The organism is Paenibacillus sp. Negev47 (genome assembly GCF_058313655.1).
Genome location: NZ_CM177754.1, coordinates 2,017,285 through 2,132,627 on the forward strand (window position 1 = coordinate 2,017,285; position 115,343 = coordinate 2,132,627).

At 47.1% G+C, this 115,343-nt stretch carries 100 protein-coding genes (2 of these 100 only partly in view); 74 read left to right on the top strand and 26 right to left on the bottom strand.

Annotated elements, in window-relative coordinates:
* Together AC4G47_RS09395 and ptsP are read left to right on the top strand one after the other, a co-directional pair.
* Positions 1–1,425: the 3' portion of a glucose PTS transporter subunit IIA gene (locus AC4G47_RS09395; protein WP_458123291.1), read on the top strand. The gene continues 456 nt to the left of window position 1, outside the view; only the last 1,425 of its 1,881 coding nucleotides appear in the window; its start codon lies off the left edge, out of view; its stop codon occupies positions 1,423–1,425.
* Positions 1,422–3,182 carry a phosphoenolpyruvate--protein phosphotransferase gene (ptsP, locus tag AC4G47_RS09400; protein WP_491105821.1) on the top strand — a complete coding sequence of 587 codons (1,761 nt, stop codon included), beginning with the start codon at positions 1,422–1,424 and terminating at the stop codon, positions 3,180–3,182. The genes AC4G47_RS09395 and ptsP overlap by 4 nt, the downstream gene beginning before the upstream one ends.
* Positions 3,183–3,305: 123 nt before the next feature.
* Here the strand turns inward: ptsP and AC4G47_RS09405 are convergent, their stop codons facing one another.
* A complete protein-coding gene (locus AC4G47_RS09405) occupies positions 3,306–3,830 on the bottom strand; it encodes a type 1 glutamine amidotransferase domain-containing protein (protein ID WP_336763528.1) in 525 nt (174 codons plus the stop codon).
* Between the two features lie 277 nt (positions 3,831–4,107).
* Here AC4G47_RS09405 and AC4G47_RS09410 point away from each other — a divergent pair, with 277 nt between their 5' ends.
* The 4 genes from AC4G47_RS09410 (at position 4,108) to AC4G47_RS09425 (ending at position 6,911) form a co-directional block, all read left to right on the top strand.
* Positions 4,108–4,521: a hypothetical protein gene (locus AC4G47_RS09410; protein ID WP_491105822.1), complete on the top strand. Its 414-nt coding sequence runs from the start codon at positions 4,108–4,110 to the stop codon at positions 4,519–4,521.
* 122 nt (positions 4,522–4,643) lie between these two features.
* Positions 4,644–4,991, top strand: a complete 348-nt coding sequence (gene ytxJ / locus AC4G47_RS09415; RefSeq protein WP_458123288.1) for a bacillithiol system redox-active protein YtxJ — start codon at positions 4,644–4,646, stop codon at positions 4,989–4,991.
* A gap of 92 nt (positions 4,992–5,083) precedes the next feature.
* Positions 5,084–6,097 (top strand): catabolite control protein A, encoded by a 1,014-nt coding sequence (ccpA, locus tag AC4G47_RS09420; RefSeq protein ID WP_062835383.1) that lies wholly within the window; start codon positions 5,084–5,086, stop codon positions 6,095–6,097.
* Positions 6,098–6,215: 118 nt separating this feature from the next.
* Positions 6,216–6,911 carry a 5'-methylthioadenosine/adenosylhomocysteine nucleosidase gene (locus AC4G47_RS09425; RefSeq protein ID WP_458123287.1) on the top strand — a complete coding sequence of 232 codons (696 nt, stop codon included), beginning with the start codon at positions 6,216–6,218 and terminating at the stop codon, positions 6,909–6,911.
* 136 nt (positions 6,912–7,047) lie between these two features.
* Here AC4G47_RS09425 and AC4G47_RS09430 read toward each other — a convergent pair whose 3' ends face one another.
* A complete protein-coding gene (locus AC4G47_RS09430; RefSeq protein ID WP_491105823.1) occupies positions 7,048–7,680 on the bottom strand; it encodes a GNAT family N-acetyltransferase in 633 nt (210 codons plus the stop codon).
* 455 nt (positions 7,681–8,135) lie between these two features.
* Here AC4G47_RS09430 and acsA point away from each other — a divergent pair, with 455 nt between their 5' ends.
* Positions 8,136–9,860, top strand: coding sequence for an acetate--CoA ligase (gene acsA / locus AC4G47_RS09435; RefSeq protein ID WP_491105824.1), 1,725 nt, complete (start codon positions 8,136–8,138; stop codon positions 9,858–9,860).
* A gap of 245 nt (positions 9,861–10,105) precedes the next feature.
* Here the strand turns inward: acsA and AC4G47_RS09440 are convergent, their stop codons facing one another.
* The 3 genes from AC4G47_RS09440 to rpsD all read right to left on the bottom strand — a co-directional run bounded on the left by AC4G47_RS09440 (position 10,106) and on the right by rpsD (position 14,412).
* Complete coding sequence (locus tag AC4G47_RS09440; protein ID WP_491105825.1) at positions 10,106–13,204, bottom strand: transglycosylase domain-containing protein; 3,099 nt, start codon at positions 13,202–13,204, stop codon at positions 10,106–10,108.
* Between the two features lie 230 nt (positions 13,205–13,434).
* The gene (locus AC4G47_RS09445) at positions 13,435–13,599 is read right to left on the bottom strand and encodes a hypothetical protein (protein WP_491105826.1); all 165 of its coding nucleotides are present in this window, start codon (positions 13,597–13,599) and stop codon (positions 13,435–13,437) included.
* 213 nt (positions 13,600–13,812) lie between these two features.
* Positions 13,813–14,412: a 30S ribosomal protein S4 gene (gene rpsD, locus AC4G47_RS09450; RefSeq protein WP_307416792.1), complete on the bottom strand. Its 600-nt coding sequence runs from the start codon at positions 14,410–14,412 to the stop codon at positions 13,813–13,815.
* 465 nt (positions 14,413–14,877) lie between these two features.
* On the opposite strand from rpsD, the gene AC4G47_RS09455 reads away from it, so the two are divergent.
* The 5 genes from AC4G47_RS09455 to AC4G47_RS09475 all read left to right on the top strand — a co-directional run bounded on the left by AC4G47_RS09455 (position 14,878) and on the right by AC4G47_RS09475 (position 19,952).
* Positions 14,878–16,869, top strand: coding sequence for a sensor domain-containing diguanylate cyclase (locus AC4G47_RS09455; protein ID WP_491105827.1), 1,992 nt, complete (start codon positions 14,878–14,880; stop codon positions 16,867–16,869).
* 101 nt (positions 16,870–16,970) lie between these two features.
* Positions 16,971–17,867, top strand: a complete 897-nt coding sequence (locus tag AC4G47_RS09460) for a hypothetical protein (protein ID WP_491105828.1) — start codon at positions 16,971–16,973, stop codon at positions 17,865–17,867.
* A gap of 110 nt (positions 17,868–17,977) precedes the next feature.
* Positions 17,978–19,093: an aminopeptidase gene (locus AC4G47_RS09465; protein ID WP_491105829.1), complete on the top strand. Its 1,116-nt coding sequence runs from the start codon at positions 17,978–17,980 to the stop codon at positions 19,091–19,093.
* A 95-nt stretch (positions 19,094–19,188) separates the two neighbouring features.
* Positions 19,189–19,434 carry an HPr family phosphocarrier protein gene (locus AC4G47_RS09470; protein ID WP_145322869.1) on the top strand — a complete coding sequence of 82 codons (246 nt, stop codon included), beginning with the start codon at positions 19,189–19,191 and terminating at the stop codon, positions 19,432–19,434.
* A gap of 224 nt (positions 19,435–19,658) precedes the next feature.
* Positions 19,659–19,952, top strand: coding sequence for an Fpa/YlaN family protein (locus tag AC4G47_RS09475; protein WP_017687426.1), 294 nt, complete (start codon positions 19,659–19,661; stop codon positions 19,950–19,952).
* A gap of 194 nt (positions 19,953–20,146) precedes the next feature.
* Here the strand turns inward: AC4G47_RS09475 and cax are convergent, their stop codons facing one another.
* Positions 20,147–21,217: a calcium/proton exchanger gene (cax, locus tag AC4G47_RS09480; RefSeq protein WP_074095776.1), complete on the bottom strand. Its 1,071-nt coding sequence runs from the start codon at positions 21,215–21,217 to the stop codon at positions 20,147–20,149.
* A gap of 183 nt (positions 21,218–21,400) precedes the next feature.
* Between cax and AC4G47_RS09485 the strand changes: the two genes are divergently transcribed.
* Positions 21,401–21,763, top strand: a complete 363-nt coding sequence (locus tag AC4G47_RS09485; RefSeq protein ID WP_017687428.1) for an Asp23/Gls24 family envelope stress response protein — start codon at positions 21,401–21,403, stop codon at positions 21,761–21,763.
* A 174-nt stretch (positions 21,764–21,937) separates the two neighbouring features.
* Here the strand turns inward: AC4G47_RS09485 and ftsW are convergent, their stop codons facing one another.
* Together ftsW and AC4G47_RS09495 are read right to left on the bottom strand one after the other, a co-directional pair.
* Positions 21,938–23,227, bottom strand: a complete 1,290-nt coding sequence (gene ftsW, locus AC4G47_RS09490; protein WP_491105830.1) for a putative lipid II flippase FtsW — start codon at positions 23,225–23,227, stop codon at positions 21,938–21,940.
* 13 nt (positions 23,228–23,240) lie between these two features.
* The gene (locus tag AC4G47_RS09495; protein WP_062835371.1) at positions 23,241–23,588 is read right to left on the bottom strand and encodes a YugN family protein; all 348 of its coding nucleotides are present in this window, start codon (positions 23,586–23,588) and stop codon (positions 23,241–23,243) included.
* 210 nt (positions 23,589–23,798) lie between these two features.
* On the opposite strand from AC4G47_RS09495, the gene AC4G47_RS09500 reads away from it, so the two are divergent.
* The 8 genes from AC4G47_RS09500 (at position 23,799) to AC4G47_RS09535 (ending at position 32,151) form a co-directional block, all read left to right on the top strand.
* On the top strand, positions 23,799–24,968 hold the full coding sequence (locus tag AC4G47_RS09500) for a M20 family metallopeptidase (protein WP_491105831.1): 1,170 nt from the start codon (positions 23,799–23,801) through the stop codon (positions 24,966–24,968).
* A gap of 125 nt (positions 24,969–25,093) precedes the next feature.
* Positions 25,094–26,788 carry a DNA repair helicase XPB gene (locus AC4G47_RS09505; RefSeq protein WP_491105832.1) on the top strand — a complete coding sequence of 565 codons (1,695 nt, stop codon included), beginning with the start codon at positions 25,094–25,096 and terminating at the stop codon, positions 26,786–26,788.
* Between the two features lie 36 nt (positions 26,789–26,824).
* On the top strand, positions 26,825–28,531 hold the full coding sequence (locus AC4G47_RS09510; RefSeq protein ID WP_491105833.1) for a helicase-associated domain-containing protein: 1,707 nt from the start codon (positions 26,825–26,827) through the stop codon (positions 28,529–28,531).
* A gap of 151 nt (positions 28,532–28,682) precedes the next feature.
* Entirely contained in the window at positions 28,683–29,120 is a 438-nt protein-coding gene (locus AC4G47_RS09515) for a YlbF/YmcA family competence regulator (protein WP_458123275.1), read from the top strand.
* A 178-nt stretch (positions 29,121–29,298) separates the two neighbouring features.
* Positions 29,299–29,562, top strand: a complete 264-nt coding sequence (locus AC4G47_RS09520; protein WP_095290540.1) for a YlbG family protein — start codon at positions 29,299–29,301, stop codon at positions 29,560–29,562.
* A 165-nt stretch (positions 29,563–29,727) separates the two neighbouring features.
* Positions 29,728–30,165, top strand: a complete 438-nt coding sequence (locus tag AC4G47_RS09525; protein WP_017687436.1) for a hypothetical protein — start codon at positions 29,728–29,730, stop codon at positions 30,163–30,165.
* A gap of 131 nt (positions 30,166–30,296) precedes the next feature.
* Positions 30,297–31,220, top strand: coding sequence for a selenium metabolism-associated LysR family transcriptional regulator (locus tag AC4G47_RS09530; protein ID WP_458123274.1), 924 nt, complete (start codon positions 30,297–30,299; stop codon positions 31,218–31,220).
* 67 nt (positions 31,221–31,287) lie between these two features.
* The gene (locus tag AC4G47_RS09535; RefSeq protein ID WP_491105834.1) at positions 31,288–32,151 is read left to right on the top strand and encodes a PHP domain-containing protein; all 864 of its coding nucleotides are present in this window, start codon (positions 31,288–31,290) and stop codon (positions 32,149–32,151) included.
* 144 nt (positions 32,152–32,295) lie between these two features.
* On the opposite strand, the gene AC4G47_RS09540 is transcribed toward AC4G47_RS09535, so the two are convergent.
* The 5 genes from AC4G47_RS09540 to AC4G47_RS09560 all read right to left on the bottom strand — a co-directional run bounded on the left by AC4G47_RS09540 (position 32,296) and on the right by AC4G47_RS09560 (position 35,986).
* Positions 32,296–32,742, bottom strand: coding sequence for a GNAT family N-acetyltransferase (locus AC4G47_RS09540; protein WP_491105835.1), 447 nt, complete (start codon positions 32,740–32,742; stop codon positions 32,296–32,298).
* Between the two features lie 180 nt (positions 32,743–32,922).
* Positions 32,923–33,039, bottom strand: a complete 117-nt coding sequence (locus tag AC4G47_RS09545; RefSeq protein WP_491105836.1) for an IS3 family transposase — start codon at positions 33,037–33,039, stop codon at positions 32,923–32,925.
* An 18-nt stretch (positions 33,040–33,057) separates the two neighbouring features.
* Positions 33,058–33,765, bottom strand: coding sequence for an IS3 family transposase (locus AC4G47_RS09550; RefSeq protein ID WP_491105837.1), 708 nt, complete (start codon positions 33,763–33,765; stop codon positions 33,058–33,060).
* Positions 33,762–34,076: a helix-turn-helix domain-containing protein gene (locus AC4G47_RS09555; RefSeq protein WP_491105838.1), complete on the bottom strand. Its 315-nt coding sequence runs from the start codon at positions 34,074–34,076 to the stop codon at positions 33,762–33,764. Before AC4G47_RS09555 ends, AC4G47_RS09550 begins: the two co-directional genes overlap by 4 nt.
* A 137-nt stretch (positions 34,077–34,213) precedes the next feature.
* On the bottom strand, positions 34,214–35,986 hold the full coding sequence (locus AC4G47_RS09560) for an Rqc2 family fibronectin-binding protein (protein ID WP_491105839.1): 1,773 nt from the start codon (positions 35,984–35,986) through the stop codon (positions 34,214–34,216).
* A 355-nt stretch (positions 35,987–36,341) separates the two neighbouring features.
* Between AC4G47_RS09560 and AC4G47_RS09565 the strand changes: the two genes are divergently transcribed.
* The 19 genes from AC4G47_RS09565 (at position 36,342) to spoVM (ending at position 57,852) form a co-directional block, all read left to right on the top strand.
* Entirely contained in the window at positions 36,342–39,200 is a 2,859-nt protein-coding gene (locus tag AC4G47_RS09565; RefSeq protein ID WP_491105840.1) for a calcium-translocating P-type ATPase, SERCA-type, read from the top strand.
* 184 nt (positions 39,201–39,384) lie between these two features.
* Positions 39,385–40,218 carry a diaminopimelate epimerase gene (gene dapF / locus AC4G47_RS09570; protein WP_491105841.1) on the top strand — a complete coding sequence of 278 codons (834 nt, stop codon included), beginning with the start codon at positions 39,385–39,387 and terminating at the stop codon, positions 40,216–40,218.
* A 140-nt stretch (positions 40,219–40,358) separates the two neighbouring features.
* Positions 40,359–42,248 (top strand): bifunctional homocysteine S-methyltransferase/methylenetetrahydrofolate reductase, encoded by a 1,890-nt coding sequence (locus AC4G47_RS09575; protein WP_458123267.1) that lies wholly within the window; start codon positions 40,359–40,361, stop codon positions 42,246–42,248.
* A gap of 19 nt (positions 42,249–42,267) precedes the next feature.
* Entirely contained in the window at positions 42,268–43,167 is a 900-nt protein-coding gene (locus AC4G47_RS09580; protein ID WP_336763573.1) for a YicC/YloC family endoribonuclease, read from the top strand.
* Positions 43,168–43,218: 51 nt separating this feature from the next.
* Complete coding sequence (remA, locus tag AC4G47_RS09585; RefSeq protein WP_006209218.1) at positions 43,219–43,479, top strand: extracellular matrix/biofilm regulator RemA; 261 nt, start codon at positions 43,219–43,221, stop codon at positions 43,477–43,479.
* 13 nt (positions 43,480–43,492) lie between these two features.
* A complete protein-coding gene (gene gmk, locus AC4G47_RS09590) occupies positions 43,493–44,065 on the top strand; it encodes a guanylate kinase (RefSeq protein WP_017687445.1) in 573 nt (190 codons plus the stop codon).
* A 157-nt stretch (positions 44,066–44,222) separates the two neighbouring features.
* Positions 44,223–44,435 (top strand): DNA-directed RNA polymerase subunit omega, encoded by a 213-nt coding sequence (gene rpoZ, locus AC4G47_RS09595; RefSeq protein ID WP_458123266.1) that lies wholly within the window; start codon positions 44,223–44,225, stop codon positions 44,433–44,435.
* A gap of 138 nt (positions 44,436–44,573) precedes the next feature.
* Positions 44,574–45,809, top strand: a complete 1,236-nt coding sequence (coaBC, locus tag AC4G47_RS09600; protein WP_491105842.1) for a bifunctional phosphopantothenoylcysteine decarboxylase/phosphopantothenate--cysteine ligase CoaBC — start codon at positions 44,574–44,576, stop codon at positions 45,807–45,809.
* A 3-nt stretch (positions 45,810–45,812) separates the two neighbouring features.
* Positions 45,813–48,362, top strand: coding sequence for a primosomal protein N' (priA, locus tag AC4G47_RS09605; protein ID WP_491105843.1), 2,550 nt, complete (start codon positions 45,813–45,815; stop codon positions 48,360–48,362).
* Between the two features lie 117 nt (positions 48,363–48,479).
* On the top strand, positions 48,480–48,968 hold the full coding sequence (def, locus tag AC4G47_RS09610) for a peptide deformylase (protein WP_145322836.1): 489 nt from the start codon (positions 48,480–48,482) through the stop codon (positions 48,966–48,968).
* 12 nt (positions 48,969–48,980) lie between these two features.
* The gene (gene fmt / locus AC4G47_RS09615) at positions 48,981–49,934 is read left to right on the top strand and encodes a methionyl-tRNA formyltransferase (RefSeq protein WP_458123263.1); all 954 of its coding nucleotides are present in this window, start codon (positions 48,981–48,983) and stop codon (positions 49,932–49,934) included.
* A complete protein-coding gene (gene rsmB, locus AC4G47_RS09620; protein WP_491105844.1) occupies positions 49,931–51,433 on the top strand; it encodes a 16S rRNA (cytosine(967)-C(5))-methyltransferase RsmB in 1,503 nt (500 codons plus the stop codon). The genes fmt and rsmB overlap by 4 nt, the downstream gene beginning before the upstream one ends.
* A gap of 253 nt (positions 51,434–51,686) precedes the next feature.
* Positions 51,687–52,727, top strand: a complete 1,041-nt coding sequence (gene rlmN / locus AC4G47_RS09625; protein ID WP_062836114.1) for a dual-specificity RNA methyltransferase RlmN — start codon at positions 51,687–51,689, stop codon at positions 52,725–52,727.
* A 7-nt stretch (positions 52,728–52,734) separates the two neighbouring features.
* Positions 52,735–53,511 carry a Stp1/IreP family PP2C-type Ser/Thr phosphatase gene (locus AC4G47_RS09630; protein WP_491105845.1) on the top strand — a complete coding sequence of 259 codons (777 nt, stop codon included), beginning with the start codon at positions 52,735–52,737 and terminating at the stop codon, positions 53,509–53,511.
* The gene (gene pknB, locus AC4G47_RS09635; RefSeq protein ID WP_491105846.1) at positions 53,508–55,718 is read left to right on the top strand and encodes a Stk1 family PASTA domain-containing Ser/Thr kinase; all 2,211 of its coding nucleotides are present in this window, start codon (positions 53,508–53,510) and stop codon (positions 55,716–55,718) included. The genes AC4G47_RS09630 and pknB overlap by 4 nt, the downstream gene beginning before the upstream one ends.
* Before the next feature lie 61 nt (positions 55,719–55,779).
* Positions 55,780–56,688, top strand: a complete 909-nt coding sequence (gene rsgA, locus AC4G47_RS09640; protein WP_491105847.1) for a ribosome small subunit-dependent GTPase A — start codon at positions 55,780–55,782, stop codon at positions 56,686–56,688.
* Position 56,689: 1 nt separating this feature from the next.
* Positions 56,690–57,349, top strand: coding sequence for a ribulose-phosphate 3-epimerase (rpe, locus tag AC4G47_RS09645; protein ID WP_017687456.1), 660 nt, complete (start codon positions 56,690–56,692; stop codon positions 57,347–57,349).
* A gap of 3 nt (positions 57,350–57,352) precedes the next feature.
* Positions 57,353–57,604, top strand: a complete 252-nt coding sequence (locus AC4G47_RS09650; protein ID WP_062835351.1) for a hypothetical protein — start codon at positions 57,353–57,355, stop codon at positions 57,602–57,604.
* Between the two features lie 167 nt (positions 57,605–57,771).
* On the top strand, positions 57,772–57,852 hold the full coding sequence (gene spoVM, locus AC4G47_RS09655) for a stage V sporulation protein SpoVM (RefSeq protein WP_019424875.1): 81 nt from the start codon (positions 57,772–57,774) through the stop codon (positions 57,850–57,852).
* 194 nt (positions 57,853–58,046) lie between these two features.
* On the opposite strand, the gene rpmB is transcribed toward spoVM, so the two are convergent.
* A complete protein-coding gene (gene rpmB / locus AC4G47_RS09660; protein WP_017687459.1) occupies positions 58,047–58,235 on the bottom strand; it encodes a 50S ribosomal protein L28 in 189 nt (62 codons plus the stop codon).
* A gap of 638 nt (positions 58,236–58,873) precedes the next feature.
* On the opposite strand from rpmB, the gene AC4G47_RS09665 reads away from it, so the two are divergent.
* From AC4G47_RS09665 to AC4G47_RS09680, 4 genes are all read left to right on the top strand, one after another.
* The gene (locus AC4G47_RS09665; RefSeq protein ID WP_491105848.1) at positions 58,874–60,682 is read left to right on the top strand and encodes a DAK2 domain-containing protein; all 1,809 of its coding nucleotides are present in this window, start codon (positions 58,874–58,876) and stop codon (positions 60,680–60,682) included.
* A gap of 28 nt (positions 60,683–60,710) precedes the next feature.
* Positions 60,711–61,574 (top strand): DegV family protein, encoded by an 864-nt coding sequence (locus AC4G47_RS09670; RefSeq protein WP_491105849.1) that lies wholly within the window; start codon positions 60,711–60,713, stop codon positions 61,572–61,574.
* A 10-nt stretch (positions 61,575–61,584) separates the two neighbouring features.
* Entirely contained in the window at positions 61,585–63,630 is a 2,046-nt protein-coding gene (recG, locus tag AC4G47_RS09675; protein WP_491105850.1) for an ATP-dependent DNA helicase RecG, read from the top strand.
* A gap of 115 nt (positions 63,631–63,745) precedes the next feature.
* Positions 63,746–64,033 carry a stage VI sporulation protein F gene (locus AC4G47_RS09680; protein ID WP_458123256.1) on the top strand — a complete coding sequence of 96 codons (288 nt, stop codon included), beginning with the start codon at positions 63,746–63,748 and terminating at the stop codon, positions 64,031–64,033.
* Positions 64,034–64,478: 445 nt separating this feature from the next.
* Here AC4G47_RS09680 and AC4G47_RS09685 read toward each other — a convergent pair whose 3' ends face one another.
* The gene (locus AC4G47_RS09685) at positions 64,479–65,039 is read right to left on the bottom strand and encodes a TetR/AcrR family transcriptional regulator (protein WP_491105851.1); all 561 of its coding nucleotides are present in this window, start codon (positions 65,037–65,039) and stop codon (positions 64,479–64,481) included.
* A gap of 296 nt (positions 65,040–65,335) precedes the next feature.
* Here AC4G47_RS09685 and AC4G47_RS09690 point away from each other — a divergent pair, with 296 nt between their 5' ends.
* The 6 genes from AC4G47_RS09690 (at position 65,336) to glsA (ending at position 72,478) form a co-directional block, all read left to right on the top strand.
* A complete protein-coding gene (locus AC4G47_RS09690) occupies positions 65,336–66,019 on the top strand; it encodes an NAD(P)-dependent oxidoreductase (RefSeq protein WP_491105852.1) in 684 nt (227 codons plus the stop codon).
* 874 nt (positions 66,020–66,893) lie between these two features.
* A complete protein-coding gene (locus AC4G47_RS09695) occupies positions 66,894–68,546 on the top strand; it encodes a LytS/YhcK type 5TM receptor domain-containing protein (RefSeq protein ID WP_491106675.1) in 1,653 nt (550 codons plus the stop codon).
* Between the two features lie 10 nt (positions 68,547–68,556).
* Positions 68,557–69,351 carry a LytR/AlgR family response regulator transcription factor gene (locus tag AC4G47_RS09700; protein ID WP_491105853.1) on the top strand — a complete coding sequence of 265 codons (795 nt, stop codon included), beginning with the start codon at positions 68,557–68,559 and terminating at the stop codon, positions 69,349–69,351.
* Positions 69,352–69,471: 120 nt separating this feature from the next.
* Positions 69,472–70,758 (top strand): L-lactate MFS transporter, encoded by a 1,287-nt coding sequence (locus AC4G47_RS09705; RefSeq protein ID WP_186327820.1) that lies wholly within the window; start codon positions 69,472–69,474, stop codon positions 70,756–70,758.
* 240 nt (positions 70,759–70,998) lie between these two features.
* Entirely contained in the window at positions 70,999–71,481 is a 483-nt protein-coding gene (locus tag AC4G47_RS09710) for a GNAT family N-acetyltransferase (RefSeq protein WP_458123252.1), read from the top strand.
* Positions 71,482–71,536: 55 nt separating this feature from the next.
* Positions 71,537–72,478 carry a glutaminase A gene (gene glsA / locus AC4G47_RS09715; RefSeq protein ID WP_491105854.1) on the top strand — a complete coding sequence of 314 codons (942 nt, stop codon included), beginning with the start codon at positions 71,537–71,539 and terminating at the stop codon, positions 72,476–72,478.
* A 215-nt stretch (positions 72,479–72,693) separates the two neighbouring features.
* Here the strand turns inward: glsA and AC4G47_RS09720 are convergent, their stop codons facing one another.
* Entirely contained in the window at positions 72,694–73,035 is a 342-nt protein-coding gene (locus AC4G47_RS09720; protein ID WP_336763620.1) for a YolD-like family protein, read from the bottom strand.
* Positions 73,032–74,276 carry a DNA polymerase IV gene (locus AC4G47_RS09725; protein WP_458123249.1) on the bottom strand — a complete coding sequence of 415 codons (1,245 nt, stop codon included), beginning with the start codon at positions 74,274–74,276 and terminating at the stop codon, positions 73,032–73,034. Before AC4G47_RS09725 ends, AC4G47_RS09720 begins: the two co-directional genes overlap by 4 nt.
* A gap of 853 nt (positions 74,277–75,129) precedes the next feature.
* On the opposite strand from AC4G47_RS09725, the gene AC4G47_RS09730 reads away from it, so the two are divergent.
* From AC4G47_RS09730 to AC4G47_RS09755, 6 genes are all read left to right on the top strand, one after another.
* Positions 75,130–77,355 (top strand): hypothetical protein, encoded by a 2,226-nt coding sequence (locus AC4G47_RS09730; RefSeq protein ID WP_491105855.1) that lies wholly within the window; start codon positions 75,130–75,132, stop codon positions 77,353–77,355.
* A gap of 26 nt (positions 77,356–77,381) precedes the next feature.
* The gene (locus AC4G47_RS09735; protein ID WP_491105856.1) at positions 77,382–78,590 is read left to right on the top strand and encodes a HEAT repeat domain-containing protein; all 1,209 of its coding nucleotides are present in this window, start codon (positions 77,382–77,384) and stop codon (positions 78,588–78,590) included.
* A 22-nt stretch (positions 78,591–78,612) separates the two neighbouring features.
* A complete protein-coding gene (locus AC4G47_RS09740) occupies positions 78,613–80,013 on the top strand; it encodes a glycosyltransferase family 2 protein (protein WP_491105857.1) in 1,401 nt (466 codons plus the stop codon).
* A gap of 60 nt (positions 80,014–80,073) precedes the next feature.
* On the top strand, positions 80,074–80,877 hold the full coding sequence (locus AC4G47_RS09745; RefSeq protein WP_491105858.1) for a response regulator transcription factor: 804 nt from the start codon (positions 80,074–80,076) through the stop codon (positions 80,875–80,877).
* Positions 80,878–80,957: 80 nt separating this feature from the next.
* On the top strand, positions 80,958–82,325 hold the full coding sequence (locus AC4G47_RS09750; RefSeq protein ID WP_491105859.1) for a nucleotide sugar dehydrogenase: 1,368 nt from the start codon (positions 80,958–80,960) through the stop codon (positions 82,323–82,325).
* An 8-nt stretch (positions 82,326–82,333) separates the two neighbouring features.
* Positions 82,334–83,257 (top strand): hypothetical protein, encoded by a 924-nt coding sequence (locus AC4G47_RS09755; protein WP_491105860.1) that lies wholly within the window; start codon positions 82,334–82,336, stop codon positions 83,255–83,257.
* Between the two features lie 176 nt (positions 83,258–83,433).
* On the opposite strand, the gene AC4G47_RS09760 is transcribed toward AC4G47_RS09755, so the two are convergent.
* On the bottom strand, positions 83,434–84,306 hold the full coding sequence (locus tag AC4G47_RS09760; RefSeq protein WP_491105861.1) for an AraC family transcriptional regulator: 873 nt from the start codon (positions 84,304–84,306) through the stop codon (positions 83,434–83,436).
* Between the two features lie 463 nt (positions 84,307–84,769).
* Between AC4G47_RS09760 and AC4G47_RS09765 the strand changes: the two genes are divergently transcribed.
* The 8 genes from AC4G47_RS09765 (at position 84,770) to AC4G47_RS09800 (ending at position 95,455) form a co-directional block, all read left to right on the top strand.
* Positions 84,770–85,954: an LLM class flavin-dependent oxidoreductase gene (locus AC4G47_RS09765; protein WP_491106676.1), complete on the top strand. Its 1,185-nt coding sequence runs from the start codon at positions 84,770–84,772 to the stop codon at positions 85,952–85,954.
* A gap of 215 nt (positions 85,955–86,169) precedes the next feature.
* Positions 86,170–87,444, top strand: a complete 1,275-nt coding sequence (locus AC4G47_RS09770) for an ABC transporter substrate-binding protein (RefSeq protein ID WP_491105862.1) — start codon at positions 86,170–86,172, stop codon at positions 87,442–87,444.
* Between the two features lie 3 nt (positions 87,445–87,447).
* Positions 87,448–88,320 carry a carbohydrate ABC transporter permease gene (locus tag AC4G47_RS09775; RefSeq protein WP_458123240.1) on the top strand — a complete coding sequence of 291 codons (873 nt, stop codon included), beginning with the start codon at positions 87,448–87,450 and terminating at the stop codon, positions 88,318–88,320.
* Positions 88,321–88,369: 49 nt separating this feature from the next.
* Positions 88,370–89,185, top strand: coding sequence for a carbohydrate ABC transporter permease (locus tag AC4G47_RS09780; protein ID WP_036674932.1), 816 nt, complete (start codon positions 88,370–88,372; stop codon positions 89,183–89,185).
* Positions 89,186–89,298: 113 nt separating this feature from the next.
* Positions 89,299–90,516, top strand: a complete 1,218-nt coding sequence (locus AC4G47_RS09785; protein ID WP_036614537.1) for an MFS transporter — start codon at positions 89,299–89,301, stop codon at positions 90,514–90,516.
* Positions 90,517–91,008: 492 nt separating this feature from the next.
* Positions 91,009–91,614 (top strand): cell wall hydrolase, encoded by a 606-nt coding sequence (locus AC4G47_RS09790; RefSeq protein ID WP_491106677.1) that lies wholly within the window; start codon positions 91,009–91,011, stop codon positions 91,612–91,614.
* Between the two features lie 258 nt (positions 91,615–91,872).
* Positions 91,873–93,855 carry an AraC family transcriptional regulator gene (locus AC4G47_RS09795; protein ID WP_491105863.1) on the top strand — a complete coding sequence of 661 codons (1,983 nt, stop codon included), beginning with the start codon at positions 91,873–91,875 and terminating at the stop codon, positions 93,853–93,855.
* Between the two features lie 838 nt (positions 93,856–94,693).
* On the top strand, positions 94,694–95,455 hold the full coding sequence (locus tag AC4G47_RS09800; RefSeq protein WP_240662101.1) for a DUF2935 domain-containing protein: 762 nt from the start codon (positions 94,694–94,696) through the stop codon (positions 95,453–95,455).
* Between the two features lie 230 nt (positions 95,456–95,685).
* On the opposite strand, the gene AC4G47_RS09805 is transcribed toward AC4G47_RS09800, so the two are convergent.
* Positions 95,686–96,453, bottom strand: a complete 768-nt coding sequence (locus AC4G47_RS09805) for a hypothetical protein (RefSeq protein WP_491105864.1) — start codon at positions 96,451–96,453, stop codon at positions 95,686–95,688.
* A gap of 397 nt (positions 96,454–96,850) precedes the next feature.
* Between AC4G47_RS09805 and AC4G47_RS09810 the strand changes: the two genes are divergently transcribed.
* The 5 genes from AC4G47_RS09810 to AC4G47_RS09830 all read left to right on the top strand — a co-directional run bounded on the left by AC4G47_RS09810 (position 96,851) and on the right by AC4G47_RS09830 (position 100,728).
* On the top strand, positions 96,851–97,525 hold the full coding sequence (locus tag AC4G47_RS09810) for a hypothetical protein (protein ID WP_491105865.1): 675 nt from the start codon (positions 96,851–96,853) through the stop codon (positions 97,523–97,525).
* 762 nt (positions 97,526–98,287) lie between these two features.
* Positions 98,288–98,386 carry a hypothetical protein gene (locus AC4G47_RS09815; protein WP_491106678.1) on the top strand — a complete coding sequence of 33 codons (99 nt, stop codon included), beginning with the start codon at positions 98,288–98,290 and terminating at the stop codon, positions 98,384–98,386.
* Positions 98,364–99,242 carry a prohibitin family protein gene (locus AC4G47_RS09820; RefSeq protein ID WP_491105866.1) on the top strand — a complete coding sequence of 293 codons (879 nt, stop codon included), beginning with the start codon at positions 98,364–98,366 and terminating at the stop codon, positions 99,240–99,242. Before AC4G47_RS09815 ends, AC4G47_RS09820 begins: the two co-directional genes overlap by 23 nt.
* A 213-nt stretch (positions 99,243–99,455) precedes the next feature.
* Positions 99,456–100,211, top strand: a complete 756-nt coding sequence (gene yaaA, locus AC4G47_RS09825) for a peroxide stress protein YaaA (protein WP_491105867.1) — start codon at positions 99,456–99,458, stop codon at positions 100,209–100,211.
* A 235-nt stretch (positions 100,212–100,446) separates the two neighbouring features.
* Positions 100,447–100,728, top strand: a complete 282-nt coding sequence (locus tag AC4G47_RS09830) for a DUF6809 family protein (protein ID WP_491105868.1) — start codon at positions 100,447–100,449, stop codon at positions 100,726–100,728.
* A 172-nt stretch (positions 100,729–100,900) separates the two neighbouring features.
* Here the strand turns inward: AC4G47_RS09830 and AC4G47_RS09835 are convergent, their stop codons facing one another.
* Positions 100,901–102,262 (bottom strand): right-handed parallel beta-helix repeat-containing protein, encoded by a 1,362-nt coding sequence (locus AC4G47_RS09835; RefSeq protein WP_491105869.1) that lies wholly within the window; start codon positions 102,260–102,262, stop codon positions 100,901–100,903.
* A 560-nt stretch (positions 102,263–102,822) separates the two neighbouring features.
* Entirely contained in the window at positions 102,823–104,415 is a 1,593-nt protein-coding gene (locus AC4G47_RS09840) for a catalase (RefSeq protein ID WP_491105870.1), read from the bottom strand.
* Positions 104,416–104,603: 188 nt separating this feature from the next.
* Between AC4G47_RS09840 and AC4G47_RS09845 the strand changes: the two genes are divergently transcribed.
* Positions 104,604–106,586 carry an ATP-dependent DNA helicase gene (locus tag AC4G47_RS09845; RefSeq protein ID WP_491105871.1) on the top strand — a complete coding sequence of 661 codons (1,983 nt, stop codon included), beginning with the start codon at positions 104,604–104,606 and terminating at the stop codon, positions 106,584–106,586.
* Between the two features lie 190 nt (positions 106,587–106,776).
* On the opposite strand, the gene cysK is transcribed toward AC4G47_RS09845, so the two are convergent.
* The 4 genes from cysK to AC4G47_RS09865 all read right to left on the bottom strand — a co-directional run bounded on the left by cysK (position 106,777) and on the right by AC4G47_RS09865 (position 110,074).
* Complete coding sequence (gene cysK / locus AC4G47_RS09850; protein ID WP_491105872.1) at positions 106,777–107,733, bottom strand: cysteine synthase A; 957 nt, start codon at positions 107,731–107,733, stop codon at positions 106,777–106,779.
* A 213-nt stretch (positions 107,734–107,946) separates the two neighbouring features.
* Positions 107,947–108,330, bottom strand: a complete 384-nt coding sequence (locus AC4G47_RS09855) for a YhjD family protein (protein ID WP_491105873.1) — start codon at positions 108,328–108,330, stop codon at positions 107,947–107,949.
* A gap of 476 nt (positions 108,331–108,806) precedes the next feature.
* Positions 108,807–109,040, bottom strand: a complete 234-nt coding sequence (locus tag AC4G47_RS09860) for a hypothetical protein (RefSeq protein ID WP_017687536.1) — start codon at positions 109,038–109,040, stop codon at positions 108,807–108,809.
* The gene (locus AC4G47_RS09865) at positions 109,037–110,074 is read right to left on the bottom strand and encodes a nucleotide-binding protein (RefSeq protein ID WP_491105874.1); all 1,038 of its coding nucleotides are present in this window, start codon (positions 110,072–110,074) and stop codon (positions 109,037–109,039) included. The genes AC4G47_RS09860 and AC4G47_RS09865 overlap by 4 nt, the downstream gene beginning before the upstream one ends.
* Before the next feature lie 948 nt (positions 110,075–111,022).
* Between AC4G47_RS09865 and AC4G47_RS09870 the strand changes: the two genes are divergently transcribed.
* Positions 111,023–111,757: a YitT family protein gene (locus AC4G47_RS09870; protein WP_458123206.1), complete on the top strand. Its 735-nt coding sequence runs from the start codon at positions 111,023–111,025 to the stop codon at positions 111,755–111,757.
* A gap of 173 nt (positions 111,758–111,930) precedes the next feature.
* Here AC4G47_RS09870 and AC4G47_RS09875 read toward each other — a convergent pair whose 3' ends face one another.
* Complete coding sequence (locus tag AC4G47_RS09875; RefSeq protein ID WP_491105875.1) at positions 111,931–112,401, bottom strand: DUF2188 domain-containing protein; 471 nt, start codon at positions 112,399–112,401, stop codon at positions 111,931–111,933.
* Positions 112,402–112,570: 169 nt separating this feature from the next.
* On the opposite strand from AC4G47_RS09875, the gene AC4G47_RS09880 reads away from it, so the two are divergent.
* The 3 genes from AC4G47_RS09880 to pabB form a co-directional block, all read left to right on the top strand.
* On the top strand, positions 112,571–113,371 hold the full coding sequence (locus AC4G47_RS09880; RefSeq protein WP_458123204.1) for a lipid II flippase Amj family protein: 801 nt from the start codon (positions 112,571–112,573) through the stop codon (positions 113,369–113,371).
* Positions 113,372–113,946: 575 nt separating this feature from the next.
* Entirely contained in the window at positions 113,947–114,552 is a 606-nt protein-coding gene (locus AC4G47_RS09885) for an anthranilate synthase component II (RefSeq protein ID WP_491105876.1), read from the top strand.
* A gap of 27 nt (positions 114,553–114,579) precedes the next feature.
* Positions 114,580–115,343, top strand: the start of a protein-coding gene (pabB, locus tag AC4G47_RS09890) for an aminodeoxychorismate synthase component I (RefSeq protein ID WP_491105877.1). Its footprint extends 1,033 nt past the window's final position; 764 of the gene's 1,797 nt are visible here — the first part of the coding sequence; its start codon is at positions 114,580–114,582; its stop codon lies beyond the right edge, outside the window.

The following is a 115,343-nucleotide window of genomic DNA, read 5'->3' on the forward strand; positions in this document are numbered from 1 at the left end:
TTTATGCTATGGCTCGCTCCGATTTTACAACATGGATTGAATGCCGTTGCCACTTGGGAATACAGTCTCGGTGGGTTTGGACTGTTCATCTATGGAGTGTTATACAGGGTGCTGGTCGCTTTCGGACTTCATCACCTGCTTAACAATGTGTTTTGGTTCCAGTTGGGAACCTTTGAGACGCCTGATGGTAACATTGTGCAAGGGGATTTGCCCCGATTTTTTGCAGGTGATCCAACTGCAGGATTCTTTATGGCGGGTTTGTTTCCCATCATGATGTTTGCTATTCCGGCGATAGCCTTCGCTATTATTCAGGAAGCCAGAGAAGATCTGAAACCGAAGATCAAGAAAACTTTTCTGACATCAGCACTCGTTTGTTTTCTGACGGGGGTATCCGAGCAGATTGAGTTTGCTTTTTTGTTCGCTGCACCTTATCTGTTCATCGTGCATGCAGTCATGTCCGGTGTTGCCATGTGGATCAGCTACTGGCTCGATATCCGGCACGGCTTTTCGTACTCCGCAGGTATTATTGATTACATACTCAATTTCCATCTATCGGAGAATGCTTGGAAACTCATTCCGGTTGGCATACTATATGGGCTGGTTTACTACTTCCTGTTCCGATGGGCGATTCGTACATTCAAGATTCCAACACCGGGACGTGAAGAGGGATCGATGCTGGAAGATTGGGTAGGGAACATTCCTTATCAGGCCCCTTTGATCCTCGAAGCATTGGGTGGAAAAGGAAATATTGTACAGGTTGAGGCCTGTATTACACGCCTTCGCCTGACTGTGCATGATGACCGACTGATCGACACGGGGGCCATGAAGAGTATGGGGTCCGCCGGACTGATCAAGCTGGGCGGCGGTAACGTACAGGTGGTATTCGGTACCTACTCGGAATTGATCCGGGAAGAAATCGCGAAGCTGCTCGAAAGAGATCTGCAACAGGTTCTGTTCTGTGCTCCCGTTCAGGGTAAGATGCTACCGATTGAAGAGGTTCCAGATCAGATCTTTGCAGCTAAGCTTGTCGGGGATGGGGTAGCCTTTGTCCCGGAACGCGGAGAGCTGGTATCACCTGTGTATGGAACGATTATGCATCTGTACCCGACCATGCATGCCCTGGGGATTTCCACCCGTGAAGGGCTTGAGGTGTTACTGCATATCGGCATCGATACATCTCAGTTGAAAGGTCATTTTGAAGCTTTTGTTCAGGAGGGCGATACGGTGGAGCCAGGGCAGTTGTTGATCAAGTTTGATCTGGCGGTACTTCGCGAGCAAGCGGCGTCACTGACAACACCCATGGTAATTACGAATCCGGATCGTGTAAAATCATGGAGTTTTGCTCCATTTAAGCAAGTTAAGAAAGGTCAGGCATCCGTTATGTCCGTGGTGCTCTATGACAGGAACGTTGGAGGGGTAGAATGAAGATACAAGGCATCAACGGAGCTGCAGGCATAGCCATCGGCAAAGCATTTGTCCTGCCCAGTTGGGAATGGGATCTGCCGGATCAGAAGATGGATTCGGTAGATCTCGCCCAGGAGTTCGAACGGCTGTATGAGGGCATACGGACATCAAAGGATGAGATCGAATATATCAAGAATGAGTTCAAGGAAGTCGTTGGTCCCGAGGAGTCCAGTATTTTTGATGCACATCTGGCCATCCTCGAAGATCCGGTATTCATGAACGAAATCCGAGGCATTATCGAGCGTCAGTACAAGGCGGCAGAAGTGGCGGTGAAAGAAGCCATTGACCACTTTGTTACGATGTTTGACCTGCTGGAAGACGAATATATGAAGGAGCGGGCTATTGACATCAAGGATGTGGGTAACCGTCTGCTCAAGCATCTGCTCGGCGCACCGGAGATTACACTTCCTTCGGATACCCAACCTTATGTACTTGTTGCGAAAGAGCTGTCGCCGTCTCAACTGGCACACCTTAATCCCACTCATGTGCTTGGCATTGTAACCTTAATTGGCGGGAAAACATCACATTCAGCAATTATGGCTCGTGCACTTGGCATTCCTCTCGTTTCCGGTCTGGAAGCGAGTCTTGGCATGCCGGTAGAGACAGGTGATATGCTTGTGGTAGATGGTGACAATGGCTTGGTATTTACCGATCCGGACCGTAAGACGATAGAACGCTACACGATGCTTCGCAGCAAACAGTTGAAGAAAAAGGAACAGCTACAGGTGCTTGCAACGGTGGATGCTGTAACCAAAGACGGAGCTGTATTACATCTTGCTTCCAATATCAGTTCCGTGAAGGAACTGGACATGGCTTTGAAACATGGAGCGAAGGGTGTAGGCTTGTTCCGGACAGAGTTCCTGTATATGGACCGGGCTACATTCCCGGGAGAGCAAGAACAATATGAGGTATACCGCCTTGTGGCAGAGAAAACAGCAGGCCAATCCGTTGTCATTCGTACACTGGATATTGGTGGTGACAAGCAGCTTGATTATTTTGAGCTTCCAGAGGAAGACAATCCGTTTCTGGGATACCGTGCCATTCGGATTAGTCTGGACCGCAAGGATCTGTTCAAAACACAGCTTACAGCCATTCTGCGTGCCAGTGCCGCCGGTAATGTCAAAATCATGTATCCGATGATCTCTTCGGTGGAAGAGCTTCAGCAGGCCAATGAGATTCTTCGTGAGGCGATGGCCGATCTGGACGAGCGGGGACTGTCATACGATCCTCACATTCAGGTGGGGATCATGATTGAAGTTCCAGCAGCAGTGATGATTGCAGATCTGCTGGCTGAGGAAGCGGACTTCTTCAGCATCGGTACGAATGATCTGGTTCAATATGTACTGGCAGTAGATCGAATGAACGAACAGATTGCCCATATGTATCATCCTTATCATCCGGCTGTTCTGCGGATGCTTCGTGCCACAGCAGATGCGGCTCACACAGCCGGCATTGATGTGAGTGTGTGCGGGGAGATGGCGGGGGACGAACGTGCCATTCCGCTATGGCTGGAGCTTGGCATTCGCCATTTGAGTATGTCTCCACAATCCCTGTTGCGTGTGAAGCACAGAGTGCTGAACACAACGGCATCAGCAGCCAAGGAAGAAGCTCGTAAGTGCTTCACCCTACGGACCAGCGGGGATATTGAGGAACGTCTACAAGTTTTTAATGACTCTACGGGGAATTCGGACGAACAGAGTGGATCAAATGCATCGTGAAATGGATAATTGGATATAAATACCTTTAAGTTAATATATTTACATTTGTGATAATTATTTATCGGTAAACTTAGTTAACAAAATAACCCCACTGTGCATGAAATCAGCACAGTGGGGTTATTTTTATTTGTCAGCGAGTGCATCGCAAAATGCCTTACCGTAAGGCGGAAGATCGGGTGGACGACGTGCTGAGATGATATGTCCATCGACAACAACCGCTTCATCTTTCCAGATGGCACCTGCATTTTCCATGTCATCCCGAATACCTGGTGTAGAAGTTACCGTAACCCCGTCCAGAATTTTGGCGGAGATCAGGACCCAACCAGCATGACAGATCTGTCCGATCGGTTTCCGGTCTGCATTCATTTCCTTTACAAGCTCGAGTACTTTGGGATAACGACGCAGCTTGTCCGGTGCCCAGCCGCCTGGTACGAGAATTCCATCATAGTGTGAACTGTCGAGTTCATCAAAACTGTATTCAGCTTCAGCCGGGACGCCATATTTGCCAATATAGGTTTTTCCTTTTTTCTCTCCAGCCAGATGTACCTCTGCACCTTCTTCGCGTACACGATGCACAGGGTACCACAATTCCAGATCCTCGAATTCTTCATCGACCAGAGCGATGACTTTCTTACCCGTTAATCTCATATCCATCTCTCCTTTTGCGGTGATTAGGGATGTCGCGTCTTTAATTGTAACAGATTCTCCGCGGGACTTCATGGAAGTGCATATTCACTTTTGAGGAAGCGATTACAAGTCAGTGACTGCCTATATTTCGACAACCTTGATCTGGTGGGAGTGGTAATTTGTGCAACCTCTCGATTACAGCAGGATTTGAGCCGAAATAGGTCGAATGGTACTTATATAAGAGTATAGAACGAATGAGGTGATGGTTGTGCGCAAGTCGTGCAGATGTGGACATGTTATGGAATTGGAATTAAGAACAGTGGTATACGCCAAAAAGGTGGAGATTCGAAACGTACCTGTATTTGCATGTACAGACTGTGTATCATACGAAGTGCTTCAGCCGGTCAAGCCGGATTTGACAGAATGCATAAGCACGCTGGGCGAACAACCCGTGAAGCAGGACGTATCTTTTGGTGAACGCAATGAACTGGCAGACTTGTTTCACGAGCAACTGCTGGCCTGGCCAGATGCGACCGATCGGGAGATGGAATATCGCATGCAGCAAGCGGTGGAGGGGCGTATTAATCTGCTGTTGGATATTATGGGTTACGCAACCAAGTCTGGAGATGCATCGTGGATTGAGAGCACGGAGCGCAGATTAAGTCAATTATCCGGATTTGTGTGGCAGGAGTACTTCTCGAATGCTGTCTAATTTTGACGTGTAAAATGCTTGTTTTCATGAAAATTGGCTTTTTCTCGCACTTTTTGTTAAGATATCGAAGAGTGAAAACGCTCAACATAGCGGTATTCCTGGTAAAGGGGGATGTATATCTAATGGCTGACATGACTAAAATGACAAGTATTGAACAGCTAAACTCCGCGGTGGAGGCTACCAAGGATCAACCCTTGCTTCTGTTTAAGCACAGCACACGCTGCCCGATCAGCTCGAACGCTTATCAGGAGATGAACGATTATTTGCATAACAATCCCAATGAACAAGTGAAATATGGCATCATTTATGTCGTGGAAGATCGCCCGGTATCCAATGAAGCAGCAGACAAGCTGGGTGTTAAGCACGAATCTCCACAGGCGATCCTGATCAAAAAGGGAATTCCTGTATGGCATACTTCCCATTCAGATATTACTAGCACTACACTTACAAATGTTTTGAGTGAGTCCTAAAGCCTATTTTAATTGATTAATGCAAAAAATTGTCGTAATATAAATCTTAATGAAAATGGTATGAAAATTTACTGGTAATGGAGAGAAGTACTGTGACGGTAACCATTTATGATGTGGCACGTGAAGCTGGAGTGTCTATGGCAACGGTATCACGGGTAGTTAATAATAACCCTAATGTCAAACCGCAAACGCGGAAAAAAGTATATGAAGCCATCGAACGGTTGGGATATCGTCCTAATGCGGTAGCCAGAGGTCTGGCGAGCAAGAAGACAACCACGGTCGGGGTCGTTATTCCGGATATTTCGAACTCAACCTTCGCGGAGATTGCCCGCGGAATTGAAGATATTGCGAATATGTATCACTACAATATTATTTTGTGTAATGCGGATAAGAAGAAAGAAAAAGAAATTCGTGTTATTAACACTTTGCTCGAAAAACAAGTAGATGGACTGCTCTTCATGGGCGGAACAGTAACGGACGAACACATTCAGGCGTTCCAGTCTGCGGCTGTGCCGATCGTACTTTGTGCAACGAGTGATGAGAAGGGAACATTCCCTTCTGTGGATATTGACCATGAGGCGGCTGCGTTTGACGCAGTAAATACCCTGATTCGTCATGGACACAAGGAAATCGCGATGATCAGTGGTACACTGCAAGATCCTGCGAATGGTTACGCGCGTTTCCAAGGTTACAAGAAAGCACTGGAAGCAGCAGGCATGGAATATCAGGAGGATCTGGTTCGTATCGGTAACTATCGTTATGAATCCGGTGTGGAAGCAATGAAATATTTCCTCGGACTGAAGAAAAAGCCTTCGGCAATCTTTGCTGCAACAGATGAAATGGCGATTGGTGCCATTCACAGTATTCAGGATGAAGGCCTGAAAGTACCGGATGATTTCTCCATTATTAGTGTGGATAACATTCGTATGGCTTCCATGGTGCGTCCTCAGTTGACGACAGTGGCTCAGCCGATGTACGATCTTGGCGCAGTAGCGATGCGTTTGCTGACGAAGCTGATGAAGAAGGAAAATGTAGAGAACCCACGGGTTATTTTGCCGCATGAAACGATTCTTCGTTTGTCAGTAAGTCACGCAGATGTAGTTTAATCGGGATGTTATATAGAAAGGGAGAAGCTATTCTCTCTACATAATGGATATGCGAAAGCTCCGGAGACGGAGCTTTTGTGCTGAATGAGATTAAAATGTAAACAGGGGGTATCCGAAGATGCGTGAAACGATCGGTATTATCGGAGCAATGGACGAGGAAGTAGAACTTTTGCTGGCAGGTATGAAGCAGCTTGAGACGGTCAAACAAACCGGTATTACTTACGTTGCAGGCGAGTGGCTTGGCAAGCAAATTGTCGTGTGTAAATCCGGTGTAGGTAAAGTAAACGCAGCAGTTACAACGCAGATATTGATTGATCGGTTTCAGGTTGACCGTATTATCTTCACAGGTGTTGCGGGGGCGGTTAACCCGGAGCTGAACATTGGAGATATGGTTATTTCGTCCGTATGTGTACAGCACGACATGGATGTAACGCCACTAGGGTTTGAGCGCGGGGTTATTCCTTACCAGGAGACATCTGCATTCCCTGCCGAGGCTTCGCTTATTACACTGGCTGAAGAAGCGTGTAAAGCGCAGGGAGCCAATTATCTGATCGGTAAGGTGTTATCGGGAGACCAATTTATCGCAAATAAAGATACGGTTAACATGTTATATACTGAAATGGACGGTGCATGTGCGGAGATGGAAGGGGCTGCAGTTGCTCAGGTCTGTTACATGAATCGTGTACCATTTGTTGTCTTGCGTGGGATGTCAGATAAAGCGGATGGTTCGGCACATGTGAACTTTGCTGAATTCACCGTGGAATCTTCGCAACGTTCACACGGCATTGTGGAGCACATGCTCGAAAATATGTAACGGTATAGCATGGAATGTGATGCAATCCGTTATGAACGAAAAACCGCCCATCGGTCAGCTGTTCCAGGAAGTATGGAGCAACGCTGCGAGAAGCGGTTTTTTATGTATATTGGTTTTCAAAAGGTTCCTTGAATCATCAATACATGAACCGATGGCGGAAGCGAACACGATCAAACTGTTCTTCCGATGTTATGGGCACCTGACTTCCGATTCGCACCATCAAACAGTTTGCTGGGTGTGAACAGATTTCGGGATCATCCGTTGCATACCAGGTCATATCGATCGTCTGCATCAGCCTCTCCATCATTTTGCGATAATCCCATACGTTTAGTCCACTACCCTTCAGATCCCAATGCCAATAATACTCTGTGGTGAAAATAATATAATTCTCCATGTGTTTATCATCCAACGCTGTAAGCAACATTTCACGTCCAACGCCAAGCGAGCGGTAGTCGTCCGCAACCTCGATTGCCCCAAGCTCAATCAAATCAGTCATGTTGCCCTCGGACCAGCGTTCGCATTCATCCGCATAGTGAAAAGTTACGTAGCCGATAATCGTTTCATTTTCGTGTGCGATGATGATTCGTCCTTCTGGCAATGCTGCAATCTCGGCCAATGCTTCCTGCTGCTCGGCTGGGCGCCGAAAGGCATCCAGATCGGAATGAAAGGCAAAATTGGTTATCTCCTTGGCCTGCATGTGGCCTTCAATCGTAATTCGATGGCCGGACTTGAAGATGGAACGCATGTGATGTTCCTTGATATGTTCCATGGTTCATGCTCCTCTCTCCCCCTACTTATTGAGGTTGTTCAAAAAGAACGCTTTTGATTACGAAGGATGCCTAGTGGCATCATCAGCATCGAATATGTCATTCAGCCGAAATGTCCGTTGCTCACGTAGTTTTCCCTACGCTCCGCTACTCCATTTCTAGCTTCATCCCATCTTCTTGGTACTGAAAACCGATCTTTTTGAACACGTATTTATAGCAAAAACCCAAAAAATTGAAAAGCCATAGACGACGATTGAAAAGATTTGCTATAATTGCGTAGACAAAAAATGTTCACAATTCAACGCAGTATGGATAACATCTGTTTGGCCGAGCAAGTACATGATGAGATGTTCTCTCTACTAATGTAAGCGCTAACTGGAAGTTCAGTCAACACAAAGGCAATGAGAATTAACCCACAACGGGAATCGAAATGTCGAGTTGAAGGAGGCTGGCAAGCATGAGTCAAGCACATGGTGAGATGCTGCAAACGGTTGTGTCCGAATCTAACCTGGGCGATTACACGGAGGCGAGAAGCCGGTTCGATTGGGAATCGGTGGAAAGGCACTTTACGTGGCACGCCAGCGGAAAAGTGAATATGGCGCATGAAGCGATTGACCGTCATGTCCTGGAAGGAAGGGGCGGAAGAACCGCTTTATTGTATAGCGATGCTTCGCGCGAAGAGGCCTATACTTTTGCTGATCTGAGTGAACAGTCGAGTCGGTTCGGAAATGTTCTCCGCAAATATGGCATAGCCAAAGGGGAGCGTGTGTTTATTTTTATGCCACGCAGTCCGGAGCTGTATTTTAGTCTTCTGGGTATATTGAAGGCTGGAGCCATCGCGGGACCTTTGTTCGAAGCGTTTATGGAAACGGCAGTGAAGGATCGGTTGGAGGATAGCAGGGCTGTAGCACTCGTCACGACTCCGGAATTGTTGGGGCGAATCAAACGTTCCGAATTACCCGAACTCAAACATATATTTATTGTGGGTGGCGGCGCACAGACGGAAGAAGGACTCATTGATTTTGATGCAGAGATGTCTGCCGCTTCGGATGAGATGGAAGTGGAGTGGCTGAACCGTGAGGATGGTTTGCTTATTCACTATACCTCAGGCTCTACAGGTAAACCCAAAGGGGTGTACCATGTTCAGAATGCCATGATTCAACACTATTATACAGGTAAGGTTGTGCTGGATTTACGTGAGGATGACGTGTACTGGTGCACAGCTGACCCTGGTTGGGTGACAGGTACCTCTTATGGGATCTTTGCCCCTTGGCTCAATGGAGTAACCAATGTGATACGTGGCGGTCGTTTCAGTCCTCAAGATTGGTACAATACCATCCAGAAGAACAAAGTCACCATCTGGTACAGTGCACCAACGGCCTTCCGTATGCTGATGGGAGCGGGGGAAGAGACCATTGCCCAGCATGATCTGAGCAGTCTGCGCCACGTAATGTCTGTTGGTGAACCGCTCAATCCGGAGGTCGTTCGTTGGGGATGGAAAGCCTATGGTCAGCGAATTCATGATACATGGTGGATGACCGAAACAGGCGCACAGTTGATCTGTAACTATCCCGGAATGCCGATCAAGCCCGGCTCCATGGGACGTCCATTGCCTGGAATTGAGGCAGCTATTATTGATGATCACGGGCAGGAATTGCCGCCATACAGTATGGGCAATCTGGCCATACGCACACCTTGGCCATCGATGATGGCGAAGATCTGGAATAACCCTGCGAAATACGAGGAGTATTTCAGGCTTACAGGCTGGTATGTATCCGGGGACTCTGCTTATATGGATGAGGAAGGGTATTTCTGGTTCCAGGGACGGATTGATGATGTGATTAATTCGTCAGGAGAACGAATCGGGCCCTTTGAGGTGGAGAGTAAGCTCTTGGAGCATCCTGCGGTAGCGGAGGCGGGTGTAATCGGCAAGCCGGATGTGACACGTGGGGAGATCATCAAAGCCTTTGTAGCGCTTCGTGAAGGATATGAGGCGACCCCGGAGCTGAAGGAAGAGATTTATCGTTTTGTTAAAGAGGGCCTGTCTGCCCACGCTGCTCCGCGTGAGATTGAGTTCAAGGATAAACTGCCTAAGACTCGTTCCGGCAAGATCATGCGCCGTGTGCTGAAGGCCTGGGAGCTTGATCTGCCAGCAGGAGATCTATCTACCATTGAAGACTAACGAACCAGTGTCAGGATCGGATCATTAAAGTGTCAAAGGCGATGTCGATTTCGATACAAAACGATCCAGGAGAGAAGTCATTACTAAACGAAGCCCAACACGGCGATCCTCTCTATTAAAATCGGTTGTGGAAGCCCGCTTATGCCCACGGCATGAAGCGGGCTTTTAGCTGCACAAGCACATGAAAAAGCCGCACCCTCATATACGGTCTGAGGATGCGGCTTTTTGTGGATCACTACGTTGAATCAGGGTTGAAAATGTACGGCTGCAGAAGGCTCGGATTCACCCGCGCTGTTGCTGGCAGATACTTTGAACCATCCACTGGTAGACGCAGGCACTCCATAATCCATGGTAGTTCCCGACGTTGTTCCAATTTTGGTGTAAGGAGCCGAGCCTGTTTCACTGTAATATACAGCGTAACTATCTGTGTTCGGATTGGACGCCCATTGAATGCGCAGTCCTTGAGTGAGAGCAGATACGCTGACTTGACCAGGTGTGCCTGGGGCTGTCGTTGTGGCACTATCGTTCTGCGTTTCTCCTGGAGTGATGACTGTACCTGGAACTTCAATCGGTTCATTGATCTCTTCTTCCACAGGAGGGACTACACTTCCCGTGCTATTGACTGTAGCGCTTGGAGCAGACTCTCTGCCTGCAACATCCACTGCAGTCACATAGAAGGCGAAGCTGCCACCTTGCGCGGCATATGCCGAGAATGATCTGGATTCACCCGTCAGGACAACCTGACCCTGGTTCTGGAATCCTCCACCGTTTACAGACCGGTACAGACGATACCCCACGACATCATTTTCAGGTGTGGCATTGAATGTGATTACAGCTCGGTCGCCTGAGGTCGAGATTCTTACGTTACCTGGTGCATCAGGAGCTTTGCCGTTATCTGTTCTTGGATCGATCTGTGTCGGCATGTCTGCATCTGCATCTTCAGGGAGGTAATAAGCAAGTGACTCATGTCGACTCATACGTGAGAATGCATTTTGCAATTCTTTGATGAGATCCGAAATTGGTTTTTTACGCTTGATTACCGTTTTTTCTTTCAACATGTCCGAAGGTGTTCCATCACGCGGAATATAGTTTACACCATTGAAAGTAATGTATTTGGCTTTGGCAACACCGTCATCGCTATCCTTAGGAACGAATTTGCTGTTGAAGATATCCGTAACAAATTTGTCAGTCAGTGATGTTGGTAATTTGCCACTGTAGGCCGATACCGTCCGCGTTTCAATACCAGATGGTTTTTGGAACGAATCCGTGACGAACAGATCTTTTTGCGTATCGATCACTTCATTCAGGATTTTCGACCACAGTTGTTGCGCACGTTTTCTCTGTGATTTGCTTTCCAGCGTATTCACTGGCTGTTTGTATCCAACCCATACGCCAAGTGTGACATCTGGTGTGTATCCTTCAAACCAAACATCCGCATAGTTTTGAGTGGAACCCGTTTTACCTACGATCGGCACACTCTTGGAATATTTGTAATTCTCTCGTACTTTATCTGCCGTACCTTCCGTAATAACGGTCCGCAGCATATCGGTCATCAGGTATGCTGTTTGCTCCGAGAAGGCTTGCACAGGTTCAGTATCGTGTTTATAGACGATGTTTCCCTGGGAATCTACAATTTTGCTAATCATGTAAGAATCGTTATACACACCATTATTGGCGATGGCACCATAGGCACTGGTCAGTTCTTCAACGGTTACACCGTATTGGAGCCCTCCGAGAACACCTGTCTGAGCCTGATAGTCTTCCTTCTGAATGGTGGTAATCCCCAGTTTCTTGGCGAAGGTCCAAGCCTTCTCGATCCCTACTTCTTCATTAAACAACTTCAGAGCCGGTATATTAAGAGAATAATTCATTGCTCTGCGGGCAGTAACCAGTCCCTGATACCGGTTGTTGGCATTCTTGGCAATGTGGTAGCCGCTCGGACCATTTTTGAGGATGATCGGTGAGTCATCAATAATAGAAGCAGGTTGGACAAGGCCTTCATCCAGAGCTGGCAGATAAGCTGCAATAGGTTTCATCGTTGAACCTGGCTGACGCACCATCTGTGTTGCATAGTTCATCTGTTCGTCCTGGAAATCCCGTCCCTCAATCATACCTAGAATAGCACCGGTTTTGTGATTAATCAGGATGGCAGCAGTTTGTTCTTTCCCTTTGACAGGATCATCTGTTGAGAAATTGCTGTCATCTTCGGCAATGGTACGCATCGTTTTGTATATGTTTTTGTTGATGGTTGTGTAGATGCGATATCCGCCTGTACGCAATTGCGTCTGGGCTTCTTCCAATAGTGCACTGCTTTCCTTCTGAGGTGTTTCGTCATCTGTAGCTTCGCTGCCGGATTCAGCTGTGTCTGAATTCAATTGTTTCATCAAAATCTGTGCAGCTTGTCGTTCCGTTTCCATCATAAGATATGGATAAGTATTGTAAGCCTTGATGGTCTTCGGAGCGAGTGAACTTTTGATATCAAATGCAAGTGCTTCATCGTACTGGGATTGATTGATTTTACCCAGTTCAAGCATACGGCGTAATACCAGATGCTGACGATTGATTGCGCGGTCAAAATTTTCCTCTACAAAATCGCCTTTACCGTTAAAGGCAGAGTAAGAGGAGGGTAGTTGTGGCAATCCAGCAAGATAGGCAGCTTGAGCAATATTGATTTTTTCAAGATCATTAATGTTGAACAGTCCTTTGGCAGCCGCCTTAATTCCGTAAACGTTGTATCCGCTGGAACCATTACCAAAAGGAACCTTGTTCAAATAGGCTGTCATGATCTCGTCTTTGGTCAGGAAACGTTCAAGTCGGAGTGAAAGCAAGATTTCTTTCACTTTCCGATCTTCCGTACGGTCCAGATTTAGAAATACACGACGTGCTAATTGCTGAGTCAGTGTACTACCGCCGGTTTGTACTGATTCTTTCAGCACTTTTTGTTTCACGGCACGGAGCGTTCCGCTCATGTCTACACCTTTATGTTCGTAAAAATGATTGTCTTCAATCGAAATGACAGCATCAATAACCTTTTGTGGGATCTGGTCCGTAGTGACCGGACGCCTGTCTTCTTCCGTACGTAATTGACCGATCGGACTGCCGTCGGCAAAGTAAGCAAAGCCTGTGATGGAGTTTTCGCTGACTTTTTGTTCAATCAGGGCCCTTGAACGGACAGGCTCGTCTTTCACAATGGAACTGACGTATCCCATCAAAGCACCGCCTGCAAATAGTGCCCCCATAAATCCAAGGACAACCATCCATTTGACGAAAGTTCCCAGTCTGCGGGCAAAGCTACGCTTGCGTGCAGGCTGTTCATCGGGCTTTTTCTTATTAACATCAACCATTCAGTGTCTTCCTCCTTTTAACAGCACTTATTATAGCATAAAAAGGCGGGTTTGCATGCCTGAGAAATACAAGTAATGGTCGAAATTTGCCATTCTGCCATGGATTATGCTATATATCATGCGATATTGAAGCACATTTCATGAGTTGTAAGCCAAAAATAAGCAGGCCACCTCCATGCTGAGGTGCATAGGGTGGCCTGAATGAAGTGTCGTATTTGAGTTCTTCTACATCAGGTTCTGAAGCGTTGAATCAGTTCTACAAGTTCTTGGGTTAGACTAGTCAGCGATGCAGATGCAGCTGTAATCTCTTCCATAGATGCAAGTTGTTCCTCAGAAGCAGAGGCAACACGAGTCGGGTGATTTGCTGTCTCATGACCAATGTTTTTGAGTTGCACACAGGTGGCATCAACCTGCTGTGATCCTGCTGATATCTGCTGCGCAATGGCTGAGACATGCTCAATCTGCTCATTAGACTGCAGGCTTTTGTCGTAAATGGATTTCGTGTTAAATGCAATCAGGGCTCAAATGATAGAAAAATGCATAGAAAAACAGCTGCCGAGAAAATCTCGACAGCTGTTTGGATTGAAACTTTAATGTGATTGCAACGATTAACGGTTGTAGAACTCGACGATTTGTTTTTCATCGATGTCTTGGGACAATTCAGCGCGCTCAGGCAAGCGGATGAATTTACCTTCTACAGCTGCTTCGTTGTATTCAACGTATGCTGGAAGATGCGAACGGCCTTCCAAAGCTTCTTTAATGGAAGAAAGAGCGCGGCTCTTCTCACGCAAGCCGATTACATCGCCAGTGCTTACTTGGTAAGAAGCGATATCGACTTTTTTGCCGTTTACAGTTACGTGACCGTGTGATACCAACTGACGCGCTCCAGCGCGGGAGTTAGCAAACCCAAGGCGGTAAACGAGGTTGTCAAGGCGGCACTCAAGCAAGAACATGAAGTTTTCGCCGGCGATACCTTGCATTTTTTGAGCTTTAGAGAACAGTGTGCGGAATTGCTTCTCGCCCAAACCGTACATGTGGCGCAATTTTTGTTTTTCTTGCAATTGCATACCGTAGTTGCTCATTTTTCTGCGTTGGTTAGCTCCGTGCTGACCTGGAGGGAAAGGACGTTTCAATTCTTTGCCTGTTCCACTCAGGGAAATGCCGAGGCGACGGCTCAATTTAAATTTAGGACCAGTGTAACGTGCCATGTTTAAAGTAGCTCCTTTTTAGTTAAAGTTCATATTAGGGCTCTGTTTGCGCTCCAATTTGTTGATGCGGGCTTGGCCTCGCATAGAACGATCAGGAAAGTTCAGCCGCTGTCCTGAAAGCAACAAAAAGAATGAGGGTGACACAACCGGTAATGCCCAAATTTAAAGACCCATTAGTAGTCTTCATCAACAATTTATATTACAGTTTAAGAGAAACAAAGTCAAGCGTAGAATAAAAGCAAAAAAACGTCTAAATTTGTCGATAGGTCATTGGGCCTAAAATAATGGGACAATTTTCTGAAATATGGATGCAAAAAAGCTTTAAACAGAGTAAAATAGATTGTGTCTTAACTTTAAATCATCTTTATGTAACAAGGTTATCGCAACGAATTTGCAGGTTTGCGATAACGTCTGCAGATTAATGCATCCTGATGGATGCAAAAACGGTGCAAAGGAGCGCCTGACATGTTAGAACATCTAAGAAGTTTACCTGCCAGCTTGAATTCACGAAGTTCGGGCGATTCCGCATCTTTTGCCGCTCCTCATTCTCATGAAGAGCATGTGTTGTGGATGCAAAAAATGGATATCACACCTTTTGATTTTTCATATTTGGGCAGCTTGCTAGAGCAGGCTTACCGTGACTGGAACTCCAAAGTAGATTCAGGACGGACCAGGACATCAACATTTTACAGCGTATGGAACACGGATGGTAATTGTATAGGGTACGACAGCAATCGCAAAGTTGATTCGGGTGTGGATATACACAGTCTTGTATTGGAATGTATCGATAAAAGACAGGTCCTGTCCTTCAGAGGAACAAGCGAACGTGGAGAATATCTTCTAATAACACATCCTTTATTCTCTAGAATGAACAAGGATATGTTTGCCGTATTCACTGCTGTAATCTATGAATCCAATCGATATGAAACGTCTGAAGCTGTGGTTCGATCTGAGGCATTGCATTACCGCACCTGCTTTTACCGAAGATTTGAATACATATTTATGACGGACCTGTTACATGCTCATGAACACACAGCACGTGAAGAACACCGGAGGTCTATCCTCTTTCAAATTGTTCAGCGAATGCATGACAAAATGGATGTCGACGCTATATTGGATGAAGTATTTGACAGTATGGACTATTTGTACCCAGCTACGTATATCAAACTCTATATGTCTCAGGATCAGAGTAACTTTAATCCTCGGATTATACCGTTGCTGGTACACGAACGAGGGGAAGATATATGTGTGCGTTCGTTTATGGAAGGCAAGCTGATCATTTCTCGCTCAGATGTTGGAGAGAATCGCATCATAGAAGTGGGTCTTCCTCTGAAAGGAAAACAAGGCATATACGGTGTGTTCCATATCGAAATGAATGATGAGATCATGGAAGAATCAGATCTGCAATTAATTACGATGATGGTAGACACCGCAGGCACGGCCTTTGAAAACGCCAAGTTGCACGAACAATCCAATATGTTGATTCAGGAACTTCGTTTAATTAATGACCTTACCCAGCGCTTGAACAAAAGCCTGCATCTTTCGGAGATTTATCAACTATCCGAGCAAGAGTTGAAGGAAATATTTCAGGCTGAAACGTGCTGCATTCTTCAACTCAATGATAGTACGAATGACTTTGAAGTCATGTCATCTAATGTGAAAGATGTTTTTCACCAATCATTTTCTGTAGACTACGGTATCGCAGGCTTGCTGTATCGAACAGAGGAACCACTTATTATATCCAATTATGCGCAGTATGATAAAGTGTCGTCCTTTTTCATGGAAGATACCGGATCCATGTCACTGATTGCATCACCGATCAGAGTCAACGGTGAAGTGAAGGGTGCCATTTTGTTGGGACACAGTAGAGAGCAATATTTTTCATATGATAATTATCGGCTCTTGCAGATGCTGTCCATTCATATCGGACTTGCCTTGTCGAATGCCACGCTTCATGCCGAGGTTCGGCGTTTGGCTAATCTGGATATGCTGACAGGGTTGTACGTCAGGCATTACCTGGATAGTGTAATTCACGAGCGTCAGGCTCACGAATTCTGTGGCTCGCTCATTGTGGTGGATATTGATCAGTTCAAGCAGGTCAATGATACATTCGGACACCAGACGGGCGATCAAGTGCTGAAGCAAGTAAGTGAAATAGTTACCAGCTCTGTTCGCCCTGAAGACATCTGCGCCAGATGGGGTGGAGAAGAATTGGCCATCTATATGCCGCAAGTAAGTGTCCACCAGGCGTTAGAATACGCGGAAGTGATTCGAAGGAGAGTCGCGGAGGAAACCAGACCTCTTGTCACGGTATCCAGTGGCATTGCCGATTGGAATTGGATGGATGAGAAGGTTAGTGTGGAGTCCTTGTTTTATCGGGCTGACATGGCTTTGTACAGCGCCAAGAATGGCGGTCGGAACAGAATCGTTGTAGAAGAACAGGAAGTAACACGTTAAGAGAGAACCATTCCGATTGCGGAGTCGTTCTCTCTTTTTTATGTATTGAAGATCAAGTTGTTTATAGAAGGAAGTATAAGCAAATACGGGCAGGGCAATCTATGGAGAAAGTTGACGGAAAGGTGAAGATGGACATGAACATGCTTAACCGCCGGTCGGTACGTACTTTATGGTTACTCGTGATTATCGTGATTATTGGCGTTCCGGGTTGTGGATTAATCCAGCGTGATCAAACGCCTGAAGAAGTTTTTTCCTTGGCTTTATCCGGGATAGCTGGTAAAGAAACATTAAGTTTTGAGGGAGAAGCTGGACTGCGACGGGAGAACAGTGGACTGTTCGAGAATCAGTTCAAATTTGAAGGGAAGCTGGAAAATCATGATCGTCTTACCCTGCAGACCCGATTGCCTGGAGAGGTAACCGCTGTGGGCACGGGCATTCATACGACTGCTGTAAACAATAACGGACAGCCCAGTGGGTTTAGCGCCTCTTTCAAGCGGAAACAAGGGCAATGGTTGGCACTGTCTGCGCAGCATGAACCGCTGCGTGGTTCTCTTTCCCGCTTTAATCCAATCGCTCAATTGGAGAAGATTGATGGGTTAAATAAAACGATTCAATCCGAGTATGGGTCCGGTCGTCGAACCAGAACCTTACGGATTGAACTTGCGCCGGAAGATGCCAAAGCATGGGCTGTAGCCCAACTAAACGACGAGATGAACGCCATTAGGTCAGAATATATGCATAAGGCAGCTACGGTGAAAGGAGCGCGTAAGGAGAAGCTTGAGAAGGATCTGGAGAAAGTATGGGAACAGGGTGAAGCAACGATGCAACAGATGATGAAACAAGCGAGCGTGCAGACGGTATACCATCTCACAGTCGATCGAAAGAGCAGTCTGCCTCTTCGCTTATCCTCTGAAAGTCAGGTGAGTTACACGGACAATAAACACAAAAACAATAAAGAAGCCCTTGTCACGGATGTAAACTTCAAGTCATATCAATAATGAAGTGAGGGACTGCCTGCTGACGGGATGACTGTTCGCGTGCTACAATAGTATCGTAATTTACCGTTGTTCAATTCAAGTATGGCAGATGACAGGAGGATTTTACCAAGATGAAAGACCCTAGAATTCAAAAGCTTGCAGCAAGCCTGGTGGGCTATTCTGTAGATGTACAGCCTGGTGAAAATGTATTGGTTGAGATGATTGGATCGGAACGTGATCTGATTAACGCGATTATTGAAGAAGTAGGTAAAAAAGGCGGTAACGTCTTTGTACAGTTGACGGATAAAACCGTACAGCGCGCTATGCTGAAAAATGCGACAGAAGAAATGATGAAAACGTGGGCAGAGATTGATCTGAACCGTATGAAACAGATGGATTGTTATATCGGCATTCGTGCGGGAGAAAATGTGAATGATCTGTCCGATGTGCCGGAAGAAAAAATGAAAATGTACAATTCCTTGTACTCCCACCCGGTACATAGTGAACAGCGTGTCAAACATACGAAATGGGTTGTACTTCGTTACCCTAACGCAAGTATGGCACAACTCGCGAATACGAGTACAGAAGCGTTCGAAGATTTCTACTTCGACGTATGTAACCTGGATTATGCCAAAATGGACAAAGCACAGGACTCATTGGCTAACCTGATGAAACGGACGGACAAAGTTCGCATCACGGGACCAGGAACAGAACTTAGCTTCTCCATTAAAGATATCGGTGCAGAGAAATGCTCTGGTCAAAAAAATATTCCGGATGGCGAAGTGTACAGTGCCCCTGTACGCAACTCCGTGAACGGAACGATTAGCTATAACTCGCCAACCCTGTACAATGGAGTTACTTTTGAAAATATCAAGTTCACGTTCAAGGATGGCAAAATCATCGAAGCGACAAGCAACGATACAGAGCGCTTGAATGAAATCCTGAATTCGGATGAGGGTGCCCGTCATATCGGTGAATTCGCGATTGGATTCAACCCGCATATCCTGCACCCAATGAAGGACATTCTGTTTGATGAGAAAATCGCAGGAAGCTTGCACTTTACGCCGGGTCAGGCTTATGAAGAAACGGACAATGGCAATCGCTCGTCCATCCACTGGGATCTGGTGTTGATCCAGCGTCCGGATTATGGTGGCGGAGAGATTTATTTTGATGATGTGTTGATTCGTAAAGACGGTATCTTTGTTATTCCTGAGCTGGAATGCCTCAATCCGGACCGTTTGAAGTAAGAGCAGGATTTTGCTGTTGCTAGGAAAGCGGATTCACGGTATCATGTAGTGGTAATTAATAGATGATACCAAAGTAAAAAGACGGAGGGATTCCTATGTCGAGTAATAACGCGGCTGTAGTAGAAATTGCTCAAACAGCAGGCAAGTTTACTTCTTCAATCGTGCTTCATTCGGAGAACAAGTATATCGATGTGAAAAGCATTCTCGGATTGTTTACAACGCTGATCAGCACGCACAGCTATGAACTGCATGTTCATGGTCCCGATGCAGTTGAAGCGAAAGCAGCCATGTCAGAAGTGTTTGCCAAGCATGGACTGAATGTAAGCATGGCATCTGAGTAATAGCTCTCAAGAAGCACCTCTGCGTTTTTGGCAGGGGTGTTTTTTGGCATTGCATGACTTGAATACTCATCCGGACATCCCTGGAACAGCGGGAATAAGCTGAAATAGAAGGCTTCACTTTGTGGGCTTATTTTGGTCAGGTTCTTGTATTAGCTCTTCATTTCGTCTAATATTAGAGGTAGAACGTCTTTACGCGATTTTTGGGACATAGGGGGGAAAAATGCATGACTTCATCTGATCTGCAGGACCAGCTGAATTTGAAAGCGATCAGTCTTCTTCAAGAAGATGCAGATAAAATACAGAAGCTTATTGAAGTACAGATGGAGAATCTGGCTACCCGCTACTGCCCTCTCTATGAGGAAGTATTGGATACACAGATGTATGGGTTCTCCAAGGAAGTTGACTTTGCTGTTCGTGCAGGGCTCCTTCCAGAAGGTGCAGGTAAGCAGCTGGTTAGCGCGCTTGAGCGGAATTTGGCAATTTTATATGAAGCCTTGAACAAAAAGAATGAGCAATAGCCTGCAATCGTGCGGGTCAGAATAGAAGGCATGCAGGCGTTTATGCATGCTTTTTTTGTACGTCTGAACGGGATTGTGATGCAACTCACCCAGAAGACGTATATAAGCGAAGAGACAGCTCGACATGGATATTCGAGCTGCCTCTTGTGGCTTGTTTATTTTAAAAAGATGGCTTGGCGATGGACTTGAACAGGTTACACCAGGAAGAAGGATACACCGAGTATGATATATACCACGAGCAGGAGTAGCCCTTCATACCAATTCGTTGAACCATCTTGGGTGATGGACTTTGCAATAAATACGGATACGCCGATGGCGACCAGCTCAATCGTTGTAAATACGATATCCATGGTTCTACCTGTGAAGTAGCTGACAAAAATCAGCACAGGGGCAACAAAGAGCGCAATCTGCAAGCTGCTGCCGACAGCAATCTCGACGGCTGCTCCGATTTTATTTTTCATGGCAAGCATGATGGCTGCACTGTGTTCCGCTGCATTACCGATGATGGCGACAAGGAATGCACCGACAAACAGCTCACTAAGTCCAAATTCCGAAGTGAATACTTCGAGCGTCCCGACCAGCCATTCACTGACGAAGGCAACCATGACCGTTGCGAGCACCAGGTAGAGAATTGATTTTTTCTTGGACCATGCCGGAGCATGCTCATGCGGTAGCTCTTCATCACGATCCTCAGTGACGTCCGCAAGGTAGTTCTTGTGCGTCACCATGGAGAATAGTAACCAGGCGATATACGCGAGAATGAGCAAACCGGCCACGATGAGGCTAAGTGTATTGGTGTCTTTCTGTGTAATGGAATGTGTATTGAGAAAGACTGCCGGAATAAACAGGGCTATGATGGCAACAATCATCAGGGAACCATTCAGGCCTGCAAGTGATACATTATAATTCTGGATTTTGAACTTGAGTCCTCCAGCAAAAATACTTAACCCAAGCACTAACAGCAGGTTTCCGATGATGGAGCCTGTCAGACTTGCTTTGACCATGTCGAACAGTCCCTCTTTGACGAGGAAAATGGCGATGATCAATTCGGCTGCATTGCCGAAAGTCGCATTCAAGAATCCACCTAGCCGCTGTCCGGCATAGTGGGCCACATTTTCGGTGGCTTTACCTAGAAAACCGGCCACAAAAATAACCGAAATGGCTGATATCACGAACTGTAGAATCGAATCCCATTTCATGTAGTGGGCGATGGCACTGAGTGCAAAGAAAGCAATCAGCAAAATGGATGAAATCCGGTTTCTCACAACAAACACCTCGGTTATAAAATATTTTGTTTTGAATTGCCATGTAAAACGCTTATGAGATTATTTTCATATTTCAATATAACCAAATGGTGGTAGGTTGTAAACGCATCTTTTTGAGTTTAATTTGCTTTTTGGGGTGGAAAGGATTTAAAATACGAGTAACGAAGTGAAGGAGGATGTGGCATGGCAGAACAACTTCAACTGGAGAGCGGAAACATCCGGATTGCCGATGACGTGGTTGCGAAAATTGCCGGAATGGCTGCAATGGAAACGCCCGGAATTGCCGCAATGTCTGGAGGATTGTCAGAGGGCTGGGCGAAGCGACTCAGCGGTAAAAACGTACAGAAAGGCGTGAGCGTTGAGGTCGGCCAGCTGGAAGCAGCCATTGACCTGCGCATCATCGTCCTGTACGAAACCCCGATTCATGAAGTTTCCCGTATGCTTCAGCAGAATGTAAGAGAAGCGGTAGAGACCATGACCGGATTACGCGTGGTTGAAGTCAATGTAAAGGTAGAAGGCGTATCTTTCAAAGGCGACGATCTGTAAAATTTCGCAATCCGCAATGGAGTACAGAGGCATATTGGCCTTGTTCTTCATCTTGATAGACAGAGTGTACCCAGTACACACAAAAAGGCTGTGCATCCAATCGGGTGCACAGCCTTTTCTGTGTTGCTTTTCAATTGAATGGCTCAAGCTCCGTTTCTGTAGGAACAGTCCCGTTTACCGAATTCGACGGATGGACTCCCGTGAACGAAGAGCAGGAGAGGTGCGAGTCTGTGTCTGTACAGTCACGGACTTGGTTTTCTCTTCCTTGATCACGTCCAGATTATTGGTGCGAGAGATACTGAGCAGAATGCCCATGGCAACCATCATCACAAAGAGTGAGGTACCCCCATAACTGATAAACGGAAGTGTCACCCCCGTTACCGGGATGGTTTGAGTTACGCCGCCGATGTTGATAAATGCCTGTATTGCGATCAATCCCATGATACCTATGCCGACTAGTGTTCCGAACGGATCAGGGCAACGCAGTGAGACAATAATACCTCGCCAGATGAAGTACAGATAAACCAAAAGGAATAATGTACTTCCGAGGAATCCGAGTTCTTCCCCGATCACAGAGAAGATAAAGTCATTGTACGCATTTGGCAAATAGTGCAGCTTCATCGTACCTTGTCCAATCCCGGAACCCGTCATGCCGCCATCTCCAATGGCAACAAGGGAACGGTAGAGGTTAAGACTTCCGCCATTAATGTCGGATAATGGATTCAGGAAAGCCTGAATACGTCCGATCTTGTAGTTCTGCTCAGCAGTGACCGCTGTTGCAGCAGTCGTCGTGTCTGAAGGAGACATTGAAGAAAACAGGGAATTTGCTCCGAAAGCCAGTGCTCCGCCGAGTACAACCAGGAGAATCGAACCCAGGATATGTTTCATACTGGCCCCGCCGGCATAAATCAAGAGACCACAGGTGGACACCAGGATGAAGGTAGTACCGAAGTCTGGTTGCAGCATGATCAGTCCTGCGATGAAACCAACGATGAATAAGACGGGAAAATATCCTGTCTTGAAAACTCTGAATTTCTCACCTTTTTTGGTAATAAGAGCAGAGAGATAGAGAATGATCGCAATTTTGGCGAACTCCGCAGGCTGAAGACTGAAACCAAAAATGTGAATCCAGCTTCGTGCACCGTTCAATACCGCGCCTGAGATCAAAACAATCACCAGCATGACCGTAGTGAACAGAAAAAATGGGGCATAAAGCTTTTTATACTTGTTGAAGCGGATATTCATGGCGAAAAACATGCCAAATAGACCGATAATCGCCCACATAAGTTGTTTTTTCGTGAAGTAAAGGGCATCATTGTTAAATCTTTCGCTTGCGATTGCAATGCTGGAACTGGAGCTGAATACCATCACCAGTCCGAAGCCCACCAACAATAAAGTGAGGATTAGCAGTTGAAAATCCGGCGTGCCTCTCTTCGTTTTCGTTTGGGCCGTTTGTTGTTTCATCGTTTGGCCCAGCCTATGCTTCCAGCAGTTCTTTGAGCTGCTGTAATTTTTCGGCTGCCAGCTTCACGACTGGCTGCGGAACGGAAGAGTCATAATCCAGACCGTGAGGGAAGGTAGCTTTGCCAAGATAAACGGCTTCAACAGCAAGGACGGTATCCGGTTTTTCCAATTTGCCTTCCACTGCGCGGGTATTAATGCGTACAAAGTATTCTGATTTGGTTTGTTCATCTTCAATTTTGTAGTCATATGTAGCACGGTAATATTCCCATTGCCACCGGACAAATCCGACTTTCTCGGCGCTCTCATCCAGGTATGCCAAGTCGCTCTTCAAGCCATCCAAGCCTGTATTCTCAAAAATCATAAGCGTTTGATCCTCCTCATCAGCTTCCGAGTGTAATTTCTCGTGCATTTCTCTAGTTCATGATAGTATGTTTCCCCTTCCCGTGCAAGCTTTCCAGGGGTGTTTCGTATCGGTTTTCTTCCAATTCTGCTACAATATACAGCAATAGGTTTGAAGAGGAAGGTTCGGGCTTGATGCAAGTCCCGTTCATGATTGAAAGGGTGGAGAGATATGACTAATAATATATGGTGGGAAGATCTGCAGATCCACATGGTGGAATGGCGGCGTCACCTTCATCGCAATCCTGAGGTTTCCTTTCATGAGGAGAAGACATCCTCTTTTGTAGCGGATATGTTGGAGAGCTTTGGCGTTGAAGTGAGACGTCATGTTGGCGGTCACGGGGTCATCGGTACACTTCGTGGGGACAAGCCAGGGCCTGTCGTCATGCTGCGGGCCGATATGGATGCACTGCCGATTCAGGATGAAAAGGATATAGAATATGCGTCACAACAAGCAGGAGCGATGCATGCATGCGGCCACGATGGTCATATCTCGATCTTGCTGGGTACGGCATTGTATTTCAGCCGTCACAAGCAGGAGATCCGGGGCGAAATTCGGTTTTTGTTCCAGCCGGCAGAAGAACTGCTTCCTGGCGGTGCAGTCCAGGTCATTGCGGATGGGGCGCTTGAAGGTGTGGATGTCATATACGGCATTCATCTGTGGACCCCACTGCCTGTAGGTGTTGTTGCCAGTAAAGCAGGGCCGATGATGGCCGCTGCGGACGACTTTTACATTGAGATCAAAGGCAAAGGCGGGCATGGCGGGATGCCGCAATCCACCATAGACAGTCTTATCGCAGGTTCTGCGCTTGTGATGCAGCTTCAGACGGTTGTCAGCCGTTCGGTTGATCCATTGCAACCAGCAGTGCTGACTATTGGTACAATGCAGGCTGGCTCCGCTCAAAACGTGATTGCAGAGCAGTGCAAAATGAGCGGCACAGTGCGAACGTTTGATGAAGAGACACGAAATGCAATGAAAGAGCGAGTACTTACCATGGTAGCCCAGACAGGGGCAGCGTATGGTGCGGAGACTCAAGTGAAATATATTATGGGATACCCACCTGTGGTGAATGATGAACAGGAAACTGCGCGCTTCTTCAGGGAAGCTACTGAAGTATTTGGGGCAGACCGTGTACAAGCGTCCCCGATGCTGATGCCGGCGGAAGATTTCGCGTATTACCTTCAGCAGGTTCCAGGGTGCTTTATGTTCGTTGGAGCAGGCAACCCGGATAAAAATGCGATCTATCCGCATCATCATCCGATGTTTGATTTTGATGAAGACGCCATGCAGACAGCCGTGAGATTGTTTATCGCCATGGCCAAGGGTTACACAGCAGAATGACTTTATAGCCAGTTGGGCATCCTGTTCATACCGAGGTATGGGCAGGGTGCTTTTTTGTATTTTTATAGAGGTTCATTTTCGGAACTTACCGGAACTGGACTTTTTTTGATAGGAGGAAGGCTCGCATGGGAGGAACAGAACATACGGAAAGAACGGATGCATGTATCGTTCAACGGGATTTTACGGTTTTGCTGGAAGTCGGCCACCCCGGATTCGAGAGAGCAAGAGAGCAGCTAGGAAAGTATTCAGAACTGGTCAAGACACCGGCGACGTTTCATACCTATCGAATCACTCCGTTGTCGCTCTGGAATGCGGCGGCACTGGGATGGAATGCAGATCAGGTCATCGCAAGTCTGGAGTTGGTATCCCGTTGGAACGTGCCTGCTGCACTCATACAGGATGTTTGCAGGATCATGGATCAGTACGGCAAATTAAAGCTGCATTCTCAAGCAGATCACGCCAGAATGCGTCTTTACAGTGAGGATGAACGGTTGCTGGATGAGTTAAGTGGATTGAAAACGATAGCAGCCTTTCGCATGGAACGCACGGACGCCCATGAGCTTCTGCTCTCAGGGGAACAGCGAGGGTTATTAAAAAGGGAATTAACTCGGCTGGGTTACCCGGTGCTTGATTACGTGGGATATCGGGAGGGCACCAAGCTTACATTTGGATGGCGAACCAATGATTCGGAGGACAACTCAGAGCATTTCGCGTTGCGTTCCTATCAAAAAGAGGCCGTGGATGCATTTGAAGGCAGTGAAGGCATGGGAGGAAGTGGCTTGCTTGTGCTACCCTGTGGGGCAGGCAAAACGGTCATTGGCATGGCCGTTCTGGAAAGGCTTCAATGTGAATGCCTTATTTTGACGTCCAATACGACGTCTGTGCGACAGTGGATTCAGGAGATTCAAGACAAAACAACGATTACCAGTGAACAGATTGGTGAGTATTCAGGTCAGAAGAAACAAGTGAAACCTGTGACTGTAGCTACATATCAGATTCTTACACACCGGAAATCAAAGGATGCTGATTTTACCCACATCAAATTGCTCAGCGAGAGACAATGGGGGCTGATCATTTATGATGAAGTGCATTTACTGCCAGCGCCGGTGTTTCGTGCCACTGCAGATATTCAAGCTACTCGAAGGCTGGGATTAACGGCCACGTTGGTTCGAGAGGATGGCTGTGAACAGGATGTATTTTCGCTGATTGGTCCGAAGCTCTATGATATGCCATGGAAACAACTGGAGCAGCAAGGGTGGATTGCCGATGTACAGTGTCAAGAGATACGCATCCCGTTCTCCCCGGAACTAAGATCGAATTATCTCCAAGCCGAGGTGAAGCACCAATTTCGATTGGCTGCCGAGAATCCGGCAAAGATACGTGTAGTCAAGCGTTTGCTGGAACGTCATCGAGATTTGCCTGCGCTGGTGATTGGACAATATCTGGACCAACTAGAGATGATTGCCCGGGAAATTGAAGCACCTCTGATCTCTGGGACAATGTCACAGCAAGAGCGAATCAAATGGTTTTCCGCATTTCGGCGTGGAGAGATTAAAACGATTGTTGTGTCCAAGGTTGCCAATTTTGCCGTGGATCTGCCAGATGCTGCGGTTGCGCTTGAAATATCCGGGAGCTTCGGTTCAAGGCAGGAAGAAGCACAGCGGTTGGGACGAATTCTAAGACCGAAAGCAGGAGAAAACAAAGCTTACTTCTATGCGCTGGTTTCAGAGGATAGTAAGGAACAGGATTTTGCATTAAACCGTCAGATGTTCTTGGTAGAGCAGGGATATGAGTATGACATCGTTCATGAAACGGAATAGGTCATTTACACTCGCGAAAAGAGGAGGGAAAAGGATATGTCTTCATTTGAACCATTAGATGAGCCTGTGGTACTGGATATTGATTCATGGTCAAAACTCACTTCAATGGAGCAAAAAGTGTTGGGTGCAATTTTTCACAAACATGCCGGGCAGCCTTTTACCTCTCTCCCCCCGAGAGAACAGTGGGCCATCGAAGGATTAAGTGGTGCAGAGGCCAAGTCTTCATTTGCCAGCCTAAGGCAGCAAAGATGGATTGAATCTGTTCATAAAAGTTGGGGGGAACGTTTATTCTATATTCCTGCTTCCCGATTGGAGACATTGACGATTGCGTGTGTGCAAAAAGTGGGCCTTGCCGTTGAACAAATGACGATGCGTGCTCATGTCGTACAGGAGGGAAAGCCGGATATCGCAGCAGAGCTGATTCATCTGATCGCTTGGATCGGAAGAGAAGGGCTACCCTTGACAGGTAAAGGTACGATACATAAGAGAACGGTTCAAAAATTAAGTGCAATAACAGTACTATCCGCTACAGACTTTGAAGGTTTGGGGATTCGATATGAACATTCAGATCTATATCCGGTTCACGTTGCAATCCTTCTCGACCTATTGCTCAGTCTGAAACTGGTTCAGAAGGCAGAGGGGCGGATTCGGATCGTAGATCGTCAATTACAAGAGTGGTTGAAGCTCTCGTGGCAACAGATGTACCGGGAAGTGTATCAAGCTTGTGTAGAAAGATACGCGGCTGCTGAACCAGCATTGCAGCACTTTCGTTATCAATTGGCAGTGCTAACTCCGGAGAAGAACGTATGGTGCCGTATAGTAAATGCGAATTCGGAACCAAAGATTAGGGACTGGCTATACGCATTGGCTGGCTGGGGTTATGGTGAGGTTGGAGAAGATCCGTCAGGAGAAATGGCATTCCGCTGGCTGATCAACCCGCAGAGCTTGCTATATCGAGGGCATGAGGCGGTGAGCGAGATGGAGCCGTGTGGATTTTACGTGCAGCCTGATTTTGAAATGTTGGTACCACCGGAAGCAGGGCCTGGTGTGATCTGGTTGCTGGAGCAATGCGCCGAACGGGTTACGCGTGATCGGATGTCCATTTATCGAATGACAAGAGAGCGAGTCGTATTGGCTATAGCCAGAGGATTTGAATTACACGAATTGATGGAGTTTCTGGATCAATATGCTCTGACAGGCGTGCCGGAGAATGTAAGTATTGCGTTAAAGGGTTGGGGAAAGGAAGCGGATACTGCATCATTGACTATAGATCGAAACATGGAGTTATGTACAGGCTCTACAGAGGATCAGGAGTCATTAGAAAAAGATGTCTTGAGCGGTGTATATTCTTTCCACACACCCGATAATCAAGGTCTGGTTATTATCCCTGCATTTTTGCATGGGATGGAGCGTGATCATTCTGTAATTGAGAAGACGTTCTCTCTGTTAGGGATTGAGGAGATACCTGAGACCTGGTACAGGGAGTGGCGTCGATATCACAGTTCAACAGCACGACAGATTGCTGCCAAAGCCATTGAGTGGCAGACCAAGCTGGGGATACAACAGAATCATTGTACACAATACCTCATTCCACATCAGGTAGAGGGGCATGAAAAATGGACATTAAGCGGATGGTGTATTCTGGATTCAAGTGAATGCTCATTAGAGACAGAATGGCGTACATTCTCCCCGTCGGAGTGGGATACAATGCGTCTTATCCTGCCAGATGATGTCATAACCTAACTATTTGAGTGAGTATCAGGTTGAAAGACGAATTTCCAAGTTTCCCTTATTTCTAATTGCAGGAAAAACTCTTCTTAACTATTCATGGATATGCTATGATGAGGTAGTCTACGTTAAGTAGAACTTTATATATAGATAGGATGAATATTTCATGAGCGTAGCGGAAATGAACACGGTCGATATGGCACAAGTGTTAACGGGCGCATATGAACTGGGCGACATGATTAACCAATCTGCCGAAGTATCGGATTATTTATATTGGAAGCAGCAAGTCGAGACTACCCCTGAGATTCAGATGGGGATTCGGAAGCTGAATGCCAAGAAGGAATTGTTTGAAGAAACACAGCGTTTTGGTCATTTTCACCCGGATTACCATGCAGCGAAAGACCAAGTGGAAGCGCTGGAACAGGAGTTAGAAAATTTTGAGGCGGTAGCCCGCTTCAAACAGGCAGAGAAGTCCCTGGATGATATGTTATTCCAGATGTCAGAGACTATTGCATTCGCAGTGTCAACGACCATCAAGGTACCAAGCAATGATCCGAATCCGAAGGGCGGCTGCGGTAGTGGCGGCAAGTGTGGTTGCAGTTAAGCAATCGGATAGAGTAATTAATTCAGACTCATGACAGACCGGACCTTTAGGGATGAATGCTTGCTCGGTTAAGTGACCGATCAACAAACATCCGGGGATGAATGCTTGCTCGGTTAAGTGACCGATCAACAATCATCCTCTAGGCGCCGGTCTCCATTATAGAAGGGCGGGGACGATGATGTTTGCGGAAAGGACAGGATTCATTATTTGGGTCAGTGATTTGAAGGCTGCCCGTAATCTCGAAAAATATGGCACCGTGCATTATATCTCCCGCCGTATGCATTATGTGGTCATGTATGTTAATGCAGAACGGGCAGAAGATACGATGAAAAATGTGAAGCGACTTTCCTATGTGCGCAAGATCGAACGTTCGTATCGAAACGAGATCAAAACCGAGTATGCCAGTAAAACCATGGACAAAACGAGCTTTTACGGAATATAGACGAGAAACTGGAGGGACCCTGTGGGGTCGCTCTTTTCTTGAATTATGCACAAACGGACTTTTATGAAAAAAAGTTAAACTTACGCCTTGAGGTTACGGGACTTATGTTGTAATATATTTGGTAATAAATAGATAGAAAGTCCTATCTGGTGGAGAGTGATTCCCATGCGTGATAAGGTGATGCAACGTTGGAGCACCTACGAGCCGTTTTTCGTGGCTCTTGGAGACAAGAAAGTGGCCGACATCGTCATTACCCATCATGCCAAGATGCGGTATGCAGACCGTATTGAGCCTGCACGTAGTGATGATGATCATATTGCAGCGTGGTTATGGGAGTGTCTGAAGCAGGACCGTATAACACCATACTACCGTAATGAACAGGACGTCTACCTGATTGATGAGGATCTGGTCGTGGTCGCCGAATTTTCCGAACTTGAAGGAGAATATGATATTGCGGGCAACCCGCTGCACAAAATGATTGTAGTTACGTTTCTGGGACGTATGTCGGAGACCATTGAGTTGAGGGACCTGAAATCATATTACTCATGGTTAAGACATTCAAGAAGAATGACACTGGTCAAAAATAGTCGCAAGCATAAGTAAGTTGAGTAGATTTAATATGTTGAAATCATAGATTCAAGTATCATCGCATGCAGACAAGCTGCATGCTTTTTTTGTTGCCAAGCGAGAAATCGGCTACAATGTAGAGAGTGTAATCGAAGAGGGGCGAAGATATGAATTTTCACCAATTGCATATTTTTTATACGGTAGCAGAGAAAGGCAGCTTCTCGGCTGCTGCACAAGCATTACATATGACTCAACCTGCAGTAACAATGCAGATTCAATCACTGGAGGATTATTTTGGAACCAAGCTATTACATCGTTCCACCAAAAAAATAGAATTATCCGAGGCTGGCCGGACGTTATTGCCTCATGCGAAACGGAGTGTGGAGCTGGTCAGACAGACGGATGAGGCGATGTCTGCGTTTACCCAGATGTTACAAGGCCGACTCCAGCTTGGAGCCAGTTTAACGATCGGAGAATATGTACTCCCACGCATGCTCGGACCGTTTGCACTTCAATATCCCGATATTTCCATCGTCATGAAAGTGATGAATACAACGCAAATTATGGATGATATATTGAAGCACCAGCTTAATTTTGGTCTGATTGAAGCGCCAGTGCACCACCCGGACATGATTGTAGAGCCTGTTATGCAGGACGAGTTGAAACTGATTGTACCTGCCGGGCATGATCTGGCTAAGCGTAGCAAAGTGAATCTTGAAGATGTAATGAATTATCCCTTTGTGCTTCGTGAGAAGGGTTCGGGAACCCGTCAGGTGATGGAAGATCAATTGCAAAAGAAAAAGATTGATCCACAGGACATGAATGTTGTGATGGAACTCGGCAGTACTGGAGCGGTAAAATCGGCTGTTGAGGCAGGAGTAGGCATTACGATGTTATCCCCCTCTTCCGTGCAGCATGAGCTGGCCCTGGGACTCGTTCATATTGTGGATATCCGTGGACTTGAATTCAAACGGCAGTTCTATGCCATCCATCTAAAATCGTCCTTGTTGCCCCTGTCAGCCGTCGCTTTCCTGAACTATCTGCGTCAACAGGAGCAACATAAGCCCGAACGCAAAACAGGTAAGGCATAATAGCAGGCAATATTAATAATAGATAAGTTAATCACAATCCACTTTTGAAGGAAAGGAGCTGTTATGCATGAATCAAAGCCTAGGACGCTGTGATCTTCATACCCATAGTCAGGCCTCCGATGGAACGCAGCCACCGGCTGATAATGTGAAGCTTGCCAAGCAAAAAGGACTATCTGCGGTTGCCCTAACCGACCATGATACAGTGGCCGGTGTAGCAGAAGCAGAGCGAGCGGGGAAAGAGTATGATATTGATGTCGTAGCAGGTGTTGAGATCAGCACTCGGGCTGGCGGCAAAGATATTCATGTGCTGGGTTATTACGTGAATACGGAGGATGAGCAGTTCCTGCAACGGTTGCGCGGATTAAGAGAAGCGCGAGATGAGCGCAATCATCTGATTATTGGCAAGCTCCAGGAACTGGGGCTTGATATAAGCTGGCAGGAGGTACTGGATGAGCTGGGACGCCCGCTAGAGCCGGATGAGAGTATCGGCAGACCACATATGGCTGATGTGTTGGTGAAGAAGGGGTATGCTGTCGACATGCGGGATGCATTCGACCGATATCTTGCTGAAGGCAAGCCTGGTTTCGTATCTGTCCCCCGAGTTGCACCAGAGGATGCGTGCGAGTGGATCAGAGCCGCAGGGGGAGCTGCTGTTATTGCCCATCCGGGTCTCTATAATGATGATGAATTGGTACGTCGAATTATCGCAGACTCCCGTCCGGATGGTATCGAAGTATTTCATTCGGACCATGGCCCGGAAGATGAACGCAGGTATGTGGAGATGGCAAGGGAATATGATCTTATTGAAACAGGTGGATCGGATTACCATGGGGAACGACAAGGTGTTGTTTTCCACGGGGATCTCGGTAGCAAGACGGTAGCGGTTGATGTGTTGGAAAGACTGCAGGCGGCTGCACACAGCAAGAGATAGTATAACCTAGACAGGTTAACACTTTATCGGGCTATGAGTTTTTTTGCTTATAGAGATACATCCTAAGGTCGAAGGAGTATAGGACATGGAAACATAGTAGGTTAAACCTGCATGTAGTCATGTCCTTTTTTTGTTAAAAAGAGTCTATGAGATCGAATAGTTTACCCAATCACCACGTGTAGCCCCGAGACGTTCGAATAATTGCTGCGCACGCTCATTAGTTACTGCGGTGATCCAGGACATATAAGCACATCCATGTTCACGCGTATATTGCTGGCAGTGTGCAAATAGTTGGGCTTCCGCTTCACCTTCTCTGAATGTTTCCGTAACAAAAAGGTCATTCATAATGGCTACACGCTCTGCTTTCATCGTGCTGTAGGTGAAGAACAAGGTGGAAAATCCGATAAGCTTCCCGTCCTCTACTGCCACGAATTGAGCACCGATTTGCTGATTAAGCAGGTTGTTGATCAAAAGGTGGATGGATTGATCTCCAGGCCATGGGTTGTTGTAGAATCCCACCACATAGTCATGCATCAATGCAGTCAGTGGTTTCAGATCATCAGGTTGAGTTTCTCTAATATGTATGGTCACAGTACACTTCCTTAACAGTAGTTTTTATTCATCACAATTGAATTATTATACATATAAATGAATTAATATTCAATTAAAAAGCTGAACTTCACTTATCATTCAAATAAATAATGCAAATACAAAAATCCCCTGACCATTAGATGGTCAAGACCCCATTTAACAGACATTGAAAAAAACACCCTAGGCTATAAACTGGTTCCGGAACCCTACCGGAGGCAGTTTATTTAGTTTTCGTTGTGGTCGATGTTGGTTGTAAAAATGGATATACGCTTCAATTCGCCTTTGTGCCTCGTCCATATTTCGGATATCATAAGGCTAGAGCCCTTCCGTTTTGAGATGCGAGAAGAAGCTCTCCATCGAGGCATTGTCATAACAATTTCCTCGGCGTGACATGCTGATTCGGGCGCCAACCTTTGGCAGCATGTCGTGGTAAGCATAGGACGTGTACTGGAATCCCTGATCGCTGTGAACGATCAGTCCCGTCACGTCTTTTGTCTTGTTAAAGACATGCTCAAAGGTCTGCAGCACCAGCTGATTGTCGTTTCTCTGACTCATGTGATAGGCTACAATCTCATTATTAAATAAGTCTTTCATGGCAGAGAGATAGATCCACGACTCACCCACACGGAATGGAGTGACGTCCGTGACCCATTTTTGGTTCGCTCTATCTGCTTTAAAGTCACGCTTCAGCAGGTTTTTAGCAACACGTCCTTCAGTTGAAGAAGCGTAATTACAGCGATGTTTCCGCCGAATTCGTGAGCGGATTCCAAGCGTCTGCATCAGCCGTAGTACTTTCTTATGATTCATCCAGACCCCGTGGTCCTGTAGCAAAAACAACTGAATCTGGCGGTAGTCATACACTCCGTTATATTGGTCGTAAACTTTCTGTACAAGTGCCTTGTCTGTTTGATCCCGATCTTGACTTTTGCGTTTGAGGTAAGCATAGTAGCCACTTCTAGAGACTCCAAAAACCTGACAAAGTGCGCTCACTGGATACTCTTTTGCGGCTTTCTCGACACTCATATATCTTTGTTTTTCATCTCCTGCATCCAGTTTTCCAAGCACTTTTTTAACATTTCATTTTCACGTATCAACCGCTTCATCTGTCTGTCTTGGTCAACGTATGTCTCGCGTCTTCCGCGATGATCGATGAGTCCAAACTCACCGGATTCTTTGTACTTTTTCATCCAGGCTTTGAGTAGATGTCTGTCTGTCATCCCAAACTTCTCCATGATTCTGCGGTAAGTCCAGCCTTCCACCAAGTGAAGATGTATTGCCTCCATCTTTATCTCGAAAGAATACTGTTTAAACTTTTGACCTTTAACTGCTGGCATAAAAAAATGCCCCCCTAGAATTTCATCGGATAAACCAGGGGTTTATTCCAATGTCTATTCTAAGGGGGGCACTTCATTTAATGGTCAGGGGATTTTTCTAATGTTACTGTTACATCTCAACTTACGAAATAAGTCTCTTATCCATTTTTAATGGTGGATGGCAGACTCTTGATCAATTCATCATTTGGCGTGACAAACAAGGTCTTCTGGTGATCATAGATGACAAAACCTGGCTTCGCACCACTTGGTTTGCGTACATGACGGATAAACGTGTAATCCACAGGCACACTGCTTGATTCCTTGGCTTGGCTGAAATAGGCAGCAAGCTGTGCCGCTTCTTCCAATGTAGCTTCACCAAAGTCAGTACTGCGAATGACCACATGTGAACCTGGAATGTCTTTGGTATGCAGCCAAGTGTCGTTGGAAGAAGCGAGACGGTTGGTCACATACTCATTTTGCAGGTTGTTTTTGCCCACAAGAATATCAATCCCCTCGGAGGAGGTGAATTGGTGTACGGTCGGACGGTCGCTTTTCTTCTTCTTTTTACCCTTTTTGTTACGGTCACGAAGGTATCCCTGTTGCACAAGCTCGTCCCGTATTTCCTCAATGTCGTTCATGGATGCAATGGACAGCTGTTGCAATAGGTTATCGAGATAGTCAATCTCGTCTTTGGTCTTGCCAAGCTGCTCATGAATGACAGCCAGACTGTTCTTGTATTTGTTATACCGCTTGAAATAACGTTGTGCGTTATCAGACGGTGTAAGCAGCGGATCAAGTTGAATGGTAATGTTGGCTTGGTCTTCATCATAGAAGTTCACAAGCTCCACGCTCTTGTCCCCTTTGCGGACCTGATGCAGGGAGGCGAACAGCAACTCACCCCATAGTCTGAACTTGTCTGCATCATCCGCTTCGAGCAGATCCTTGTTCAGGTTATCCAGCTTTTTGATGTTCTTGCTTCGCTCATTCTGCAGAAAACGGAGCAGATCACTTACTCTCTGTTTAACCGTGTCCCGTTCAGCCTTGTCTCCGTAATAATCTTCCATGCACTTGCTCATCGTGTCATAGGTTTTCTCCAAATCCTGAATGCTCTGAAGATGAACGGCCGAGAAAATCATTTTGCCTTTGGCGTTCATTCCAGTTACAGGCGTGTAGAGATGATCTCTGACAGGACCCATCACGGCTTCAAAAGCGTTCCAGAGCGCCCCGACCTCAATTCGACTCGCACCCTCAACCACAGCCTGAGTGTTAACTGTGCCTTCAGCAGCAATTCCACGGGCAGCAATCTCTCCTGCAATCAGCGGGCTAAGACCGCTAAATGAATTCACAAGCCAGCGTGATGCCTCTTCTTCAGCGGTATGATAGCTTTCCTCGAATGCTGCACGGCTCACTTCGAGCGGATTACTTTTATGTTGTTCAGGTGGGGCGGTGTACGAGAATCCGGGCATGATTACCCTGTAGCTACTGATGGACGGAGTCACATGATGAATGCCATCCAGAATCGTTCCTGTTACAGGATCAAGTAAAATAATATTACTGTGACGCCCCATCAATTCAATGATGATCCGTTTAACCGAAATATCCCCCAGTTCGTCGCGCTGGCGCACATTGATGTGGATAATACGTTCCATGCCAATCTGACGGATCTCCTCAATGATTGCACCTTCACAGTGCTTGCGGAGCAGCATACAGAACATGGGTGCTTCCGTCGGGTTAAGGAATGTTTTTTCCGTAAAATGCACACGGGGATAGGTCGGGCTTGCCGAAACAAGCAATTTACTATTTCCGCGCTGAGCACGCAGGGTGAGAACTACGTCATGGCCATTCGGCTGATGGATTTTGCTGATACGTCCACCAATGCAGCCTTGCAATTCATGAACAATGGCCCGTGTTACGATGCCGTCCAATGCCATTTTTCCACTTCCTCTCTCTATCGAGCATCTGCATTTTATCATGCCAAATGCTTCATCTATATAACTGAAACGAGCAACCAGGTTATGTAAAAAAACAGGACTGGCTGCAGATTCTTCGTTGCTTGCCTGTTGAACGCTGGAATCAGTACTGCGCAGAACATCGCAGACTTTTATTTTAGCTTATTCTGTCCATCAGGGAAAGGATTCACCTTGCGGGTGCTAATCACAGACCTGTCCGAATACATATAGAGCAGGTAGTTTGTCCGGCATAGTGTACAGCCTGTCGACCAGCGCGCCGGTGAAGCATGTGAGCTTATTTTGCAGATGAATACAGACTGGGAGGGAACCTTGAAGCATGGAACATACCAAGTGGCATCAACTAAGTGATGAAGAGCTTCGCAACACTCTTGGCGTCAACCCGCAGGAAGGATTGACGGATGAAGCTGCAGCGGAGAAGAGGAAAGCTATCGGTTCGAATGAGCTGAGCGAGGGGAAACGTATTTCTCCAATCACATTGCTCTTGAATCAGTTCAAAGATTTTATGGTGCTGGTATTGATGGGAGCAACGTTGGTATCCGGATTGCTGGGTGAGTATCTGGATGCGGTAACGATCGTGGCCATTATTGTGCTGAATGCCATTCTGGGGTTTGTGCAGGAATTCCGGGCAGAACGATCTCTTCGTGCATTGAAACAGTTGTCCGCACCTCTCGCCAAAGTGCTTCGATCGGGCCAGGAAGTACATCTTGCCGCCAAACAACTTGTACCCGGGGATATTGTCATGGTGGAGAGTGGTGACCGAATACCTGCTGATGTACGCTGGCTGGAAACGAACAGTCTGGATGTCGAGGAGTCGGCACTTACCGGGGAATCTGTCCCCGTAAGCAAACATTGCCTTCCGATTGCCGACGAGGATGTTCCACTTGGCGATCAGAAGAATATTGGTTTTATGGGTACCATGGTCACTCGTGGCACGGCCAAAGGTGTGGTTATCCGTACAGGAATGGAGACCGAGATGGGCAAGATTGCCGATCTGATCCAGAATACGGAGGAGCAAGAAACACCGCTACAGCACAGGCTGGAACAACTGGGCAAAATTCTGATTTTTGTCGCGTTGGGATTAACCGTTATGGTCGTCGTGGCAGGTATATTGCACGGACAACCAGCTGTCGGCATGTTTCTGGCAGGGGTTAGCCTCGCGGTGGCTGCCATACCGGAGGGTCTGCCGGCCATTGTAACCATCGCACTTGCCCTTGGCGTGCAGCGGATGATCAAGCGTAAAGCTATTGTACGTAAGCTGCCTTCTGTCGAAACTCTGGGCTGCGCGTCCGTAATCTGCTCGGATAAGACAGGCACGCTCACCCAGAACAAGATGACGGTAACGGATGTGTGGCTGGAGGGACGCGACATCAAGGTTACCGGGGATGGTTATGCACCCGAAGGACAGATGCTGGAGAACGGTCGCATGGTGGAACTGAAGAGTGACCAGTCCCTGCGCAGAATGCTCCAGATCAGTGCGCTTTGCAACAATGCCAGTATTGTGGAGAGCGTTGCAAGCCAGATGGGGAACAAGAAAAAGGGCAAGGATACGAAAAAGGAAAGCAAGAAAAACACGAAAAAAGAGGATCTCCAAGAAGAAACGGTCAAGGGAGAAAATGTGTTCTGGGAGCTGAAGGGCGACCCGACGGAAGGGGCACTCGTCACACTGGCCTCCAAAATGGGACTTACCCCTGCTGGCCTCAAAGAGTTGTATGCCCGCGAGCAGGAGTTTCCGTTTGATTCGGAGCGAAAACGCATGTCGGTCCTGGTTCATCACCAGGGGGGCCGAATGATCTATACCAAAGGTGCACCCGATGTGTTGATCGGACACTGCAGTTATATTTTATGGGAAGGCAAGGTGGTACCTTTCACTGGAACGCTGCGGCAGAAAGTGATGGCAGCAAATGAGAACATGGCCGGAGCGGCACTGCGTGTTCTCGGAATGGCCTATCGTGAAGTTCGGCCGGAAGAAAAAGTGGCTGACGAACACGCCGCCGAAAGTCAACTTGTCTTCGTAGGACTTGCAGGTATGATTGATCCACCGCGTCGTGAAGTGAGAGATGCGATTGCCACATGCCGCAAAGCGGGTATTCGCACCGTCATGATCACAGGTGATCATGGAACAACGGCAGAAGCCATTGCTCATCAGCTGGGTATTCTTCCACGCGGAGGCGCTTCGTTAAGTGGTCAGCAACTGGCAGGCATGACGGATGAGCAACTGGATAAACAGGTAGAAGGCATCTATGTGTTCTCCAGAGTGTCTCCTGAACATAAGCTTCGCATCGTAAAATCGTTGCAGCGCAAAGGGCATGTCGTCGCGATGACGGGGGATGGGGTGAATGATGCTCCAGCGATCAAAGCGGCAGATATCGGCATAGCGATGGGCATTACAGGCACAGATGTGACGAAGGAAGCTTCGGCGCTCATTCTGAGTGATGATAACTTCTCGACCATTGTGGCTGCCATTGAAGAAGGCCGTAATATCTATGAGAACATTCGCAAGTTTATCCGTTATTTGCTGGCATCAAACGTGGGCGAGATTCTAACGATGTTCTTTGCGATGATGATGGGCCTGCCGCTACCACTCGTGCCTATTCAGATTCTGTGGGTTAACCTGGTGACGGATGGTTTACCTGCAATGGCGCTGGGGGTAGATCAGCCTGAGAAAGATTTGATGGAGCACAAACCCCGGGGAGCCAAAGAAAATATATTTGCCCGCAGACTGGGTTGGAAAATTGTCAGTCGGGGTGTATTGATTGGATTATGTACACTCGGAGCGTTCTGGCTCACCCTTCAGGCTGCACCGGATAACCCGGGTCAACTGATCAAAGCACAGTCTGTGGCTTTCGCTACACTCGTTTTGGCGCAGCTCATTCATGTCTTTGATTGCCGTAGTTCACGATCCATCTTCCACCGGAATCCACTACAGAACAAATATCTGGTTCTTGCCGTTATTTCATCGGTTGTGCTGATGTTAATTGTTATGTACGTTGAGGCGCTTCAACCGATCTTCAAAACTGTACCTCTAGGTTTGCGTGAATGGGCGATCTGTATTGTTGCTGCAGGCATTCCAACGTTCCTTATGGGCGCAGGCAGCGTGTGGGGTGGTCGTCGTAACCGCCGTCGCATGGGGGGTTCTGGCCGCTTCGTACCGAAAAGTACAAAGTTTTCGGCATAAAATCAATACCTTTTCCTTACCCATTTCGTTATGCTATCCTCAAAATGATTCGAAGCGGCAGCTTTGGCATTTTGCAGGATAGCATTTTTTGGTGTAACTGTTGAATATGAATTTCTATGGTGATCCTGTAGAAGAGCAAGAATATAGCTTTGGCAGCAGACTGCCAAAAGGAGTGGGCAAGGTTATGGAATTTACGAAAATGCATGGACTTGGTAATGATTTTATCGTTGTATTTGGTGAAAAGAAGCTTCCGGCTGATGCTGCAGAATTGGCTGTGAAATGGTGTAACCGTTTCTTCGGCATCGGTGCGGACGGCCTGGTTTATATACTGCCTTCGGAGAAGGCGGACTTTCAGATGCGCATCATGAATTCGGACGGTTCCGAAGCAGAGCAGTGCGGTAATGCCATTCGCTGTGTGTCCAAATATGTATACGATCATGGTCACGTTAGCCAGGAGCAGATCACCATTGAAACGATTGGTGCAGGCGTACAACCGGTAAGTCTCAACATTCGTGATGGTAAAGTGGAAACGGTTCGTGTGGATATGGGTGAGCCTATCCTGAATGGCCTACAGGTACCTACAACGGTGGATGCGAATCCCGTGGTCGATCATCACATTGAAGCGAATGGACATGCGTTCAAATTCACTGCCGTATCCATGGGTAACCCGCATGCGGTCATCTATGTAGATGATGCTGTGAATTTTGACCTCACAACTTGGGGACCACTTCTTGAAGTGCATCCGCTGTTCCCGAAAAAAATCAATGTGGAATTCGCCACAGTTCGTGACCGTGGATATGTGGACATGCGTGTATGGGAACGTGGAGCTGGCCCAACACTTGCTTGCGGAACCGGGGCATGTGCAACACTGGTATCCTCTGTCCTGAATGGGCATACAGATCGTACGGCAATCATCAGCCTCAAGGGTGGGGATCTTCACATTGAGTGGAATGAAGCTGACAATCATGTGTACATGACCGGACCTGCTGAAGTTGTTTTTAAGGGAATCACTTCATAAAAAAGTGGAAGGTTTAACCAAAGGGGCCTGTGGGCCTCTTTTTTTAATCTGCATCAAAAACCTGTGTTTTTCTTCGTTTTTTAGCGTTTTTTGTGTTACATTAGTATGAAAATGATCACAGCTAGGCGGGGGGAAAAGGGATGAAGGCGGATTTGCGCAAAGTTATGCAGGAACGTGTTCTCGTTGGAGATGGGGCCATGGGAACATTTCTGTACCAAATGGGGTTTCCGGTAGGGATTTCATATGAAGAATTGAACTTGATTTCACCTGAAGTGGTGGCGGATGTACATCGCCGTTATCGGGATGCAGGTACAGAAATATTTGAAACGAATACGTATTCTGCCAATTACGACAAGTTGTCCAAGTTCGGTCTGGAGTCCAAGGTGGAGGATGTGAACCGTGCCGGTGTACGTATTGCCAAAGAGGTGGCTGGAGCTGACGGTTACGTTCTTGGTGCAGTAGGCTCTATTCGTGGCGGCAAGCGGACGAACGTGTCCACAAGTGAACTCAAACGCTTCTATCAACAACAGATCTCTGCTCTGCTCGATGAAGGTGTAGATGGCATTTTGCTTGAGACCTTCTATGATATAGAAGAGATGGATATTGCCCTTTTGCAAGCACGCAAGCTGAGTGATCTGCCTGTAATTGGACAGTTCGCGGTAGAGGATGTAGGGCATACGCTGGACGGATATACGATGCCTGAAGCCTTCCGGATCATGCGGGAGCAGGGTGCGGATGTGATCGGTTTTAACTGTCGCTCCGGTCCAAACGGGATAATGCGTGCCATGGAAACCGTCTCTGGTCGTATTGGTATTCCGATGTCCGTCTATCCGAACGCGGGTGCCGCGGATTATGTGGATGGTCAGTTCCGTTATGGTGCAACTCCGGAGTACTTTGGTCAGACGGCAGTGCAGTTTGCCGAACTGGGCGCTCGTATTATCGGCGGGTGCTGCGGGACTACACCTGATCATATTACCGCAATGAAAGAGGCGCTCGCCGAATATGTACCTTCGCCTATTTTGGAGCCCGATCCGTCCGAATCCAAAGCTCGTATCGTGTTGCATGAACATGTGGATGAGCGTTCCGGACGTGGAGGACAGCCTACAATCGTTGATCTGGTCAAGCAGCGTCACACGGTCATTGTTGAACTTGACCCGCCACGTGACTTGGACATTGCCAAGTTCATGAAGGGTGCCGAGACACTGAAAGCGGCAGGAGCAGATGCCCTGACCCTGGCGGATAATTCACTAGCGGTTACACGGATGAGCAACATGGCGCTGGGTCACCTCGTTCAGGATCGCACGGGCCTTCGTCCACTTGTACATATTGCCTGCCGTGACCGGAATCTGATTGGAACACAGTCACACATGATGGGTTTTGATGCTTTGGGGATTAATCATGTACTGGCTGTAACAGGAGATCCTGCAAGATTTGGTGATCTGCCGGGTTCAAGCTCAGTATATGATCTGACTTCTTTTGAAATCATACGCATGATCAAGCAGTTGAACGATGGAGTGGCTTTCTCAGGTAAACCGCTGAAGCAGAAAGCCGGTTTTGTCATCGGAGCGGCATTTAATCCCAATGTGAAATATTTGGATAAAGCTGTACAACGTCTGGAGAAGAAAATTGCCTCTGGCGCAGATTACATCATGACACAACCGATCTATGACCCTGAGTTGATTGTAGCAATGCACGAAGCGACCAAACATCTGGATGTGCCCATTTTTGTAGGTGTAATGCCGCTGGCGAGTGGACGGAATGCAGAGTATCTGCACAACGAGGTTCCGGGGATTCAGCTATCGGATGAAGTGCGTTCCCGGATGGCGGGTCTGGAAGGAGAAGAAGGCCGTGCTATGGGTGTAAAAATTGCCAAAGAACTGCTGGATGTAGCAACAGTCCATTTCAAAGGCATCTATCTCATGACACCGTTTATGTTCTATGGCATGACGGCCGAACTGACTCAATATGTATGGGAGAAGTCGGAGCATCAATGTCCTACTTGTTTCAACCCTAATAATCAATTACAATAGTAAAACGGATGTGATGCCGATGTCATTCAGTATGACCGGATACGGTCAATCCGCCTTTCATTTTGGCGGCTATAAGGTACAATTAGAGATCAAATCTGTTAATCATCGTTATTGCGAAGTGATGATGCGTCTGCCAAGAGAGTGGACGTATTATGAAGACGGTTTGAGGAAGATCGTACAGGGTCGTTTGAAACGTGGGCGGATTGATGTTTATGTAATGAAAGAAAAAGAGGAAGACCAGGCTCTTCCCGCTGTTCTGAATGAACAGACGGTCAGGGCCTATCTGCAGGCTGCAGAGCAACTGGAGACTCAGTATGGAATGCAGGGCAAACCAAGTATTGTGGATATGCTTGGGCTGCCAGACGTCATGGTTCATTCGGATGGGACAAGTTCCATTCCGGAAGAGCAGAAGGACGAATGGGAGCGAGTGCTGCAGGAAGGATTGAAAGAGGCTTTGTCCAGCCTTGAGCAGATGCGCGCTCGCGAGGGTCTTCATCTGGCCAGTGATCTGGAACGGCGGATTACCCGTCTGGAGTCGCTGCATACCGAGATGCTTGATCTTGCTCCGACTGTGGTAAGTGATTACCGTAACAAGTTAAGGCAACGGCTTACGGAAATGCAGGAAGAAGGCTCTTTCCCTTTTGATGAGCATAAATTGGGTATGGAAATTGCAATGTTTGCCGATCGTTCTAACATAGAAGAGGAGCTTACACGTCTACTCAGTCACTTTGGACAGAGCAGGGAACTGCTGAAGAGTGATGAGCCGGTAGGGCGTAAGTTGGACTTTCTAATTCAAGAGATGAATCGGGAAGTCAATACGATTGGATCAAAAGCCAACCATTTGGCTCTGGTGAATCGTGTTGTCGAGATGAAGGCGGAGCTGGAGAAGATTCGTGAGCAAGCGGCGAATATCGAATGAACGGCCATATTTCGGCATAAGAGTCGCATGTATAGGGGGAAGAACCTGATTATGGCAATCAAACTCATTAACATTGGATTCGGTAACATCGTATCGGCGAACCGGATTATATCCATCGTGAGTCCGGAATCGGCGCCGATCAAGAGAATCATACAAGAGGCAAGAGATCGTCACATGCTGATTGATGCAACGTACGGAAGACGTACTCGTGCCGTAATTATTACGGATAGCGATCATGTCATTCTGTCTGCAGTTCAGCCTGAGACGGTCGCCCATCGTCTTTCTTCGAAAGATGATGACAACGACGAATAAAATGGAGTGTAATATGTCTAAGGGATTACTGGTAGTGTTGTCCGGCCCATCAGGGGTCGGGAAGGGTACTGTATGCAGCGCATTGCGCAAACGGGTGCCGGAATTGATCTATTCCGTATCGGCGACAACCCGTCAGCCTCGTCTGGGTGAAGAACATGGTGTGAACTATTTCTTCAGAAGTCATGAAGAGTTCCAGAACATGATTGCTGAAGATCAATTGTTGGAACATGCGGAGTATGTTGGTAATTATTACGGAACACCGCGTGATTTTGTAGAGAAAACGATTAACGAAGGCCGCGACATCATTCTGGAGATTGAGGTTCAAGGCGCGTTAAAAGTGAAAGAGAAATTCCCGGAAGGGATCTTTGTTTTCCTGCTTCCTCCTTCATTGGACGAGCTGAAAGATCGCATTCAGGGGCGTGGTACCGAAAGCCAAGCGACCATTGATCACCGGATGTCTGTGGCGGTCGATGAGATCAGTCTGCTGGAGCAGTATGATTACGCTGTTGTTAATGATGAAATTGATTTGGCGTGCAAGAGAATAGAAAGCATCATAATCGCCGAACATTGTAAGATCAATAAATAATCCCTTTTGCCGCTGCAGAATGCGATATAAGTGGGGCAGTTGTCATATCATGTATTGAAGCAGTCCATCTTGGACTGTCCAAATGTGAAGACATGCCACATAAGTTCTGTCAGGCGGCAACTTGCGATTATACTAATGCGAAGAGGTGTTTGTTAATATGCTGTATCCTTCTATTGATGAAATGATGAACAAAGTCGACAGCAAGTATTCCCTTGTTGTTGCTGCTTCCCGCCGGGCTAGACAGCTACGTGAAGGTGAAAAAACGGATTTAAAAGGTGCGAGATCCCATAAACAAGTTGGCGTTGCACTGGAAGAAATCTATGGAGACCTGCTCGTTGTCATCAAAGGACAGGACGAAGAAGAAGAGTAAGCCGCCTGCGGCTGCTCTTCAACTGCATACGGCGCAAGCCGGATTAATTGACAACCGCGAGGTTGTTATTTTTTTACGAATAAGCATATTTTAACGGAATCTTAATTAGACGTCGTATAAATATCGGGGGAAATAAACATGTTGAACGGTAAAAAAATCGTGCTTGGTGTGACAGGCGGCATAGCCGCTTACAAAGCGGCAACATTATGCAGCAGACTGGTGCAAAAGGGGGCGGATGTTCATGTAATTATGACAGCTTCCGCTACACAGTTTATTACCGAATTAACGCTGCAAACGTTGACCCGAAATACCGTATATACCGATACATTTGATGAGCGTGAACCAGCGGTTGTATCTCATATTCATCTGGCTGATCTGGCTGATCTTGTTCTGGTAGCCCCGGCTACTGCGAATGTGATTGCCAAGATGGCCCATGGTATGGCAGACGATATGCTCTCAACAACTCTTCTTGCCACGACTGCTCCTGTAATGATTGCCCCAGCCATGAATGTACATATGTATGATCATCCGGCTGTACAGCATAATATGAATCTGCTTGCTGAACGGGGAACCTTAATGATTGAGCCGGGTGAAGGACAGCTTGCATGTGGTTATGTCGGCAAGGGACGTCTGGAAGAACCGGAGACCATTGTTGATGTGGTAGAGCGTTTCTTCGAACAGCGTGAATCTGAAGATCGAGCTCAAAAGGGACAAGATTTACTGTTACAAGGCAAAAAGGTTGTGGTGACGGCTGGGGGCACGATTGAGCGTATTGACCCCGTACGATACATTACGAACGATTCGTCTGGCAAAATGGGATTTGCCATAGCCGCGGCTGCGCGTGAACTGGGGGCAGATGTGAAATTGGTTATGGGCAATACCCAAGCGAAGCCACCGGAGAACGTTGAGTTGATCCCTGTACAGTCTGCACAGGATATGTATGAAGCTGTCACACGCGAGTGGGATGATGCAGATATCGTGGTTAAGGCGGCGGCAGTTGCCGATTATCGTCTAAAGGAAGTTTACACCGAGAAGATCAAGAAGAAAGGCGACACGCTGTCGCTCGAACTTGTTAAAAATATAGATATTCTTGAAACGCTGGGCAAACAGAAAACCCATCAGTTTTTAATTGGTTTTGCTGCGGAGACTCAGTCAGTTGAGATGTATGCACGTGAGAAATTGGAACGGAAAAACTGTGATCTGATCGTAGCCAATGACGTAACCCGAACGGGTGCAGGATTTGGAACAGACACCAACGCGGTACATATCTATGACCGGGAGGGTTTGGTGGAGGAGCTTCAAGTGATGGCCAAGCACGATGTGGCTCATCGGTTGCTCCGGATTGCGGCGGAGCGGATTGCCGGGAGGAATTAGAATATGGAGATTGCCAAGGTCATTGTCGATGTTCCTGTGAAGGAAACAGACCGGCCGTTTGATTACTTGGTACCTGAAGCGATGAGGGAATGGATCGAGATTGGCAGCCGGGTGGGTGTACCTTTTGGCCATCGGACGGTACAGGGATTCGTGATTGATCTTGTGCCACGTACCGGGGAGGAATCATTCAAGCTGAAGCAGATTCAGGAGTTGCTGGATATTGTTCCCCCACTGTCAAAAGATTTGGTTGAACTGGCCGAATGGATGAGTGGACGTTATGCCAGTAACCGGATTTTGTCATTGCAGGTGATGGTGCCGACGGCATTGAAAGGGAAAGCAGAACGATACATCTCGCTGGGAGATGCACTGGACGGAGAGGTCGCCAGTACACAACCGGACGATGAGGTGTTATTTGTTTGGGGACAAGAGTCTACGACCGAGAAGGTGCAGCAGGATATCATCCGTTTTGTCAAAGGTCGGGGTCAGGTACCCCTGCAACAGCTCAGTCGGAAATATCCGAATCATGCTGCGCTGATCAAGAAATTATTGCTTGGTGGTGTACTGCTGGAAAGTCAGGCCATCAAGGACAAGCTGAATAAGAAAACAATGAAGTCTGTTGATCTGGCCGTAGATATCGCTGCTGCTCAGGAAGCACTTGCTTCGTTCCCGGCGAAAGCACAGCGGCAGAAGGAGATTCTGGCTTTTTTGCTGGAAATGAAAGAGCTTCTGCCCATGCCGATGAAAGAAGTGTTATCTACACTGCAGGTATCGGCAGCAACGATCAAGGGTCTTGAGGAAAAGGGACTGATTGTAACCGAGGACGTCGAGGTTTTTCGTGACCCTTATCAAGGCAGGAAGTTCAAAGCGACTGAACCGTTGGTTCTGACCGATGAGCAAAAACATGTTTATGACAATATCAATGGCCGATTGCAGGAACAGCGCCATGGGGTATTTTTGCTGCATGGTGTCACGGGTAGTGGCAAGACGGAAGTCTATCTTCAAACCATTCAACAATGCATCGAGCAGGATCGGCAGGCCATCGTACTGGTGCCCGAGATTGCATTGACACCACAGATGGTAGAGCGCTTCAAGGGACGCTTCGGCGACCAGGTTGCGGTCATGCACAGTCGTCTGTCTGGCGGTGAACGTTATGATGAATGGCGCAAGATTCGTGAGGGTCAGGTGAAGGTTGCGATTGGGGCACGTTCAGCCGTATTTGCTCCGTTCAGTCGGCTTGGGCTGATTATTATGGATGAAGAACACGAGACTTCCTACAAACAGGAGGAAACTCCGAAATATCATGCCCGTGATGTAGCGGTAAAAAGAGCACAGCAGCACCAGGCCGTGGTCGTTCTGGGTTCAGCGACACCTTCGCTGGAAAGTTATTACGCTGCACGATCGCAGAGTAATGATGACTTTGCACCGCTCTTGCTCGAGATGCCAACTCGGGCACTGGGGAACAAGCTGCCTGAAGTGCGGATCGTTGACATGCGTGAAGAGTTAAAGGACGGCAACCGCTCCATGTTTAGCAGGGCTTTGCATAAAGGGCTGGAGGAGCGTTTGGAACGTGGTGAACAGACGGTACTTCTGCTAAATCGCCGTGGATATTCGACCTTTGTCATGTGCCGAAGTTGTGGATATGTGGCAGGCTGTCCCGAATGTGATATTTCATTAACGTACCATCAACGCTCCAATAATCTCCGTTGTCACTACTGCGGATATGCGGAAGCGGCTCCTGAAGTGTGCCCGGACTGTGGAAGTGAGCATATTCGATATTTTGGTACAGGTACGCAGCGGGTCGAGGAAGAGCTCGCGAAGCTCTTTCCAGGTATTCGGGTCATTCGAATGGATGTGGATACGACAACAGAAAAAGGGGCGCACGAGAAGCTGTTGAAACAATTTCGTGAGAAAAAGGCGGATGTATTACTGGGCACCCAGATGGTTGCGAAGGGACTCGATTTCCCGGATGTAACCCTGGTTGGCGTGATAACAGCGGATTCAGCACTGAATTTACCTGATTTTCGTGCTGCTGAAAAAACGTTTCAGTTGCTAACACAGGTAGCTGGCCGAGCGGGTCGGCACCAATTGCCTGGTGAAGTGTTTGTCCAGTCCTATACGCCGGAGCATTACTCCATTGGGCATGCGAGCCAGCATGACTATGTATCGTTTGTACGTGAGGAACTACTGCATCGTCGCAATTTGCAATATCCGCCTTACTGTCGCCTGATTCTGGTGACCTTTTCGCATGAGCAGCTTCCGGTATTGATACGCCTTGCCGAGAACTACACGCGAATCCTAAAGGAGAAGGCTAATGCAGCCGGATGGCTGGGCAGTCTGGATCGTTTCAGTAATGATGCCTTTGATGTGCTGGGGCCGGTAGCGTCCCCGATTCCACGGATCAAGAATAGATACAGATTCCAATGTATGATAAAATGGCGGGGGGATGTAGACGCCATAGGACTTGCTCTGGCAACGGCCCGGCGCATGGATGAGGATGTTCAGGCGCAAAAACTACTCATTAGTCTGGATGTAGACCCGCAAATGTTAATGTAAGCATTTTGCAGCAGTGCGGATGTAAACAAGCGGTATAAACATAGATTAAAAATGAATACCCCAAAAATACAGATATCGTCCTGAAATTATGATGAGGATTAGGAAGGTGCTTACAACATGTCGATTCGCATTATCGTTCAAGAACCAGATGAGGTGCTCCACAAGAGAGCCAAAGAAGTAACCAAAATTACACCAAACGTACAAAAATTGCTGGATGATATGGCTGACACCATGTACGATGCGGAAGGTGTGGGTCTTGCGGCACCACAGGTCGGCATTTTGAAACGTCTGATCGTAATTGACGCAGGTGATGAGCAAGGGCTGATCAAGATGATTAACCCGGAGATCATTGCAAGTGAGGGAGAACAATTCGGACCAGAAGGTTGTCTGAGTATCCCTGGAATTAATGGTGACGTTCGTCGTTTTGAGACCGTGACGGTCAAAGGTCTGGATCGTGAAGGTAAAGAGTTGATTATTACGGGTAGCGGCCTGTTGTCCCGTGCATTCCAGCATGAAATTGATCATCTGGATGGCGTACTCTTTACGGATATCGCCGAGAAAGTGTACGAAATTGCAGCAGATCAAACGGGACCGCGTCGTAATTAAGGAGTGATCGATTTGAATATTGTTTTTATGGGAACACCTGAATTTGCAGTTCCTTCTCTCGATATGCTGATTGCAGAGGGATACAATGTGGTGGGTGTGGTGACTCAGCCTGATAAACCACAGGGGCGCAAAAAAGTACTTACGCCAACACCGGTTAAGGCCGCGGCAGAACGCCACGGTCTGCCGGTGTTTCAACCTGTTAAATTGCGTGATCCGGAAGCCGTAGCCCGCTTGGCTGAATGGAAGCCGGATCTGATCGTTACCGCGGCCTTTGGACAGATTCTGCCCAAAGCCGTGCTGGATATGCCTGTTCGCGGTTGTGTGAACGTGCATGGCTCTCTTTTGCCGAAATATCGTGGAGGAGCCCCGATCCAACGTTCCATTATTAACGGAGAATCCGTGACAGGAGTCACATTGATGTATATGGCTGAAGGCCTGGATACCGGAGATATGATCTCGCGTGTGGAACTGCCAATTACGGATGAAGATACATCAGGATCGATGTTTGATAAATTAAGTGAGGCTGGTTCCAAACTGCTTCAGGCAGAAATGCCACGATTGATTGCAGGCGAGACAACGGCGGTCCCTCAGGATGATGCCGAAGCTTCGTATGCCCGCAATTTGACTCGGGAAGACGAGAAAATGGACTGGAGTCGTACTTCACGCGAATTGTTCAATCAGATCCGCGGCCTTGTGCCATTTTCGGGTGCATTTACGATGTGGGATGATCAGGTCTTCAAGATCTGGGCTGCGGCTAACCCCGATCAGGTGGATCTGGCAACTTCTTCGGATGCTGGACAAGCAGAGCCGGGAACGGTGTTGCAATTGAACAAAGCAGGGATTGAAGTTCGTACAGGTAATGGCTCGCTCTGGTTAACTGAGGTGCAGCCTGCAGGCAAAAAGGTGATGCAAGCCGCTGACTTTGCTCGCGGTGGTACACTGAAACCGGGAACGGTGCTGCGATGAGCGGTAATACATCGGGGCGTTCGTCAGGCAAAGGCCATAAAGCCACAGGAAATACATCCGGGCGTGAAGGAAACCGTCGTCCGAATTCAGGTAAATCGGGTGGCGTAGGAAATGCTTCCGCTAATGGTGCATCTGGCTCCCAGAAACCCAAAACATCTGCTCGTGCCTTGGCAGTGAAGGTGCTTAGTGCAGTTGAGCAAGATGGGGCATACAGTAATCTGGAGTTGAACCGTCGTCTGAAAGAGGCGGATTTAAGCCCCGCGGATGCCGGACTAGCTACTGAATTAGTGTACGGAACAATCGCTAGATTGAATACACTTGATTACTTTTTGGAACGTTACGTTGCCAAAGGGGTATCCAAACTGCAACCTTGGGTTCGCAGCCTGCTGCGGATTAGTGTATATCAGATGATATACCTGGATCGTATTCCGGAACATGCCGTGGTGAGCGAAGCGGTCAATCTGGCCAAGAAACTGGGCCATCAGGGAATCTCGGGCATGGTGAATGGTGTGCTCCGCAATATGATCCGCAATCGGGATGAACTTCGTATTCCAGAACATCTGCCCGTTGCCGAACGTATTTCACTTGAGCATTCCCACCCGTTATGGATGGTTGAACGCTGGATTGCCCAGTACGGCGAGGAGACGGCGGAAGCTATCTGTCGTGCGAATAACGAGCCGCCAGCGGTGAGTGTTCGGGTCAACACTACGATGACCACACGGGAGAAACTGATGCATGAGATGAGCAGCACAGGTGCAGTTGTTGAAGCTTCTCAGCTGAGTTCCGATGGTATTCTTGTACGTAGTGGCGGAAACATGGCTCTAACGTCCTGGTACCGGGACGGATTGTTCTCTGTACAGGACGAAAGTTCCATGCTCGTGGCTGAAGCGGTTGCGCCTGAAGAAGACCAACTCGTATTGGATTGCTGCGCAGCGCCAGGTGGTAAAACAGCTCACATGGCGGAGAAAATGCACGATCGCGGTCGTATTGTCGCTAACGATGTACATGCTCACAAGCGCCAGCTGATCCTGGATCAGGCGGAGCGTCTCGGTCTGAGTTGCATTGATGCTGTAACAGGGGATGCTCTTGATCTGAATGAGCGTTATCCGGAAGCGTCGTTTGACCGTATTTTGCTGGATGCACCATGTTCCGGTCTTGGTGTTATTCGTCGCAAGCCCGATGTGAAATGGACCAAATCCGTAGAAGATATTGAAGATATCTCCAACCTGCAGCGTGAACTGCTTGATCGTGTGGCGCCGTTGTTAAAACCAGGCGGGATTCTGGTTTACAGTACGTGTACCATTGAACCTGTCGAGAATGAGGTTATGGTCGCAGACTTCTTGAACCGACATCCGGAATATAGTCCAGCGGAAACGTCCGTCTGGCCCGATGCGGAGACAGTGAACCTGAAGGTCGTCAACGGTGGCGTTCAGATTTTGCCACAATTCGCTCACAGCGACGGATTTTTCATCGCACGGTTGACAAAAACAGTGGAATAACAGTTTAATAGAGCACGGAAGGATGGCCGCCGAGGGGAACTTCGGCGGATTTCTTTGTGATGGGACTTCGAGTTTATGGTCAGACAAAAGGGATGACAGGGTGCGATGGTGGCATTGAGGTGTTATAATGCATGAAGTACAGACATCAAGGGTATACATGGATGTAAAGTGGTCTTTGTGATAGAATAGGACGAATGGAACGTAAAGTAGGAGCCAAACGAAAAGAAAAGAAGGAATAGGTGTTGACAACAAAATGAAACCTTTTATATATGATTATTCTCTGGAAGAACTGCAGCAATGGGCTGTGGAGAATGGGGAGCCGGCGTTTCGCGGTGGTCAAATCTTTGACTGGATTTATGTAAAACGCGTGAACGATTTTAGTGAAATGACGAATCTGTCCAAGCCATTGCGTGAAAAGCTGACAGAGCAATTTGAATTTGTAACGCTTAAGGAAATTACAAAGTTTGAGTCCAAGGATGGAACCGTAAAATTCCTCTTTGGTCTTCATGACGATCATGCCATTGAGACAGTAATCATGAAGCACAACTACGGAAACAGTATCTGTGTAACCACACAGGTTGGATGTCGTATTGGTTGTACGTTCTGTGCGTCTACATTGGGTGGGCTCAAGCGTAACCTTACGGCTGGTGAGATTGTTGCACAGGTTGTGCAGGCCCAGAAAATTTTGGATGAACGCGGCGAGCGTGTCAGCAGTATCGTGATCATGGGTTCGGGTGAACCGTTCGAAAACTATGAAGCAACGATGACTTTCTTGCGCATTATGATTCATGAAAAAGGACTGAACATTGGTCAGCGTCACATCACGGTTTCAACAAGTGGAATCGTTCCGAACATCTACAAGTTTGCGGATGAAGATACACAGATTAACCTCGCCATTTCGATCCATGCACCAAATGATGCACTGCGTTCGAAATTGATGCCGGTTAACCGTCGTTTTCCTTTTGAAGACGTGATGGAGTCCCTTCGTTATTATCTGGCCAAAACAGGTCGGAGAATTACGTTTGAATATGCACTCATTGGTGGGGTAAACGACCAGCCAGAGCATGCAGCAGAACTGGCAAGCGTGCTTAAAAACATGTTGTGCCACGTGAATCTGATTCCGGTTAACCATGTTCCTGAACGCAAGTATGTAAGAACATCGAGAAGCGACATTTTCAATTTTCAGAAGATTCTCTCGGAACAGGGTGTTAATGTAACCATTCGTCGTGAACAGGGACATGATATTGCTGCCGCTTGCGGTCAGCTTCGTGCAAAGCATATGGAGTTGAGGTGAGAACGTTTTGATCAAAACAGTTCATGTGAGCCATATCGGACGGGTGCGTTCGGTGAATGAAGATTCAGCCTGGATTCGTGATCTCGATACAGGATATATTCTGGGTATTGTTGCCGATGGCATGGGTGGACATCTTGCAGGGGATACGGCAAGCCGCTTGGCAGTGGAGACGTTGGTGCACGATCTGGGAACGCTGGAACCAGGTCTGTCGCATGCGTCTCTGTCTGCAGCTCTCAGCGATGCTATTTTGCATGCCAACGAAGTCATATTCCGCACGGCATCTACAGATGACAAGTACCACAACATGGGAACAACGGTGGTTGCAGCGTTATTGAACGATACGGAAGGTGTTATTGGACACATCGGTGATAGCAGAGCTTACAAAATTGCGAACAAAGCTGTGATCCAGCTGACCGAGGACCATACACTGGTGAATGAATTGTTCAAAAACGGCCAGATCAGTAAAGAGGATGTGTCTCATCATCCACGTCGCAACGTGCTGACTCGTGCGCTTGGAACAGATGCCGAAGTGAAGGTGGATCTGGATACCGTTAAGCTGGAGGAAGGCGAAGTTCTTCTCCTGTGTAGTGACGGTCTCAGTAACCTGGTCAGCAATGAGCAGATTATTCAGGTTGCCGGCAATCAGGAGCTGGCATTGGAAGATCGTGCAGACCGACTGCTTCAGTTGGCTTTACTTGCTGGTGGAGACGATAACATCACGGTTGCATTGTTCGAGTTACAGAAGGAAGGTTCCGTGGATACGGAAACGGGGTGTGAGTCATGATTGGGCACCAGCTAGGCGGACGTTATGAAGTGATTGAGCGAGTCGGCGGTGGCGGCATGGCTCTCGTATACAAAGCCCAGGATCTTCTGCTGAACCGGAATGTAGCGATCAAAGTCCTTAGACAACAGTTTGTGCATGACGAAGAGTTTATTCGCCGTTTCCGCAGGGAAGCTCAATCGGCAGCCTCACTTTCTCATCCCAATGTAGTCAGTATTTATGACGTAGGACAGGAAGATGACGTTCATTATATTGTCATGGAGTATGTGGAAGGCAAGAACCTGAATGAAATCATTAAAGAACGTGCGCCTCTGCAGGTGGATGAGTCGGTAAGAATTGCTTCCCAGATCGCAGACGCGCTTGATCATGCACATCATAATCAAATCATTCATCGGGATATCAAACCCCATAATATATTAATTGGCCGGAATGGCCGTGTGAAAGTAACGGATTTCGGGATCGCTCGTGCCGTTACATCTACAACAATTACGCAGACAGGTTCCGTAGTCGGTTCTGTACATTACTTCTCACCGGAGCATGCCAAAGGCATCGTTACTGGCGAAAAATCGGACTTATATTCTCTTGGGATCGTATTGTACCAAATGCTGACTGGGCAACTTCCGTTTTTGGGGGAAAGTCCAATCAGTGTAGCATTGAAGCATTTGCAGGAAGAGTTCGATGAACCACGCAAATTCAATCCTCTGATTCCGCAAAGTGTGGAAAATGTCATTCTGAAATCGATGCGCAAAAATCCGCAGGAACGTTATCAGTCAGCCAAAGAAATGCAGACCGATCTGGAAACTTGCCTGATGCCGGAGAGACGCAATGAAACGAAGATTGATTTTCCGGATGAGGATGATATAGACCAGACTCGCGTTATGCCAGCCATCAAGCCTGAACCGCGCGGAGTTACATCGACGGGTGCAGTGCCTGTGATGGAGTCTGACGATGAAGCAGGCAAGGGCAAAGCGAAAGCTAAGAACTGGAAGAAGCCAACACTACTGATTTCATTAACTGTTCTTATTCTAATCGCCATGGTGGGGGTTGTATGGTATGTCAAGGGTATGTTAGTTGTACCTGAAGTTACCGTACCTAACGTGATCACCCAGACGGAAGAAAAGGCTCGGGAAATACTCGAGGAGAAAGGACTCGTCGTCAGTGATGAGGTCATCCGTCTGTATCAGGAAGATGTCGAACCCGGTATTGTCTTTGACCAGAGTAGAAAAGAAGGCGATGTCGTCAAAGAAGGTTCCGAGGTCCAGATCAGTGTTGGTGCAGAAAAAGAACTGGTGAAGATGATTGATGTCAAACAAGAGACTTATGATGAGGCTGTCAAGAAATTGACTAAGCTTGGTATTAAGGAAGATCAGATTCAGCGGAAAGATGAGTTCTCCAATGATGTGGCTTCAGGTACTGTTATTTCCCAGACACCTGGCGTCAATGAGGAAGTCGATCCAGAGGCGGTTCAGATTGAGTTAACCGTAAGTAAAGGCGCCGAAACGGTCAAAATGCCTGAACTGAAAAATCTTACCCGCAGTGAAGCCGAAGAAAAAATTAAATCTGCTGGACTTGTGCTTGCTCAGGTGCAGGAAGAGTCAAGTTATACGATGGAACAGGGCAAAGTGACGCAGCAATGGCCTGTGGAAGCTGGCGCAGAGGTGAGTCCTGGCGATAAAATTACGATCTTTATCAGTACAGGGTACCCGCCTGAAGCACTCGAATATCCGTTCAATATCAATGTATCACCCAAAGAAGAGGGCAAAAACAGTAAAATCCGTATCACGTATGAAGATGCACGCGGTAAGAATCAGGAATGGGGAACTCGCACCGTCAATTCAACCCAGACGCTGACCATTCCACTTGTGCTCGCTCCAAATGAAAATGGTGCAGTGTCCGTGTATCGAGATGGACAGTTCCTGGACACGTATCTTGTCTCCTACAGTGAAGCCAAAAACGGAACAGTGAGTGTACCTTCCATTGACCCTGAACAAAGCACACAGCCACCGCCAGAGAATGACCCTGATCCGGGTGCAGGTAGTGGCGAAGAGGGCAGTGTTGACCCCAACCAGGAAGGTGAGCCTGAGTCTATACCGGCAGATGGTGAGGGTGACAGTGAAGAGGAAGACACCTCTGCCATGAACAACGACAAAGGTCATGGCAAAGGAAAAGAAAAGAAAACGGAAGTCGATAACGCATCAAGCCGTCCATAAGGGCGGCTTATGCTGGCGTCTGGAGTAAATGTACCACCATCTAAAGGAGGGCGACGGAGCTATGCCAGAAGGTATCATCGTTAAAGCGCTAAGCGGTTACTATTATGTCATGCCAGTGGAAGACAACGGGGTTCCTTCGGTTGAAGGTTCCGCCGTTCAATGCAGAGCCAGAGGTATCTTCAGAAAGCGGGGAACCTCACCGCTTGTAGGTGATCGCGTCAGCTACATGTTGACTGAGAATGGAGAAGGAACGGTAGATGAAATTCGGAAGCGTGAGACGGAACTTATCCGTCCTCCTGTAGCCAATGTAAGTTTGGCTGTTTTGCTGTTCTCAGTGAAGGAACCGGATATGAACCTGAATCTGTTGGACAAGTTCCTTGTTCACATCGAACAGGCGGGGCTGGATGCACTCATTGTGTTGACCAAACAGGATTTGGCAGATCCAGCCAAAGATATCGTTGCTGAAGTGAAAGCATTGTATGAACAGGTGGGTTACGAAGTAATCTCGACAAGTTCTTTAACCGGTGAAGGCAGTGAATTGCTCAGGGACCGTCTGGCTGGTAAGATCAGCGTATTCTCCGGACAATCCGGTGTAGGCAAGTCTTCGATGTTAAATGCATTGATGCCGGGCCTGACGCTGGAGACAAATGCGATCAGCATGCGCCTCGGACGAGGGAAACATACCACCAGACACGTGGAACTTATACCCCTGGATAATGGCGGGTTCGTCGCAGATACGCCGGGATTCAGCCAACTGGACTTCCTGGAGATCGGTGTGGAGGAACTCTCTACTTGTTTCCGGGAATTCGCCCAGTTTGCAGATCAGTGCAAGTTCCGAGGCTGTACCCATACACATGAACCAGGATGTCGTGTGCTTGCGGCCAAGGAGGAAGGTCTAATCTCCGAAAGCCGATATCAGCACTATGTGCTGTTCCTTACCGAAATGAAAGATAAGAAGCGGAGGTATTAACATGATTAAAATTGCCCCATCGATATTATCAGCTGATTTTGCCCGACTTGGTGCGGAAGTTGCAGAAGCCCAAGCTGCAGGAGGAGACTGGATTCATGTTGACGTTATGGACGGTCATTTCGTCCCTAATATTACGCTTGGACCTGCGATTGTAAAGGCGATCGCTCCACATACAAGCTTGCCGCTCGATGTGCATTTGATGATTGAAAACCCGGAGCGTTATGTTGAGGAATTTGCCAAAGCGGGCGCAGCGGTAATTACCGTTCATGCTGAGGCTTGTGTACATCTGCACCGCGTTATTCATCTGATTAAGGAGCAGGGAGTGAAGGCAGGGGTTGCCCTTAATCCGGGAACGCCAGCGTCAGCCATTCTCGAAGTTTTGGATGATGTTGATATGGTTCTTGTCATGACAGTAAATCCTGGTTTTGGCGGACAGGCATTTATCTCGGGCACCATGAACAAAATCAAGCAGATTCGTACCTGGTTGAATGAAAAGGGGCGCCATGATGTACATATCGAAGTAGATGGCGGAATTGCTGCGGACACAGCCCCGCTTGTGGTAGAAGCTGGAGCAGATGTACTTGTTGCCGGAAGTGCCGTATTTGGCCGTGAGGATCGTGCTGCTGCGATTACTGAAATTCGCCGTAGCTACGGAGGCTAATCTATGACCCTTAAGGAGACGCTGTGGACGATGGCTGCGAGTCTTGCGACGGGACTCGTGCTTGCTTTGTTTGCGGTTATTCAATCCCCGTATAATGCCATTACGTCATTGATCGGGGTGGGCGTTGTTATTATGTATTTCCGCAAATTTGATCGTACGGGACATCGGGTTACTTTTGTTATATTCAGCATACTGTATTATTTACTGAGTGTTTTCATGATCGCTGTCTATCAATATATTCCTTCCCAAACGTAAATGACCTGATCTTCGGGCTTGTCATTGTGGAATAGGGATCGAAGGTTCCGCATAAATATGGTTACATGAGCAGGTTTCTCATGTAGCCTTTTTTGTCGTGTTTGAGGTAAAGAAGGCCTGGAGCATAGGATACGGCGGACGCATGAGCATGATGGGGAGGGTGAATTATGAAATTTTACACATTCAAACTGCCGAAGTTTTTGGGAGGGTTTGTAAAGGCGATTCTTAATACGTTTCAAAAGAACTGATCAGATTGATAAGGTAACAGGGAATACCGCCGCTTTGGCTCAGGCTTATCTGGAATTCGTACCTGCGAAGCGCCATGCGGCGGCCATTCACATGTTAATGAGCGTATTCAAGATCCCTTTTTTTGAATACCAAAAAAGCACCTGCAAGGAACAAGGTGCTTTTTGCTTACCCGATTTATAGTAGCTTTGCGTGATTATACGCGAGTCACTTTACCGGCTTTCAGTGCACGGGTGCTTACGTATACACGTTTTGGTTTGCCGTCAACGAGAATGCGGACCTTCTGAACGTTTACGCCCCAAGTACGACGGTTACGGTTGTTAGCGTGGGATACGTGGTTACCGGTGCCCGGTTTCTTACCTGTCACATAACATTTGCGAGACATAGATTACACCTCCTATCCTAAAATAACCAGTTGCCTTCGGAAACGAGAGATCATTCCATAAGGACTAAATTGTTCTTCCTGATCCATCAAGATCAGGTTTCAGTAGCTAATGGTGTTGTTCAAGCCGGATGACCGGATCATTTCCATTACTTAACCTGCATAAAACAATACTTGAATATAATATCATAATCAAAAAAGCTTCGTCAACTGATCCAAAAACTTTATTTATTTCTCCTGTCTAATATAGTACAATGTTGAATAGTCCATAATACAGTGGTGAACAGGCTGTTGCCGCGGGAAAGTCGGAGAATAAACCGTATCTAGAGGTCGGTGGTCTGCTTTTTTGGCAACGCTGTGAGCTGCGGCATTCCATCAATTGGCACCAGTCTCCATGCGGCATTCATGTCGGCTCTTGATACCGGTGCATATCCGTATGCCCCGAAGTTAGGGGTACAGAGAGTGCAGGATATTGGTAGCCCGGCCGCCCAGACCGTTAATCCGGCTGACATTATGTATTGTATGCCTGTGCCGGACAAGGTATGGACGAAGAATAACGCAGTCCGCGTTAGCGCATGAACAGACCAGACACATCTTGGTGCAAGGTGTTCGTGTATCAAGCTAGGAAGGGGAATTCTCACTTGAGTATACGTTCTTTAAATGGAACAGATTTCACCGCAATGGTACTTGCCGGAGCGGAACAACTTGGACAGCATGCAGAGCACGTCAATTCCCTGAATGTTTTCCCTGTGCCGGATGGTGACACGGGAACGAACATGAATTTGACAATGAGTGCAGGAGTTGCAGAGATTAAAAGAAAAAGTTCTGCCTCCATCGGCGAAGCTGCCGGTATTCTATCGAAAGGCTTGCTTATGGGCGCACGGGGGAATTCGGGAGTTATTCTATCGCAATTGTTCCGTGGATTTAGTCGTTCAGCTGCTCCCTTTGAGGAACTGAATACGCTCCAATTTGCAGCAGCCCTGCAGAACGGTGTTGACGCAGCTTACAAAGCTGTCGTAAAACCCGTGGAAGGGACCATTCTTACCGTAGCCAAAGAAGCGGCCAAACATGCCAGCTACTACGCAAGACGGACGAATGATATTACTGAATTAATGAATGAAGTTTTGTTAAAAGCAAAAGAAGCACTGGCAATGACTCCGGAATTACTGCCTGTACTGAAACAGGTTGGTGTTGTGGATTCAGGTGGTCAGGGGCTTGTATATATCTACGAAGGCTTTATGGAAGTGTTGCTGCAAAGTGACGGAGGAAATCGTACTTCCTTGAAGAAAGAATCGACTCCAGCTGCGGCAGCATCTGCATTGAAACCGGCAGCACCGGCAGAAGTGGTTGTCAAGAAGCCTGCACAGCAGGTAATTGCACCGGAGATGCCGTTGTCTGCTCAGGCGAGATTGGAAACGGAAGATATTGAGTTCCTGTATGATATGGAATTTTTCATTAATCGTGAGCTTGGAGAGAACGCAGGAGTGGCATTCGATGACGAGGCATTCCGGAAAGAGTTGTCAGTTAATGGGGATTCGATCATCATCATTGCCGATGATGAAGTGATCAAAGTTCATGTCCATTCCAAGACACCAGGTGATGTATTAAATCTGGCGCTGCAATATGGCGAAATCACACAGATTCATATTCTCAATATGCGTGAACAGCATCGGGATCTGCTGACGGCAGGAATGGATATTGCGCCTTCACCTGAATTGTTTGCAGACATTCCACCTGAGGCAGCGCGAAGCCTGGAAGAGGCTGTGCTTCCTGCAGATGAGATGGCACCGTATGGTTTTATTGCGGTATCCTCCGGTGATGGTATTGCAGAGATCTTCCAAAGTCTTGGCGTCGATGTCGTTCTGTCCGGTGGACAGACGATGAATCCAAGTACTGAGGATTTTGTGAAAGCCGTTCGTTCAATTGCTGCGGAGCAGGTATTCATACTCCCGAATAACTCGAATATTGTACTGGCTGCCGAGCAGGCGCGTGAATTGCTTGAAGATGAGCGCCGGATTACGGTTATTCCAAGTAAGACCATCCCACAGGGAATGGCAGCTGCGTTTGCTTTCCAGGAAGACGAGTCTGCGGAAACGAACCGTGACCAGATGCTGGAGGCAATCAGCCGGGTACAGTCCGGTCAAGTGACTCATGCGGTTCGTGATACGCAATATGATGACTTGGATATCAAGGCCGGGCACTATATCGGTATTCATAACTCCAAAATTGTAGCGACGGATGAAACCTTGCTTCAAGCATGTGAAGATCTGCTCAAACAGATGATGGAGAGTGGAGATGAAGTGGTGACGATCCTTGAAGGGGACGAAGCTGACCCTGAGGTTACCGCTGCCCTCGCTGCATGGCTTGAAGAACACTATCCTGATGCTGAGGTAGAGGTACATGTTGGAGGACAGCCAGTGTATTATTATTTGTTCTCCGTAGAGTCCTAATAGCACTCTAGCGAAGAGGAGGAGAGTCATGAGCCACAAGGTTGCGATTGTAACGGACAGTACGGCAGATATTCCCGAAGAACTCATTCGTAAGTACGGGATGCACATTGTTCCACTGCGTGTTCTGTTCGGGGAAGAAACATATGCAGACGGCATTGATCTGACTTCGGAACAGTTCTATGAAAAATTGAAGAAGGTATCTGTGTTGCCCACAACTTCACAGCCATCTCCAACCGATTTCATGAATGTGTATCAAGCACTGCTGGATGAGAACCCGGAACGCCCGATTGTATCCATCCACCTGTCATCCGGCATGAGTGGTACCTATCAATCGGCCATGCTCGGCAAGTCTTTGCTGGAGCGTGAGGGTGACATCACCGTGCTGGATTCGAAGTCAGCATCTTATGGATACGGTCTGATGGTGGTACAGGCTGCTGAACTTGCCGAACAGGGCAAGTCAGCAGTCGAAATTACTGCGGCTATTGAAGGGATGCAACAATCTCGCAAGTTGTTCTTTCTCGTAGATACTCTGGAGTATCTGCAAAAGGGCGGTCGGATTGGCAAAGCTTCAGCCATCTTGGGAACGCTGCTAAATATTAAGCCGATCCTGTCTATTGATGAAGAAGGCGTTATCTACGCAGTTGAGAAAGTCAGAGGTCATAAAAAAGCAATGACACGCATTATCGAGCTGTTCCAGAAGGATCTTGCAGGCAAACGGGTTAACCTGGCGGTAGGGCATACCGCAGACCCGGGTTCAGCGATCGCTTGTGCAGAGCAGCTGCGTGGTCATTTTACACTGAATGAAGTGATCTATACCAATATTGGAGCTGTAATAGGCAGTCATGTTGGGCCTGGTGTCATTGCGATCTTTATGTGGCCTGTTCCGGAATGAGGGATTAGACATGAAATTGGAAGAAATATCGGTTAAGCAAATTAACGGCGTGAGTGCTCTCAAAGAGGGAGAGCTTCACGCCTTTGGCATCTCTACTGTTAAAGATCTGCTGGAATATTATCCCTTCCGTTATGAGGATTATCGTCTGCGTTCGCTTAGTGAAGTGAAAGATGGAGACAAGATCACCGTCCAGGGACAGGTGATGGGTATTCCTGTATTACAACGATACGGCAAAAAGTCCCGTCTCACCTGTAAGATCATGACGGAAGAATGGATGATTACAGCAACGTGGTTCAATCGCCATTTCCTCAAAGAACAGCTTACGCCCAATCGGGAGATTGTGATTACAGGAAAATGGGAACAAAAACGTATGCAGATGACGGTCACTGATTCAGAGTTCCCGGATAAAGGCGATGGGCGTTCAGGCACATTGCAACCTGTATACTCGGTAACCGGGAAGCTCACGCAACAATGGATGCGCAAAACGATCAATCAGGGATTAATCCAATTCGGAGATATGATTCCTGAAATATTACCCCAATCGTTGATGAAGAAATATACTCTGATGCCACGCAAGCAGGCGATTGCGGGGATTCATCGTCCGCAGGACAACCGGGAAGGTCAACAGGCCAGACAGCGGATGGTGTATGAAGAACTGTTTCTGTTCCAGTTGAAAATGCAGGCGTATCGTGCATTGAACCGGAATCGCATGGATGGCATGGTACATACTACGGACAATACGACGATTCGTGAGTTTGTACGCAGTTTGCCTTTTGAATTGACAGATGCCCAGAAAAAGGTGGAGCTTGAGATTCTGCATGATATGCGTTCCCCCTATGCAATGAACCGCTTATTACAGGGAGACGTGGGCTCCGGTAAAACGGTGATTGCGGCGATTGCGCTCTATACAACGGTTCGATCCGGTTTTCAGGGGGCTCTGATGGTGCCTACAGAGATTCTGGCGGAGCAGCATATGCGGTCACTGCAAAAACTGTTTGAACCGTTTGGGGTAACCGTAGGGCTGTTAACGGGCAGTGTAAATGGGCGTAAGCGTAAAGATCTGATCGCATCGTTGCAAATGGGCATGATTGATATCGTGGTGGGTACACACGCCCTGATTCAGGAAGATGTCTTCTTCCGTGATCTGGGTCTTGTGGTGACGGACGAGCAGCATCGCTTCGGTGTGAATCAGCGCAGCGTTTTACGACGCAAAGGATATAATCCGGATGTGTTAACGATGACGGCTACACCAATTCCGCGGACACTGGCCATTACGGCATTTGGGGATATTGAGGTATCCACGATCTCGGAACGTCCGAAGGGACGGATTCCAATCTCTACGTATTGGGTCAAACATGACATGATGGAGCGCGTGCTCGGTTTTATCTCCAGAGAAGTGGATCAGGGACGTCAGGCCTATCTGATCTGTCCACTCATTGAAGAGTCGGAGAAGCTGGATGTCCAAAATGCAATTGATCTGCATGTACAGATGCAGCAGAACTTTCCAAAATATCGCGTAGGTCTGCTGCATGGCCGGATGACGGCCGCGGAGAAAGAAGAGATGATGCGCGACTTCTACAGCAATGATATTCAGCTTCTCGTCTCGACTACCGTTGTGGAGGTTGGGGTCGATGTGCCAAATGCAACATTGATGGTCATTATGGATGCGGACCGCTTCGGGCTGTCCCAGCTGCATCAGCTGCGTGGTCGGGTGGGGCGTGGGGCCCACGCATCCTATTGTGTACTCATTGCCGATCCAAAGACGGAGGTTGGGCAGGAGCGCATGAAGGTGATGACGGAAACCGAGGATGGATTCGAGGTATCTCGTCGGGATCTGGATCTTCGGGGTCCAGGTGATTTCTTTGGTACAAAGCAGAGTGGATTGCCTGAGTTCCGTCTTGCCGACATGGTTGCCGATTTTGCTGTACTGGAACAAGCCAGAGATGACGTAACCCACTTGATTGAGGATGCGACCTTCTGGACGTCTATGGACTACGCACCTTTGCGTGATTTCCTACAGCAACAGCAAGTGTTCAAAGGCGATTTAATTGACTAAGGTTTGCCGATACGACTGGATTTTTCATATTACCTTTGTAAAAACAGACAAGTGTACAAGCCCTCCCGACATATGAATAGGAAGTGAGTTTATTCTTTGGGAGGTGCTGTACGTTTTGGGTTACCAACAATATGGAATCAGTCCGCAGCTGGTGGAGCGGATCAAATTAAAGATGAAAAATCCTGCTGTCAAAGAGCGTATCAAAAGGTTGATTGATGGCGTGACCAAGTCTGATTTGCAAGATAAGGCCAAGGTCAGAAGGTTGGTCAAGTCTTCGGCAGTCATTATGAATGAAAATTTCTCTACGGCGCAGGAGGAGCAGTTCGTTGCTTTTGTACTCGCACAGAAGATTGATCCGAACAATACGTTTCATCTGATTAAGCTGTGGGGGATGTTTAGGTAGGGATACGATGTAATGTTGGGTGGGTTAAAATAAACTACAGGGTGTTACACGTGGCCACTACGAGTGCAGTACCATCTTTCGATCGCTGTTATCCCCGGATTTTTTTGAATTACCCTTTGAAAGGGTAAAATCCGGGGATAAAGGCGAGATTATGCTTACGAAGTAGCTTTCTTTCAGAAAGCTTTTAGCTTCGCTTCTCCAGATTGGTTCTGCACTCTCCGTTACTGTGTAGCTGGAGTTCATTTTATAAAAAACCAAATTACATCGAATGTGTATGAGGTAATTTTAGGTAAGGGCGGACCCTAAGTCAGAAAGATGACTTAGAGTCCGCCCTTTTTGTTCGTTATAAGCAGGGACAAGCCTTATGGCAACGTCTCGGTTGAATATGCTCAACCCAAATCCCTTGAAAATGATGAAGCACTTTTAGATGGTGATTCAAGATCGATTATAAATTCCTTTCTAACAATGCTCCCACTCGTTGTGCCATATAGTGAGGGGGGGAGGGCTTTCCATTCTTGAACCACCATTCCACTACCCCTACGATAGCAGCTCCAAAAAATTGAATAATCACATCTTCACCGTCACCGTGACTTAATCCTTGAGAACTTCCTTCGGTTATGTTTTCTACATTCTTTAACTCTTGGAGGACAAATTCAAGGAACCGACTGCGAAAAAAAGGTCCTCCTTGATTCGCCAACATCGTTGAAAAGAATAAATAATGACTCTCAAAGTACTCGAACCATAACAATACCGCATCAAAATAAACGGTATTATTAGCTGCTAATTCACAGAGTTTCCGTAGTTCATAAATATGTTCTTCGATTAGCTTATCTAGAAGATCAAATTTATCTATGTAGTGAAGATAGATGGTTCTTCGGCTAACATTTGCCCTATCGGAAATTTCTTGTATAGTAATTTGATCCATTTTTTTTTCAATCATCAGTTCAATCAGAGCTTTTTTTATCGCTTCTTGAGATTTGATTATTCTTCTATCCACCTTAGACACTGAGAGTCACCATGCTTTCTAAAATAAATTACACAACTTCAAATGATTTGTGAACAAATGCACGAATTACGGTTATTTGGTCATTGCTGGCGCATTATTTTTTTGTTTATGATTATACACAGTTGTTACCTAATACACCATTGTGCATTTTTATGTGGATATAAATTGAACCAGTAGGAGCCGATCTTCTTCGCGGTTGGCAAGCTGCGTCAAAGCTTTGGCAGCCACCCGTGCTGTCCAGTAAAGCAGCTATGAGTAGAAGTAATAATGATCACATTCGAAGGGGGATCTACTTAATGAAGATTACGGTAATAGGAGCGACGGGTGCGACTGGCAGGAAAGTGATAGAGCGAGCACTTGATTTGGGGCACGAGGTTGTAGCCGTGGCTCGCCGGCCGGAAGTCATCGCCCCCACAGCACGCCTCAGCGTCCGACAGGGAGATGTACTCGATATGCCGAGCATTGCCAAGGCCTTGGCCGATACAGATGTGGTAATTAGTTGCATAGGTCCTACCGGAAACTTTTCGCAGGGTACCGTCATATCGGAGGGGATCTCGAACATCCGCAAAAACTTTTCGCCAGGCACCATCATGTCGGTGGGCATTACGAACATCCTAGCAGCCTGTCAGAGCGCCGGAGTTAAGCGCTTCGTCATGCAGAGCGGCATTGGTCTGAGCGATGGAAAAGAACTTTCACCACTAAATCGCTTGGCCATAAACATTTCGGGTCGCATTTTCACGAAGGCGGTTGAGGACAAGGCCATTGCCGAGCGTGCAGTACAACGGAGCGAATTAGATTGGATCATTGTACGACCGCCAGCTCTTAGCGACGTAGCCACCACTTCGAAATATACGGCAGGCCCCTCGACCCGCATTTCTCCGCTCCGGCCACTTTCCTTCACTGACTGCGCCGACTGCCTCGTAAGGGCGGCGACGAATGAGCCAACCTGGGTCAGGAAGATCGTTAACGTTGGGCGATAATGGGGTTGTCTTAAACGGAACGTTAGTTTTCGTTATTCTAATTTTGATATTTCTAAGTATTGTTCTTTTGAACTCTTTGCCGGTTTTTGGAGCAAGACCGACCAGAAAGTAGAATAGCCAATTCCAACAATCCAAGAACTTCGTAAAAGGGAAGTTTAAATATCCATTTGAAATCGCGTGTTGACTACAAAATGAATGTTGAAAACTATCCCCTTCCAAGGTAAGATCAACGAACTTTTACCTTGGGAGGGGATTTTTGTGTCGATAAAGATTGTCCAGAATGGATGAAACCCGCATTGGAACAGCGTTTTTAGATTCATTAGAACACTTTAATCTAATTTATCTCTCTTTGTTAATACCGTTAAAAGAACGAGTGGCTACTAATGAAGCGATGAACACTAAAATTAAAATGTTGTTATACGGGTTTCCTTTAAGTATGTAGACTTGAACGATGAGTGCCAGAGTTGAGATGCTTAAGATTATTCGCAGGACAATCGCCGATGAGCGATCGGGATTCTGACTTCGTTTGGAGAGAAAAGATAGGGTGTACCATAGAAGACTAAAAAGTAGAAGGAAACCTAGGAGTAGAATTGCAAGCATGCATGAACACCTTTCTGTATTAATGTACAATTGGAATAACCTGACAACTGATTATAACATAGGTTTTTCGGGAATCGCAGATTTTCATAGAAGTTAAGGGATGAACTATGGTGTGCATGGTGCAGTATTGTTGATGCATTTTCACAGGATGGACTTTGCTTTCCTCCGGGGGGAGCGGTAAACTGTTGCATACGAGATGAAGGAAATTGCGTTACAATGAGACATGTTTTTATTTTGGACAGATGTGGAGGAAGTACGATTGGAAATGTTTACGATGCTGCTGGGTTTATTTGAACGGGCGGCGCTGCTGATTATATTTTTATTCTTTCTGTCGAGGGTGCCGAGATTTAGGCAGATTCTGCAAAAAGGGAAATTAAGGTGGCAGGAGTATATTGCGGTTACCTTGTTATTCTGTGCTTTTGCCATCTTCGGCACGTATACCGGCATTAATGTTGAAGGTTCACTGGTGAACGTGCGGATCATCGCCGTGCTATCGGGTGGTATTTTGTTCGGAGCGCCTGTGGGTATTATTACGGGTATTGTCTCCGGGGTGCATCGGTATCTGATTGATATCGATGGAGTCACAGCCATACCGTGTCTGATCACGAGTATCCTTGCAGGTCTGGTCTCTGGATATATACATAAGTATACGCCCAAGCCCAAGCGATGGATTATTGGTATTGGTGCCGGAATGATCTGTGAAGCGCTGACGATGTTACTGATCCTGCTATATTCCTATCCCGATCCACTGGGTGCTGATATTGTTTCGCAGATTGCCTTGCCTATGATTCTTGGTGAAGTCAATATTGGGCTGATTGTGCTATTGGTGCAGAGTGTAGAAGGGGAAAAGGAGATGATTGCGGCTCGTCAGGCGAAGCTTGCGTTGGAGATTGCGAACAAGACCTTACCATATTTCCGTTCGATTGATGAGGATTCTCTGCGCAAAATCTGCCGGATTATTCAGGAGGATATTCAGGCTGATGCGGTTGCGATTACGGATACCCGGAATGTACTGGCTTATGTAGGATTTGGTGAGGAACGATATCATATTGGCAATGAGATTATTAGTGAGATGACGAAGAAGACGATATCCAGCGGGGAGATTACGATCAGCAATGATGTGATTGATGAAAAAACACCGGATATTCACTCGCTGTTAATCATTCCGCTCAAAGAACGAGGAGACATCACAGGTGCGCTCAAAATCTATTATCGCAAAGCGTACAAAATTACGTATCCATTGCAAACGATGGCTGTAGGTCTATCGCAGATCATCTCGACCCAGATGGAGGTATCGCGGGTAGAGGAGATCAAGGCAGCTGCCAACAAAGCAGAGCTGCGTGCATTACAGACAACCATTCACCCTCATTTTCTGTTTAATGCGCTAAATGCGATTGCTTCGTCCATCCGAACCAAACCGGATCGTGCGCGGGAGTTGATTGTCAATCTATCCGGATACATGCGCTACAATCTGGAACTGTCGGATGAGTTAATCGATATTCACAAGGAACTGGAGCAGGTCCGCAATTATGTGGAGATTGAGAAAGCCCGCTTCGGCAGTCGACTTAATGTGATCTATGAGATTGATGAGGTCGCGGTGCATATCCCGAGTCTTGTCATCCAGCCGCTCGTCGAAAATGCAATTATACATGGCATTCTCAAGGTGAAAGGACCCGGGACCGTTCGAATTCGGGTACAGGATTATCCGGAGTTTGTGCGAATCAGTGTCAGTGATACAGGAGCAGGCATTGGAGCAGACATTATAGAACGGGTCTACCATGACCGCATGCCGGGTAACCAGATCGGGCTGTATAATGTGCATCGCCGGGTTAAGCTCATCTACGGACAAGGTGTAACCATTACAAGGCTGGAGCAAGGAACCGATATTTTATTTGATGTGCCCAAAGGAGATGTCGTAACAAGGTGATGATGGATCAATGAAAGCTCTTATTGTGGAAGACGAGATTCTGGCAAGTGAGGAATTGAATTATTTAATCCAGGAACATAGTCAGATTGAGGTGGTGGATCGCCTTGAAGACGGGCTGGATGTACTGAAGTTTTTGCAGGAACAAGAAGTTGACGTGATTTTCCTCGATATCAATATTCCCTCGCTGGACGGCATGATGCTGGCTCATCATATCGGGAAGTTTGCAACTAAACCTTATATTGTATTTACTACGGCGTATAAGGAACATGCAGCAGAAGCCTTTGAGTTGGAGGCGTTCGATTATATTCTGAAGCCTTATGACGAGAAGCGAATCGCTGCGATGCTCCATAAGCTGGAGGTGGCTTTCAAGCGTGATCATGCGCCGGTGGAGCAACATGTTGAGGAGAGAACAGCCCCTACGGCGGACGGATCTGCTGTGCAAGGGGAACTGTTACGAGATACGAATTCCCATACGGACAGAAGAATTAATTTGCTGCGGAATGACAATATTATTGTTACGGATACGGCAGACATCTACTATGCGGAAGCGCAAGAGAAGGTGACGAAGGTATATACTAAAAATGGTGAGTTCACCATGCCAGTGAGCATTTCGGATTTTCACAGCCGTCTGCCACAGGACACGTTCTTTCGCTGCCACCGTTCGTACGTCGTAAATCTGTCGCAAATCCGTGAAATAGTGCCTTGGTTCAACAATACGTATCTGCTCCGTTTGCGCGATTTGGAAGCTGAAGTGCCCGTGAGTCGCGGGAAGGTCAAAGAATTCAGGCAACTCATGCGCATCTAGAAGCATTTCATTCCGCATCTGATGCAACTCATGCTCAAACCGGTGTAATGAATCCCCTTTCATGTATGATTAGCTTGTGAACGCATTCATGTATATGACATCGGCAAAGGGGAGATCACGATGAAAGCAGCAATTTCATCAGCACCTACATCAACATTTGCACCTACAAAAATGAACCGCTGGCTTATTGTTTTGGGGACTATCATTGTACAAATGGGTCTTGGAACCATCTATACTTGGAGTTTATTTAATCAACCGCTGTCTGATCGTTTCGGATGGGACGTCAGCTCGGTCGCGATAACTTTTTCAATTACCAGTTTTGCATTGGCATTTGCCACATTGTTTGCAGGACGGTTGCAGGAACGTTGGGGCCTCCAGCGCCTCATTCGTGTAGCCGGGGTTGTGCTTGGACTGGGTCTGATTCTGAGTTCCCAAGTTACTTCCCTAACACTGCTGTACATTTTGGCTGGATTTGTCGTTGGTTTTGCAGATGGTACGGCGTATATTACGTCGCTGTCTAATCTGATCAAATGGTTCCCGGAGCGTAAAGGCCTGATCTCGGGGATCTCGGTCGGAGCTTTCGGTACCGGTAGTCTATTGTTCAAATATGTAAACTCGGCATTGATTGGTGCCGTTGGTCCTGCTCAGGCATTTATGTATTGGGGTATTATCGTTCTGGTTCTGGTCGTTGCGGGATCATTCCTGATTCGTGAAGCGGTTGTTCGTGAACAGGCTCCGGCAAGTAAGGAAGGAACGAAACAAGTCGTGGCACGTCATGACTATACGGTAAAAGAGATGCTGCGTACGAAGGAAGCGTACATGCTGTTCGTTATTTTCTTCACGGCGTGTATGAGCGGACTGTATCTGATCGGTATTGTCAAAGATATCGGTGTACAGCTCGCTGGACTTGATGTAGCTACAGCTGCGAATGCAGTCGCCATGGTTGCGATCTTTAACACGGCAGGACGTATTATTCTTGGTGCGCTGTCGGATAAAGTAGGACGAATGAAGGTCATCGCTGGTGCGCTGCTGGTTACAGCCGTAGCTGTCATGACACTTAGTCTGGTTCCACTAACCTTCGGAATTTTCTTCGCCTGTGTAGCGGCCGTTGCATTCTGCTTCGGTGGTAACATTACGGTATTCCCGGCGATTGTGGCCGACTACTTCGGACTGAAGAATCAGAGCAAAAACTATGGCGTGATCTATCAGGGATTTGGATTTGGTGCTTTGGCTGGATCGTTCATCAGCGCCCTGCTGGGCGGATTCCATCTAACCTTTATCGTGATTGCTGTACTCTGCGCTGTCTCGCTGTTGCTCGCACTGATCATTACACCTCCGGGTCAAGGTCGTCGGGCACGTCAACGTGAAAAACAGATGAACCTTAATCCTTCATCACGGGCAAGCTAAGCAACATGCACTGAAAGCACCGAATAGGATATTTCTTCATTGTAAAAAGTAAAAGAGCGGTCTCCAGATGAGGCCGCTTTTTGGTATCTACTAGCCTGATTGCCGGCCTGTTGGTCTGTTGAACTATCTGGCTGATTGCGAGCGTGGTGCCTTGTGTGCATTCCCTCATTCGCTTCTGTTATACTCTAGGTGATTCCAAGAAGATTAAGACCAAGTTATGTACGCCAGAGGAGGCATATCATGAACTTCATTAAATACACACAACCTGATTTTGATGATTATTATGCGTTGGTTTCCAATATGGAAGTGATGAAACAGATTACAGAACGTGCAATCCCGGAGCAAGAGGCGAGATCGCAATTCGAGTCCATGCTGGATTTTAATGAGCGTTCCACTTGTGGACATTACCGAGTATTTAGTGAAGATGGTGCCGGTGTGGCGTATGCCAAATTGATCCCGGATGAGGCAGACCCGAACCGGGCCGAAATAGGTTATATGATCCTGCCTGAACATTGGGGCAAAGGCAAGGGAACTGCAATAGCATCTCGGCTGATTATACAGGCACAAGCCGCAGGGATTGGATCACTCTATGCAGTCATTGATCCATCTAATGTCGCTTCCCGTCAGATCTTAACCAGACAGAACTTTGTGTCCACCTGGACTGGCGATTACGAAGGTCTTCCTGGTGAGATCTTGGAGTTAAATCTTCAAATGAAGCGGTAAAGGGAACATTTTAGGGTAATCAGATGCTTATATAGAGATGTGGAGGAGATGACATATGAGCAATTCAACCATGGAACGTCTGAATGCATTACTGCCGGAGTGGCTGGAGACCAGTCGTTTGCACACCGGGCAGGGTAAAGTGGCTTCTTATATTCCAGAGCTTATCAAAGCCTCACAGGATGAGCTCGGTATACATATCATGGACGCCGAAGGTAATTATGTGTCGGCTGGGGATTGCGGTGTCCCATTTACGATGCAAAGTATCTCCAAAGTATTTACCCTTATTCTGGCCTTAATGGATCATGGGGAAGAAGCAGTCTTCTTTAATGTAGGAAAAGAACCTACAGGCGACGATTACGATTCAATGGTTAAGCTTGAACTAGTCGAACCCGGTATTCCCTTTAATCCATTGATCAATGCAGGTGCAATTACGGTGTCCTCGCTTGTTGGAGGAGACTGCAAGGAAGAGAAATCACGGCGCATTCTGGAGTTTTTCCGCAAGCTGGCACATAATGATCGGCTGGGCTATAACGAAGAGGTGTTTCAGTCCGAATCGGAGAGTGGTCATATGAATCGTTCACTTGGCTACTTTTTGAAGCACAACGGAGTCATTAAGGATGACGTGGAAGACGTGCTAGCCGTGTATTTCCGTCATTGCTCCATTGAAGTGACGTGTGCAGATCTGTCTCGAATGTCACTCGTTCTGGCCTACGATGGAACAGATCCAATTACGGGAGAAGAAATCATCCCTCGTCGCTATGTTCAGATTGCCAAAACCTTTATGACCACCTGTGGTATGTATAATGCATCAGGCGAATTTGCCATCGAGGTCGGCTTGCCCGCCAAAAGTGGAGTATCCGGTGGGATTCTGACCCTTGTACCGGGACAATTCGGCATAGGTCTTGTCGGACCGGCTCTGAATCGCAAAGGCAACAGTATTGCCGGCGTGCATCTGCTGGAGCGTCTTTCCAAGGAATTCGACTGGAGCTTATTCTAAGAAGTTTACTGAAAAAAGAAGTTATACCCTTATCTGTAGCCGATGAATCACGTATCTGATATTTTGCTTCTTTAGAACGAAGTGAATGGTCTGGATATGTCTCGTCGGCTACTTTTGGTATTCACCAGGAAGTGTAGGAAGACAGTCCTGCATGGCAACGGCAATGCTGCATCTATCATGGAATATCCACAACATCGGGGTGGGTATATACCCCTTCATTCATTGGCAAGCGCCACATCCGTAATGAGGTTCATCTGAATATCCCGGGACCCACCTTCCATCAGCAATCGGAGAGTACGGGCAGGACGGTCCAGCCGAAGCACCTGCCCCGTGTAACGGATATCGTCATGTTCGTGAAACAACGTAATGGTAACGATATCTCCAAGCATCATCGAGTTGCTGAGCAGACGGGACATTTCTTCTGCGGCCTGGGCATCCAGGGATGGGCGGGTACGAGGAGCGAGTTGTTCCTGATGAAGAATATAGGCTTCCCGATGTTCGGGGAGCATCATGCGTGAGGACTCGAAGATACCGTTTTGCTGCAATTTTTTACTCATTTATAATGACCTCCAATTTTATGAGAACGTTCCTGTGCCTGCGCGGATGAGCATAGGGAGGATGCCCGCATGATGGCGGTATCTCCATATCTGCGCTTAATGTCATCCGTGGCACGTTCCAGTTCTCTTTTGCGTTCGCGGTCATCGAACCAGGACAGCTGCACTTCGGAATCAGGCACTAGTCCGGTCAGTGACACGCTGATGCGGCGGATGGGTAATCCGTCCCAATGGCGCAGGAACAGAGCTGCTGCCGCATCGTATACTTCATCCGTAATGTTGGTGGGTTCATTCACCTTCATCTGGCGGGAGAAACCGGTGGGCCGATCATAATCCTGTCCGCGACATCCAACCGAGACAACATGGCCCATGAGCGATTTGTCCCGGGAACGTCGACTGACGAGCTCCGCTAGCTCAAGCAGCACCACCTTGATATCTTCCCAGGAGTCATAGTCCCGGGGGAGGGTCATCTGATGTCCAATACCCTGCTGCTGATGAGCATATGTCCCGGGTTTGACTGGAGAATCATCGATACCGCGGGCAATACGCCACAGTACCTCGCCATTCACACCCCAACGTTCTCTCAGCCGAGACAGCGGAGTCTGGGCCAGATCACCAATGGTATGAATGCCCATCTTGTAGAGATGCTGCGCCATGCGGGAACCGACCATGAACATGTCTCGCACAGGCTTCTTCCAGATGGTGGACGGCAGATCTTTACGAGGCAGCGTGCAGATGCCATCAGGGACTTTTTTGGCATACAGATCACAGGCCATCTTGCTGACGACCTTGGTATCACTGATACCGATTCGAATGTACACACCCGTCTCATCCATCACTCTGGATTGAATGCTGCGGGCAATCGTCTCGGGACTGCCAAACAGATCCAGGCTTCCGGTGACATCGAGGAACTGCTCATCAATACTATAGGGTTCCACCAGATCCGTGTAAGACTGCAGGATACGCGTAATATGAAGGGATACCCGAATGTACTCGGCCATCCGGGGGCGAACGACCACAACATCCGGACATTTGGCGAGCGCTTCGCCCAGTCGTTCTGCTGTCGTAATTCCATAGGACTTGGCGAGTGGACAGGCCGCAAGAATAATACCCGAACGGCGCGCCGGATCTCCCGCTACAACGAGGGGTCGATCCTTGTATTCGGGGTGTGCAGACTTCTCCACACTGGCATAGAATGACTGGCAGTCGGCCAGCATGATGACACGTCTGTCTTGGCGGGGCATAAGACTTCTCTCCTTATCCATGATGCTGTGCTCTGTTAAGCATCGATTATCTTCATTTGAACATCGATATTTAACAGTTTATTTACAGTATGGAACAAGTGTTCCTGTTTTATAAGCATATCCGACAATTCTAAATGCGGCAACCGGAATTATTTTGCAAATTGGACACAATTATGGATTAGCTATATTAGAGGCAGAAATTAGGAAATAAGATGTGCTTTTTTACATTTAATGTGAGAGATCCGTGACCTCTGGGTGATGACAGGGCGTTCATTTAGGTTTTTGTAAAAGGTTTATAAATGGGCACAGACCTATAGAGGGGGACTGACGTCCTTTTTTGATTTTCTGCATTTTTCAGAAAACCTTGATGTGACGCGGAATATCGCTGATGCGTTATCGGACTATAGTATCAATTTTGTAATCTTTATGGTTAATACTGTAAAAAGGTCCGCAACTTTAAAATATGACTCGCGTTTAATGGGGTATGTGTTCCAACGGCAAACGATGCCTGTACCCGCGTTGCACATAACAATAAAGGTTCCAGAAGTGCAAGATCAGCAGGGCATCCAAAGCATCAATTCCAGCAAATATTAGTGTTCGGGAATCAGATGTATCCCAGAGGCTTCCGAGTGGTAGTTGATGGACCTTTTTACGAATTATGGGCAGAATGTTCCATATCATGTTTGCTTCCATCAGCCTAGTTACAAATGCAGAGTCTTAGCGCTATAGTGAGAACTACACCGCTGACATCTCTACCAAGCGGACATCCGAAGCGGAATGATTCCTATGCTTCATGTTGGACCATTCGGTGTTGAAGCAGGATGCATAATAGAGAGGTGAGCAATCTAAAGACATGAGCAGACAAAGACGAAGACGCTGGTTATTAACGGTGTTGACAGGAGCGGTGGTGGTGACTGGCGGGATATTTGCCGGATGGCACTATATGCAACCCAAGCTCGTTACATACACAGCGGAGAATGGCACGGAGATGAAATTCAAGACCGATGGAGACCGGTTCATGGAATACGGGCCGGATAGAACGTGGAGGGAGATGTTCGTCAAAGGTGTCAACCTGGGCGCAACTTCACCGGGGCATTACCCGGGAGAATTCCCGCTGACCAAAGAGGATTACTTGCGGTGGCTTCAGCAGATCGAGGATCTGGGAGCCAATGTGATCCGGGTATACACGGTTCACGAACCGATTTTTTACTCCGCATTGGTCGAATACAATCGTGGCCGGGAGCAACCGTTATATTTTATACAGGGCATATGGTCACCTGAAGAAGAGTTGATTGAGAAGCAAGATGCCTATGATGCCCATATTGAGCAGACGTTCAAGCAGGAGATTGAAAAGGCAGTATCCGCTGTCTATGGCGATGCGGACATTCCTGCCAAGCAGGGAGAGTCCAGCGGCAAATACAAGACGAATGCTGGAAAATATCTGATGGCCTGGCATGTGGGTACGGAATGGGACCCGGCGATGGTAGACAATACGAACGCGAAACATGCGGACGTGCCGCAATACAAGGGAGTTCATTTCTCCGCGAGTCCAGAAGCGTCACCGTTCGAAAATTGGCTGGCAGAGCTGCTGGATCATACGGCGGTTCTGGAGAAGAAGTATGGATGGGAGCATCCGATGACTTTCACCAACTGGGTAACCACCGATGTGCTGGATCATCCCGGCGAGCCGCTGTATGAAGAGGATCTCGTCAGTGTAGATGCGCGTCATATTCAGCCGGAGGCGTGGCAGGGAGGTTATTTTGCAGCCTACCATGTGTACCCGTATTACCCGGATCTGTTCCATATCGATAAAACACTCCAAACGATCAAAGATGAGAACGGTGAGTACAACACGTACAAAAGTTATCTGCGTAAGCTCAAAGCCGAGTTTTCCGATATGCCTGTGATGATTACAGAGTATGGTGTACCTTCTTCTCTGGGTATTTCCCATCTGGGTATGGGAGGCCGAAATCAGGGTGGACATAACGAGGTGGAGCAGGGAGATATTGACGCGTCATTGACGCAGGATATCTATGATGAAGGGTACTCGGGAGCGATTGTGTTCATGTGGCAGGATGAGTGGTTCAAAAAAACATGGAACACGATGCCACTGGAAATCCCGGCTGATCGCCGGGCATACTGGCTGAACGTGCTGACGAACGAGAAGATGTTTGGTCTGCTTGCCATGGACCCGGGTAAACAGGAACAGTTGACCATCGACGGGAAACTGGATGACTGGGATGATCTGAAGGATGAAGAAGTCACCACCTGGCAGGGCCAAGTGGACGGCATTCAGGAGATGAAGCTGACCCATGATGAAGCCTATCTGTATATTGGGCTGACCTTGGATCAACCTTTTGACCCGGATCAGACGGTGCTGCGAATTGGGACGGATACCCTTGCCGGAGGCAGTCAGCCTGATAAGTTACTCCCGGGCCGTACGCTTAGTGATGGTCTTGAGACGGTGATTACACTGGGGCAGGATGAAGAATCTCAGGTGGAAATCGCCAAGGATTATGACTTTAATCAGCGTCTGTACGGTAAGGATGGATACGACATGTTACCAGACAAGCAGTCTGATTCCACAGATCCGTTCCATCCATGGAATCTGGCAGTCAGCCTGAAGATGACACCGCCGGATACGCGATCTGCCCATCCGTTCATGAATGAAAGGGTCGGGACATTGAAACGGGGAACCACAGCACCCGGTCAGCCCGATACAGATTCGTTAACGACATGGCAGTATAACGGCAATCAGGTAGAGATGCGAATTCCCTGGATGCTGCTCGGGTTTGGTGATCCGAGTTCGCTGCAAGCGATTGACTATGGACCGCTCAAGAATGGCCGTGAGTTCTCCACAGTTGCTGTGGAAGGTGTTACTCTCATTCCATGGCTCATGGACCGCGCCACGGAAAAGGTGTCCTGGCCTGGGGGAGAACAGACGACCTTGGACCTGAAGACGTTGCCGGTGTATAGCTGGCAGCCGTGGGAACAGGTCCAGTATAGCGAGCGGTTGAAGCTAAGCTACGAGAAAATGAAGCAGAGCTACGAAAAAATTCCTAGTTTTCAGATCAAATAAATGAGTATAAAGGAGGACCTTTTCACATGTTTTCAAGTTTGGCTTTGGCCTATCTGTTTTTGTACATCTGTATCGCACTTGTTGTTGTAGGCGTCATCGTATTGTTTGCCATGAAAATGTCCCACAACGGCAAACGACGCAAGATTGCGTTCTATGAATTGAAACAGCGTGACTACTTCACTTATCTGCAAACGGCCTTGACCGAGAATAGTCCGCTCAGACTGCCACCAGGCAAGCTGGCTCCGCTCGAACGCCGGGTCATCCAGGACAGGCTTATTGAATGGATTGACCAGTTCAAAGGGGAGTACCGCGACAAATTAATTGCACTGTGCCGTGAAGCGGGATTCGTAGAGCACGACCTGAAGGAACTGGGTCGTCTGCGTTACGGTCGCCAGATTGAAGCGGCTTATCGCTTGGGTGGCATGCGTTGTCCCGAAGCTGTTCCGGGTTTGATGGAATTGCTGAAGGATGAGAAACCGGGCCCGATGGCCATTATGATTGGTCGTTCCATCTCCAGATGTACGACTCGACAAGGTGAACTGAAAGACATGCTGGCGTTGCTGTTAACCAAAGGCAAGTCCATTCACCATCTGGCAGCAGATATTCTGCTTGAAGCGAGTCTGGATACGAGCAGAATTCTAATCGAATTGCTGGAAGACCGGAATCCTGATTTTGTCAAAGTTGGACTCGTTGCGATGTGGGGGCAAGCTGTACCTGAAGTGATGCCTGCGCTCGACAGACTCGTAGGCGCCGAACATCAGGATGTACGCGCCGAGGCGGTGAAGCTGTATCTTAGCGCAAGTCTGGCACTCCGGGATGAGACAATTCTGAAGCTGATCCAGGACCCTGATCCGGAAGTTCGCGCCGAAGTGGTGCAAGCGCTCGGTTCGAAGCATGCATCTGGCAGCATTCCATTGCTGCGCAAAGCGCTGCGGGATGAGGACTGGAGAGTTCGCTATAACAGTGCCGAGAGTCTGAGCAAGCTGGGCGAACCGGGATTCGAAGCGCTATGTCAGGCTGCGGTGCAAGGTACAGGTGCTGAGCGCGAGATTGCGATGCAGCAGATCGTGAGTACCATGCAGCACACGAGAACTGAGGACAGCGCAGTAGAGCAGATGATTGCACATAACAAAAAGAGACTGCTCTATGATCGCTATTTTGGCCCTGTACGAGAGAACAGAACCAGCAAGAAACGCACAGGTGTGGCTACGGTAGGAGGGGATTACACTGCTTAGGGATCTACTGTTAATCTACGGCATGGTCGCAATCTACTATGTTGTTTTCGTCAATACGCTCTACTTTTCCATTCTGGCGTTATCATTCCGTAACATCTGGACGATCTTCCGGCGGTCGCATTATTCCAAATACAATACATTGTCAGGCTCGGAATTGGTGCCTTCGGTTTCCCTGCTGGTACCAGCGTACAACGAGGAACTGACGATTATTGAAAATGTGAACTGCCTGATGACGCTGAATTATCCAACGTATGAAGTCATCGTCGTGAATGATGGCTCCAGTGATGCTACGCTGAAGATCCTGTTGGAAGAATATCGCCTGAAGCCGGTACCCGATACGAAGATTCGGGGCAAAATTGCTTGCCAGAAAATTCGCGGGATCTATCATAACCCGGAGTTCCCGGATCTGTATGTCATTGACAAGGAAAATGGCGGGAAGGCCGATTCCCTCAATGCAGGAATCAACCTGTCCCATTATCCGCTGATCTCTTCCATTGATGCCGATTCGTTGCTGGAGAAGGATGCCCTGATCCGCATGGCACGCATGTATATGGAGAATCCGGAAGAGACGGTAGCCATCGGTGGAGATGTAAGGATAGCCAATGGTTGCAAAATTGAAAACGGGGCAGTGCAAGATGTATCGCTGCCGCGTAAGATCTGGCCCATGTTCCAGTCGATTGAATATCTCAAAGCCTTCCTGGGCGGGCGGATTGGCTGGAGTCACATGAACGGTCTAATCATTGTCTCCGGTGCCTTCGGCATGTTCCGTAAGGACGCTGTTATCGCTGTAGGTGGATATCGGGATGGTTATCCTGGGGAAGACATGAACATCATCATCAAGCTCCACCGTTATATGTTGGAAAACAAATTGAAGTACCGCGTCGCCTTCTGTCCTGAGGCCGTATGCTGGACGCAGGCACCGGATTCCTACCGGATCTTGTCCAGTCAGCGCAAGCGTTGGGGCCGCGGGAATCTGAAGAACATGATCGAGAATCGTGGCATGTTGTTCAATCCGAAATATAAGGTTATGGGTATGGTGACCATGCCATATAACGTTATTTTTGAAGCGCTGAATCCGTATTTCCGAATTACCGGACTTCTGGCACTCGCCGGATATGTGCTTCTGGATATGACCCAGTGGCCGATCCTGGTTCTGTTCGGATTACTGAACTTCGTGTGTGGTTACCTGCTGAGTGTAGGCGCACTTATCCTGGAGGAGATTGCATTCAAGCGTTACAACAAGCTCTCCGATCTGGTCAAAATGCTGGTCTACTCCGCGCTGAAGTTCGTCGGTTACCATCAGCTTGGCGTACTGTGGAGATTGCAGGGACATGTGCAGTTCATGCAAAACAACAATTCATGGGGTACTATGACACGCCAGAGCTGGTCCGAGGATGAGAAGAAAACAAGCGAAGCCGCTTGAGAATGAAGATCATGGCACTATAGCAACAACAGATAATCGAGGAGAAGGGTGGAAAAGAACATGCCAAATACGGCGACATTGCAGCGTGAGGCTGCCGTTAATGTGTACCGAAGTGTAGAACAGGGATTGAAGGAAATGGGTGCCGAAACATGCGGCTTAATGTTCATCCATTGTGCAGGACATGCCCAACCTGAGCAGCAGGTCAGGACACTTCTGGAGCAGACGAGCGAGTCTGCTTTCCAGGTGTGGACGGATGGGGCCACTCAGGCGATTGCTGTCCTGCTGCCAGGATTGTCACTGGATGAGGTTCACTATGAAGGGCTTCGGATCAAACATGAGCTGCAAGAGACCGTTCCCGGTGCCGATCCACAGATTACACTGGCCAGTTTCCCGGAGGGGGAGCGCCCTTCGAAGGCAACCATTCAGCATATGGCTGAATCCTCGAAGCTTATAGATTCATCGGAGATTCATATCTACACGCTGGACACGACGGCGGACGAGCCGGAACGTATTTTGATTGTGGACAACGATCCGACGGTACGCGAATTCCTGCAGCTGCGTCTGAAAATGCAGGGATATGAAACCTATGAAGCTGTCGATGGACTGGCTGCACTGGAGTTGATTGAGAAAGTCACACCTGATCTAGTGCTCACCGAACTGAATCTATATGGCATCGACGGTCTGCCGTTCATACATCATATCCAGAATCTGGAGATGGAGCAGCCACCCAAAATCGTCGTATTGACCGAGCAACGTGTAGAGCAGACGATCAGTCAGTGCTTCCGAAGCGGAGTGGATGATTACATGACCAAACCGTTCTCACCTGTAGAACTGGATGCCCGAATTAGACGCTGCCTTCATTAGAAGACAGCTTAGAGCAGTAGCCAACCATCTATTTACATGGATTTTAAGCACCACCAAATACATTGTCCGGAGGGAATATCATGGAGAATCAACAATTCCACACATTACTGAATGCAATTGAAAATAAAGAAGCTGTACTCGGCGTCGTCGGGCTCGGTTACGTAGGACTTCCACTTGCCGTGGAAATGGTCAATCAAGGTTTCACGGTAATCGGAATTGATCTGGATGCGTCCAAAGTTGAGAGTATCTATCAAGGAGATTCCTATATTCACGATATTTCGTCTGATGAATTGAAAAAAGTAATGCAAAGCGGCCGTTTCCAGCCAACGACGGATTACAGCATGCTGCGTGTGATTGACGCACTCAGTATCTGCGTACCTACACCGCTCAGCGAGAATCAGGACCCGGATACGTCTTACATCGAGACCGTTGTGGATCAGATCAAACTGCATATGAAACCAGGTATGCTGATTACACTGGAGAGCACTACTTATCCAGGTACAACCGAAGAATTGATTCAGCAGAAGCTGGACAAGATCGGACATGAAGCGGGTAAAGACTACTTCCTCTGCTTCTCGCCTGAACGTGTGGACCCGTCGAACGGACGCTTCACGACATATAATACTCCGAAAGTAATCGGGGGCACGACCGAAGCTTGCTTGAAGCTCGGAACAGCACTGTATAGCAAGTATGTTGAAACCGTAGTGCCGGTATCTTCGCCGAAAGTGGCTGAGATGTCCAAATTGCTGGAGAACACATTCCGCAGCGTGAACATTGCCTTTGTGAATGAAATGGCGATGATGTGCGACCGCATGGGCATTGATATCTGGGAAGTTATTGACGCGGCGGCGACGAAACCATTTGGTTTCATGCCATTCTATCCAGGCCCAGGCATCGGTGGACACTGCATTCCGCTGGATCCAATGTATCTGTCATGGAAGGCCAAAGGCTTCCGTTTCTATAGCAAATTCATTGAGCTGGCGCAATCCACCAATGACAACATGCCATATTATGTGTTGAACAAAACATCAACGATTCTGAACGAATACGCTAAATCCGTACGTAAATCCAATATTCTGCTACTCGGCATGTCGTACAAACCAAATATTGCCGATCTGCGTGAATCACCAGGACTGGAAGTATATGAACTGTTCAAGGAAAGTGGAGCCAACGTCGGCTACTACGATCCACACGCGGATTCCTTCCAGGACAAGCATGGGGAGACCGTACACAGCGAAGTGTTCAATCTGGAGCAGTTCAAGAAGTACGATTGCATCGTGCTGATCACCAACCACAGCGATTTGCCTTACTTTGATATTGCCGAGATGGGTGTACCGATTCTAGATACACGTAATGCATTCCGTTCATACACACATCCGCATATCTACAAGATTGGTCACTCGGTACAGCATCCTGTGCTTGAGCCAAGTGAAGCGTTGCTCGTCTGAGGAAATATATGAGGCAACGGGGCAAGCTGGTAGGTATGGCGAAATGGGCCATTCTGGCTGTGGTGTTGTGCCTACTGCTTCTGTCCTGGATGTTCAAATGGTTCTCGACGGAGGAACACAAAGCGACCTGGCTGTGGGACGCGTCCATTATTGCAGAGCAGACGCCGGAGATTATCGCCTTTTCCAAAGAACAGGGTGTGGATACCATCTTCCTGCAAATACAGGATGAGGTGCCTGATGCAACATATCGCAAATTCATTGCGGCTGCCCGGCAGGCTGAGATTGAAGTGCATGGACTAAACGGTCATGCAGACTGGGCCTATGAGGAGAAACGGGATGAAGGGCTTGCTTTTATTGAGCGGGTACGAGCATACAATGCGGCTTCCGCCAAGAATGAACGCTTTCAGGGTATTCAACTGGATGTGGAGCCTTATCAACTGAAGCGCTGGGAGAACGAGGAGAGCAGCGTTATTGCAGAGTGGCAGAACAACATGAAGTCCTGGACAAAAGCAGGAGAGGATGCCGGACTGTATATGAGCGCTGCCATTCCGTTCTGGCTTGATGCCCGTCAGTCGGCTGAAGGGGATGGTACATTCAGTCGCTGGGTGATCTCCCACTTCGATGCGGTGGCAATTATGGCTTACCGGGACAGTGGGCAGCAGATGTATGATCTGTCCAAGGAAGAACTGGACGAAGCGGATGAGCTCGGCAAGAAGGTTTGGATTGGAGCGGAACTCGCGGACACACATGAGGGGGATCACCTGACCTTTTTCCGTAAACCGGTTAGCAATATGAATGAGGAAATGGCGAAGGTGTTCGATCTGGGTTCCTCTCATTCTTCTTTTGCAGGTGTAGCTGTGCATCATTATGAAGCATGGTATGCAAAGGAGAACGGTATTCCACTTGCGCGCAAGGATGAGAAGAAGGAATAGCGTTAGGTAGACGAAAAAAGTTTCTGGTCCCTGGTACGTGCGGTCAAGACTATAGTATAGAAAGAAGGCAAGTCCCGGGTTGAAGGGACTTGCCTTTTTTGGTGGTGGATTAAGTAATGAATTCTGCAGCACGCACGAGATATGGATCATAGGCTGGGGAGCGAAAGGCCGCTCCTTTACTCTTTAGTACTCTCCGCTGTACGATAGCGATTGGGAGGCAGACCGACGTGCTTTTTAAATGCTTTGGAGAAGGAAAACAAGTCCGGATAACCTACGGAATGAGCCACCTCTGTTAAGCTTAGCGGCGTCTGCACGAGCAGGCGTTTGGCCTGATTCATTTTCAGCTGCTGGATATATTGCACAGGGGAGACACCATAGGCTTTGCGGAACTGTTTGGCAAAATGGGTTCGATCCACACCAGCATGAGCGGACACACCTTCCACGGAGATGCCGCCTGCAAAATGAATGTCCATGTAATCCTTGCCTTTCTGAAGCCAAGGTGTGGTTGAATCCGGTTGCAGTCCTTTGGTTGCAGGGGAACGGGCTATCCGGTCAAAGAGATTCAAAAACCGGGTGAGTCGTCCCAGATCGCTCGCTCCATCCTGAGGTTTGCGAACATCCTCCATGAATGCGCGCATGGCGCTTGCAGTCTCGGGGGTCAGTACACCTGAACGGTACGGTGAGTCGGGTGTAAGTCCAATTCGAGACAGCAGTTCGGCTGCATGTGCACCGTCAAAGGCAATAAATATTTTCTGCAACGTGTTCTCTGGATCAGTCCAGTACTCATGGGGAACATGTGGAAACAGACAGAATGCATCCCTGGCTCGAAGGGCATGACGCTGTCCGTTCTGTATGAATGTCCCTTCCCCCTCCAGCACAAATAGCAAATAATGATAAGGCGTAGTACGCGGGCCAATATGATAGTTGGTCTTGGCTATATTGCGGCCAATGCGAATCGGCCAGGCGCCACCAGCTTTCTCGAATTCAGATGGCGTGAAGAAAATAAGTTCCAAAAACTCATGGTGGTCCTCCTTCATGCTCTCGATCATCAGGAACACCTCTTTAATATCAAGTATCGTTTATATAATCTAAAAGTTTCGCTTATAACCCATTATACAGGTGGGTTTTATATATATTCAAGATCAGGAAGTCCTAAATCTGAGAAAAGACCACAAAATGACAAAATGAAATTACCGCGAAATGACATTGCTCACAGACAAATCAATTGTTATGATGTCCATACCTATTAAACCAAGTTAATTAATCGGCATTTAAGTTTGTTTATGCCTAATAAATCAATTTAAAGAATGACACGACAACGGAGGGGACAGAAAGGACCTGAAGAAGCGAAGCGTGCGCCTTTGTCCCCGGATTTCCCCATGTAAGGGGAATGAGAAGAAATCTGGGGACAAGAGTGCTCGAAAGGTTTTCTGTAACCGAAGTGCTTGAGTGAAACATTTTTAGAGCAATTTATCATAGAAGGGATTGACTTTTGTGAGCGAACAGGAAGAAATGAAGTTTGGATGGTTTTTGCCAACAGCAGGGGATGGTAGGTATGTAGGGGTTGCCCCGGAGCGGGAGCCGAGTCTGGATTATCTGGTCGATGTGGCACAGACGGCGGAGAAGGCAGGATTCGAATTTGTACTGATTCCGACAGGGGGAGCCTGTCTGGACGCATGGGTGGTCGGCTCGGCTGTGATGAGTCACACGAAGACATTGCGTCCCCTTGTCGCCATTCGTCCAGGTTTGGTTACACCGGTACTGGCTGCACGCATGGGAGCGGCACTGGATCAGCTCTCTGGCGGTCGCGCCATGATCAATGTGGTGACAGGTAGTTCTGTTCGAGATCTGGAGGAACTCGGCGATCCACTGGCACATGCGCATGATGAGCGGTATGTGCGGGCGAGCGAGTATATGGAAGTGATGAAGCGTTCATGGACCCAATCGACGGGACTGAATCTGACGGAGTTTGCCGGAAGCGGTTCGAACTCTAGCGCAGATGCACCCAGCGATCCCAATCCTGAATTCAACGGCCAGTATTACAACTTCAAAGGACCGGTAGGCATGCCGGAGACGGTGCAAAACCCGCATCCACCATTCTATCTGGGAGGAAGTTCACCGATTGCCAAGAAGGTAGCTGTTGAACATGCGGATACGTTCCTGATGTGGGGCGAGCCCCATGACTGGATTCAGGAGCAGATCGAAGAGATTGAGGTCATTCGTCAGCAAGTGAAAGAGGAAACGGGACAAGATCGTCAGCTGCGTTACGGCATGCGTGCCCAGGTGCTCATTCGGGATACCGAGGAAGAAGCATGGGCAGCAGCGTGGGAGATTATTAGCCAAGTACCACCAGAAGCCATTGAGAAAGCCAAAGCCGCTTTTGCGGAGACGGACGCAACCAACCAACGCAGACAGAACGAGCTACGGGAACTGTCCGAGAAGCAGCAGTTTGTCGTAGGTCCCAACCTGTGGACAGGCTTGTCCGTTGTACGTTCCGGTGGTGCGATCCTTATTGTGGGTACAGCCGAACAGGTCGCTGAACGCTTGATGGAATATGGAGATCTGGGCGTAACGACGTTCATTCTGTCCGGTTACCCGCATCTGGAAGAAGCCGAAATCTTCGGCCGCACAGTGATGCCGATCATTCGTGAGCAATGGAAAACAAGACAGAAGCAGCATTCAGTTGCTACCAATTAAGTAAGTTCAACTAATCTTTTTATACGAAAACGGAGAGGACAGAAATAACGTGAAGAAGCGAAGCGTTCGCCTTTATCCCCGGATTTTTCCTTTTATAAAAAGGAATCAAATAAATCTGGGGGTAACAGTGATCGGAAGGTTATTCTGTCATCGGAGTGGTCAGTATAAATATTCTTTAGTTAAAATATCAAGCATCCTCAGGAGGTCACCTTTTCATGAAAAAAAATAAAAAATTGATCCTGCCCCTTGTCAGTATGCTGGTCATGTCCATCCTGCTGTCAGCTTGCGGCGGTGGGGATAACGCGTCATCTGGAGAGAACGGCTCTTCAGGTTCAGGCAAAGTGACCCTCAGCTTCATGCACTGGCGTGGAGAAGATGTGGAAGCATTGAATAAGAGCATTGACGCATTTGAGACAGCAAATCCGAACATCAAAGTGGAGATGCAGACGCTACCCTCCGATCAATACCAATCCACCGTTCAATCCAAAATCAGTGACGGTTCGGTAGGGGATGTATTTGCATCCTTCCCGGGTGCACAGTTCGAAGCTTTCACCAAAGCTGGCTTGTTCACGGATCTGACCGGATCATCGTTCCTGTCGGCTTACAATTCAAAGCTGATTGAATCAGGACAGCACGATGGCAAACAATATGCGATTCCATACCAACTCGTATATAACGATCCAATCTATAATGTGAAACTGTTTGAACAATACGGCTTGACGCCGCCAACCGATTGGGAAGGCTTCCTGGCACTTTGCCAGAAGCTGAAAGACAATGGCATCATTCCGATTGCCTTTGCCGGAGCGGATATTGGTCCAGGGCAATTCATGAATACAATGGTGATGAACAATGCACCGAGTGACGACATTTTTACCAAAGTAGAAGCGGGCGAAGCCAAACTGACGGATGAGTTTTGGGTGAAAACATTGACTCAATTAAAGGAACTGAACGATAAAGGTTATTTCCAGCAGGATGCTTTGGGCACGAAGGACCCTGCGGCTGGAGCGCTGTTTATTCAAGAGAAAGCAGCGATGCTGGCAAGCGGATCGTATCAATTGGCTCAGAACAAGCAGCAGAATCCGAACTTGGAGCAAAAATTGCTTGCACCGATTACGGTAAGTGCAGATCAGGCGAAGTATGAAGGGGTTCATACGACCACATTCATGCTCGCGGTGAACAGCAAGTCAAAACACCCGGAAGAAGCGAAGAAGTTCATCGAATTCCTAAGCAATCCGGAAGTGGCTGGCGAATACGCCAACCAAACGGGACAGAATGTAACGGTAAATGATGTGAAGTATGATACACCTGAGCTTCAGGTAGCGGGAGATTGGGCAAGCAAAAAGACCGTGTTCCAGCCACGGTTCACCATCCTGAACGGAGACAATCAAAAAGCCGTAACCAACTCCATTCAGGCCGTGCTGAGCGGCACTTCTCCAGAAGAAGCAGCACAGCAGGCACAAGCGATCATTGATCAGCATATCGGGAAATAAACGATGAAAAACCGTCTTCAGCTATCCCTGTTTCTGATCCCTGGGTTGCTGCTGTACATTGGATTGTTCGTATTTCCTACATTGACGGGGCTGTTCTACTCCTTTACGGATTGGGACGGGGTATCCCCGTCGTATGCATTTGTAGGGCTGGATAATTACAAGGACAGTCTCAGCAGCATCGTATTCCGCAAAGCCTTCGGCAACAACGTGGAATTCATGTTAACGGTTGTTATTGCACAAACCTTTATTTCACTTGTCCTGGCTCTGCTCCTGGTACGTAATACCAAGACACGCATTGTGCTTCGGGCATTGTATTTCCTGCCTGCGATTCTGTCCTCCGTATCGGTCGGATTGATCTGGGCATTCATGTATGATCCATCTATCGGATTGATCAACTATGGACTAAATGAAGCGGGGATGAACAGCATCGCCCGTAACTGGATTGGTGATCCGAAGATCGCTATCTATTCCATCGCTGCGGTGCAAGTCTGGGCCCATGCTGGGCAGATGATGATCGTATTCATTGCAGGTCTGCAAGGCATTCCGGCAGAACTGTATGAAGCGGCTCGTATGGACGGCGGCAGCAAATGGCAGGTATTCCGTACCGTGACTTGGCCGCTGCTGGCACCTTCGGCAACGATTGTTGTGGCTTATACGACCATTCAGTCGTTCAAGGCATTTGACCTCATTTTCACAATGACGGACGGAGGCCCGAATTACGCAACTGAAATTTTGACAACATATATCTATCATACCGCCTTTGGCAGCTATTCATTTGGTCTGGCTTCTGCCGGTTCCATGATCTTCCTGGTGTTGCTCGCGCTCTTGACGTTATTGCAGTTCAAGGCACTACGCGCTGACCGGGTAAGCTATTGAGGTTGATGTTGGAGCATTCATCCTGCAACCGAGGCAGAAGGGAGTTCACATGTTCTTAAAATGGTTCAATCGCCTGATCTTATTGGTGTACGCACTGCTGATCCTGGTGCCGCTGTACTTTGTATTCGTATCCTCGTTCAAAACAAGCAGCAACTTCTTCACCAGTCCGTTCAGTTGGCCGGACCCGTTTACGTGGGATAACATTACCGGGATGTTCCGTAACCAGCCGATGTGGCAATATTTCGGGAACAGTCTGGTCGTAACGCTTGGTACGGTTGCAATAGAGTTATTGCTGAGCAGCATGATCGCTTACGCCATAGTCCGCTGGGGCGGCAGCGTAGGCAAAATCGTGTTTGCTCTGTTCGTAGCCGGTCTGATCGTTCCTTCCCAGGTGAGTATGCTGCCAATCTACTCCCTCACGCGTACGCTCGGATGGTCGGACAGTCTGACGGGATTGATCGTCGTATCCGCCGCGATGCTGATGCCTGTCTCTGTATTTATGTTGACAGGCTTCATGCGCATGCTCAATTCGGAGATTTTGGAAGCGGGCAGTATGGATGGAGCAAGCGAATGGAGGCTCTATACCCGGATTGCACTGCCACTGGCTGCACCTTCGCTGGCGGCAACGGCTACGTTCCTGCTCGTCATGGTATGGAATGACTTGCTTATTCCGATGCTGATGCTCAGCAGTAAGTCCAAGCTAACGTTACCGCTCGCGCTTATGCAGTTCCGCGGAGAATACGTGACGAACTATCCGATGATGCTCACGGGTGTGCTGGTAACGGCCATTCCGATGATCGCGCTGTTCCTGCTGCTTCAGCGTTACTTTGTTGCAGGTCTGACAGCGGGTTCACTCAAGGGGTGAGTTATCGCAGAAATCGGAAGGAAAAGCTTATTTTGCATTGATTTCTGGAGCATTCTGCATAATAATGATTTAGTGTCAGAATGACTACATAGAGATCAAGGGAGCTATAAGTGATGAGCAAACTGGAAGTATTGCGGAATCCCAAGCAGCGCAAGCTGCTGTTCAGTGCCGGCATGAGCTGGCTGTTTGATGCGATGGAAGTCGGCATGATCTCCTTTATCGTGGCTGCACTCGCCAAGGAATGGAGTCTCAGTCCCGGACAAGTCGGAGTGCTTACGAGTATTAACTCCATCGGTATGGCGCTAGGTGCTTTGCTTGCAGGTGCACTTGCGGACCGTTTTGGACGGAAGGCCATACTGATGTGGACCTTGCTAATCTTCACGATTGCAAGCGGTCTATCTGCACTGGCGACTGGGTTCGCCGTATTGTGTGCACTACGTTTGGTCGCGGGTATCGGACTCGGCGGAGAGCTGCCCGTGGCATCGACACTGGTATCGGAGTCGATGCCTACAGCGGAGCGGGGACGTGCCGTTGTGTTATTGGAAAGTTTCTGGGCTGGGGGCTGGATTGTATCCGCGCTCATAGCCAACTTTGTCATCCCGGAGTATGGATGGAGAATTGCTTTTGCCATCGGTGCACTTCCGGCGTTCTATGCACTGTATCTGCGTCGTGCCATTCAGGACCCGCCGCGCTACAAGAATCATACCAAGCTTCATAAAATCACGTTCCGCGAGAAAGTGGCTACCGTCTGGTCAGCACCACATCGCCGTACAACGTTGATGCTTTGGATTTTGTGGTTTACCGTCATTTTCTCTTATTATGGGATGTTCCTGTGGTTGCCTTCGGTTGTGATGGCGAAAGGATTTACGTTGGTTAAAAGCTTCCAGTACGTGCTGATCATGACGATCGCACAGTTGCCAGGGTACTTCACCGCGGCGTACTTCATTGAACGTTACGGTCGCAAGTTCGTACTTGTTGTGTATCTTACTTTGACTGCATTCAGTGCGATTGCGTTCGGACTGGCAACAACGGAAGCGACGATCCTGACCGCAGGGATCTGTCTTTCCTTCTTCAATCTGGGAGCTTGGGGTGGCCTGTACGCCTACAGCCCGGAATTGTACCCGACATCTGTTCGTTCGACAGGTGTGGGTCTAGCTACATCGGTTGGCCGGATCGGTGGCGTACTTGCCCCATTAATGGTCGGTATGCTGGTTCAGCGCGAAGTGGCAATCAGCCTGATTTTCACGATTTTCTTCGTGACAATCCTCATTGGCGCAGCCGCTGTGCTGTTCTGGGGCCGGGAAACAAAGGGTCAGGAACTAGCTGAGTAATTGTCATTATATTCAAGCGCAACTTTTGTACGGGTCTGCCAGCCTACGGAAATGCCGGGTTGGACAAGCGGTACAAGGTTGATAGAAGAAGGGGTATGACCATGGTGTGACCATGGGCTCATGCCTCTTTTTGCTATGTTCAGCGTCGTTTTTTCACTGCGTCATCGGTCCGATAGACTTCATTTTTTCTATATCCTATAATGACACTCGGGATGTAGGGCCGTGAGGATTCAGGGGAAAGAAGTGGAATCTGGATTCAGAAAAGTGGAGGTTAATGGAATGATGAAGAACAATATTGGAATGGATCGAACGAATGAAATGAATGAAAAGAATATGATAACTGAATTAGATAGCACGAATGAGGGGCTGGATCTGTTAGCGATTGCTGGCAACATGGAACCTATCACCGTCAGTCGGAAAGTCACTCATGGGAAGGGAAGAACGGCTGGCAAAAGAGCAGGGCGGGTCAGCGTGCTTCTCGGTGCCTGTGCGATGACGCTGGGATTGACCGTGGTAGCTCCTTCTGCAGGAGCGCAGAAGCTGGAACAGGGCATTCGTAGCGAGCATGTGCTGCAATTGCAGGAGCAATTAAGCGATCTGGGGTACTTCGACGTCGGAATGACTGGATATTATGGTTCGATTACCAAAGGTGCTGTCCGTGAGTTCCAGCAGGATCAGGGACTAAGTGCAGATGGCGTGGCAGGTCCTGCGACGCTGAACAGGCTGAACAAAAAGGCCAAAGCTGAGGGCGAAACGCTGCGCCAGTTGGCGAAGCTGATCCATGGTGAGGCGCGCGGAGAATCTTTTGAAGGGCAAGTCGCTGTAGGAGCGGTTGTGTTGAATCGGGTGCAGTCTGATGAATTCCCTTCATCCATCTCGGAGGTCATCTTTCAGAAAGGTCAGTTCACTGCGATAGACGATGGGCAATTTAATACCAAGCCAACCCAGACCTCTTACAGGGCTGCTCGCAAAGCTTTAAATGGTGCTGATCCTACGAACGGAGCGCTCTATTATTACAATCCGAAGATTGCCACTTCGGTGTGGAGCAAGAGCAGGCCGACGCTGCTGACGATTGGTCAGCATGATTTTACGCGGTGAGTTAGGTAGAGATAGGTAGTGTAACATTTGAAATGATAATGGTGAACCTCGGCTGTACGCTGCTGAATGCAGACGTGCTACCGGGGTTTGTTTTATATTTTGCTTGTGTAGGCGAGGAGTGCGGGGATTTCTTCCGTATCTTGATGTCCCTCTTTTCAATTGACAATGATTATCGTTATCGAATATCATCAAAGGATTACAAAGGGATTTATTACTGAATAACAAGTTCAGTATGGGGTCAATCGGGGGAGAAAAATAGTGAACTGGGAAGAGTATATTCAAATGTGGGACAATTCATCGATTCAGCTGGTGGATATTCGCCAACTTGTAATAAGCATTGGGGAGAAGCAACAATACCATCTCCCAGTCAGCGGTTTTATATATATCGTGCAGGGACAAGGCTCCATTTCATTAGATGATGATATACATATATTTAAACGGTTTTATCTACTGCATGCAGGAAAAGGAAGCAGGATCAGAATCGAAGCTGGACAAGATGAGGTCACGTACTATTACATTTTATATAGAGGTAGTATGTCTCCCAAAGCTAGTAAAGAAATTCAGAACAACTATGACATGAATAACCCCTTTCAGTTACCGTATGCCTACCAGCCTCTCGCTCCGCTCAATCTATATCGCCATGTGGATTCAATGTACGAGGAATGGAGCCGTAGACAGGTGTTTGAACGTTTTCATGTGAAAATCGGCTTTTACCAGTTCGTATACACACTTGTTCAGCAACTTAAGCTTCAAGGGGTTTCTTCAAAAGAAACGGATATGGTAGAAGAGATTATCCAGTACATTCATGAACATTACAATGAATCGATTTCGCTTGAGTCATTGGCCGAACTATGGAATTACAGCATTCAATATTTATCGAAGCAATTCAAACTCCGTACGGGGAGAAGTCCTATCGAATATGTGATTCAGGCGCGGATGGCTAAAGCGAAGGAATTAATGATTCGGACAGATGCCATCGCACAGGAGATTGCTTCAAGTGTAGGGTATAGTGATGTTTTTTATTTCACACGTCTGTTCAAGAAGCAGGTCGGGATGACACCGAGTCAATATAAAAAGAAAATGAAGGATAGCTTGTCCGATTCAGATAGTCCATGGGAAGGGTTCGTATCCTCTATGGGCAAAGATTCTTCTTCTTGTTATGTTATTAATGATAATCATTATCAATATAAAACAGAAGGAGATTGGCAGATGTTTAAAGGAACAAGATCGAAGATGGTATTAACACTCATGTTATGTTTTACGATTATACTTTCAGCCTGCACAAGTGGGAACTCCAGTCGAACGAATAATCAAGGAGTAGCAGGTGGAAATTCAAATCAGAGTGCAGAGTCTACTCAAAATGTGTCTTCCAACGAGGCCAAAGAAGATACGAGCACGCGTAAATTATCAACGGTCATGGGAGAAGTGAGTGTTCCGGTACATCCCAAACGTGTTGTGGTGGACTGGGACTTGGGTCCGGTCTTAGCTGTAGGCGTAACGCCAGTTGGCGCGTCCAGTACACAAATGAACTTTGCAAAGTTTCTAAAACCTTATTTGCCTGACACCGTTGAAGATATTGGGTTGGAGGGAAGTATTTCTTTGGAGAAGGTGTTGGACTTGTCTCCCGATGTAATTATTACTTGGAATCCGGCAGCCTATGAAAGTTACTCCAAAATTGCACCAACCGTCGTATTTGAGACAAGCAAGTACTCCACCATTCAGGAAGAAATTACGGCAATGGGCGATATCCTGGGTCGACAAGAAGAAGCTGAGAAGTGGAATGCAGATTTTGTAAAACGTACCGAAGCTGCCCGCAATAAAATCAAAAATGTCATTCCAAAAGATGCAACGATCTCCATTGTAGATTACGTCACGGTAGACAAATTTTTGATGGTGATCGGCAATGCAGGGGAGCGTGGGGGAAGAGCTACATACGATATCTTGGGTCTGAATCCAACACCTAAAGTAAAAAGTGATATCATTGACAAAAATGAGGATCGTATTGAAGTGTCATGGGAGACTGTAAACGATTATGTGGGCGATTACGTCATTGTGCTCAAAGTTGAAGGCCAAGAGCCAACCAATCTTCCAGCGACGTGGGCATCCTTAGATGCGGTCAAAAATAATCATGTGATTGAGATTGAAATGGAGAAATACTTCGCGGCGGATTCATTCTCATCCCTGTTACAGGCCGAAGATATTGCTGACAAGATCACGAAAATGGCCGCGGCTGCTGAATGATTAATCCGGTGTGAGATCTTTATCAATGAGGGTATGCTCCGATTGGATTAAAGATTTTTCAATAGACAAGCATGCAATAAAAGATTAAAAGCATTCACCGTTAAAGATGCTATTCTTACAAACAATCTACTTGACCAAAGTCGCCTACATGGTGGCTTTTTTCTTATGGCTTAAGTCAGTTGAGTGCGTGAAACGCGCGAAACAAAAAAACACCCGCTATGCGGGTGGAGGAATCAGCGATTTGATCACCAAGACCTTCCCGATAAAAAATCCGTGGAATTCCCTTCATCGATCTCGGAGATGATTTTCCAATTGTAAATATTAAATTACCCCCGGCTGTACGCTGCTGAATGCAGACGCGTTATTCAATTCAAATATATTCACTGGGAGTCAATTGATAATCCAGTTGCGTTTGTAGAAAAGAGCGCGGCTGCTGCACGGGCTGTAGGAATACTTCCGAATAAGACCAAAAAGACTAAAAAGTAAATAGAAGGCAGTTTTAGTTATAAATCTGTTAAACACGCAAAAAGGCGGATCCATTAGGATCCGTCCTTTTGCGTGTTTAGTGTGAAATCCAATCCCTGTAGGTGGGTTTGTGAACTATACCCGTATATTTCCCTCACTCAGAAGGCAATTGTAAAAAGTATTTAAATTCACACCTTATTAATCTTGATTTTTTATTTTTCGGTAGCATATTGAAACATGGCGTCCCCATATACTCTGCTATCATGGCATATTTAAATGGTCTACTTATTAAGTGTGCTGAAAGGTGGGATAAGGTTTGTCGGATCCTTTTGTTGTCAAATCATTAGACGAGATACGTTTTTGGTCACGCATTATGAAAGAACATTCCTTTTTTCTTCGACTAGGATTTAGGTGTGAAGATACGCAGTTAATTAATGAGGCCAATCAATTCCATGCAATCTTTGAGGATATCGAAAGAAGATCACATTCTTTTCAAGCAGATACGGATCCGCAAACCATTAGACAGTTTAATTCAGAAGTTCACAATGCGGCTGCACACATATGGGCATTTAAAAGAAAAGTACTTGGGCTTATACTACGGTGTCAACTTCCAGGGGGAACCAATTTCCCTTTGCTTGTAGATCATGTTAGCCGAGAAGCCAATTACTTTAGAAATCGGTTAGAGGAACTCAATAGCGGGAGACTTGAGCCATTACCTGATGCGATTATCGATGAAAATGTATTTTTTCTCAAAATCATGGCAGACCATGCGAAATTTATAGGTCATCTTCTTGATCCATCCGAGCGAAAACTTGTGGAACAAGCAAGGGAATTTAGTCAAGATTTTGATACGCTGATGTTCCAAGCCATCGATTTAAGTTCCATGCGTCCACAATCGCAAACCCATCCCTTACTAAGTCAATTTGTTGATGAAAACCGCGTTTCAGTTCAATCGTTACGAGACTTTAAGAAGACTGCACGCGACTTAATTGAGGAGTGTCGAATCAAAAGCATCATTCACCCCTTATTAGCAGACCACGTTTTTCGTGAAGCCGAACGATTCTTATTTGTTCTTGACATGTTTGATCAGTCATTGTCTGGCATGAAGGTAAACAAGAAAGAAATCATGCATTAAAATACAGTGGATGGCAGGCCATAAAGTGATAGTCATCTGACCCTAAGTTGAACACCATAGGATGGTTATACCGTGATCGTATTTAAACCATAAAAAAAGGTGAATATAATCATGAACCTCCGGCTGTACGCTGCTGAATGCAGAAGCGTTGCCGGGGGTTTGTTTATTTGAGCGAAACTGCTGAATATTACTTGTTTGAAAAAGGGCTGAGACGTGGGTGGGCACTACTCTTAAAAGTTAAAAGGAATGTTCAACGAAGTGGGCTCTACAATGGTTTTTCCAGTGTCGTAGTCATAGATTTTATTGAACACAAGTTCAATGGATTCCAGCTCATTCGGGTCATCGGTATATACCAAACCATAACTCGTATTATCAATGACTATGCCATCATATTGATTATAGACATATGATTTTCTCATAAAATTGCGATCTGCGGAGATCGGTTTGCCCGTGTTTGGATGAACGGAGTTTAAGCCGTAAAAACCGATATTCTGATCGGTTGTATTTTCCACAGTGTAGAGGATATTGATATAAGTGATCTTAGAACCGATATCTTCTCGATTCAGAATGGAAATGTTTTTCTGTGAATCCTCAGGAATATCGCTGGCCTCTAATAATTGAGCATGAACAACATGAATGGTTAGTGGCCCACGTTCAAAACGTGCATCCAGAGGTACAGACTTTAGCAATTTCAGATGTCCGCCGTAATCGAAAGTCCCTGTATCGCCAGGTTTGGATAGGATCGGTGATACAGCACTCTGGTAAAGCTTATCTTCAAGCATGCTGGCGGCCTGCTCGAATTCATCGAGTTCTGGCTCCCATCCATTATAATTGCGTTCGGACCGGAAAGGTTCTAAACCAGTTTCCATGACCTGTTCAGGAGAAGCATCCATAGGCTGTGATTGGTTGTTGATTTCTAGTTGTGTAGAAGTGGCATAATTTGAGCTGCCTGAGCTGCCCAAAAGTGCGATAGCAAGTAGTAATTGAACAATAAACATGTAAGGGACACCCTTTCTCTCTAAAATATAATTAAATAAGAACATCAACCCCACCTGGTTGTTATTTGAAAAAAATATCACTGTTATGGTATTGGTGGAATGAACTTAAGCCCAAAGTAATAATAATCATAGCAAAATGGAGCATTGAGATAATGAGAATAACGACCTAACTTCAGGTAATAGAAGATTGACGAGTGGATAAAGTAACTTAGATATAACGACCCAGGCGATAAAGAAGGAGTTTTTGTTCCGTAAGGACCAGGGTCGGATAGAGTGGATACATAGAACCGTTTTAGACGAATATCAATGAAATTTATCTGAGGAACAGATCAAACAGATTCTACAGGCCGGACCGATTGTGTTAGAATATAGGAATTATGGAAGTTGGAGGATTGAAGTGGGAATACATAATGAGTTAAGTCAAATTAGAGTTGAAAACCAATCAAGTACTAAACAAAAAGCTTTTTCAATTGTAAGTGCGATAACGATCGGGGTGATTTTAGGTTTAGCGGCAAAGCTTGTAGATGCTCAGGGGACTAACCCCATATTTGACGATATTGGTGGGCGTCTAGGTATTTGGATTTTTGTTGCAACACTCATATCGGTTTTTAGTTATTCTCCTAAACTAGCAGCAGTTAAGGTATTCTCCTTTTTTGTATCGCTGCTAACCGTTTATTATCTATACACAGTGTTTTTCCTACATTTCGTTCCAATGAGAGAGATTGTTTTTTGGGGGATGTGTGCAGTGATATCTCCGGTATGTGCTTATGTGATGTGGTATGCACGTGGCAATGGATTTGTACCTAGTTTAGTTTTGTCCCTTCCAACCACAGCTCTACTGTCCGAAGGGTATCAATTGCGCGACGCTTACTTGCCCGAGCATACTCATTACTATTTGATCCCAATACTTATGGGAATATATCTAATCATGGTCATTGTTTTATTATTTTTTGTTCCTACGAGCAGACTTAAAATTTTGATTATACTACCCATATCTATATTATTGTCTTTCATCATAATATATTTTGATGTTCTAGGGCGGTTATTCGGTGGCTTGAACGGAGTGTTATAAATCACTTTGGCAGGAAGAGGCCAATACATTAACCGAACTTTACACGAAAGAAGTTTTTTCGGAAATATAGAATAACGTCAGGATGAATAGAGTTGAAGTTTCTAAAAGGATCATTGATTGTAATCACATTAATAATCATAGCTTCTGTCACAAGTAACCTGTGGCATAAATTTATAGTTTTAATTTTGGTTCGTATAGGTTACGCACTCGAAGATGCCATCAAACAATTTGATGGTTCTTTTTTTTTGTGTCAGTAGGGCAGCATCGGCTACACGTATGCCACTTTCCTAATAGGAATAACTGGGTACTGGACGTCCCTCACTCACCATTTTCTTCGCTACTTTAACTAATAGGTTCGATTTTGGGATGCTCACAAGCGGTAAAACAAGACGGACCGCATATCCTTTTTCGATGTAGAAATTCTAGGGCTACAAGAAGCGGCGTAGGATATCATTGAAACCGAATCGAAATTACAAAGTATATATAAAGGAGGATATAAATTATTAATTATAGATTTGGATGAACGGAGAAGTTACATTTAAACAGATGTAGATGGAGCTACAGTAGTTTGTGAAGTTAAATTTGGCTACGAGGGTTCGCATGGGATGCGATTAAGCGTAGATGAAATTTAAATTAACTATCTGGATACCTTCACCCAGATGAGGTTTGTGCTCGATTACATCCATAGAGGGGAGGACGAATATGCCGTTTATTGGGGGAATCATTTTAATTTTTATCCTAGCATTTATTCTCTGGTCATTAATGTTCCCACTATTCAATAAAATAGGTAGTAGAATTTTGAAGAAATACAATAAATTCAAACAAGAGGAGAATGTAGATGAAAAATTCAAAGACGTTTAGAGTAGGGGCGATTACGGTTGCATCCGTTATTATTGTGGGAGTGTTACTGGTGACCTTTTTTTTAACACGAATTCCTAATGGATATGTTGGGGTCGTGTACTCACCAAATGGAGGCGTAAAAGATAGTACACTGAGTCAAGGATGGAAGCTAGTTGGAGCATTTGATAAAGTGACGAAATATCCTATCCGAATTCAAACGGTGGAATACAGAGATATTCAGATTGCTACTTCTGACGGGAAAAACATCACAATCGATTTTGCTTACAACTACCAAGTAGAACCAAGTAAAGTATCTTCGATCTTTAATACATTTGGGCCAATTAGCATTCAAGAAATTGAGGATACATATCTCAAAACACGTTTCCGTGATGCAGCTCGTAAAGGTATTTCCAAGTTTACAGTAATTGATGTTTATGGTGAAAAGTCATCCGAAGCAGGCGTAGACGTCGAACAACGTTTTTCTGATGATGTTAAAGAGTTAGGTTTTATTGTATCAAACGTTACCGTAGGTGTTCCTCAGCCTGACGCTAAGACTCAGGAAGCAATCGATAAGCGTGTTGAAGCTTCTCAAGAACTGGAACGTAAAACGACTGAACTGGAGATCGCTAAGAAAGAAGCAGATCGTAAGCGTGTGGAAGCACAGGGTAATGCAGACAAACTATTGATCGAAGCAGAAGGTCAAGCTAAAGCAAATAAAGAGCTTCAGCAATCATTAACAAGTCAACTCGTTGAATATGAAACAATCAAGAAATGGGATGGAGCCCTTCCATATGTGAGTGGATCAAACACGCCAATGATTCAATTGCCGACTACAAAAACAGAGCAAAATAGCGGCGCGGGAAGTGTATCTCCCTAATTAGCGATTTGAAATGTACGCCTTGCTTTTTCACCAATCTAATGTGTTGAATTGTAATGAACAAGCCGGTCCAATCGTGGGCTGACTTGTTCATTTTTGAGTCTTTTCAAACGTAGCATGAGGAATTTAGTTAAGCCTTGACATTGGATTCACCTAGCCAATCCTGTACAATGAATAACGACAAAAACAACGGTAGATTAAGGATGGATCAGCATGATGAGAATTATCATATCACCCGCCAAAAAGATGAAGATCGATACCGATCTTATGGCTATCGCACAGATGCCGCATTTTATAAACGAGTCAGAACAGTTATTGAGTCTGCTTCAAAAGTTATCCTATGACGAACTCAAAACGTTGTGGAAGTGTAACGATGCAATCGCCGTACAGAATGTAGAGCGGATTCGGAATATGAATATAAAAGCAAATCTTACGCCAGCCATCTATGCCTATGAGGGTATTCAGTATCAATATATGGCTCCGGGTGTTTTTCAAAATGAGGAACTGGCGTATCTGGAGCAGCATTTACGCATATTATCCGGTTTTTATGGCATGTTACGGCCTCTGGATGGGGTTACACCTTATCGGTTGGAGATGCAGGGCAAGTTGCAAGGTCCAGGTTTCAAATCGCTCTATCAATTCTGGGGCAGCAAGTTGGCAGATCAGCTTCAAGCGGACAGCAACTGTATTCTGAATTTGGCTTCCAAAGAGTATAGCAAAAACATCACTCCTTTTTTGAGCGAGGAGACCCGTTTTATCACTTGTGTATTTGGACAAATGGTCGATGGGAAGCTGGTTGAAAAGGCAACTCGGGCCAAAATGGCTAGAGGTGAGATGGTACGTTATATGGCAGAGCGTAAGATTACAGATGTGAAGGATATCAGTAATTTTGATCGGTTAGGTTTTGTTTTCTCAGAAGAGAAGTCGGATGAGAGCAATTATGTATTTATATATTCAGAGGAGAAATAGGGAGAGTTTGACCGTACTTGAGAGTTATAAGATAGTTTTCTGTAGGCTAGGTAGGACTTTTACTGGAGACGTGCTTCAGGGAAAAAATAAGTGAACGTCGTTTTTATACTAGCATGATTTAATATTAACTTTGACTCAATCACACTAAAAACGAAAAATAATACTAGCGGATTTCCCGCTAAATCTCCATCTTACCTCATCCCTTGCGTTACAATCTTCCTGAGGTGACCTTAACATGAAGGATAACATGTCAAACCTGATCGAAGATTTGTTTCACGGGAACCTGCGGTTGGACGAGTCGATTCATCCTGAGCATGCCGAGTATCAGGAGATCAATCGCCAGATATCGGACCTCATGCAAGGCTACAAAACAAAGCTTACCGAGAACGAATACGATGATTTGGAGCAATTAGTAGACCTGATCGGACAATCCACATCTATGTATGTTGAAGCAGCGTTTGAGCAAGGATTTCGCACAGGCGGTAATCTCATCATTGAGGTTTTATGCAAACGGTGAGCATCTATCAATCCAGAAGTCGGCAGGATATGCACAGCAACTCAAAAACCCCCTTCTCCAACACCAGCATCCGGCTGATATGGAGAAGGGGATTTCATCTTTATTCCGTATTGGTTGCTCCACATGTGAACATATCACACATGTCTTACTCTAACTCCAACTAAGCTACCACCTACCGCGCACCAATATTCGTACCCGATGGCGTACCTGAGCCAACCAAATCACTGCCGCCCGCTAGCTTCAGGAAATTGCCCAAGACAGGCGTTCCATCCGCGCTACGTGTTACCGAAGGCGCGAGGGAGACAAAGTCGGCTGCGCTGGCGAGCAATCCTTTGGCATTGACGCTTTTCTTGTTCTTCCACCAGACGTTGGTGCTACTGACATCGGTTCCACTGGTTTTGTCGCTGGCACCGCCTTGGAAAGACAGGTTGTTGGTGAAGATATGGGTGCCTATATCGAAGGCAAAGTTGCTTTGCCCGTTGTTCCAAGAGGTGTTGTTTTTCATCTGGATCGAACCGGGATTGCTGTTGTAGGTGAAGCCGTGCTTTTTATTATTAAATGCAATGCTGTTCTCAACGATATGATTCACCGCAATCTTCTCGCCGCCGAGCTTGAATCCGTTGCCATCGCTGTTGGAGGTGGAGGTGCCGTCTGATGTTGCCCCGTTCGCGTAGGCGATGCTGTTGCGGATCGTAACCGCGCCGATGGCGCCTGTGTCCGTTTTGCTATACAGATCCCAGCCATCGTCTACGTTATAGGCCGCAATACAACCGTCGAACACGTTGCCCGGGCCTACGGTCAGTTTTGCTGCAAAACCGTCTGCATCCTCGCCGTCATCCGGGTCATAGTTATTATGGGAGTACGAACGAATCACTTCATTATATGCAGGCCATTCACTCTTGGCGGCCGTGGAAGCATAACGTCCCATTTGAATACCCGTATCCCGGTTATGATGAGCCTCGATCTGTTCCAGACGGTTATAGCTGCCTCCGATGAAGATCCCGTTGTCGCCCGCGCCCTTAACTTCAAGCCCTTTAACGAACCAGTAGTCTCCGAACATTTGCAGCCCGCGGTTGGTAGAAGCGAAGGCTTGTGCGGAGAAATCAAAGACTGGTTTTTCCGATCCATACGCCACCAGATTTTTGCGCTGCCCTGAAGTACCGCTGTTGCCTCGTTGAATCGTAACCGTTTCTGAGAAATTGTAGGTACCTCCGCGTAGATAGATCGTTTTACCCGGTGCGATCTGGGTCAATGCGTTAGCGAGTGACGTAGGGCTGTCCAGTGTTCCTGGATTGCTGGCTGAACCGTTAGGAGACACATACAGATCACCAGCAGCAAGCGCGATATTCGAAGTCGCCACCGATTCAGAGGGATTTTGCAAACTGCTCTCGATCAGCTCTTCAGCACCAGCCGATCCACCACCAATCAATAATAGAGGGAACGCGGCACTCAGACAGATCTGGGCCATTTTCGATTTCAGAGAACGTTCGGATCGTACAGATGCATGAGTGGATGTAGATGGGAATAATTTCATTACGCAAACCTCCTTGGTTAATTGGGAATAGAATGAAGAGCATGTGGTAGCCGTGTACCAGACCGTTATCTAAGAGATAAGACATGCCGACTGGCTAGATGCAATCTCTAGGACACAGCTTTATGGTAAATGTTGTAAGAGTTATCATCAATAATCATCTGATCAGATGGAGTTACATGCAGGCAGGTCAGGCCTGGAAGCTTCCAATGCCTGTAATATCATGGGGGTTATGTAATCTTTCCATTGGGTGATAGCTCTCATTTAACGAAGAATCCTCTGAAATGAACGTAAAGAAGCACGCTTTTCCATCCTCAGAGCACCAGTCTTACCTTTGATCCACTCAAATGAACTTCATTTAATTTAAAATAAATAGCAGCATGCGTCCTGAAGTGGAGATTCGGAGATTACAATCAAGTTAATCAAAAAAAAGCCCCGATAGCAGCTGCAACTGGCAACTTGACGATCAGGGCTATGTTTAATTCAGAACGCAATCTGCTTATCCAAAATACTCACATGTACTAACCGTATCAAACTTACCAGTCTAATCGCTGTCTATCTACTTAATAACCGTCCGTCTCACGACTGCGTTTCTCCGCTTGCTCGACGCTTGGTTCATGTTTCGGTTGTACCGTTGCACTATCATCGGTTGGCACAGAGGATAGTCCTTCGGAGACGCGCCGACCGTAATCGGCATCGGCCTGGGTGAAGTAAGAGATCATACGCTCCCGGATATCCGGTTTGCATTGTGCCAATGCGCTTACCATGTTGCTGATCAGCTCATCCCGCTCCCAATCCTCGAACGCCCGGTACGTATCTCCCGCCTGACCAAAGTCATTCGTACGCTCAATCTTCTCGCGGACAAGTCGGCCTTCCACCAGGGGTTCATGATCCTTGCCACGAGGGGTTGCTTCCTTTAAGCCACCGAGCGATGAAGGTTCGTAATTGACATGCGGATTCTGACCTGGCGCCCGATCCACCTGATACTGCATTTGACCACCAGTCTGATTGGTAGCTACCCGATTTTTCGGTGCATTTACAGGCAGTTGCAGATAGTTCGAACCCACCCGATGACGCTGGGTATCCGAATAGGAGAAGGTGCGTCCTTGCAGTAGTTTATCATCCGAGAAATCGAGCCCGTCCACCAGAACGCCTGTACCGAACGCTGCTTGCTCGACCTCATTGAAATAGTCTTCAGGATTACGATTCAGCGTCATTTTGCCCACGGGTAGAAAAGGAAACTGATCCTGCGGCCACAGCTTGGTCGGGTCCAGCGGGTCGAAGTCCAACTCTGGATGCTCGCCGTCCTCCATCACCTGAACGCACAGCTCCCATTCGGGATAGTCCCCTTGTTCAATGGCGTGATACAGATCCAACGTCGCATGATTGAAGTTCAGTCCCTGAATCTCGGTCGCATCTTTTTGCAGCAGGTTGCGTATCCCTTGATTGAGCGGTTCCCAGTGATATTTGATGAGCACGCCCGTGCCTTCCTGATTGACCCATTTATATGTATTGACACCCGAGCCCTGCATCTGCCGATAATTGGCCGGAATTCCCCACGGAGAGAAGAGGAATGTCACCATATGGGTAGCTTCAGGACTTAGCGAGACAAAATCGAAAAACCGCTCCATATCCTGTGCATTGGTTAACGGGTCGGGCTTGAAGGCATGTACCATATCCGGGAACTTGAGCGGGTCGCGAATGAAAAAGATTTTCAGGTTGTTACCTACGAGATCCCAGTTGCCATCTTCCGTATAGAATTTTACAGCAAACCCGCGCGGGTCTCGAAGGGTCTCCGGTGAGTGCCCGCCGTGAATAACGGTGGAGAATCGAACGAATACGGGCGTTTTTTTGCCTTTTTCCTGAAACAGACGTGCACGTGTGTACTTCGATACCGGTTCATCTCCGGCCGTTCCATACGCTTCAAATACGCCATGAGCGCCAGCGCCGCGGGCATGAACCACCCGTTCTGGAATACGTTCGCGGTCAAAATGCGTGATCTTCTCGAGAAAATGATAATTCTCCAGTGTAGTGGGCCCCCGGCTGCCAACAGTTCGTACATTCTGATTGTCCGTGATCGGATGACCTTGTCGATCCGTTAATATGTCAGCTGTCTTGTCTGAGGAATGCTCTGGTTGTGAAAACTGATGATTCATGGAGTGGAGCACCGCCTTTCCTTAAAGTGGATTCCTGTATATATTTTCCCTGAAAATTGGTTCTATACATTCAACCTCGCAAATAACCTAACAAAAAAAAGCTTGTCACGAACCTTACTGCGTGAGATAATTAACTTTTGCCCTGCGGCCTTTTTTGAACGGAAAATGAAAGAGGACCGCGTCTAAGAATGGAGGCTGACCTAGGATTGTCTACACAACGTTATCCTTTTGCATATGATCCGGCTGAACCTTTTGTATCCCGTCTGGGAGAGTGGGTTGCTGATGTTTTTTACGATATTTTGCCAGAGTTCGGCTTCGAGGTACGGGATGAACAGATTTTTATGGCGTACCAGCTCGAACGGGCCTATGGAGATAAAAAGACTATTATGGCTGAGGCCGGTGTAGGAACAGGCAAGACGTTAGTCTATCTGCTCTACGCGGTCTGTTATGCACGTTATACGGGCAAACCGGCAGTGATCGCCTGTGCCGATGAGTCTTTGATTGAACAACTTGTGAAGCCCGGTGGAGATATTGCGAAGCTGGCTGCGCATCTGGACTTGGAAGTGGATGCACGTCTGGGTAAGTCACCGGACCAATACGTCTGTCTGAACAAATTAAGTGCGGTGCGATTCGCGGATGAGGATGCGCCTGTCATTGAAGAAGTGCATGAGAGCCTTCCGGATTTTGTGAATACGCCGGGTACACTTCAGGCTTTCCATCCGTATGGTGACCGCAAACAGTATCCGCATCTGAATGATCGCCAGTGGAACAAAATTAACTGGGACCCGTTCCAGGATTGCTTCGTTTGTCCAAAAAGACAACGATGTGGCCTGACGCTGTCGCGTGACCATTATCGCCGTTCCAAAGACATCATCATCTGTTCCCATGACTATTACATGGAGCATGTATGGACCTACGATGCGCGCAAACGCGAGGGACAATTGCCACTGCTGCCAGATCACAGCTCAGTTGTATTTGATGAAGGACATTTGCTGGAAGAAGCAGCCCTGAATGCACTGAGTTACAAATTGAAACACCGTATCTTCGAGGAACTCGTGACTCGCCTGCTTGAAGGAGAGATTCGTGAATCCCTCGCGGAGCGTGTGGATGAAGCGATTGAGAGCAGTGAGCGACTGTTTGCGTTGCTGGATACGTACACGGTGGCGATTCCGGGATCGGAACGGAAAGAAGTTCGGGTAGAGCCGCCACTGCTGCGTGAGATTGAACGACTGACCAGTGTGCTGGATGCGATCGGCGAAGAATTGGTATTTGAGAGCGGATTGTTCTCGCTGGATGGGTACCAGATGCGTGTCGTTGAAGAACATCTGGACATGATTCAGTCTGCACTTGCATTGTTCCGTAAGGAAGACGGCTATATCTGCTGGGCGGAAGAGAGTGAAGATGAGACGACATTATCGATCATGCCGCGTACGGTGAAGGAAATGCTGAATGAGCGTGTGTTCAATACAGGCATTCCAATCGTGTTCTCATCTGCAACGTTATCCGTGGATAGTTCATTCCGCTATGTGGCGGACAGCCTGGGCATTGATGATTTTGTATCCTTCTCCGTCGCTTCACCATATGATTACGCCGACAAAATGCAGATGAAGATTACCAATGAGGCCTTACCAGGCCACCCGGAGAACGAAAATCGCATGCGGGATGCAGTATCTTTACTTCAGGAGAGTGGGGGCCGTGCACTGATCCTGTTCCGTACGATGGAGGAATTGCGTGCGTTCAAGCAAGACATTGTTCATGTCCCTGAAGCAGAAGGGTTGCGCTTTATGTACGAGGGTGACCGGGAGATCAGTGACCTGATTGCAGCGTTCCAGCAGGATGAGGAGAGTGTGCTGTGCTCCGTCAATCTGTGGGAAGGACTGGACGTTCCAGGACCGTCATTATCCAACGTTATGATCTGGTCGCTTCCTTATCCGCCACAGGACCCTGTCTTCAATGCGAAACGCAGTGCATCGGCAGCACCTTACGAAGAGATCGATCTTCCGTATATGCTCCTGCGCGTGAAGCAAGGTCTCGGACGTCTGATTCGGACGAGCAGTGATTCGGGATCTGCAGTCATTCTTGATGAATCGCTGTATACCAAAAAGGAAGCCAAAGACCGCATTGCGGCTCTGCTCCCTGAAGGTGTGGAATGGACAACCTTGACACACTAATTAGTGTTAGATGTTATAGCGAATATACTTTTTAATGTTTTCACATTTTTTAAAAGTGATATTTGCCTTCATAAAGTCCTTGTTCTCTGCGGATTAAACATTCGTAGGGGTACAAGGGCTTTTTTGCGTTGTTCAGGCTTTTTTTGTTCTTTTACATGTTTCGTTTTGTTGAATTCCTAATGCCTTTTTGTTAAAAAATACCCATGCTCAGATACCGTTCCCCGGTATCCGGCGCAATGCAGAGCACCCGGTGTCCCGGCCCCAGTTCCTTCGCAATGCGAAGGGCGGCCCACACCGAAGCACCAGAGGAAGGGCCGAGCAGCAGCCCTTCCCGGGCAGCAAGCTGCCGCATCGTATCCAGTGCATCCTCATCGGACACCTGGATAATGGCATCCCACACGTCGGTATTCAGGATGTCCGGAATGAACCCCGGACTTGTACCGACGAGCTTGTGTGGTCCGGGCTCGCCACCGGACAGCACTGGAGAGCCTTTTGGCTCCACCGCATAGATACGGATATCGGGCAACTGCTTGCGCAGTTCTTCCCCCGTTCCGGTAATGGTTCCGCCAGTTCCAGCGGTGGCAATAAAAGCATCCAGTTTGCCATCCATCTGCTGCATAATTTCGGGAGCCGTAGTGATCCGGTGAATATCCGGGTTCGCCTGATTCTCGAATTGCTGGGGAATGAAACTTCCCGGAATGTCTGCCTGAAGCTCTTTCGCTTTGCGAATCGCACCTGGCATCCGCTCGGCAGCGGGGGTGAGCACCACATCTGCACCATAGGCTTTCAAGATGTTGATGCGTTCCTTGGACATGTTGTCCGGCATGATCAAAATGGCTTTATATCCTTTGGCAGCAGCGTTCATCGCAAGACCGATGCCGGTATTGCCACTGGTTGGTTCGATAATGGTTGCTCCGGGGAGCAGCAGTCCTGCCCGTTCAGCCTGAACGATCAGGTTGTAGGCCGCACGGTCTTTGACACTGCCACTTGGGTTGAAGTATTCCAGTTTCACGTATACGTCAGCGGAGTCGCTGCCTGTGATTCGGTTCAGTCTGACGGCAGGTGTCTGGCCGATCAGTTCGGTCACATCTGCGGCAATGCCTGTATGTGCGGGTGTTAGCTTAGTCGAATGTGTATTCGAATCCATGAAGTACAGCTCCTTGATTGATAAGACGTTGAGAGCATATCCGGATTGAAATCAAGTCCCACTGAACCAGTCTGTCCGCCATTGATGGCAAGTAGGCTGGTTTTTGTTATAGGAATTGAATTCAGTTCATGCCTTATTGGATTGGTTGGATATTCTATTCCATCTTAATGAACGTAACCTTCCGTGGTCAACTTGTTTTGCTGGGGATGGATATCAACTCTGCGCCAGGTCCATCTGCAGATGCCAACTGAGTTCTTTTTTGACTTCATTGCGTGCGAACGTCCATAACATGTAGAAACGTTGCCAATACCCCCTGCACATATACAGAGTTTCGATGCCATCGGCTTCACGTTTCTCTTCCAGTACTTTGACACCACGAGTTCTCATCTGTTTGCGAAGACTCAGCATCTCCTTGAGCACATTGTTCTGAATACGGGTCAGTGAGAGAATGTAGACTTCAGGCATCTTAAGTGACAATGTATCCAGTGTGCGAATATCCCGTTCAAGTACATCCAGCAATAGCGTGCGTACAACCAGACCTTTAATCAGGCTGTGGTCTTCATCCGCAGGGGATGGGGCGAAAGTAGAGGATGTCATATGTTCACTTCCTTAACCTTTAATTGGAATTTTTCGTTTACAGAACATGTGTTCCTATATTATAATCAATATATGTAATGGAGATACACAATACAACCGAGAAATATTGGAAGCAAGCACTAGCGCATTTTCCTGAAGATACAGATAGTAAATGAAGCTAAGGCTTTAAGGACAAGCTCACTCCAAAATTAGGTATAATTTATGGGTTTTGCAGGAAACCTAAGGCCATAAACCAAATGAGCCTTATGCAATGCAGTCTGCTACAGAAGTAATTACAAGAAATGAATTAAAGCAATTAAAAGCAACGAATTACAATAATGATTCAGGATGACTTGCCGCAACCCGATGATGCCAGGTCAACGAGAAGAAGCAGTTGTATTTTGACGAAAATGAGCAACAAAAAGGCCCCTGCCTTGGGCGGCGGGGCCTATGGAATACTGCCGATTCAGCGGCAGGCTTGATGATGTGTACAGAAATTAAGCAAGATATTGAGGCTTTTCGTAGAACGCCTCTTTTTCAAGGATGACCTTATAAGGTCTTTCCTTGCCCTTCAGGGAGGGCCCAATGGTAGTTAGCGGTACGGCCGGCTTGTGGAAACGATCTTCTTCCTTGGGTTCCGGAACCGGTCGTGATGATTCGGGCGCAGAACTGAGGCGTACCTTTTTTTCGCTGCCCCAGCGCTTGCTTATTTTTTTCGTTTCCGGTTTCATTCCGGTTCGCCTCCTAACAAATCGTTGATGGCGTTGAACAGTTGACGATTCTGTAGGTCAATCTGCTGAAATACCGCCTCATCCGCTTCAATATGTCCAATAATGTGAACGGTGATTACATACCTCTTGGCTACAGGATAGCATAGCAAATATTCTTTCTCAAGGTAATCATCATACAGGTTGATCTTGATCTTGTTTTCCCGGTAAGAATCAATCACCAGGATGCGCTTGGGATCATCCGGTTGTTTGTCGTCATTAGCGGACAAGTCATACTTTCTCCCCGGTTCTCCAACATTACCACATAATTGCTCAATATAACCACTGTCATCTGTACGGTATATGGCTGTGCCACGTACGGCAAATGGAGGGTGAGAGACAAAGGCGGTACGCAGGGCATCGCTCATTCGCTCCAGCATTTTGGCATCTGCTTTGCGGGTACGCAGCAATTCCCTAAAGAACCGCAGCAACTTGAGCAGTTGTAACCTTGCTTCTCCCTCAGTACGCTTGTGCTTCTCGATGATATTCTCCAATTCTGGATCACTCCAGCGTCCTTGTTCCTCAATACTGTCTGCGATTTTGGAACAAGCCACCGAGACAGCTGGCGCCCACTTTCCGTCAGAACGAATTTCATACACGAGTGGATTTAATCCCAGCAAATCTGTGGGCATACGCAATCCCTCGACTTTGGTCGTGTCCTTGATGTTCGTAATATCTTCAGGAAGAATGAAAAAAATACGCTTTCGTCCCAGACGGCCCATAAACAGACCCATTTCAAGCATTGTATTATCCCGGACCGACGCGTAGTACTTCCCGCGAATTTTGGATATATCATCCGGATGAAAAATAAAAATGGCAAAGTCTGTTGTACGGACTTCTGCTTCCAGGTCGTCCATGGTATAGCTGCTTGGATTAAAAACTCCAGAGTACCAGGGGGTGACTTCAGCTGAGAAACGTAAGTTTTCGTGTACTGCGGCTGCAATCGGCTTGGCTTCCAGCGAGCAGCCAATAAAGACTCTTGGCTTTAACGTTTTCATCAATCCGCCTCGCTTAACGGTAGTGGGATTCAATTGTTATATTATACCATAAACAGCAGGGTAAGTATGGAAACGTTTGAGCTGGACCGATAATAAGCCGATTACGTTTGCTATAGTGTATGTTCAAAAGGATAATGATTCCTTAACAAACCCCCAGAAAATAAAAAAAGGCCCCATTTTGTCACAGTTGGGTGACTGACAGTTATTTTTGTGAGCTTTAGTCATAGAATAAAGGAGCAGGTTGCACCATTAGCAAGCATTGCTTATCCTGGTGTTGCTGTACGACTGCTGGAGCAGTCCAAAGGCTGCTTTATGCGCGTTTTTGACGGGTCTGCTGTTTAGACCCGGTCACGTTGGTGTTATATAATAGAAGAACAAGCAAGTTAGCTTTGGTGTTTAAATTGATTTAAATTGCAACTGCTGCAAGTTGGAGATAGAATTTACACAAGAACGAAGAGTGCAGAACCCATCTGTAGAAGCGAAGCGTTCGCCTAAAAGCTTTCTGAAAGAAAGCTGCTTCGGAAGCATAAGCTATCAACGGATTTTCCCTTTAGAAAAAGGGAATCGAAAAAATCCCGGGATAACAGCGATCGGAAGAGGGTACTGGAATCGAAGTGATAAGTGTAAAGTTAAATATTCAAGCTTCTGCATTGTTGTTATTTTTCAGTTTAACCAAGCACAGCTAACCACAACAGAACAGAAAGGATCAGGATACCATGAGTTCCCGAAGGACAATCTCCCCAAGGACGATCTGGAAACGTTACGATCTCTCATACACATAGCGCCCCTTGTAGAGTACACCAACCGGTTCAAAAAAACGGCTGACTCTGCGAAAGAGGGGATTGGAATGAATATTCGAAGGACGTACACGATGATTTTTTCCAGGCTTGCCTTTTGCAGGGTACGGTCGGTCTAAAAAACCAACCTACAAACTGCGAGGGAACCTGAATGAAGAGAACATCGTTAACCTTACAACACGTTAAAACAGAGGCGATCAAGTTCGCCATTATGCTGCTCGGTACATTTATTTTAGCTTTTGCCTATTATCACATTAACTTTCAGAATCATTTATCGGAGGGCGGATTTGTTGGTCTGGCCCTGCTCGGAAAATACGCAACAGGCTTATCACCTGCTATCGGGATGTTGCTACTGGACATTCCGGTCATGATCCTGGCTTGGTTCCTCAAAGGATGGAAATTCATGATTCAGGCATTGCTTGGCGTCGGTGCATTTTCCCTATTCTATGATGGCTTTGAACGATACTCCACACTGGTGATGTCGTTTAACGGAAATCTGTGGATTCCGGCAGTTCTATCCGGTCTAATGACAGGGTTAGGTGCTGGGATCGTGCTTCGATTCGGTGGAGCGACAGGCGGAGACGATATTCTCGCCGTGCTGGTTAGTCGCTGGAAGGGATGGAAGCTGGGAACAGTTTTCTTTGTCAGTGATGCTTTTGTATTGGGATTGTCGCTTTTCTTTCTTCCGGTAAAAGAAACTTTATATACGATTCTGGCCGTATGGATCGCCAGCAAAGTCATTACGTACGTCGTTAGTGTTCCGGCTCGCGGAACCGTGGTTACGACTTCAGCTGTGAAACTGCCGGTGCCATCGGCTGCAGCCAAAGCAGTTAATGCTGCTGCTGTTTCACAACGGACTACGGTGGCTAGAGGGGTATCCCATTGACCATACGTTTCAGAACAACCATAACCTGTGTGCATCATATTCAGGTCTTGATAGTTAAAGTTCAAATAAAATCCCCTTTGTCTGCTCTTCAGCAGCAAAAGGGGATTTTATTGTTTTAGCTCATACAATCCGTGGTGAATAATTTTGCCATTTTCCCATACCATCCGATTCATTCAGGGCTTGATCGAAGAAGCAATCTGACCATCCTGATTATGGATAATCGCTCGAATATTTTGTTTGTTACTAAGTTCTTTGGCCTTATCTACAGCTTCTGCCTTAGTATCAAATGCGGACAGATAGGTGGACTTGCCTTCTTCCTTGATCGCCCAACCGGAGTCGGTAGGCACGACATGGATGTTGTCATGACTTTTGGACGAAGAGACGGGCTCGGAATGACGACGCTCCGTAGAAGATGACTTTTTATGGTTGGAATTTACGGAAGAAGATGTGGAGTCCGATTTCGAACCTTCCGCTGCGGGATGATTCTCATCCCACTCTTCCGCCTTAGCTGTGGCAATGGCAATCGAGCGCCCTTCCTCATACCCGTCATCGAGTAGAGCATTCGCGATTTCAATTGCTTTGTGTCTGACACGTGGTTCCAGGTTCTTCATGGATACCGGATAATCCTGTTTGTTCCAAGGCATATGAACCCCTCCTGTACAATAATGGATTAGTTGTATATTACCCAGTGAGGGAAGGGATAAACGATGATCCAGAAGGATCTTATTTCTATACTTTTACAAGACAGAGGAGTATAATGCTGTCCATGAAAGAAATAAGTTCAACAAAAGGAAGATAAAGGAGTACATACATATGTTTAGTCTTAGTCTGGCAATACCTATGCTGTTCACCATGCTGATTCATGCCGCAGACAGCTTGTCATATGCGCTTCGTCTTGGTGGATTACGGACCCGCAGAATCGCGCTGGCCATTTCATTGGCGGGTATCTTGCTGTTGGTTTCTCGAACCTCGAATATGGCTCAGGGGCCGATGGTAGGTAATCTGGTGGATACGGCAACACGTGGAGCCAATCCGCACTTTGCAGCACAGCTGCATTGGTTAATGGGGGCGGCAACGATAGGAACGGCATTAGCCATATTGTGTTTCCCAACCATGGTGAAGCTCTCATCAAGAATGGTTGTGCATTTTGAAGCAGCCGGTTCCATCCCTGCAATGGTTCGCGGTATGCTGAAGCGAAGCAAGATTAGAAATGCAACGTATTACATCACCCCGCCATCCTGGAAGATGGCTAAACGATTGGTAAGGCATGGGATGCCAAGACGGTTAATGTTGCTGAATGTAGCGGTAACCGCAATCTACACCACGGGTGTCCTGTCCAGCTTGTACGCAGCTTACCTTTATCCAGCGCAGGCTGTAGCTGCATCCCAATCAACAGGGCTGATTAACGGAATAGCAACTATATTGCTGACCATCCTGATTGATCCACGAATTTCCTTGCTCAGTGACAAATCATTACGTGGTGAGATTCGTTTGGATCGGATGAATCAGATCTACGGGTGTATGCTCGTATCCCGTCTGTTCGGTACAGTTTTAGCACAGTTGCTATTAATTCCATTTGCGTATTGGATCGGTTGGATTGTAAGTATGATGTGATAGAGGCTGGCCTTATCAGGAATGTATTCATACATCCCGAGGGCCAGTTTTTTTGTGAATTTTGGCTCAAAGTGATTCATAAAAAAGACAAAAAAACTCATTTTATATTGAAAATTTACATAATAAGTTATCAAAGTGCAAAATATTTAAAACAACAGTGGTATACTTGTTTAATATGGGTTATTATGAAATGGGCATTGGTTTTCACTTTAATTCCCAAGATATGATAATAATTACATGATACATAATGTAAACACTTCAGATAACTTCCATTTTATACCACAAAAAGGCAACCAGACAACGTTCTCTTTGCTTCTCCTTTACAAGTCACTAATTCCAAGGAATTAACCTCTGATTCAATTTCACTAAAACTATAACGGGTGACACTCTGCTAAAACACAAACAATGAACATAATTAAACCGAACAGTCTGTTTTTTTTGGAATTTCAGGATCTATATTTTTGACACAACTGCAATCAAAAAGGCTATACACATGGTGTTTTAAACCGAATAGTCAGTCTCTCAGCTCGTAAGTCATCCTTTTTCGAATTTCAATATTGGAGGGATACCTGCTTATGATCGTCATGATTGATAACTTTGATTCTTTCACGTATAACCTTGTGCAGTACTTCGCTGATTTGGGTGAGAGTGTAAACGTGTATCGTAATGATGCGATTACGGTAAAAGAATTGGAAGAGATATCGCCGGATTATATCGTAATTTCTCCAGGTCCATCTAATCCGTCTAATGCCGGAGTTTCTCTTGAAGTGATTCGATATTTTGCTGGAAAGATTCCGATTCTTGGTGTATGTCTTGGCCATCAGGCTATTGCTCAGGCATTTGGAGGAACAGTGGAATCAGCCCGGCATTTGATGCACGGCAAGACCTCGGATATCTCGCATGATGGTAAAACGTTGTTTGAAGGTATGCCTGCCGTTCTGAACGTGGCAAGATACCACTCGCTTATTGTCAATCCTGATCTCCCGGAAGAATTGGAAGTTACCGCATGGTCCAGCGATGGGGAAGTGATGGGACTTCGTCATAAGAAATGGAGTATAGAAGGGGTTCAGTTCCATCCGGAATCCATTATTACGCCATCCGGCAAACAGATTCTGGCTAACTTTCTGCAGAACTGTTCTCAACAAAAGACGGAATCTGACTCAAGTTACGTTACGCTCTAAACCAACTTCTCAAGGAGGTATTCTTGAATGAATCAACCCGATGCCAATCCGTATATCTTATTTGATTTTGTAGGCGAGGATCGTTGTAAACAGCGTAAAATCTTCAGAAATCCTGTTGAAGTCATTAAAGCGACATCCATTGAAGAGGTAAAACCAGCGTTGCGGCAAATTCAGGACGCTGTTGATCAGGGGTATTATGCCGTAGGTTATGTGTCTTACGAGGCTGCGCCAGCTTTCGATCCCGCTTTTCGAGTTCATTCAGATGTAGTTTTACCGCTCATATGGTTTGGTATTTTTGGAGGGTATGATACAGGTTATGCATCTTCATCTGATGAATATCGGATCTCAGAATGGGAACCAACGGTTACAGAGAAGACCTATCATCAGAATATACATAAAATTCACGAGGCCATCGCGCGGGGAGACACCTATCAGGTCAATTATACGATGCGTCTTCGGTCGGAATATAAGGGTGACCCATACGCTTTTTATACAAAGCTATGTGATGCACAACAGGCGGATTACTCAGCCATGCTGCAGCTCGGTGATATCAGTATCTTGAGTGCTTCACCTGAATTATTTTTCAAAAAGAATGGAAATCAACTGGAGACTCGTCCGATGAAAGGAACAGTGAAACGGGGGTTCTACCAGGAACAGGACGACGAATTGGCTGACTGGTTGTATCAATCCCCCAAAAATCGGGCTGAAAATGTGATGATTACGGATTTACTCCGGAATGATCTTAGTGTTATTGCCGAGACGGGAAGTGTGCATGTCCCGAGACTTTTTGA

Coding starts and splice junctions, on each gene's coding strand:
- AC4G47_RS09840 (WP_491105870.1), bottom strand. CDS start 104,415: ATGAATCATCAGTTTTCACAACCAGAGCATTCCTCAGACAAGACAGCT.
- AC4G47_RS09520 (WP_095290540.1), top strand. CDS start 29,299: ATGTTTGCGGAAAGGACAGGATTCATTATTTGGGTCAGTGATTTGAAG.
- AC4G47_RS09885 (WP_491105876.1), top strand. CDS start 113,947: ATGATCGTCATGATTGATAACTTTGATTCTTTCACGTATAACCTTGTG.
- AC4G47_RS09515 (WP_458123275.1), top strand. CDS start 28,683: ATGAGCGTAGCGGAAATGAACACGGTCGATATGGCACAAGTGTTAACG.
- coaBC (WP_491105842.1), top strand. CDS start 44,574: ATGTTGAACGGTAAAAAAATCGTGCTTGGTGTGACAGGCGGCATAGCC.
- AC4G47_RS09765 (WP_491106676.1), top strand. CDS start 84,770: ATGAAGTTTGGATGGTTTTTGCCAACAGCAGGGGATGGTAGGTATGTA.
- AC4G47_RS09475 (WP_017687426.1), top strand. CDS start 19,659: ATGACTTCATCTGATCTGCAGGACCAGCTGAATTTGAAAGCGATCAGT.
- AC4G47_RS09495 (WP_062835371.1), bottom strand. CDS start 23,588: ATGATTTTTGAGAATACAGGCTTGGATGGCTTGAAGAGCGACTTGGCA.
- AC4G47_RS09780 (WP_036674932.1), top strand. CDS start 88,370: ATGTTCTTAAAATGGTTCAATCGCCTGATCTTATTGGTGTACGCACTG.
- AC4G47_RS09485 (WP_017687428.1), top strand. CDS start 21,401: ATGGCAGAACAACTTCAACTGGAGAGCGGAAACATCCGGATTGCCGAT.
- AC4G47_RS09835 (WP_491105869.1), bottom strand. CDS start 102,262: ATGAAATTATTCCCATCTACATCCACTCATGCATCTGTACGATCCGAA.
- AC4G47_RS09705 (WP_186327820.1), top strand. CDS start 69,472: ATGAAAGCAGCAATTTCATCAGCACCTACATCAACATTTGCACCTACA.
- AC4G47_RS09670 (WP_491105849.1), top strand. CDS start 60,711: ATGAGCCACAAGGTTGCGATTGTAACGGACAGTACGGCAGATATTCCC.
- AC4G47_RS09750 (WP_491105859.1), top strand. CDS start 80,958: ATGGAGAATCAACAATTCCACACATTACTGAATGCAATTGAAAATAAA.
- AC4G47_RS09820 (WP_491105866.1), top strand. CDS start 98,364: ATGAAAAATTCAAAGACGTTTAGAGTAGGGGCGATTACGGTTGCATCC.
- glsA (WP_491105854.1), top strand. CDS start 71,537: ATGAGCAATTCAACCATGGAACGTCTGAATGCATTACTGCCGGAGTGG.
- AC4G47_RS09440 (WP_491105825.1), bottom strand. CDS start 13,204: ATGGTTGATGTTAATAAGAAAAAGCCCGATGAACAGCCTGCACGCAAG.
- acsA (WP_491105824.1), top strand. CDS start 8,136: ATGAGTCAAGCACATGGTGAGATGCTGCAAACGGTTGTGTCCGAATCT.
- priA (WP_491105843.1), top strand. CDS start 45,813: ATGGAGATTGCCAAGGTCATTGTCGATGTTCCTGTGAAGGAAACAGAC.
- def (WP_145322836.1), top strand. CDS start 48,480: ATGTCGATTCGCATTATCGTTCAAGAACCAGATGAGGTGCTCCACAAG.
- AC4G47_RS09845 (WP_491105871.1), top strand. CDS start 104,604: ATGGAGGCTGACCTAGGATTGTCTACACAACGTTATCCTTTTGCATAT.
- AC4G47_RS09815 (WP_491106678.1), top strand. CDS start 98,288: ATGTTCCCACTATTCAATAAAATAGGTAGTAGAATTTTGAAGAAATAC.
- AC4G47_RS09770 (WP_491105862.1), top strand. CDS start 86,170: ATGAAAAAAAATAAAAAATTGATCCTGCCCCTTGTCAGTATGCTGGTC.
- AC4G47_RS09865 (WP_491105874.1), bottom strand. CDS start 110,074: ATGAAAACGTTAAAGCCAAGAGTCTTTATTGGCTGCTCGCTGGAAGCC.
- AC4G47_RS09550 (WP_491105837.1), bottom strand. CDS start 33,765: ATGAGTGTCGAGAAAGCCGCAAAAGAGTATCCAGTGAGCGCACTTTGT.
- rpmB (WP_017687459.1), bottom strand. CDS start 58,235: ATGTCTCGCAAATGTTATGTGACAGGTAAGAAACCGGGCACCGGTAAC.
- AC4G47_RS09690 (WP_491105852.1), top strand. CDS start 65,336: ATGAAGATTACGGTAATAGGAGCGACGGGTGCGACTGGCAGGAAAGTG.
- AC4G47_RS09745 (WP_491105858.1), top strand. CDS start 80,074: ATGCCAAATACGGCGACATTGCAGCGTGAGGCTGCCGTTAATGTGTAC.
- AC4G47_RS09855 (WP_491105873.1), bottom strand. CDS start 108,330: ATGACATCCTCTACTTTCGCCCCATCCCCTGCGGATGAAGACCACAGC.
- AC4G47_RS09565 (WP_491105840.1), top strand. CDS start 36,342: ATGGAACATACCAAGTGGCATCAACTAAGTGATGAAGAGCTTCGCAAC.
- pknB (WP_491105846.1), top strand. CDS start 53,508: ATGATTGGGCACCAGCTAGGCGGACGTTATGAAGTGATTGAGCGAGTC.
- AC4G47_RS09430 (WP_491105823.1), bottom strand. CDS start 7,680: ATGGAACATATCAAGGAACATCACATGCGTTCCATCTTCAAGTCCGGC.
- rpe (WP_017687456.1), top strand. CDS start 56,690: ATGATTAAAATTGCCCCATCGATATTATCAGCTGATTTTGCCCGACTT.
- AC4G47_RS09410 (WP_491105822.1), top strand. CDS start 4,108: ATGGAATTGGAATTAAGAACAGTGGTATACGCCAAAAAGGTGGAGATT.
- AC4G47_RS09545 (WP_491105836.1), bottom strand. CDS start 33,039: ATGGACGAGGCACAAAGGCGAATTGAAGCGTATATCCATTTTTACAAC.
- AC4G47_RS09580 (WP_336763573.1), top strand. CDS start 42,268: ATGTCATTCAGTATGACCGGATACGGTCAATCCGCCTTTCATTTTGGC.
- AC4G47_RS09510 (WP_491105833.1), top strand. CDS start 26,825: ATGTCTTCATTTGAACCATTAGATGAGCCTGTGGTACTGGATATTGAT.
- ptsP (WP_491105821.1), top strand. CDS start 1,422: ATGAAGATACAAGGCATCAACGGAGCTGCAGGCATAGCCATCGGCAAA.
- rsgA (WP_491105847.1), top strand. CDS start 55,780: ATGCCAGAAGGTATCATCGTTAAAGCGCTAAGCGGTTACTATTATGTC.
- AC4G47_RS09740 (WP_491105857.1), top strand. CDS start 78,613: ATGGTCGCAATCTACTATGTTGTTTTCGTCAATACGCTCTACTTTTCC.
- AC4G47_RS09530 (WP_458123274.1), top strand. CDS start 30,297: ATGAATTTTCACCAATTGCATATTTTTTATACGGTAGCAGAGAAAGGC.
- dapF (WP_491105841.1), top strand. CDS start 39,385: ATGGAATTTACGAAAATGCATGGACTTGGTAATGATTTTATCGTTGTA.
- cysK (WP_491105872.1), bottom strand. CDS start 107,733: ATGGATTCGAATACACATTCGACTAAGCTAACACCCGCACATACAGGC.
- remA (WP_006209218.1), top strand. CDS start 43,219: ATGGCAATCAAACTCATTAACATTGGATTCGGTAACATCGTATCGGCG.
- AC4G47_RS09760 (WP_491105861.1), bottom strand. CDS start 84,306: ATGATCGAGAGCATGAAGGAGGACCACCATGAGTTTTTGGAACTTATT.
- AC4G47_RS09800 (WP_240662101.1), top strand. CDS start 94,694: ATGAAAGAACATTCCTTTTTTCTTCGACTAGGATTTAGGTGTGAAGAT.
- AC4G47_RS09465 (WP_491105829.1), top strand. CDS start 17,978: ATGAAAGACCCTAGAATTCAAAAGCTTGCAGCAAGCCTGGTGGGCTAT.
- ytxJ (WP_458123288.1), top strand. CDS start 4,644: ATGGCTGACATGACTAAAATGACAAGTATTGAACAGCTAAACTCCGCG.
- AC4G47_RS09455 (WP_491105827.1), top strand. CDS start 14,878: ATGTTAGAACATCTAAGAAGTTTACCTGCCAGCTTGAATTCACGAAGT.
- AC4G47_RS09535 (WP_491105834.1), top strand. CDS start 31,288: ATGAATCAAAGCCTAGGACGCTGTGATCTTCATACCCATAGTCAGGCC.
- AC4G47_RS09560 (WP_491105839.1), bottom strand. CDS start 35,986: ATGGCATTGGACGGCATCGTAACACGGGCCATTGTTCATGAATTGCAA.
- AC4G47_RS09500 (WP_491105831.1), top strand. CDS start 23,799: ATGACTAATAATATATGGTGGGAAGATCTGCAGATCCACATGGTGGAA.
- AC4G47_RS09735 (WP_491105856.1), top strand. CDS start 77,382: ATGTTTTCAAGTTTGGCTTTGGCCTATCTGTTTTTGTACATCTGTATC.
- AC4G47_RS09725 (WP_458123249.1), bottom strand. CDS start 74,276: ATGCCCCGCCAAGACAGACGTGTCATCATGCTGGCCGACTGCCAGTCA.
- rpsD (WP_307416792.1), bottom strand. CDS start 14,412: ATGGCACGTTACACTGGTCCTAAATTTAAATTGAGCCGTCGCCTCGGC.
- AC4G47_RS09575 (WP_458123267.1), top strand. CDS start 40,359: ATGAAGGCGGATTTGCGCAAAGTTATGCAGGAACGTGTTCTCGTTGGA.
- AC4G47_RS09755 (WP_491105860.1), top strand. CDS start 82,334: ATGAGGCAACGGGGCAAGCTGGTAGGTATGGCGAAATGGGCCATTCTG.
- AC4G47_RS09860 (WP_017687536.1), bottom strand. CDS start 109,040: ATGAAACCGGAAACGAAAAAAATAAGCAAGCGCTGGGGCAGCGAAAAA.
- yaaA (WP_491105867.1), top strand. CDS start 99,456: ATGATGAGAATTATCATATCACCCGCCAAAAAGATGAAGATCGATACC.
- AC4G47_RS09730 (WP_491105855.1), top strand. CDS start 75,130: ATGAGCAGACAAAGACGAAGACGCTGGTTATTAACGGTGTTGACAGGA.
- AC4G47_RS09805 (WP_491105864.1), bottom strand. CDS start 96,453: ATGTTTATTGTTCAATTACTACTTGCTATCGCACTTTTGGGCAGCTCA.
- rlmN (WP_062836114.1), top strand. CDS start 51,687: ATGAAACCTTTTATATATGATTATTCTCTGGAAGAACTGCAGCAATGG.
- AC4G47_RS09425 (WP_458123287.1), top strand. CDS start 6,216: ATGCGTGAAACGATCGGTATTATCGGAGCAATGGACGAGGAAGTAGAA.
- AC4G47_RS09525 (WP_017687436.1), top strand. CDS start 29,728: ATGCGTGATAAGGTGATGCAACGTTGGAGCACCTACGAGCCGTTTTTC.
- recG (WP_491105850.1), top strand. CDS start 61,585: ATGAAATTGGAAGAAATATCGGTTAAGCAAATTAACGGCGTGAGTGCT.
- AC4G47_RS09650 (WP_062835351.1), top strand. CDS start 57,353: ATGACCCTTAAGGAGACGCTGTGGACGATGGCTGCGAGTCTTGCGACG.
- AC4G47_RS09870 (WP_458123206.1), top strand. CDS start 111,023: ATGAAGAGAACATCGTTAACCTTACAACACGTTAAAACAGAGGCGATC.
- spoVM (WP_019424875.1), top strand. CDS start 57,772: ATGAAATTTTACACATTCAAACTGCCGAAGTTTTTGGGAGGGTTTGTA.
- AC4G47_RS09470 (WP_145322869.1), top strand. CDS start 19,189: ATGTCGAGTAATAACGCGGCTGTAGTAGAAATTGCTCAAACAGCAGGC.
- ftsW (WP_491105830.1), bottom strand. CDS start 23,227: ATGAAACAACAAACGGCCCAAACGAAAACGAAGAGAGGCACGCCGGAT.
- gmk (WP_017687445.1), top strand. CDS start 43,493: ATGTCTAAGGGATTACTGGTAGTGTTGTCCGGCCCATCAGGGGTCGGG.
- rpoZ (WP_458123266.1), top strand. CDS start 44,223: ATGCTGTATCCTTCTATTGATGAAATGATGAACAAAGTCGACAGCAAG.
- AC4G47_RS09555 (WP_491105838.1), bottom strand. CDS start 34,076: ATGCCAGCAGTTAAAGGTCAAAAGTTTAAACAGTATTCTTTCGAGATA.
- AC4G47_RS09830 (WP_491105868.1), top strand. CDS start 100,447: ATGAAGGATAACATGTCAAACCTGATCGAAGATTTGTTTCACGGGAAC.
- AC4G47_RS09875 (WP_491105875.1), bottom strand. CDS start 112,401: ATGCCTTGGAACAAACAGGATTATCCGGTATCCATGAAGAACCTGGAA.
- AC4G47_RS09700 (WP_491105853.1), top strand. CDS start 68,557: ATGAAAGCTCTTATTGTGGAAGACGAGATTCTGGCAAGTGAGGAATTG.
- AC4G47_RS09775 (WP_458123240.1), top strand. CDS start 87,448: ATGAAAAACCGTCTTCAGCTATCCCTGTTTCTGATCCCTGGGTTGCTG.
- AC4G47_RS09880 (WP_458123204.1), top strand. CDS start 112,571: ATGTTTAGTCTTAGTCTGGCAATACCTATGCTGTTCACCATGCTGATT.
- AC4G47_RS09710 (WP_458123252.1), top strand. CDS start 70,999: ATGAACTTCATTAAATACACACAACCTGATTTTGATGATTATTATGCG.
- rsmB (WP_491105844.1), top strand. CDS start 49,931: ATGAGCGGTAATACATCGGGGCGTTCGTCAGGCAAAGGCCATAAAGCC.
- AC4G47_RS09790 (WP_491106677.1), top strand. CDS start 91,009: ATGACGCTGGGATTGACCGTGGTAGCTCCTTCTGCAGGAGCGCAGAAG.
- AC4G47_RS09405 (WP_336763528.1), bottom strand. CDS start 3,830: ATGAGATTAACGGGTAAGAAAGTCATCGCTCTGGTCGATGAAGAATTC.
- AC4G47_RS09505 (WP_491105832.1), top strand. CDS start 25,094: ATGGGAGGAACAGAACATACGGAAAGAACGGATGCATGTATCGTTCAA.
- AC4G47_RS09460 (WP_491105828.1), top strand. CDS start 16,971: ATGGAGAAAGTTGACGGAAAGGTGAAGATGGACATGAACATGCTTAAC.
- AC4G47_RS09695 (WP_491106675.1), top strand. CDS start 66,894: ATGCTGCTGGGTTTATTTGAACGGGCGGCGCTGCTGATTATATTTTTA.
- AC4G47_RS09720 (WP_336763620.1), bottom strand. CDS start 73,035: ATGAGTAAAAAATTGCAGCAAAACGGTATCTTCGAGTCCTCACGCATG.
- AC4G47_RS09785 (WP_036614537.1), top strand. CDS start 89,299: ATGAGCAAACTGGAAGTATTGCGGAATCCCAAGCAGCGCAAGCTGCTG.